Source organism: Methylobacterium sp. E-045, assembly GCF_022829685.1.
Taxonomy (GTDB): Bacteria; Pseudomonadota; Alphaproteobacteria; order Rhizobiales; family Beijerinckiaceae; genus Methylobacterium.
This window is the reverse complement of sequence record NZ_JAKSYE010000083.1, coordinates 1-107,878: the sequence shown is the minus strand read 5'-3', so window position 1 is coordinate 107,878 and position 107,878 is coordinate 1. Positions and strand designations below refer to the sequence as shown.

At 68.7% G+C, this 107,878-nt stretch carries 102 protein-coding genes, 1 tRNA gene and 1 pseudogene; 48 read left to right on the top strand and 56 right to left on the bottom strand.

Features of this window, described 5'->3' with window-relative positions:
* The first annotated feature begins 14 nt into the window (after positions 1-14).
* A complete protein-coding gene (locus tag MKK51_RS13560) occupies positions 15-3,962 on the top strand; it encodes a beta strand repeat-containing protein (RefSeq protein WP_243977791.1) in 3,948 nt (1,315 codons plus the stop codon).
* A 489-nt stretch (positions 3,963-4,451) separates the two neighbouring features.
* Entirely contained in the window at positions 4,452-5,453 is a 1,002-nt protein-coding gene (locus tag MKK51_RS13555) for a polysaccharide pyruvyl transferase family protein (protein WP_243977789.1), read from the top strand.
* Between the two features lie 235 nt (positions 5,454-5,688).
* On the opposite strand, the gene MKK51_RS13550 is transcribed toward MKK51_RS13555, so the two are convergent.
* Entirely contained in the window at positions 5,689-6,348 is a 660-nt protein-coding gene (locus tag MKK51_RS13550) for a 3-oxoacid CoA-transferase subunit B (RefSeq protein ID WP_056149002.1), read from the bottom strand.
* Positions 6,349-6,368: 20 nt separating this feature from the next.
* Positions 6,369-7,097: a CoA transferase subunit A gene (locus MKK51_RS13545; RefSeq protein ID WP_243977788.1), complete on the bottom strand. Its 729-nt coding sequence runs from the start codon at positions 7,095-7,097 to the stop codon at positions 6,369-6,371.
* A 429-nt stretch (positions 7,098-7,526) separates the two neighbouring features.
* Between MKK51_RS13545 and MKK51_RS13540 the strand changes: the two genes are divergently transcribed.
* Positions 7,527-9,458: an AsmA family protein gene (locus MKK51_RS13540; protein ID WP_243977786.1), complete on the top strand. Its 1,932-nt coding sequence runs from the start codon at positions 7,527-7,529 to the stop codon at positions 9,456-9,458.
* Here MKK51_RS13540 and MKK51_RS13535 read toward each other — a convergent pair.
* From MKK51_RS13535 to MKK51_RS13520, 4 genes are read right to left on the bottom strand one after another with little or no spacing between them, the layout of a single operon-like run.
* Complete coding sequence (locus MKK51_RS13535) at positions 9,446-10,231, bottom strand: ABC transporter permease (protein WP_243977784.1); 786 nt, start codon at positions 10,229-10,231, stop codon at positions 9,446-9,448. The two genes, MKK51_RS13540 and MKK51_RS13535, sit on opposite strands and share 13 nt — an antisense overlap.
* A complete protein-coding gene (locus MKK51_RS13530) occupies positions 10,228-11,115 on the bottom strand; it encodes an ABC transporter permease (protein ID WP_243977782.1) in 888 nt (295 codons plus the stop codon). The genes MKK51_RS13535 and MKK51_RS13530 overlap by 4 nt, the downstream gene beginning before the upstream one ends.
* Positions 11,115-12,200, bottom strand: coding sequence for an ABC transporter ATP-binding protein (locus MKK51_RS13525; protein ID WP_243977780.1), 1,086 nt, complete (start codon positions 12,198-12,200; stop codon positions 11,115-11,117). Before MKK51_RS13525 ends, MKK51_RS13530 begins: the two co-directional genes overlap by 1 nt.
* Positions 12,197-12,889, bottom strand: coding sequence for a Crp/Fnr family transcriptional regulator (locus MKK51_RS13520; RefSeq protein ID WP_036266543.1), 693 nt, complete (start codon positions 12,887-12,889; stop codon positions 12,197-12,199). Before MKK51_RS13520 ends, MKK51_RS13525 begins: the two co-directional genes overlap by 4 nt.
* 336 nt (positions 12,890-13,225) lie before the next feature.
* Between MKK51_RS13520 and MKK51_RS13515 the strand changes: the two genes are divergently transcribed.
* On the top strand, positions 13,226-14,116 hold the full coding sequence (locus MKK51_RS13515; protein WP_243977778.1) for a UDP-3-O-acyl-N-acetylglucosamine deacetylase: 891 nt from the start codon (positions 13,226-13,228) through the stop codon (positions 14,114-14,116).
* Between the two features lie 21 nt (positions 14,117-14,137).
* On the opposite strand, the gene MKK51_RS13510 is transcribed toward MKK51_RS13515, so the two are convergent.
* Entirely contained in the window at positions 14,138-15,073 is a 936-nt protein-coding gene (locus MKK51_RS13510) for an AEC family transporter (protein ID WP_243977777.1), read from the bottom strand.
* A 118-nt stretch (positions 15,074-15,191) separates the two neighbouring features.
* Here MKK51_RS13510 and MKK51_RS13505 point away from each other — a divergent pair, with 118 nt between their 5' ends.
* The 6 genes from MKK51_RS13505 to MKK51_RS13480 all read left to right on the top strand — a co-directional run bounded on the left by MKK51_RS13505 (position 15,192) and on the right by MKK51_RS13480 (position 22,300).
* Positions 15,192-17,066 carry an ABC-F family ATP-binding cassette domain-containing protein gene (locus MKK51_RS13505; protein WP_243977767.1) on the top strand — a complete coding sequence of 625 codons (1,875 nt, stop codon included), beginning with the start codon at positions 15,192-15,194 and terminating at the stop codon, positions 17,064-17,066.
* Between the two features lie 71 nt (positions 17,067-17,137).
* Complete coding sequence (locus MKK51_RS13500) at positions 17,138-18,154, top strand: alpha/beta fold hydrolase (RefSeq protein WP_243977765.1); 1,017 nt, start codon at positions 17,138-17,140, stop codon at positions 18,152-18,154.
* Between the two features lie 73 nt (positions 18,155-18,227).
* Positions 18,228-18,662, top strand: coding sequence for a GlcG/HbpS family heme-binding protein (locus tag MKK51_RS13495; protein ID WP_243977763.1), 435 nt, complete (start codon positions 18,228-18,230; stop codon positions 18,660-18,662).
* 8 nt (positions 18,663-18,670) lie between these two features.
* Positions 18,671-20,269 (top strand): peptide ABC transporter substrate-binding protein, encoded by a 1,599-nt coding sequence (locus MKK51_RS13490; protein WP_243977762.1) that lies wholly within the window; start codon positions 18,671-18,673, stop codon positions 20,267-20,269.
* Between the two features lie 13 nt (positions 20,270-20,282).
* Positions 20,283-21,206, top strand: a complete 924-nt coding sequence (locus MKK51_RS13485; protein WP_243977760.1) for an ABC transporter permease — start codon at positions 20,283-20,285, stop codon at positions 21,204-21,206.
* The gene (locus MKK51_RS13480) at positions 21,203-22,300 is read left to right on the top strand and encodes an ABC transporter permease (RefSeq protein ID WP_243977751.1); all 1,098 of its coding nucleotides are present in this window, start codon (positions 21,203-21,205) and stop codon (positions 22,298-22,300) included. The genes MKK51_RS13485 and MKK51_RS13480 overlap by 4 nt, the downstream gene beginning before the upstream one ends.
* 82 nt (positions 22,301-22,382) lie before the next feature.
* Here the strand turns inward: MKK51_RS13480 and MKK51_RS13475 are convergent, their stop codons facing one another.
* Together MKK51_RS13475 and MKK51_RS13470 are read right to left on the bottom strand one after the other, a co-directional pair.
* A complete protein-coding gene (locus tag MKK51_RS13475; RefSeq protein WP_243977749.1) occupies positions 22,383-24,107 on the bottom strand; it encodes a diguanylate cyclase in 1,725 nt (574 codons plus the stop codon).
* 560 nt (positions 24,108-24,667) lie between these two features.
* Positions 24,668-24,922: a hypothetical protein gene (locus tag MKK51_RS13470; protein WP_243977747.1), complete on the bottom strand. Its 255-nt coding sequence runs from the start codon at positions 24,920-24,922 to the stop codon at positions 24,668-24,670.
* A 124-nt stretch (positions 24,923-25,046) separates the two neighbouring features.
* Between MKK51_RS13470 and MKK51_RS13465 the strand changes: the two genes are divergently transcribed.
* Complete coding sequence (locus MKK51_RS13465; protein WP_409565680.1) at positions 25,047-26,525, top strand: MFS transporter; 1,479 nt, start codon at positions 25,047-25,049, stop codon at positions 26,523-26,525.
* 137 nt (positions 26,526-26,662) lie between these two features.
* Here MKK51_RS13465 and MKK51_RS13460 read toward each other — a convergent pair whose 3' ends face one another.
* Both MKK51_RS13460 and MKK51_RS13455 read right to left on the bottom strand, forming a co-directional pair.
* Complete coding sequence (locus MKK51_RS13460) at positions 26,663-27,364, bottom strand: SDR family NAD(P)-dependent oxidoreductase (RefSeq protein ID WP_243977745.1); 702 nt, start codon at positions 27,362-27,364, stop codon at positions 26,663-26,665.
* Between the two features lie 64 nt (positions 27,365-27,428).
* Positions 27,429-27,902: a nucleoside deaminase gene (locus MKK51_RS13455; protein WP_243977743.1), complete on the bottom strand. Its 474-nt coding sequence runs from the start codon at positions 27,900-27,902 to the stop codon at positions 27,429-27,431.
* Positions 27,903-28,044: 142 nt separating this feature from the next.
* Here MKK51_RS13455 and MKK51_RS13450 point away from each other — a divergent pair, with 142 nt between their 5' ends.
* From MKK51_RS13450 to MKK51_RS13435, 4 genes are all read left to right on the top strand, one after another.
* Complete coding sequence (locus tag MKK51_RS13450; protein WP_026175827.1) at positions 28,045-28,248, top strand: CsbD family protein; 204 nt, start codon at positions 28,045-28,047, stop codon at positions 28,246-28,248.
* Between the two features lie 152 nt (positions 28,249-28,400).
* Positions 28,401-30,599: a pseudouridine synthase gene (locus tag MKK51_RS13445; RefSeq protein ID WP_243977741.1), complete on the top strand. Its 2,199-nt coding sequence runs from the start codon at positions 28,401-28,403 to the stop codon at positions 30,597-30,599.
* Positions 30,596-31,153, top strand: coding sequence for a 16S rRNA (guanine(966)-N(2))-methyltransferase RsmD (rsmD, locus tag MKK51_RS13440; RefSeq protein ID WP_243977739.1), 558 nt, complete (start codon positions 30,596-30,598; stop codon positions 31,151-31,153). The genes MKK51_RS13445 and rsmD overlap by 4 nt, the downstream gene beginning before the upstream one ends.
* A gap of 66 nt (positions 31,154-31,219) precedes the next feature.
* On the top strand, positions 31,220-32,353 hold the full coding sequence (locus tag MKK51_RS13435; RefSeq protein ID WP_243977736.1) for a spore photoproduct lyase family protein: 1,134 nt from the start codon (positions 31,220-31,222) through the stop codon (positions 32,351-32,353).
* Positions 32,354-32,396: 43 nt separating this feature from the next.
* Here the strand turns inward: MKK51_RS13435 and MKK51_RS13430 are convergent, their stop codons facing one another.
* Entirely contained in the window at positions 32,397-32,801 is a 405-nt protein-coding gene (locus MKK51_RS13430) for a winged helix-turn-helix transcriptional regulator (RefSeq protein ID WP_243977734.1), read from the bottom strand.
* 76 nt (positions 32,802-32,877) lie between these two features.
* Here MKK51_RS13430 and MKK51_RS13425 point away from each other — a divergent pair, with 76 nt between their 5' ends.
* Positions 32,878-33,489 carry an FMN-dependent NADH-azoreductase gene (locus tag MKK51_RS13425; protein ID WP_243977732.1) on the top strand — a complete coding sequence of 204 codons (612 nt, stop codon included), beginning with the start codon at positions 32,878-32,880 and terminating at the stop codon, positions 33,487-33,489.
* 3 nt (positions 33,490-33,492) lie between these two features.
* Here MKK51_RS13425 and mutL read toward each other — a convergent pair whose 3' ends face one another.
* The 3 genes from mutL to MKK51_RS13410 form a co-directional block, all read right to left on the bottom strand.
* Positions 33,493-35,457, bottom strand: a complete 1,965-nt coding sequence (gene mutL, locus MKK51_RS13420) for a DNA mismatch repair endonuclease MutL (RefSeq protein ID WP_243977731.1) — start codon at positions 35,455-35,457, stop codon at positions 33,493-33,495.
* 71 nt (positions 35,458-35,528) lie between these two features.
* Positions 35,529-36,353 carry a hypothetical protein gene (locus MKK51_RS13415; RefSeq protein ID WP_243977729.1) on the bottom strand — a complete coding sequence of 275 codons (825 nt, stop codon included), beginning with the start codon at positions 36,351-36,353 and terminating at the stop codon, positions 35,529-35,531.
* Complete coding sequence (locus MKK51_RS13410) at positions 36,350-36,799, bottom strand: abscisic acid-deficient protein Aba4 family protein (protein WP_243977727.1); 450 nt, start codon at positions 36,797-36,799, stop codon at positions 36,350-36,352. Before MKK51_RS13410 ends, MKK51_RS13415 begins: the two co-directional genes overlap by 4 nt.
* A gap of 39 nt (positions 36,800-36,838) precedes the next feature.
* Here MKK51_RS13410 and MKK51_RS13405 point away from each other — a divergent pair, with 39 nt between their 5' ends.
* Positions 36,839-37,492, top strand: a complete 654-nt coding sequence (locus tag MKK51_RS13405) for a TetR/AcrR family transcriptional regulator (protein ID WP_243977725.1) — start codon at positions 36,839-36,841, stop codon at positions 37,490-37,492.
* Between the two features lie 85 nt (positions 37,493-37,577).
* Here MKK51_RS13405 and MKK51_RS13400 read toward each other — a convergent pair whose 3' ends face one another.
* Entirely contained in the window at positions 37,578-38,594 is a 1,017-nt protein-coding gene (locus tag MKK51_RS13400) for an SIS domain-containing protein (protein WP_243977724.1), read from the bottom strand.
* Positions 38,595-38,896: 302 nt separating this feature from the next.
* Here MKK51_RS13400 and MKK51_RS13395 point away from each other — a divergent pair, with 302 nt between their 5' ends.
* The 4 genes from MKK51_RS13395 (at position 38,897) to MKK51_RS13380 (ending at position 43,326) form a co-directional block, all read left to right on the top strand.
* Positions 38,897-40,585 (top strand): methyl-accepting chemotaxis protein, encoded by a 1,689-nt coding sequence (locus MKK51_RS13395; protein WP_243977722.1) that lies wholly within the window; start codon positions 38,897-38,899, stop codon positions 40,583-40,585.
* 81 nt (positions 40,586-40,666) lie between these two features.
* Positions 40,667-41,161, top strand: a complete 495-nt coding sequence (locus MKK51_RS13390) for a hypothetical protein (protein WP_243977720.1) — start codon at positions 40,667-40,669, stop codon at positions 41,159-41,161.
* 100 nt (positions 41,162-41,261) lie between these two features.
* Complete coding sequence (locus tag MKK51_RS13385) at positions 41,262-42,692, top strand: protein adenylyltransferase SelO (protein ID WP_243977719.1); 1,431 nt, start codon at positions 41,262-41,264, stop codon at positions 42,690-42,692.
* A gap of 43 nt (positions 42,693-42,735) precedes the next feature.
* Complete coding sequence (locus MKK51_RS13380; RefSeq protein ID WP_243977717.1) at positions 42,736-43,326, top strand: hypothetical protein; 591 nt, start codon at positions 42,736-42,738, stop codon at positions 43,324-43,326.
* Between the two features lie 81 nt (positions 43,327-43,407).
* Here MKK51_RS13380 and hpxZ read toward each other — a convergent pair whose 3' ends face one another.
* The 3 genes from hpxZ to MKK51_RS13365 are packed head-to-tail and all read right to left on the bottom strand — an operon-like array spanning position 43,408 to position 45,406.
* A complete protein-coding gene (hpxZ, locus tag MKK51_RS13375) occupies positions 43,408-43,788 on the bottom strand; it encodes an oxalurate catabolism protein HpxZ (RefSeq protein WP_243977715.1) in 381 nt (126 codons plus the stop codon).
* An 8-nt stretch (positions 43,789-43,796) separates the two neighbouring features.
* The gene (locus tag MKK51_RS13370; RefSeq protein ID WP_243977713.1) at positions 43,797-45,191 is read right to left on the bottom strand and encodes an AtzE family amidohydrolase; all 1,395 of its coding nucleotides are present in this window, start codon (positions 45,189-45,191) and stop codon (positions 43,797-43,799) included.
* A gap of 8 nt (positions 45,192-45,199) precedes the next feature.
* Complete coding sequence (locus tag MKK51_RS13365; protein WP_243977711.1) at positions 45,200-45,406, bottom strand: DUF4089 domain-containing protein; 207 nt, start codon at positions 45,404-45,406, stop codon at positions 45,200-45,202.
* 277 nt (positions 45,407-45,683) lie between these two features.
* Between MKK51_RS13365 and MKK51_RS13360 the strand changes: the two genes are divergently transcribed.
* The 3 genes from MKK51_RS13360 to MKK51_RS13350 are packed head-to-tail and all read left to right on the top strand — an operon-like array spanning position 45,684 to position 48,306.
* Positions 45,684-46,409: an NrtR DNA-binding winged helix domain-containing protein gene (locus MKK51_RS13360; protein ID WP_243977709.1), complete on the top strand. Its 726-nt coding sequence runs from the start codon at positions 45,684-45,686 to the stop codon at positions 46,407-46,409.
* Between the two features lie 17 nt (positions 46,410-46,426).
* Positions 46,427-47,410 carry an SPFH domain-containing protein gene (locus tag MKK51_RS13355; protein ID WP_243977707.1) on the top strand — a complete coding sequence of 328 codons (984 nt, stop codon included), beginning with the start codon at positions 46,427-46,429 and terminating at the stop codon, positions 47,408-47,410.
* A gap of 2 nt (positions 47,411-47,412) precedes the next feature.
* On the top strand, positions 47,413-48,306 hold the full coding sequence (locus MKK51_RS13350; protein ID WP_243977706.1) for a hypothetical protein: 894 nt from the start codon (positions 47,413-47,415) through the stop codon (positions 48,304-48,306).
* Positions 48,307-48,732: 426 nt separating this feature from the next.
* Here MKK51_RS13350 and MKK51_RS13345 read toward each other — a convergent pair whose 3' ends face one another.
* From MKK51_RS13345 to MKK51_RS13330, 4 genes are read right to left on the bottom strand one after another with little or no spacing between them, the layout of a single operon-like run.
* The gene (locus tag MKK51_RS13345; RefSeq protein ID WP_243977704.1) at positions 48,733-50,412 is read right to left on the bottom strand and encodes a dipeptide ABC transporter ATP-binding protein; all 1,680 of its coding nucleotides are present in this window, start codon (positions 50,410-50,412) and stop codon (positions 48,733-48,735) included.
* On the bottom strand, positions 50,409-51,320 hold the full coding sequence (locus MKK51_RS13340) for an ABC transporter permease (RefSeq protein WP_243977702.1): 912 nt from the start codon (positions 51,318-51,320) through the stop codon (positions 50,409-50,411). Before MKK51_RS13340 ends, MKK51_RS13345 begins: the two co-directional genes overlap by 4 nt.
* Entirely contained in the window at positions 51,317-52,249 is a 933-nt protein-coding gene (locus MKK51_RS13335) for an ABC transporter permease (protein ID WP_243977701.1), read from the bottom strand. Before MKK51_RS13335 ends, MKK51_RS13340 begins: the two co-directional genes overlap by 4 nt.
* 5 nt (positions 52,250-52,254) lie before the next feature.
* Positions 52,255-53,877: an ABC transporter substrate-binding protein gene (locus MKK51_RS13330; protein WP_243977699.1), complete on the bottom strand. Its 1,623-nt coding sequence runs from the start codon at positions 53,875-53,877 to the stop codon at positions 52,255-52,257.
* A gap of 343 nt (positions 53,878-54,220) precedes the next feature.
* Between MKK51_RS13330 and MKK51_RS13325 the strand changes: the two genes are divergently transcribed.
* Positions 54,221-55,561 (top strand): LLM class flavin-dependent oxidoreductase, encoded by a 1,341-nt coding sequence (locus MKK51_RS13325; RefSeq protein WP_243977697.1) that lies wholly within the window; start codon positions 54,221-54,223, stop codon positions 55,559-55,561.
* A gap of 257 nt (positions 55,562-55,818) precedes the next feature.
* On the top strand, positions 55,819-56,148 hold the full coding sequence (locus MKK51_RS13320; RefSeq protein ID WP_409565679.1) for a hypothetical protein: 330 nt from the start codon (positions 55,819-55,821) through the stop codon (positions 56,146-56,148).
* Positions 56,149-56,158: 10 nt separating this feature from the next.
* Here the strand turns inward: MKK51_RS13320 and MKK51_RS13315 are convergent, their stop codons facing one another.
* Complete coding sequence (locus MKK51_RS13315) at positions 56,159-56,317, bottom strand: hypothetical protein (protein ID WP_409565678.1); 159 nt, start codon at positions 56,315-56,317, stop codon at positions 56,159-56,161.
* Positions 56,318-56,454: 137 nt separating this feature from the next.
* On the opposite strand from MKK51_RS13315, the gene MKK51_RS13310 reads away from it, so the two are divergent.
* From MKK51_RS13310 to MKK51_RS13295, 4 genes are read left to right on the top strand one after another with little or no spacing between them, the layout of a single operon-like run.
* Complete coding sequence (locus MKK51_RS13310) at positions 56,455-56,775, top strand: gamma-butyrobetaine hydroxylase-like domain-containing protein (protein ID WP_243977696.1); 321 nt, start codon at positions 56,455-56,457, stop codon at positions 56,773-56,775.
* Positions 56,768-58,504: a fumarate reductase/succinate dehydrogenase flavoprotein subunit gene (locus tag MKK51_RS13305; protein ID WP_243977695.1), complete on the top strand. Its 1,737-nt coding sequence runs from the start codon at positions 56,768-56,770 to the stop codon at positions 58,502-58,504. The genes MKK51_RS13310 and MKK51_RS13305 overlap by 8 nt, the downstream gene beginning before the upstream one ends.
* 39 nt (positions 58,505-58,543) lie before the next feature.
* On the top strand, positions 58,544-58,777 hold the full coding sequence (locus tag MKK51_RS13300) for a ferredoxin family protein (protein ID WP_243977694.1): 234 nt from the start codon (positions 58,544-58,546) through the stop codon (positions 58,775-58,777).
* A gap of 5 nt (positions 58,778-58,782) precedes the next feature.
* Complete coding sequence (locus MKK51_RS13295) at positions 58,783-59,742, top strand: HEAT repeat domain-containing protein (RefSeq protein ID WP_243977693.1); 960 nt, start codon at positions 58,783-58,785, stop codon at positions 59,740-59,742.
* 87 nt (positions 59,743-59,829) lie between these two features.
* On the opposite strand, the gene MKK51_RS13290 is transcribed toward MKK51_RS13295, so the two are convergent.
* A complete protein-coding gene (locus MKK51_RS13290; protein WP_243977692.1) occupies positions 59,830-60,606 on the bottom strand; it encodes a Crp/Fnr family transcriptional regulator in 777 nt (258 codons plus the stop codon).
* Position 60,607: 1 nt separating this feature from the next.
* On the opposite strand from MKK51_RS13290, the gene MKK51_RS13285 reads away from it, so the two are divergent.
* From MKK51_RS13285 to MKK51_RS13270, 4 genes are all read left to right on the top strand, one after another.
* The gene (locus MKK51_RS13285) at positions 60,608-60,820 is read left to right on the top strand and encodes a hypothetical protein (protein ID WP_243977690.1); all 213 of its coding nucleotides are present in this window, start codon (positions 60,608-60,610) and stop codon (positions 60,818-60,820) included.
* Positions 60,821-61,009: 189 nt separating this feature from the next.
* Positions 61,010-62,392: an ABC transporter substrate-binding protein gene (locus MKK51_RS13280; protein WP_243977794.1), complete on the top strand. Its 1,383-nt coding sequence runs from the start codon at positions 61,010-61,012 to the stop codon at positions 62,390-62,392.
* A 7-nt stretch (positions 62,393-62,399) separates the two neighbouring features.
* Positions 62,400-63,257 carry an ABC transporter permease gene (locus tag MKK51_RS13275; RefSeq protein ID WP_243977688.1) on the top strand — a complete coding sequence of 286 codons (858 nt, stop codon included), beginning with the start codon at positions 62,400-62,402 and terminating at the stop codon, positions 63,255-63,257.
* Positions 63,254-64,096 (top strand): ABC transporter ATP-binding protein, encoded by an 843-nt coding sequence (locus tag MKK51_RS13270; protein WP_243977687.1) that lies wholly within the window; start codon positions 63,254-63,256, stop codon positions 64,094-64,096. The genes MKK51_RS13275 and MKK51_RS13270 overlap by 4 nt, the downstream gene beginning before the upstream one ends.
* Positions 64,097-64,259: 163 nt before the next feature.
* On the opposite strand, the gene MKK51_RS13265 is transcribed toward MKK51_RS13270, so the two are convergent.
* Positions 64,260-65,219, bottom strand: coding sequence for a helix-turn-helix transcriptional regulator (locus tag MKK51_RS13265; protein WP_243977685.1), 960 nt, complete (start codon positions 65,217-65,219; stop codon positions 64,260-64,262).
* A 227-nt stretch (positions 65,220-65,446) separates the two neighbouring features.
* Here MKK51_RS13265 and MKK51_RS13260 point away from each other — a divergent pair, with 227 nt between their 5' ends.
* From MKK51_RS13260 to MKK51_RS13240, 5 genes are read left to right on the top strand one after another with little or no spacing between them, the layout of a single operon-like run.
* Complete coding sequence (locus MKK51_RS13260; RefSeq protein WP_243977683.1) at positions 65,447-67,357, top strand: TonB-dependent receptor; 1,911 nt, start codon at positions 65,447-65,449, stop codon at positions 67,355-67,357.
* Complete coding sequence (locus tag MKK51_RS13255) at positions 67,357-68,640, top strand: MFS transporter (RefSeq protein WP_243977680.1); 1,284 nt, start codon at positions 67,357-67,359, stop codon at positions 68,638-68,640. The genes MKK51_RS13260 and MKK51_RS13255 overlap by 1 nt, the downstream gene beginning before the upstream one ends.
* A gap of 19 nt (positions 68,641-68,659) precedes the next feature.
* The gene (locus tag MKK51_RS13250) at positions 68,660-69,136 is read left to right on the top strand and encodes a hypothetical protein (protein ID WP_243977678.1); all 477 of its coding nucleotides are present in this window, start codon (positions 68,660-68,662) and stop codon (positions 69,134-69,136) included.
* Positions 69,133-70,938 (top strand): ABC transporter ATP-binding protein, encoded by a 1,806-nt coding sequence (locus MKK51_RS13245; protein ID WP_243977676.1) that lies wholly within the window; start codon positions 69,133-69,135, stop codon positions 70,936-70,938. The genes MKK51_RS13250 and MKK51_RS13245 overlap by 4 nt, the downstream gene beginning before the upstream one ends.
* A complete protein-coding gene (locus tag MKK51_RS13240) occupies positions 70,922-72,766 on the top strand; it encodes an ABC transporter ATP-binding protein (protein ID WP_243977674.1) in 1,845 nt (614 codons plus the stop codon). Before MKK51_RS13245 ends, MKK51_RS13240 begins: the two co-directional genes overlap by 17 nt.
* A gap of 507 nt (positions 72,767-73,273) precedes the next feature.
* On the opposite strand, the gene MKK51_RS13235 is transcribed toward MKK51_RS13240, so the two are convergent.
* The 13 genes from MKK51_RS13235 to MKK51_RS13175 form a co-directional block, all read right to left on the bottom strand.
* A tRNA-Met gene (locus tag MKK51_RS13235) sits at positions 73,274-73,350 on the bottom strand.
* Between the two features lie 116 nt (positions 73,351-73,466).
* Entirely contained in the window at positions 73,467-74,708 is a 1,242-nt protein-coding gene (gene trpB / locus MKK51_RS13230) for a tryptophan synthase subunit beta (RefSeq protein WP_243977672.1), read from the bottom strand.
* A 96-nt stretch (positions 74,709-74,804) separates the two neighbouring features.
* Positions 74,805-75,488: a phosphoribosylanthranilate isomerase gene (locus MKK51_RS13225; protein WP_243977670.1), complete on the bottom strand. Its 684-nt coding sequence runs from the start codon at positions 75,486-75,488 to the stop codon at positions 74,805-74,807.
* Between the two features lie 13 nt (positions 75,489-75,501).
* Complete coding sequence (locus MKK51_RS13220; RefSeq protein ID WP_243977668.1) at positions 75,502-75,873, bottom strand: lipopolysaccharide assembly protein LapA domain-containing protein; 372 nt, start codon at positions 75,871-75,873, stop codon at positions 75,502-75,504.
* A gap of 40 nt (positions 75,874-75,913) precedes the next feature.
* Positions 75,914-76,234, bottom strand: a complete 321-nt coding sequence (gene ihfB, locus MKK51_RS13215) for an integration host factor subunit beta (RefSeq protein WP_027173940.1) — start codon at positions 76,232-76,234, stop codon at positions 75,914-75,916.
* 78 nt (positions 76,235-76,312) lie between these two features.
* Positions 76,313-77,293 (bottom strand): signal peptide peptidase SppA, encoded by a 981-nt coding sequence (gene sppA, locus MKK51_RS13210; RefSeq protein WP_243977666.1) that lies wholly within the window; start codon positions 77,291-77,293, stop codon positions 76,313-76,315.
* Between the two features lie 644 nt (positions 77,294-77,937).
* On the bottom strand, positions 77,938-79,668 hold the full coding sequence (gene rpsA / locus MKK51_RS13205; RefSeq protein WP_227438246.1) for a 30S ribosomal protein S1: 1,731 nt from the start codon (positions 79,666-79,668) through the stop codon (positions 77,938-77,940).
* Between the two features lie 283 nt (positions 79,669-79,951).
* Entirely contained in the window at positions 79,952-80,530 is a 579-nt protein-coding gene (locus tag MKK51_RS13200) for a hypothetical protein (RefSeq protein ID WP_243977665.1), read from the bottom strand.
* Between the two features lie 155 nt (positions 80,531-80,685).
* Positions 80,686-81,396: a DUF1013 domain-containing protein gene (locus MKK51_RS13195; RefSeq protein WP_243977663.1), complete on the bottom strand. Its 711-nt coding sequence runs from the start codon at positions 81,394-81,396 to the stop codon at positions 80,686-80,688.
* Between the two features lie 234 nt (positions 81,397-81,630).
* Positions 81,631-82,575 (bottom strand): ribose-phosphate pyrophosphokinase, encoded by a 945-nt coding sequence (locus tag MKK51_RS13190; protein ID WP_019903469.1) that lies wholly within the window; start codon positions 82,573-82,575, stop codon positions 81,631-81,633.
* A gap of 126 nt (positions 82,576-82,701) precedes the next feature.
* Complete coding sequence (locus tag MKK51_RS13185) at positions 82,702-82,929, bottom strand: DUF4170 domain-containing protein (RefSeq protein WP_018043154.1); 228 nt, start codon at positions 82,927-82,929, stop codon at positions 82,702-82,704.
* Between the two features lie 172 nt (positions 82,930-83,101).
* Positions 83,102-84,742, bottom strand: coding sequence for an exodeoxyribonuclease VII large subunit (xseA, locus tag MKK51_RS13180; protein WP_243977662.1), 1,641 nt, complete (start codon positions 84,740-84,742; stop codon positions 83,102-83,104).
* Between the two features lie 156 nt (positions 84,743-84,898).
* Entirely contained in the window at positions 84,899-85,048 is a 150-nt protein-coding gene (locus MKK51_RS13175; RefSeq protein ID WP_243977659.1) for a hypothetical protein, read from the bottom strand.
* A gap of 364 nt (positions 85,049-85,412) precedes the next feature.
* On the opposite strand from MKK51_RS13175, the gene purD reads away from it, so the two are divergent.
* The gene (purD, locus tag MKK51_RS13170) at positions 85,413-86,696 is read left to right on the top strand and encodes a phosphoribosylamine--glycine ligase (RefSeq protein ID WP_243977658.1); all 1,284 of its coding nucleotides are present in this window, start codon (positions 85,413-85,415) and stop codon (positions 86,694-86,696) included.
* A gap of 84 nt (positions 86,697-86,780) precedes the next feature.
* Positions 86,781-86,951 (top strand): hypothetical protein, encoded by a 171-nt coding sequence (locus MKK51_RS13165; protein WP_243977656.1) that lies wholly within the window; start codon positions 86,781-86,783, stop codon positions 86,949-86,951.
* Between the two features lie 9 nt (positions 86,952-86,960).
* Here MKK51_RS13165 and MKK51_RS13160 read toward each other — a convergent pair whose 3' ends face one another.
* Both MKK51_RS13160 and otsB read right to left on the bottom strand, forming a co-directional pair.
* Positions 86,961-87,971 (bottom strand): glucokinase, encoded by a 1,011-nt coding sequence (locus MKK51_RS13160; protein ID WP_243977654.1) that lies wholly within the window; start codon positions 87,969-87,971, stop codon positions 86,961-86,963.
* Positions 87,972-88,097: 126 nt separating this feature from the next.
* Complete coding sequence (gene otsB, locus MKK51_RS13155) at positions 88,098-88,850, bottom strand: trehalose-phosphatase (RefSeq protein WP_243977652.1); 753 nt, start codon at positions 88,848-88,850, stop codon at positions 88,098-88,100.
* Between the two features lie 236 nt (positions 88,851-89,086).
* Between otsB and MKK51_RS13150 the strand changes: the two genes are divergently transcribed.
* Together MKK51_RS13150 and MKK51_RS13145 are read left to right on the top strand one after the other, a co-directional pair.
* Positions 89,087-89,581 (top strand): DUF427 domain-containing protein, encoded by a 495-nt coding sequence (locus MKK51_RS13150; RefSeq protein ID WP_243977651.1) that lies wholly within the window; start codon positions 89,087-89,089, stop codon positions 89,579-89,581.
* Positions 89,582-89,764: 183 nt separating this feature from the next.
* A complete protein-coding gene (locus tag MKK51_RS13145; RefSeq protein ID WP_409565676.1) occupies positions 89,765-91,006 on the top strand; it encodes a serine hydrolase domain-containing protein in 1,242 nt (413 codons plus the stop codon).
* Positions 91,007-91,085: 79 nt separating this feature from the next.
* Here MKK51_RS13145 and MKK51_RS13140 read toward each other — a convergent pair whose 3' ends face one another.
* Together MKK51_RS13140 and MKK51_RS13135 are read right to left on the bottom strand one after the other, a co-directional pair.
* Positions 91,086-91,727 carry a DUF2147 domain-containing protein gene (locus MKK51_RS13140; protein ID WP_243977649.1) on the bottom strand — a complete coding sequence of 214 codons (642 nt, stop codon included), beginning with the start codon at positions 91,725-91,727 and terminating at the stop codon, positions 91,086-91,088.
* A gap of 295 nt (positions 91,728-92,022) precedes the next feature.
* Positions 92,023-92,232: a hypothetical protein gene (locus MKK51_RS13135; protein ID WP_027173954.1), complete on the bottom strand. Its 210-nt coding sequence runs from the start codon at positions 92,230-92,232 to the stop codon at positions 92,023-92,025.
* Positions 92,233-92,684: 452 nt separating this feature from the next.
* Between MKK51_RS13135 and MKK51_RS13130 the strand changes: the two genes are divergently transcribed.
* The 3 genes from MKK51_RS13130 to MKK51_RS13120 all read left to right on the top strand — a co-directional run bounded on the left by MKK51_RS13130 (position 92,685) and on the right by MKK51_RS13120 (position 94,305).
* Complete coding sequence (locus MKK51_RS13130) at positions 92,685-93,023, top strand: transposase (RefSeq protein ID WP_243977648.1); 339 nt, start codon at positions 92,685-92,687, stop codon at positions 93,021-93,023.
* The gene (locus MKK51_RS13125) at positions 92,912-93,811 is read left to right on the top strand and encodes an IS110 family transposase (RefSeq protein ID WP_243977647.1); all 900 of its coding nucleotides are present in this window, start codon (positions 92,912-92,914) and stop codon (positions 93,809-93,811) included. Before MKK51_RS13130 ends, MKK51_RS13125 begins: the two co-directional genes overlap by 112 nt.
* Before the next feature lie 215 nt (positions 93,812-94,026).
* Positions 94,027-94,305, top strand: a complete 279-nt coding sequence (locus MKK51_RS13120; RefSeq protein ID WP_243977646.1) for a hypothetical protein — start codon at positions 94,027-94,029, stop codon at positions 94,303-94,305.
* 220 nt (positions 94,306-94,525) lie between these two features.
* Here the strand turns inward: MKK51_RS13120 and pcaD are convergent, their stop codons facing one another.
* The 8 genes and pseudogenes from pcaD to MKK51_RS13080 form a co-directional block, all read right to left on the bottom strand.
* Positions 94,526-95,311: a 3-oxoadipate enol-lactonase gene (gene pcaD, locus MKK51_RS13115; protein WP_243977645.1), complete on the bottom strand. Its 786-nt coding sequence runs from the start codon at positions 95,309-95,311 to the stop codon at positions 94,526-94,528.
* A gap of 131 nt (positions 95,312-95,442) precedes the next feature.
* Positions 95,443-96,276 carry a 3-keto-5-aminohexanoate cleavage protein gene (locus tag MKK51_RS13110; protein WP_243977644.1) on the bottom strand — a complete coding sequence of 278 codons (834 nt, stop codon included), beginning with the start codon at positions 96,274-96,276 and terminating at the stop codon, positions 95,443-95,445.
* A gap of 202 nt (positions 96,277-96,478) precedes the next feature.
* A complete protein-coding gene (locus MKK51_RS13105) occupies positions 96,479-96,796 on the bottom strand; it encodes a hypothetical protein (RefSeq protein WP_243977643.1) in 318 nt (105 codons plus the stop codon).
* A gap of 167 nt (positions 96,797-96,963) precedes the next feature.
* A complete protein-coding gene (locus tag MKK51_RS13100; RefSeq protein WP_243977642.1) occupies positions 96,964-97,116 on the bottom strand; it encodes a hypothetical protein in 153 nt (50 codons plus the stop codon).
* 881 nt (positions 97,117-97,997) lie between these two features.
* Entirely contained in the window at positions 97,998-99,410 is a 1,413-nt protein-coding gene (gene pyk, locus MKK51_RS13095; protein ID WP_243977641.1) for a pyruvate kinase, read from the bottom strand.
* 46 nt (positions 99,411-99,456) lie between these two features.
* Positions 99,457-99,987, bottom strand: a pseudogene (locus MKK51_RS13090) (MOFRL family protein); the annotation flags it as partial.
* 76 nt (positions 99,988-100,063) lie between these two features.
* Positions 100,064-101,143, bottom strand: a complete 1,080-nt coding sequence (locus tag MKK51_RS13085) for a tartrate dehydrogenase (RefSeq protein WP_243977639.1) — start codon at positions 101,141-101,143, stop codon at positions 100,064-100,066.
* Positions 101,144-101,186: 43 nt separating this feature from the next.
* A complete protein-coding gene (locus MKK51_RS13080; RefSeq protein ID WP_243977637.1) occupies positions 101,187-102,491 on the bottom strand; it encodes an MFS transporter in 1,305 nt (434 codons plus the stop codon).
* Between the two features lie 150 nt (positions 102,492-102,641).
* On the opposite strand from MKK51_RS13080, the gene MKK51_RS13075 reads away from it, so the two are divergent.
* Positions 102,642-103,358, top strand: a complete 717-nt coding sequence (locus MKK51_RS13075; protein ID WP_243977636.1) for a GntR family transcriptional regulator — start codon at positions 102,642-102,644, stop codon at positions 103,356-103,358.
* 240 nt (positions 103,359-103,598) lie between these two features.
* Here MKK51_RS13075 and MKK51_RS13070 read toward each other — a convergent pair whose 3' ends face one another.
* From MKK51_RS13070 to MKK51_RS13055, 4 genes are read right to left on the bottom strand one after another with little or no spacing between them, the layout of a single operon-like run.
* Positions 103,599-104,129 carry an ester cyclase gene (locus MKK51_RS13070; protein ID WP_243977635.1) on the bottom strand — a complete coding sequence of 177 codons (531 nt, stop codon included), beginning with the start codon at positions 104,127-104,129 and terminating at the stop codon, positions 103,599-103,601.
* Positions 104,126-104,527, bottom strand: a complete 402-nt coding sequence (locus MKK51_RS13065) for a VOC family protein (RefSeq protein ID WP_243977634.1) — start codon at positions 104,525-104,527, stop codon at positions 104,126-104,128. The genes MKK51_RS13070 and MKK51_RS13065 overlap by 4 nt, the downstream gene beginning before the upstream one ends.
* An 11-nt stretch (positions 104,528-104,538) precedes the next feature.
* Complete coding sequence (locus MKK51_RS13060) at positions 104,539-105,249, bottom strand: SDR family oxidoreductase (RefSeq protein ID WP_243977633.1); 711 nt, start codon at positions 105,247-105,249, stop codon at positions 104,539-104,541.
* Between the two features lie 40 nt (positions 105,250-105,289).
* Positions 105,290-106,279, bottom strand: a complete 990-nt coding sequence (locus MKK51_RS13055) for a polysaccharide deacetylase family protein (protein ID WP_243977632.1) — start codon at positions 106,277-106,279, stop codon at positions 105,290-105,292.
* Between the two features lie 79 nt (positions 106,280-106,358).
* Here MKK51_RS13055 and MKK51_RS13050 point away from each other — a divergent pair, with 79 nt between their 5' ends.
* Positions 106,359-107,252, top strand: a complete 894-nt coding sequence (locus MKK51_RS13050; protein ID WP_243977631.1) for a LysR family transcriptional regulator — start codon at positions 106,359-106,361, stop codon at positions 107,250-107,252.
* 354 nt (positions 107,253-107,606) lie between these two features.
* Here MKK51_RS13050 and MKK51_RS13045 read toward each other — a convergent pair.
* Positions 107,607-107,878: Rid family hydrolase (locus MKK51_RS13045; RefSeq protein WP_243977630.1), on the bottom strand; the 272-nt coding region annotated here is incomplete at its 5' end.

The window sequence follows — 107,878 nt, the reverse complement described above, 5'->3', positions numbered from 1 at the left end:
TGGTGAGCTACGAGGTGAGCGACGGCAAGGTCACGGTCGCCCAGACCGAGACCATCACCATCACCGGCACCAACGACAAGACGATCCTCAGCGCCATCACCTCCCCGGCCAGCGTGGCCGAATTGGGCGATGCGAGTGCCCAGGATCTGGCGGCCGTCACCGGCACGCTGAGCTTCAGCGACCTCGACGTCGGCGAAACGCTGAACGCCTCGATCGCGGGTTCGAGCCTCAAGCTCAACGGCGTTGTCCTGACGGGTGATCAAGCAGAACTCCTGCAGACGGCCCTCGTCGAAGGGAAGTTGACCTTCGACGCAGGCACCGGTTCGAACGGCGCGACGCAGACGCTCGGCTACACCTACAACGCGGCGGCGGCCGACCTCGACTTCCTCAAGGCGACTGACACCCTCACCGTGAGCTACCAGGTCAAGGTCGGGGACTCCGATCCGCAGGCCGTCAGCTTCACCGTGACCGGTACGCAGGACGCGACGACCACCGTCGCCGATATCCTCGAGACGTCCGAGGATTCGCCCCTCGTCACGGATGCCGGATCGGGCGTTCTCTTCAACGACGCCGATCGCGATGGCGGCAGTGAGCTTCACGTCATCGGCATCCGCGCCGGTACCGGATCGACCGGTTTCTCGTCCGTCTCGGACACGACCGGGGCGACCGTGACCACGTCTCTCGGGACCCTCGTCATCAAGTCGGACGGAAGCTACACCTTCACGCCCAACTCGAAGGCGCAGGAGCTGCAGGAGGGCGACGCCAACGTCGCGACCTTCACCTACCAGGTGAAAGACGTCAACGATTCCAACGCCCTGCCGGTGACCCAGACCCTCCGGGTCATCGTCAACGGGGAGAACGACGCGTCCGTCCTCGATCTGAACGGAGCCGGTTCCGGAACCGGCACCGCCCTCACCTTCACGGAGAATGGCGCCGCCATCGCCATCGCCCCCGCGCTGCAGCTTTCGGATATCGACGATGCCGTCCTGAGCGGCGCGGTGGTGACGCTGACGAATGCCCAGACGAGCGACACCCTTGCGGTTTCCGGCCTGCCCACGGGCATGACCGCGAGCACCACGACGGTGAACGGCGTGATCACGCTCACGTTGAGTGGTGATTTTTCGGCGGCCGATTATGCGGCGGCGCTTCGGCAGGTGACGTTCCAGAACACCTCGGACGATCCGGCCGTCACTCCCCGCAGCATCACCTTCGCCGTGGACGATGGGCATGGCCTGTCGCCCGTCGTGACCGCCAGCGTATCGATCACCGCCACCAACGATGCGGCAACGTTCGGAGGTGACCTGATCAAGACTCTGACGGAGACGAACTCGGCCACGGATGTCTCGACGACGGGAACGCTGACATCGGCCGATGTCGATGGGATCGCAAACGCGTTCACTCCGCTGGTGAAGAGCGGTCTCTACGGAACGCTGACGCTCGCCGAAGACGGCAGCTATCAGTATGTGGCGAGTTCCGCTCACGACAACTTCGCCGACGGTGTGGTCTACACCGACACCTTCACGGTGAAGGCTGCCGACGGCACCGAACAGTCGGTCTCGTTCAAGCTCACGGGCACCAACGACGCCCCGACGGTGACGGCGGCGCTGACGGCCTCGGCCAACGAGGGCGCTCCGTCCTTCACCAAGAACCTGCTGGAAGGTGCGACCGACGTCGACGACGGCGCCACGCTGTCGGTGAAATCGGTGACCTACGAGATCGACGGCGTCACGGTTTCGGCTCCGGCCGGGATCAGCGTGTCGGGTTCGACCCTGACGGTGGATGCGTCCAACGCGGCGTTCAACCACCTCGCGGCCGGCGTGACCGAGACGATCGTGGTGAAGTACGAGGTCAGTGACGGGACGGCCACGGCCGCCCAGAGCGAGACCATCATTATCACGGGCACCAACGACGTCCCGACGGTGGCGGCAGCGCTGACGGTCTCGGCCATCGAGGGCGCTCCGTCCTTCACCAAGAACCTGCTGGAAGGTGCGACCGACCTCGACGACGGCGCGGTGCTGTCGGTGAAATCGGTGACCTACGAGGTCGACGGTGTCACGGTTTCGGCTCCGGCCGGGATCAGCCTGACGGGCTCGACCCTCACGGTGGATGCGTCCAACGCGGCGTTCAACCACCTCGCGGCCGGCGCGACCGAGACGATCGTGGTGAAGTACGAGGTCAGCGACGGGACGGCCACGGCCGCCCAGAGCGAGACCATCACCATCACGGGCACCAACGACGCCCCGACCGCCGTGGCCGACAATGGATCGGTGGCTCAGAGATTGTCGATCGACGGCAATGTCCTGACCAACGATCTGGATGTCGATCTGGGTGATCGTCTCGAGATCACGTCCGTGACCTCGGGGGAAACCACGAAGGCACCGTCCAACGGAGTGGCGACCCTTGCCGGCGCGTACGGGACGCTGACCCTCAACCAGGATGGCTCGTACTCGTACCTGGCGGACAAGGAGGGGATCCTCGCCGTCGGCCAGACCGGCACCGACGATTTCGTCTACGTCGCGAAGGACACCGGCGGGCAATCCACGACGGAGCATCTCACGATCACGGTCACGGGGTCGGCTCTCGGAACCTCGGGCGACAACACCTTCCTCCTCACGGGGACCGGCACGTCCGCCACGGGTCTGGGGGGTGACGACCGCTACATCGTCGACAACGCCGCCGATCAAGCGACCGAGGCTGCCAACGGCGGCACCGATACGGTCGTCACCAGCGTCAACTACACGTTGAAGGCGGGTCAGGAGATCGAACGGCTCCAGAGTTCGGGGTCGGGCGCCTTCACGTTGACCGGCAACGAGTTCGACAACACCATCATCGGAGGCGACGGCAACGACGTCATCAACGGCAAGGCCGGTGCGGATACGATGGTGGGTGGTAGCGGCGCCGACAGCTATTTCGTCGACAACGCGGGCGATCAGGTGATCGAGGCCGGGCTTGGCGGAGACGACACGGTTTCCGTCGCGGTCAGCTACACGCTGGCCAGTGGTCAGGAGATCGAGACCCTGCGCGCGCTGGGCAGCACCGGCCTGACGCTCACCGGCAACGAAGTGAACAACAAGATCGTCGGTGGTGCCGGAAACGACATCCTGGACGGTAAGGCCGGGGCGGACGCTCTCTTCGGCGGTCTCGGGAACGACACCTATTACGTCGATCAGGCGGGTGATCAGGTGACCGAGGCAGTGGGTGGCGGCAACGACACCGTATATGCCAGTGTCAGCTACACGCTGAAGGCCGGCCAGGAAATCGAGACCCTGCAGTCCTCGAGCACGACCGGAGTGACGTTGACCGGCAACGAGAAGGCCAACGCGATCTTCGGCGGCCAAGGCAACGACATCATCGATGGCAAGGCGGGCGCGGATACCCTGTCGGGCGGTCAAGGCAACGACACCTACTACGTCGACAATGCCAGCGACCAGGTCCTCGAGACGTCGTCCAACGGTACCGCCGATGCCGTGTTCACCAGCGTGAGCTTCAAGCTGGGAGCCGGGCAGGAAATCGAGACCCTGACCGCCGTCGGCTCGAAGGGCCTGACGCTGACCGGGAACGAGTTCGCCAACACCATCGTGGGAGGAGGCGGGAACGACGTCCTGGTCGGCGGTCTTGCACGAGATGTACTCACGGGAGGGGCCGGGAAGGACACCTTCACCTTCGTGACGCTGAACGACAGTGTCTCCGGAACCGCGACGCGCGACGTCATCACGGACTTCAAGATCGGAACCGATGTCGTCGATCTGTCATCGATCGATGCGGTATCGAATGTCCTCGGCGATCAGTCGTTCACCTTCATCTCGGGGGCATTCACCAAACAGGCCGGACAGCTGCACACGATCCAATCCGGCGGCTCGACGATCGTCGAAGGCGATGTGGATGGAAATGGAAAGGCGGACTTCCAGATCGTACTGAAGAGCGTGGTCGACGTTCTGCACGCGAACGACTTCGTCCTCTAGTCGCACCGGTTGAACCGACCGGCTGCCTTCAGGCCGGAGTGATCGGGACGATCGCTCCGGACCGCGCGGGGCCGGAGACAAAGCCAAACGAAGCGGCGTCGGCGGTGGGTTGCTCCACCGTCGGCGCCGCTTCGTTTTCCATCCGCGCTGTCGCCGAGGCTCCGCTCGCCTCCGGGAGAGCCGGCGCACCGATATCTCCGCTCCGATGCGAGCCTCGATGCGTCAGGCTGCATCGCGCATCGTCCGGGCACGTGGAGGCTGGTACGGACGAGGGGATGGCGGCGTCGGCAATAGGGCTGCGCGCCATCGGCCGACTGACCCGCCCTGGAAGGATCAGTATACGCATTCGCCTCGACACAGGCTTTGCACCCTGAGATAAGCCTCCGGCGATCGCTGGATGACGAGGCTTATTAAGTCTTTGCCATCGCGTCCCATTTTTCCGGGGAACGGCTTCGAATCTGGAGCCGGCTCAGCAGGGAGAGACGAACATTGGCGAATGATGAAGAAGCTGTTGCCGAGAAGACGTTCCTGACCTTCCTCAGGAATGGAGAGCGGGACGCTTTCCTCCAATTGGAAGCCGAGCTGCTGGGCCAGTCGGTCGAGAAGTGGGGAGCGCTCGTAGCGGCCTATCGCTCTCTGCTCACCTTCGACGATATCGCGGCGGAGGCCGGACTCGACGAGCGGTTTCGTCCGAAGATCTGGTGGATGCGCAGTCCGTTCCCGGGGAATTTCGGCGATATCCTGACACCCTACGTGCTCTGGCATGCCTTCGGCGTCATGCCCCGCTGGTACAGTTCGAAACAGGCTGACGGACTCTGCATCGGCAGCATCGCCAAGTTCGCCCGCCCCGGCATGCATCTGTGGGGAACCGGCATGCCCCGCAGCACCGACGACATCTGCCCGACCGCGATCTATGCGGCGGTTCGCGGACCGCTGTCGCGCGAGGCCGTTCTGGCCGCGGGCGGGCAATGTCCCGAAATCTACGGCGACGCGGCCATCCTGCTGCCCGAGCTCTATGCGCCCGTTGTGGAGAAGACCCACACGGTCGGCATCATCGCCCACGTCCTGCAGGAAGCGCGGATCCGCCAGGCCGTCGAGGCGGTGGGCGCCGACCACGTGAAGGTCATCTCGCTCTTGGCCGTGTCGTTCGAGGATATCGAGCGGGTGATCCGCGAGATCCTCTCCTGCGAGGAGATCGTCACCACCTCGCTGCACGGCCTCATCGTGGCGCATGCCTATGGTGTCCCCGCACAATCGGCGCGGCTGGCGGAGGGCAAGAAGGAGGCGAAGGATTCCTTCAAGATGCGGGACTACAAGCAATCGGTGGGGCTCTCCGACGAAGCCCTCGAGCTTCCCCGCACGTTCGACGACCTCGCCTGGCTCGACCGCCGCGCCTGCGTGCTTCCGCCCTCCCCCCTCGACACGAAGCCCCTGCGGGCGGCCTTCCCGTTCCCGGTCCGGTTTCGGGAGCCGCCGGCCGCGAGGGCTTAGAGTTCACGCGAAAAGACCGCTCCCGCCAGGAAAAGGGTTCCCGCTGCGAATGCGGCGGGAGCCCTTCCAGGGTGGATCGTCGGGTTCGGACCGCAGTCCTGTCAGAGTGCCTTATCCCAAGTCCCGCCGACCCCGATCCATGGGTCGGGCTCATCGAGGCCCGGCATCACACAGGTCCCGGCCACCACCGGCTCTCGTTCGGGGCACGGCGGCGGGTCGGAAGTTGTGAAAGCACTCAGTTCAGCGCCACGGTGAAGGCGCCCTGGGTCTTGGAGCGGATCTCCTCCTCGGTGACGCCGTCGGCGAGTTCGACCAGGACCATGCCGCCGTCGCCCTTCTTGTCGATGGTGAAGACGCCGAGATCCGTGATCACCATGTCGACCACGGCGGTGCCGGTCAGCGGCAGGTCGCAGGCGGTGAGGAGCTTGGGCGCCTCCGACCCGTCCTTGCCCTTGGCGGTGTGCTCCATCACCACCACCACCTTCTTCACGCCGGCGACGAGATCCATGGCGCCGCCCATGCCCTTCACCATCTTGCCGGGGATCATCCAGTTGGCGAGGTCGCCGTTCTCCGCCACCTGCATGGCGCCGAGGATCGACAGGTTGATGTGCCCGCCCCGGACCATGCCGAAGGAATCGGAGGACGAGAAATAGCTCGTGGTCGGCAATTCGGTGATCGTCTGCTTGCCGGCATTGATGAGGTCGGGGTCTTCCTCGCCCTCGTAGGGGAAGGGGCCCATGCCGAGCATGCCGTTCTCGGATTGCAGCTGAACCGACATGCCGTCGGGGATGTAGTTCGAGACCAGGGTCGGAATGCCGATGCCGAGGTTCACGTAGTAGCCGTCGCGCAGCTCCTTGGCGGCGCGCGCCGCCATCTGTTCGCGGGTCCAGGCCATGGTGGTGTCTCCCTAGGATGTCAGACGGCGGCGGAGGAGGCGGCGGTCTCGCCACGCTTGCGCGTGGTGCGCTGCTCGATCCTCTTCTCGCGGATGGCCACGTGGATGATGCGCTTGACGAAGATGCCCGGCGTATGGATCGCGTCCCCGTCGATCTCGCCGGGCTGGACCAGATGCTCCACCTGGGCGACCGTCACCTTGGCGGCGGTGGCCATCATCGGATTGAAGTTGCGGGCGGTCTTTCGATAGACGAGGTTGCCCTCGGTATCGCCCTTCCAGGCGTGGACGATGGCGAGATCCGCGAACAGCCCGCGCTCCATCACGTAATCCTCGCCGTCGAACTCGCGCACCTCCTTGCCCTCGGCGATGAGCGTGCCGACGCCGGTCTTGGTGAAGAAGGCGGGAATGCCCGCCCCGCCGGCGCGGATGCGCTCGGCCAGCGTCCCTTGCGGGTTGAACTCGATGGCGAGTTCGCCGCCGAGATACTGGCGGGCGAATTCCTTGTTCTCACCCACATAGGAGGAGATCATCTTCGCGATCTGGCGGGTCTGCAGCAGCTTGCCGAGGCCGACATTGTCGATGCCGGCATTGTTGGAGATGACGGTGAGATCCTTGACCCCTGACGCCTGGATCGCGTCGATCAGCTCGTCAGGGATGCCGCAAAGGCCGAAGCCGCCGGCCATGATCGTCATGCCGTCCTCGAGCAAGCCGGCGACCGCCTGCGTGGCGTCGGAATATACCTTCTTCATCTCAAGCCTTCCTCCCGGAATCCGGTCCCTGGCGCCGTTTCGGGCCGCCCTGCGAAACGCGAGCCAATCCCGCCGTCCCGGCCCGGCTCGCGCGGGGCTCAGGTCTACCAAGGGGGCTGGCCAAGTCCGTCTGTCCTGTCTCTGCGCCAGGATCGGGCGTTTCGGCAAGATCCTGCGGGAGAACATCGGGGTGGAAAGGATAAGGGTGGCGAGACCTGTAGCAGGATGCGCCGTCGGGGGAGGATGATCGCAAGGAGGGGAGGCTGCTTCCGAATGCTCCACCGCGGAGAAATGATGCATGGCAGACAAACCCCGTCCGGCTCGCTATGGAAGGAGACGGGGGGCAGGTTTTTGGAAGATCGACCGCAGCGGCGAGGCGAGGCCGTGCGCGGGACCGCGCGTCGCGGTTTTGCTCCGATAGGGAGAGATATGCCGCTCCGCCGCCTCCTGCCGGCCCTCTGTTTCGGCAGCCTCGTCCTCGCCCTGATCGCGGCCTGCCTGCCCTGGTCCGTGGCCTCCGCGCGCCTGACGCGGGGCGTCGGCAAGTCGCTGGCGACCGGTTACGGAATCGCGATGACGGCCGAGGGGCCGGCGGGGATCGCCCTGCTTCCCGTTCCCCGGCTGGATTTCGAGGGCGTCCGGCTCAGTGCCGGGACGGTGGACGGGCCGCTACTCGCCGAGGGCGGATCGCTCACCCTCAAGCTCGGGATCCGTGCGCTCCTCGCCGGCCGCATCGAGATCGACACCCTCTCCCTCGAACGCACCACGATCACCCTCCCCGTCGATGACGGGGATCGGCGCTGGGTCGAGCCGTTCCGTCGCCTGAAGACGCGCCTGACCGAGGGCGGCGCTGTCCGTCCCCGTCGCATCAGCCTCACGGATGCGACGCTGGTGGGCCGCGATCCCCGCGACGGCAGTGCCCAGACCGCCAGCGACGTCGATCTGGTCCTCGCCTGGCCGTTCTGGAGTTCGCAGACCAACGTCGCGGGAAGCTTCATCTGGAACGAGACGCCCACCCGGTTCTCGCTGTCCGGGGTTCGTCTGGACGAGCTGTTCTCGGGCCGCGAATCCCCGTTCTCGGCCAGCGCGACCTGGCCCGCGGGCCAGATGACGGCGGAGGGACGCGGCAGCCTCGCCGACGGGGTGTCGCTTCGCGGCCAGGGCAGCCTGCAGACCCGTTCCCTGCGTGAGACCTTGGCCTGGGCGGGGACGGACATCGCCCTGTCGCCCTTCCTCGAGACCCTGGCCATCGACGGCACGTTCGAGAGTTCGGGCCGCACCCTGCTCCTGCCGTCCATGCGTCTGCGGCTCGGAGACAACAGCCTCGAAGGGGCCGGCTCGATCAGCTTCGGCCAGGGTCGCCCGGCCCTGCAGGCGACCCTGGCGGCGGAGAGCCTGAACCTCGCCCCCGTCCTGGTCACCCTGGTCCGGGTCTTCGGCTCGGACGACACGTTGAACGCCAACGGCTGGAGCCGGCAGAGCCTGGCCCTGCGGCCCTTCACCGGAGGCGACCTCGACCTGCGTCTCTCGGCGGGCAGTGCCCGCCTCGGCCCGGTGGTCATGGAGGATCTCGCATCCAGCGTCCTGGTGCGCGAAGGCAACGTGGAAGGCTCTCTCGTCCGCGCGATGGTGAGGGGCGGCCTCGTCAAGGGACGGTTCGGCCTCACCACCTCGGCCACCGATCGCGGCGAGACGGAACTGCGTGCGCAGGGCGCTTTCGACCAGCTCGATTTCGGGGCCTTTCTGGGCGATGTCGGGCAGGAGGCGTGGATCCTGGGCAACGCCCAGGGACAGTTCACCCTCGAGGGTTCGGGCCGTACCGCCGCCGGGCTGATCGCCCACCTCAGCGGCCGCTCGTCCTTCGCCATGGAGAACGGCACCCTCGCCGGGCTCGACCTCGCCGACGTGGTCCACCGCAACGGCGTCGCCGTCGATGGCGCCCTGGTCCGCCGGAATGGCCGCACGCCCTTCGAGCGCGCGGGGGTGATCCTTCGCTTCGCCGACGGGATCGGCGACATCACCGATGGCATTCTGAAGACGACGTCGTTGTCCGCGTCCCTGCGCGGAACCCTGTCGCTGCCGGAGCGGACCCTCGCCGCCAGGGCGGAGCTGATCCCGCGCGCTTCCAGCGACACCGTCCTGCGTCCGGTCCCGCCCCAGAGCCTGTCTCCGGCCCTGTCGAAGGGGCCGCTGTTCGACATCGATGGTCCCTGGGACGCCGTCGCCGTTCGCGTCATCCCGCGCGAGGGCGGTTCCGATCTCGACTCCCGGGGCGGCTCGATCCTCGCTCCCGGTGCCATGCAGGCGCCGCGGACGGGGGCGCTCGACCTGCCCATGCGGGTGCGGGCCTACGTGCCCTGAGCTCCGGCGGAGGACCGGCCGGTGAGGAACGACGCCGCCAGCACGACGAGGGTGACCCCGCCGACGAGAAGCGTCGAAGCGGCGTTGATCTCCGGGTTCACCCCGAGACGGACCTGGCTGTAGAGCCGCATCGGCAGGGTCGTCGCCCCCGGTCCCGAGACGAAGCTCGCGATGACGAGGTCGTCGAGGGAGAGGGTGAAGGCGAGGAGGAACGCCGCCGCCAGGGACGGCGCGATCAGCGGCAGGGTGACCGTGACGAAGACCCGGACGGGTCCCGCTCCGAGATCCGCCGCCGCCTCCTCCAGGGAACGGTCGAGCCCCTTCAACCGGGCGCCCACCACCACGGCGACGAAACCGAGGCCGAGGGTGGCATGGGCGATGACCAGGGTCACGAGACCGCGGTCGAGGCCGAGCCCGACGAAGAGCAGCAGCAGCGACAGGCCGGTGATCACCTCCGGCATCACCATCGGCGCGTAGACGAGGCCGGTGAAGGTGCCCCGTCCGCCGAAGCGGCCGCTGCGGTCCAGGGCCAGGGCCGCCAGCGTGCCGAGGATCGTCGCCACCAGGGCGGCGAGCGACGCCACTTTCAGGGAGACCAGGGCGGCGGCGATGAGCGGGCCGTCGTCGAGGAGTACCCCGTACCAGCGTGTGGAGAACCCGCCCCAGACCGTGACGAGGGACGAGGCGTTGAACGAGAAGACGACGAGGACGGCGATCGGCGCGTAGAGGAAGGCGAGTCCGAGCCCGAGGCTGAGGCGGTTGAGCGGACTCATCGGCCGACCCCGCCGCGCTCGCGCTCGGCATCCCGGAACAGCACGATCGGTCCGACGATGAGGACGAGGAGCAGCACCGCCACCGCCGAGGCGAGCGGCCAGTCGCGGTTGGAGAAGAACTCGCTCCACAGAACGCGGCCGAGCATGAGCGTACCGGAGCCGCCGAGGAGATCGGGGATGATGAACTCGCCCACCATCGGGATGAAGCACAGGAGCGCGCCCGCGGCGATGCCGGGCCGCGCCAGCGGCAGCGTCACGGTCCAGAACGCCCGCGCCGGCGAGGCGCCGAGATCGGCGGCGGCCTCCGTCAGGGCCGGGTCGAGGCGGGAGAGCACGGCATAGAGCGGCAGCACCATGAAGGGCAGGTAGGCGTAGGTCAGGCCGATCATCACTGCGGCCGGCGTGTTCAGGATGTCGAGGGGGCGGGCGACGAGGCCGGTCCAGAGGAGGCCGGCATTGAGCAGGCCCTCGGGCTTCAGGATCGCGATCCAGGCATAGATGCGGATGAGGAAACTCGTCCAGAACGGCACGATCACCAGGGCCACGAGGAGCGGCTGGAGCCGGGCCGGCGAGCGGGCCAGCGCATGGGCGACGGGCGTGCCGAGGATCACCAGGATCGCCGTCGCCGTGGCGGCATAGAGCAGGGAGGACAGGGCCGCGTCGCGATACAGGCTGTCGCCGGCCAGGGTCTCGAAATTGGCGAAGTCCAGGGCTTCGAGGAAGGCGCCCCATCCGTCGATCCCGGCGCTCCAGTCGAGCACCGGCAGGTAGGGCGGCTGCGCCGTCGCCGGCGAGGACAGGCTGATCTTGAGGGTGATGAGGCAGGGCAGCAGCACGAAGGCGGCGAGCCACAGATACGGCGCAACCGGGAGGAGCCGCTTCATCACGCCGCCATGACCGTCGCGGCCTCGGGGGCGAAGGACAGGCGCACCGGGACGCCACTGGCGATCCCGGCTCCGGCGGGCAGGCTCGCGCGGATCGTGCTGCCGTCAGCCATGCGGATCTGGAGGCGGATGCGGTCGCCGAGATAGGTGGAGGTCTCGACGTGCCCGTGGAGGGCGTTGCGATCTCCGGCGGCCTTCGGATCGACGGCTGAAGCCCCGACGCGCTCCGGGCGCAGGGCGATCACGGCGGGTGCGCCGGCGGCCGGGGCGCCCTCCCCGAGGGCGAGGACCGGCCCGAGGGCGGTCTCGACCCGCACCAGCGCTCCATTGGCGTCCCGGACCGTCCCCGGAATGAGGTTCACGTCGCCCAGCAGGCCGGCGACGAAGCGGTTGGCGGGCCGTTCGTAGAGCGTCTCGGGCCGGCCGATCTGGACGAGGCGGCCCCTGTCCATCACGCCGATCCGGTCTGCCAGCGCCATGGCCTCCGAGGGATCGTGAGTGACGATGACGAAGGCGGTGCCGAGGCGGCGCTGGATCGTGCGCAATTCGCCCTGGGTCTGCTCGCGCAGGCCCCGGTCGAGGGCGCCGAGGGGCTCGTCGAGGAGGAGCACCTTCGGTTCGCGCGCCAGGGCGCGGGCCAGGGCGACGCGCTGGCGCTGGCCGCCGGACAGGGTCTCAGGCGCCCGGTTCCCGAACTCCTCCAGCCGCACCAGGCGCAGCAAGTCCTCCACGCGGGCGGAGGCGGCCGCACGGCCGAGGCCCTTCAGCCCGTAGGCGATGTTGCCCGCGACGCTGAGATGGGGAAACAGCGCGTAGGACTGGAACATCATGTTCACCGGCCGCCTGTGCGGGGCGAGGCCGGTGAGATCCGTCCCGTCGAGGCGGATCGATCCGTCCGTCGGCGCCTCGAACCCGGCGATCAGGCGAAGCAGGGTGCTCTTGCCGCAGCCGGAGGGACCGAGCAGGCAGAGAATTTCGCCCGACGGCATGTCGAGCGAGACATCCGCCACCGCGTCATGGGTGCCGAACGTCTTCGTCAGCCGGTGGAGGGAGAGGAACGGGACCACGGCGTTCGGCGCCGTCAATTGTCCTCGCGCAAGGCTTCGGCCACCCGCGCCTCCAGCAGGTCCGGCCGGCGGATGACGAGGGCGCCCCGGGTCCGGTCGATCAGGCCGTCGGCCGCCATCACGGTGAACTCGCGGGTCACCTGCTCGCGCCGGCAGCCGATGCGGGCGGCCAGCACGTGATGATAGGGCGGCGGCGTCACCACCCGTTCGCCGTCGCCGCCGGCACGCGGGACCGACAGGCGCAGCAACTCGGCATAGAGGCGGTGGCGCAGGTCGAGGAGCGCGTGTTCCATGAGCCGCGTGTTGAGTTCGCGCACACGCTTGGCCAGCAGCCGGAACAGACGGTCGGCGATGGCCTCGGAGGCGAAGATCATCTGCCGGAAGGTCGGGGCCGGGACGACACAGACCTCGCCGCGGGTCAGGGCGGTGACGTTGGCCGAGCGGCCGATCCCGTCGAGGGCCGCGAGCTCGCCGAAGAACGCGCCGCCCCGCATCTCGCCGAGGATGACTTCCTTGCCCGATTGCGAGCGGTTGAGGATGCGGACCTCGCCCGAGGCGAGGAAATATACGTCGGTGGAGATGTCGTCGTAATCGACCAGGACTTCGTTTTCGTCGAACCGGCGCCAATGGCAGCGGGTCTCATAGGCCGACAGCTCGATTCCCGGCTCCTTGAAGAAGGGGATTGTCGCCAGCCGTCCTGCAGTCACGGGTATCGTCTCCTAAAGCGGGTGATCGTTAAGCTGCCGGTCCCGTGGGTCAACCCATTCCGGCGGACCATCCCTACCAAAAGTCGCGCCGCCCGTTTTTCGGCGCCGGTGCGGCCCTGCGATCGTGTCGGGGGAAAGACGCCACGCATCGCGCGGAGTTTACCCGCCTTTGCAATCGATCCGGGTTACGCTACCCGCACGCCGACATGAACCGCCTGTCGCGTGCCAATCCCGGTTGATCGCGCCGGGAGCCGAGCCATGCCGGCAGGGTCGGCGCCATCGAGAGACGTCGCAGGCGCGACCCGTCCGGCAGAACCATCCAGGATCGAACCAGCAGTGCCCTCGCCGTCGTCGACCCAGGCTGCGCGCCGCCGGCAGGCGACGCTGTCCGCGAGCTTCCGTCTGACGGGCCGCGGCCTGCATACCGGGCGCCGCGTCACGGTCACGGTCGCGCCCGCTCACGACGACCACGGTATCGTCTTCCGGCGAAGCTTATGCCGGGGGCGGACGGTGGACGTCCCGGCCCTGTGGACCTTTCGCGAGACCCAGCCGCTCTGTACCGCCCTGCGCTCGACCGAGGGGCCGCTGGTCCGCACCGTGGAGCATCTCCTGGCCGCGCTCCACGCGTATCGCATCGACAACGCCCTCGTCTGCCTCGACGCGGAGGAACTGCCGATCTTCGACGGGGGCGCCCTGCCCTGGTGCGAGGCGTTGCGCGCGAGCGGCCGGACCGAGACCGATGCCCCCTTGCGCAGCATCCGCGTGCTGCGGCCCGTCGAGGTCCGCCGGGACCGCCGGTCGTTGAGGATCGAGCCGGCGGATGCGCTTCACCTCTCCGGCCGTCTCGAACTCGCCCATTTCGCCCCCATGCACTGGTCCGGCCCGATCACGCCGGAGGTGTTCGCCGAGCAGCTGGCCCCGTCGCGCAGCTTCGGACGGGCCAAATGGGCGATTCCCGCCAAGATCTACGGCACGCTCCTGCGCAAGCCGCTGCTGCGGGGAGCGAATCTCTCCTCGACCGCCTGTATCGTGGGCGGGCGCATCCTCGGCGGGATGACGGTGCCCGACGAACCGGTGCGCCACCGCATGCTCGACCTCGTCGGCGATCTTGCGCTGGCGGGACGTCCGATCCTCGGCCGGATCGAGGCCGCGCATACGGGGCACGAGCTGAACCACGCCCTGGTCGCGGCGCTGATGAACGATCCCGCCGCCTGGGAACTGACCTGACCGGGGACCCCCCTGGGCGTCTCAGCCGAGACCGGCCAAAGCCAGCACGACGGCCAGGACGAGGGGGAGCGCCGCCCCGGCGATCACGGTCTGGGTCGCCGTGATTCCCGCCATCAGCGGCGCGTCGCCGCCGAGCTGGCGCGACATGATGTAGGACGACGACGCGGTCGGCAGGGTCTGGAACAGCAGCGCTGTCACCGCGGCCGGACCCTTGAGCCCCAAGGCGAGGCAGGCCAGCACGGTGGCGGTCGGCATCAGCCCGAACTTGATCAGGGACGCCACGGCGACCGGCCGGATCCAGCTTCGCGCCGATCCGAAATCGAGGGCGGCGCCGACGCAGAGGAGGCCCAGCGGCAGCGAAGCCTGCCCGAGGGCCCGTAGCATCGGCTCGAGTCCCGGCGGCAGGCCGAGCCCCGACGCCTGGAGCGCGATGCCGCCGAGGCTGCCGACGACCAGGGGATTGAGGGCGATCTGACGCGCGAGGCCGAGGGCCGAGGGCCTCTCGGCCGTGCCGAAACGAGCGAAGACCAGCACGCAGAGCACGTTGACCGTCGGCACGATCGCGGCGTTCGCCACCGCCGCCAGTGCGACGCCCTGAGCGCCGTAGAGGCCGGCCGCAGCCGAGACGCCCACATAGTTGTTGAACCGGATCCCTCCCTGGAACACCGAGGTGAAGGCCGGTCCGCCGAAGCCGAGGCGCGGGCGTGCCGCCAGCACCAGGCCCGCCACCGCCAGGGTCGAGAGAACCAGGACTAGGGCGAGCGCAGCCACGGGCACGTCGGCGAGGCGTGCGGTGGCGAGGCTGTCGAGGAGAAGGCTCGGAAGCAGCACGTAATAGGCGAGGCGTTCGGCCTGCGGCCAGAAGCTCTCGGCGAGGAAGCCGAGGCGGCGCAGGGCCGCGCCGAGCCCTATCAGAAGCGCGATCGGCACGAGGGCGGCGAGAAGCGTCAGGGTCATGGCGGTCCGATTACAGCGCTCCGTCCCCGCCGGATACGCTCCACCGCCGCCCTCCCCTAGCGACGCTCACGCGGATGCTCCCCTTGCAACCCTTGCCGCGCGCCGCCAGAAGCCTTCCATGCTCCGCGTCAACGACCTCACCTACCGCATCGGCGAACGCCTGATCCTCGACGGCGCCACCTTCGTCATTCCGGACAGGGCCCGCGTCGGGCTCGTGGGCCGCAACGGCGCGGGCAAGACGACGCTGTTCAGGGCGATCCTCGGCGAATTGCCCACCGAGGGCGGCACCGTGTCGATGCCCAAGGGCATGCGGATCGGCGCCGTGGCGCAGGAAGCGCCGGCCGGTCCGGAAACGCTGCATGCCGTGGTCCTCGCCGCCGATACCGAGCGGTCTCGCCTGATGGCGGAAGCGGAGCACGCCGACGGCCTGCGCCGGGCGGAGATCGAGACCCGGCTCGTGGACATCGAGGCGCATTCGGCCCCGGCCCGCGCGGCGGCGATCCTGCACGGCCTCGGCTTCGATGCGGAGGCGCAGGGGCGGCCCTGCTCCGATTTCTCCGGCGGCTGGCGCATGCGCGTGGCGCTCGCCGCCGTGCTGTTCTCCGAACCCGACCTGCTGCTTCTGGACGAGCCCACCAACTATCTCGATATCGAAGGCACGATCTGGCTCTACGACTACCTCGAGCGCTATCCGCGCACCGCCGTGATCATCTCCCACGACCGTGATCTCCTCGACGAATGTGTCGACCACATCCTCCATCTCGACCGCGGCAAGCTCTCCATCTACCGGGGCGGCTACACGTCCTTTGCCCGGCAGGTGGCCGAGAAGCGCGTGCTCCAGTCCAAGGCGAAGGCCAAGCAGGATGCGGAGCGGGCGCATCTCCAGAGCTTCGTCGACCGGTTCAAGGCCAAGGCGACGAAGGCACGCCAGGCCCAGTCCCGCGTCAAGCGCCTCGCCAAGATGGAGATCATCGCCTCGGTGATCGAGGACGACGTGCCGGCCTTCCGGCTGCCGAGCCCGGAGCGGCCGCTATCCCCGCCCATCGTCGCCATGGAGCGGGTCCAGGCGGGCTATCCCGACCGGATCGTACTGTCGGGGCTCAACCTCAGCCTCGCTCCCGACGACCGGGTCGCCCTGCTCGGCGCCAACGGCAACGGCAAGTCGACCTTCTGCAAGCTCATCGGCGGTCGCCTGCCCCCGTTGAGCGGCGAGATGCGGCGCTCGGGCAAGATGGAGGTCGCCTATTTCGCCCAGCACCAACTCGACGAGTTGCGCCCGGCCGAGAGCGCCTACGCCCATGTCCGCGACCTGATGCCGGACGTGCCGGAATCGAAAGCCCGCGCCGCCGCCGCCCGCCTCGGCTTCTCGGGGACCAAATCCGAGACGCCGGTCTCGCAGCTCTCGGGCGGCGAGAAGGCGCGCCTGCTGATGGGGCTTGCGGCCTTCAAGGGCCCGCATCTCCTCATCCTCGACGAGCCCACCAACCACCTCGATATCGAGAGCCGGCAGGCCCTGGTGGAGGCGATCAACGAGTACGAGGGGGCGGTCATCCTGGTCTCGCACGACCGCTTCCTGGTGGAGGCCTGCGCCGACCGGCTCTGGCTCGTGGCGAACGGCAGCGTGAAGGCCTTCGACGGTGACATGGACGATTACCGCCGCTTCGTCCTCGCCGGCCCCGAACGCGAGGCTCAGACGAACGCGTCCGAGGCGACCGGCGGGGTGAAGGCGCTGGAGCGCCGCTCCAACGCCGACCGCCGCGTGGCTCTGGCCCCCCTGCGCAAGAAATTGGAGGGGATCGAGGCGCGGATGAAGAAGCTCACCGACGCCATGGCGAAGATCGATGCCGCGCTCGCCGACGGCACCGCTTTCCAGACCAACGCCGCCAAGGCCGGCGAACTCGCCAAGATGCGTTCGGACGCCGCCGCCGCCCTGGAAGCGGCGGAGGAGGAATGGCTCGAGCTGAGCGGGGAGATCGAGGGGGCGACGGCGTGACGAGGGGAGGGCCTGGATCAACCGGGGAGGCTTCGCGTTTCCCGGAGCCTACTCCGTACCCGGACGAGACGATGCCCGCACCGATCCGCCGCGACAGGCCCGCTTCCCGCGCGGGCCTCGCCGCCAAGCTCGCTCTCCTGCCCCTCGGCGCCGCGGGCGCCTGGATCGCATGGAGCCGGTTGGCGATCGACCACGATCAGACGCTGCATCCCGCCCTGCCGGGACGGCACGAGCGCCTGGACACGCCGGCCGGGGATATCGGCCTCTACGGGGAGGCCACCGCGCCGGGCGTTCCGCTGCTGCTGATCCATTCGGTCAACGCGGCGGCGAATGCCTACGAGATCCGTCCGCTCTACCGGCATTACGCGGGGAGCCGCCCGGTCTATGCCCTCGACCTGCCGGGTTTCGGCTTCTCGGAACGCAGCGACCGGGTCTACACGCCCCGCCTGATGACCGACGCGCTCCACGCCGTCACCGCCGAGATCCGTGCTCGACACGGCGGCGGAGAGATCGATGCCGTCGCCCTGTCCCTGTCCTGCGAATACCTCGCCGCCACCGCGCTCGAATCGCCGGGCGATTATCGCAGCCTCGGCCTCATCAGCCCCACCGGCTTCGATTCCCGCTTCGTCGGCCGGCACCGCGACCGGACCCGGCACGGCGGCGCCGTCGCCCGTGCCATGCTGAACGCGCCGCTCTGGGGAGAGCCGCTGTTCGATCTTCTCGTGAGCCGGCCGAGCATGCGCTTCTTCCTGGAGAAGACCTGGGGCTCGAAGGACATCGACGAGGGCCTGCTCGCCTACGATCACGCCTCGGCGCATCGTCCGGGCGCGCGGCATGCGCCGTTCTCGTTCCTGTCCGGCGCCCTGTTCCCGGACGCGCCGGGGCGGTTCTACGAGGCGCTCGCCCTCCCGGTCTGGATGATCCACGGGGTGCGCGGGGATTTCGTCGACTACCGCCATGCCGACCGTGTCGCCGGCCGCCCGAACTGGACCGTCGACGTCCTGCCCACCGGGGCCTTCCCGCATTTCGAGGACCTGGCGGCGGTGACGCGGCACTACGATGGGTTCCTGGCCGACCGCGATGGGTGACGCCGGGGCTGGTCCGGCATCGACGGGCGGGGTACGTCCGTCGTGACCCGTGCACTCATCCCCCGGTAAGCCGATGCCCGACCTGACCCTCGCCGCCGCCCAGACCATCGTCGCCACCGCCCTCGAGACGGCACGCGGACATAGCCTGAAGCCCCTCGCGGTGGTGGTCTACGATGCGCGCGGCGCGCTCAAGGCCATAGCCGCGGAGGACGGCACGTCCCTGCGCCGGGCGGAGGTCGCCATGGGCAAGGCCAATGGCTGCCTCGCGCTCGGCCTCGGCGGCCGCGCGATCCACAAGCGTGCCGAGGAGCAGGCCTATTTCGTCGCGGCGGTGAGCCATCTCGTCGGTCCCGCCGCGCTGGTGCCGGTGCCGGGCGGTGTCCTGATCCGCGACGGCGACGCGGTCATCGGCGCCGTCGGCATCTCGGGCGATACCTCCGACAACGACGAACTCTGCGCGCTCGCCGGGATCGAGGCGGCGGGGTTCACCGCGCAGACCGGCGCCTGAGCGCCGCCATGCGCCCGGACCGGCGCGCCTGCCTTCTCGGCGGCGGTGCCCTGCTCGTGGCAGGAACCGGTCCGGCGCGCGCGGCTGCCTCCTCCGTCTACCGGCGCGGCAACGATGCCGATCCCGAGACCCTCGACCCGCACAAATCCTCCACCGTGGCGGAGGCGCATATCCTGCGCGACCTCTACGAGGGCCTTATCACCTACGACAACCACGGCGCCCTCATTCCCGGCGCCGCGACGCACTGGACCGTGTTCGACGACGCCCTGACCTACACGTTCCACCTGCGCGAGAACGGGCGCTGGTCGAACGGCGATCCCGTGGCGGCGGCCGACTTCGTCTTCGGACTGCGCCGGATCATGGCCCCGGAGACGGCGGCGAAATACGCCGAGGTGCTGTATCCCCTCAAGAACGCCCGCGCGGTGAACCAGGGCGAGGCGGCGCCCGAGATGCTGGGCGTGGCGGCCCCGGATGCACGGACCCTCGTCGTCACCCTCGACCGGCCGACGCCCTACCTCCTCGAACTCCTCACCCACCAGACCTCCCTGCCGGTGCATCCGCCCTCGATCGCGCGCTTCGGCGATGCGTTCACCCGGCCGGGCAACCTCGTGAGCAACGGCGCCTACGCCCTCGCGGACATGGTGCCGAACGACCGCATCACCTTGCGGCGCAACCCGCATTTCCATGCGGCGGACGGGATCTCCATCGAGACCGTCGCCTTCCTGCCGACACCCGACCTGTCCAGCGCGGTCCGCCGCTATGCCGGCGGCGAGATCGATTCCCTGGCCGACCTGCCCGGCGACCAGATGGCCTCCCTCAAGGCGCGGTTCGGCGATCAGGTCGTCCTCGGCCCGTCGCTCGGGCTCTATGCCCTGGCCGTCAATACCCGGAAGCCCCCCTTCGACGACGCCCGCCTGCGCCGGGCCCTGTCCCTGGTGATCGACCGGGAATTCCTGGCCGAGAGGCTGTGGGGCGAGACCATGGCGCCGGCCTATTCCCTGTGCCCGCCGGGCCTCGACAATTACCGCGCGCCTCTGGAACTCGAAGGCCGCAGCGCCCTGCCGATCGACCGCGAGGAGGAGGCCCGCGCCCTCCTCGCCGAGGCCGGGTTCGGCCCGGGCGGCAAGCCCCTCCGGATCGAGTATCGCTTCAACACCACCGACAACAACCGCAACACGGCGGTGGCCATCGCCGACATGTGGCGCGGCATCGGCATCGAGACCCGCCTCGTCTATACCGACGCCAAGACCCACTTCGCCCATCTGCGCGACGGCGGCGATTTCGACGTCGCCCGCATGTCCTGGTTCGCCGATTACTCCGATCCGCAGAACTTCCTGTTCCTGCTGGAGACCGGCAATGACGGGCTCAACCCCGGCCGTTACAGCAATCCGGTCTATGACGGGCTGATGCGCGAGGCGGCCTCCGAGCGGGATCTTGCCAGGCGGGCCGACCATCTGTTCCGGGCCGAGACGATCATCCTCCATGATCTGCCCTGGATCCCGGTGCTCCACACCCGTTCGAAGGCGCTGATCTCACCGCGTCTCACCGGCTATCATCCGAACCCGCGCAACGCGTCGCCGACGCGCTTCCTGAGGCTCGCGACGTGAGGCCGGCGGCGGCATGATCGGCCTCATCCTGCGCCGCATCGCCCAGGCGGTCCCGACCCTGTTCCTGGTGGTCACCGGCAGCTTCTTCCTCATCCGCCTCGCGCCGGGAGGCCCGTTCGACCTGGAGCGTCCGCTGCCGCCGGCGGCGATGCGCAACCTCGCCGCCGTCTACGGCCTCGATCAGCCGCTCATCGTTCAGTACGGGCGCTATCTCGGTGCGCTGATGCGGGGCGATCTCGGCCCTTCGTTCTCGTTTCGCGATCTCACCGTCGCGGATCTCTTCGCGCGGGGCCTGCCCGTCTCCATGACCCTGGGCGGCCTCGCCCTCGTCCTGGCGCTGGCCTGCGGGATCGGCCTGGGAAGCTGGGCCGCTCTCCGTCGCGGCGGATGGATCGACCGTGCCATCGGCCTCCTCGCGGGGCTGACCCTGGCGGTGCCCAACTTCGTCGTGGCGCCGCTGCTCCAGATCGTGTTCGGGCTGACCCTGCGCTGGCTTCCGGTGGGAGGCTGGGAGGGCGGATCGCCGTCGCATCTCGTGCTTCCCGTCCTCACCCTCGCCCTGCCGCAGGTCGGCGCCATCGCCCGCCTGACGCGGGCCTCGCTCAACGAGACCCTGAACGCCCAGCCGGTCCGCACCATGCGCGCCATGGGCCTGCCGCCCCACCGCATCGTCCGCCACGCCCTGCGGGGATCGCTGCTGCCGGTGGTGTCCGTCCTCGGGCCGACCGCCGCCGCGCTGCTCACCGGCTCCGTCGTGGTGGAGACGATCTTCGGCCTGCCCGGCATCGGCCGCGCCTTCGTCGACGGGGCGCTCAACCGCGACTACACCCTGGTGATGGGGACCGTGGTGCTGGTGGCCGCGTTCGTCACCCTCCTCAACATCGCCGCCGACATCGTCTGCGCCCTCCTCGATCCGCGCCTGAGGACAGCCCGATGACGCGCGCATGGGCGAGGTTCGCGCGCAACCGCGGTGCTCTGGCCGCCGTCCTGGTTCTCGTGGCGATGACCCTCGCCTGTCTCGTCGGTCCAAGTCTCACCGGCCACGAGCCGGGGCGGATCTACCCCGACCTGGTGCGGACCGCGCCGGGCCTCGCCGCCCATCCCGAACCCGACGAGATCGCCCCCGCCCTCACCCGCCTCGCCTTCCGCATGCGGCTCGCGGTCTCGGACATCGCGGTCACCGGCGACACGGTCCGCATGGTGTTGTCGGGTGCCTCCGAACCCAGCGATGCCAGGGCGATCGACGAACGGGTGCTGGTCTACCTGCCCCGTTCGGACCTGTTCGGCCCCGCCTCCATCGTCGAGCGCCGGGACGGGGGACGTCGCCTCGTGGTCGAGGCTCCCCTGCGGCGCCTGCGGTTCCTCATGGGCACCGACATGCTGGGGCGGGACATTCTCACCCGGAGTCTCGTCGCCGGGCGTGTCTCCCTCCTCATCGGGGCCGTCGCCACCGCCGTGGCGCTCCTCGTCGGGATCGCCTACGGAGCGCTCGCCGGCTATCTCGGCGGCGCCGCGGACGCGGTGATGATGCGCGTCGTCGACATGCTCTACGCGCTGCCCTTCGTCTTCTTCGTGATCATGCTGCTGGTGTTCTTCCGCTCCGGGCTGGGGCTGATCCTGGTGGCCATCGGCGCGGTGGAATGGCTCGACATGGCCCGCCTCGTGCGCGCCCAGACCCTCTCCCTGCGGCATCGCGATTTCGTCCGCGCCGCCGAGGCCCTCGGCTTGTCGACGGCGGCGATCCTGCGCCGGCACATCGTCCCGAACACCCTCGGTCCCGTCACGGTGGCGGCGACCCTCCTCGTGCCCAAGGTGATCCTGCTGGAGAGCTTCCTGTCGTTCCTCGGCCTCGGGGTGCAGGAGCCGGCCACGAGCTGGGGCGCCCTCATCGCGGAGGGGGCGCGCGCCCTCGAATCCGCCCCGTGGATGCTCGCCGGCCCCGCCGCTTTCCTCGTCTCGACCCTGGTGGCCCTCAACGTCCTCGGTGACGGCCTCGGCGACGCCCTCGATCCGCGGATCGCCGAGGAGTGACGGCCCCGGGGCCGCGGCCCGGTCGAACCCGCATGGACCTTGCCGGCCTCGAGCCGAGGTCGGGCGGGATCCTGCGGGTTGGCTATGCCACCGATCTGAGGTCGGCGATGTCCGCCGTGAAGGTGTGGATGCAATTGCGTCCCCGCGATTTCGCCTCGTAGAGGGCACGGTCCGCGCGCTCGATGGTGCGGTCGATGTCCCTGTCGGATCGCTCCGCCGCGGCGATGCCGATGCTGATCGTCGCCAGGAGGCGATTGTTGTCCGGCTCGAACACGGTGCTGGCCACGGTCTGGCGAATGCGCTCCGCGATCAGCGCCGCGCCGACGGCGCTGCTGTCGACGAGCAAGACGACGAACTCTTCGCCGCCGAAACGCGCGACCTTGTCCGTCGTCCTGATGGTGTCGTTGACGATGGAGCCGACCTTGCGGATGACCACATCGCCCGCCGGGTGGCCGTAGCGGTCGTTGACCCGCTTGAAATGGTCGATGTCGATCATCAGCACCGCGATGGAGCGGCGTTGGAGCTTGAAGTCGTTCAACGCCTCCTTCGCGAGGGGCAGGAATGCGCGCCGGTTGAGAAGGCCCGTGAGAGCGTCCCTGTTGGCGATGAGCTGCATGGCCTGGAGGTCGGCTCCGATGCGCTTGACCCGGTCCTGCGCGGCCTGCACGGCCCGTGATGCTTCGTTCTCGATGTCGCGCGCATCGGCCTCTGCGGTGCCGATCCGTCTCAGCAGGGATCGGACGGCGGCGGACAGGCGCAGCACCTCGGGCGAGCCATGGACCCGCTCCGTCATCGTCGCGTTCGGCTCACGGCCGATCCGGTCCACCGCATCCGTGAGGTCGGTGAGCGGGCGGGTCAGGCGCGTCACCACCAGGAAGATGCCGACAGCGCCGATCGCAGCGGCGGCGAGGCCGATCAGGGTGATGAGAACAGTGAGGCGATGGGCGCCCGCGAGCGCCGTATCCACCGGCTGGAGGGCGACCACGATCCATCCGAGACCGGTATAGTCGCCCCGGCCGCGGGTGGCGGAAATGGCGGCAAGCTGCTTGCCGTCCGGGCCGCTCGCGATGAAATGTCCCGCCGCGAGATCGGCGGGTGAATAGGGTGTGGTCCCGAGCGCCGGTCCCAGGAGCACGCGGCCGGTCCGGTCGAGGACGACGATCTCCTCCTTCAGCTCCGGCCTGCGCGAGGACAGGACTTCGCGACGCACCACGTCCGCCCAGCTCCAGCTGAGATGGCTTCCCAGGACGCCGATGATCCGGCCCGCCGCATCGGTGACGGGAGATGCGAAATCGACGAACCGGAACGGAGTCTTGTCCGCATTGGGTTTGAGCAGGCTCTGCAGCAGGGCCGCGACGTGTACGTCCTCGGCGACCGCGCCCTTCATCCCGTCGATGAACCAGGGGCGCTGCCCGACATTCGCGCCTTCCAGGATGCCGCCGGTCGCCGCGCGGACCTTTCCGGTCTCGTCGGCAAAGCCGATCCAGGCATAGTCCGGAAGGGTCTTCTGCATCGTCTGCAGGACTTTGCGCAGACTTCCGGTCTCTTCCATCCAGTGGGATTGCAGCGGATCGAGCGCAGCCACGTTGCGGATCTCGCGCAGGCGCTCGGCCATGTCCTGGTCCAGGCGATCGGCGACGGAGCGCGCCACCTGCAGCAGGGCGTTCTGGGCCATCTCGGTGGCCTGCCCGCGCGCCAGCAGAGCGGAGCCCAGCGTGCTCGCGGCCACGATGGACAGGCCGACCGCCCCGGCGAACAGGCTGATCTGGTGCCACAGGGAGATCTTGTCCGCGAGCCGTCCCAGCATCGTTTCCGGTCCTCGGTGAGCCGCGACCCTGCAACTCAGGGGCTTGCGAGAACGTCAACTGGAAAAGTCAATTTTTCGTATAAATAAAGGTCTCGCATAGCAAAAACAGGGAATCGATATGTAATCGGACGACATGCTATCGTTGCATGAGCCTATTCAGTTGCGCAGCCTAATTCCTTCCATCGAGAATATTGTTCCAGGACATTTATTAATATAGTAAAACAATGGATTGGCGTATATTTATAGATAACGCTATAGCATTCGTCAAATTGATCGATATTTGTATATGTTCATGTATTCGATGTTTTTATTGCCGATATGTCACGGATGATCCAAGAACGATTACATTTCATCGTTCGACAGGATGGGCGACGACTGTCATTTCGAGGGCGTCGCACGGGGGAGCGTCATGTGCGCTGCGCGAGACTGTGCTCGGACGCCGCCCACTTCCCACTTTCCACTGCCCTCGTCCGTCGCCGAGCGACCGTCGAATGGTCGACGTGGCGGCGCGGCTCGTATCCGCGCCGTCCAAAACGCCCCTGCACCGCTGCGCCGGCGGCTCACCGGTCGGCGAGGAGGCCGGGATAGACCACCCGCACTGTGCGCCGCTCCGCCGGGATGTCGGCGGTCGGGCGGTCCTTGACCGCGGCGACGGTGCTTCCCGTCGTCGTCACGTCGGCGGGGCGCAGGCGCCAGCCTTCGGCCCCGCGCGGCGGTTTGTGCGAGGCCTCGTCGGCGCGAAGGGGCGATGGTGCGATCGCGGCGCCCGCGAGCACGGTCGTGACGAGGATGACGGAGAGAAGACGGGTATTCATCGGTCGAGGCACCCGGAGACGAGCGCCATGAGTGGAGCGTGAATAGGTAAAGAGGCCGACGGAACCCCGAGGCTTGGCTGTTCATTGCCAACAGCAATCGTGTCCGAGAGTTAACGAGGCGTCGATGACGAGTATGGTCGAGGCAAAGCCGGGCACCGCCCCGCCTGAGCGGGTTCCGATGGGCACGGTGATCGACACCGACATTTCGGCTCGTCTCGACCGGCTACCCTGGGGACGCTTCCATATCCTCGTCATCGTGGCGCTGGGCATCACCTGGGTGCTCGACGGGCTGGAAGTCACCCTCGCCGGTTCCCTGGTCGGCGCCCTGCGCGCCGAGCCGATGAGCTTCACCGAGTTCGATATCGGATTGGCGGCGAGCTCCTATCTCGTCGGCGCGGTGGTCGGGGCGCTCGGCTTCGGCTGGCTCACCGACAGGATCGGCCGCAAGAAGCTGTTCTTCATCACGCTGGCCCTCTACCTCGCCGCCACCGCGGCCACCGGCCTGTCGTGGAACATCTACAGCTTCTGCATCTTCCGCTTCCTCACCGGCGCGGGCATCGGCGGCGAATACACCGCGATCAACTCCACCATCCAGGAACTCGTCCCGGCCCGCGTGCGCGGCTGGACCGACCTCGTCATCAACGGGTCGTTCTGGATCGGCGCGGCTCTCGGCTCCTTCCTCTCCATCGCCGTGCTGCGTCCCGGCATGATCGACCCGGCCTGGGGCTGGCGCATCGCCTTCTTCGTCGGCGGCGGCATCGGCCTCGTGATCCTGCTGCTGCGGACCTGGATTCCCGAGAGCCCGCGCTGGCTCGCCACGCACGGCTACGTCGCCGAGGCGGACCGCGTCGTCACCGGTATCGAGAAGCGCTTCACCGACGAGGGCATCACCCTGCCGCCCGTCGACGAATCCAAGCGCATGAAGCTGAAGACGCGCAGCCACACGCCGCTCAAGGAAGTCTTCGGCACGATGCTGCTCGGCTACCGCAAGCAGACATTGGTGGGCCTCGCCCTGATGATCGCGCAGGCCTTCTTCTACAACGCCCTGTTCTTCACCTACGCCCTCGTCCTCCAGCGCTTCTACGGGGTGCCGGGCGACCATGTCGGCTGGTACCTGCTGCCCTTCGCCCTGGGATCGTTCCTCGGCCCGCTGCTGCTCGGCCGGCTGTTCGACACGATCGGCCGCCGCCAGATGATCGCCTTCACCTACGGCATCTCGGCGGTGCTGCTCACCATCACCGGCTACCTGTTCAAGATCGAGGTGTTCGGTCCCGTCGGCCAGACGGCGGCCTGGATGGTGGTGTTCTTCTTCGCCTCCGCCGCCGCGAGCGCCGCCTATCTCACCGTGGCCGAGACCTTCCCCCTCGAGATCCGGGCGCTCGCCATCGCGGTGTTCTACGCGCTGGGCACCGGCATCGGCGGCGTCTCCGGCCCGCTCCTGTTCGGTGCCCTGGTGGAGACGGGATCCCGCGACAACGTGCTGATCGGCTACGGCATCGGTGCCGCGCTGATGCTGATCGCCGCCGTCGTCGGCGGGATCTGGGGCACGGCCGCCGAGGGCAAGTCCCTGGAGGATGTCTCGAAGCCGCTGGCGGCGGCCTGAACGCCGGCCGGTTCTGAGGCTCCCTCTAAGCAGGTTTCGCGGAAGTGGCCCCCGGTTCTGCGATCAAAACCTGCGACAGAGCAAAGAGCTGAGCAGGGTGAAGCGTTGGCTTGCCGACGCGAACCTGCTTAGGCGCCTCAGAACCGCTCCACCCATGGACGCAGGGCGATCTCGGAGGTCCAGGCGCTGCGGTCCTGGCGCAGGATGTCCCAATAGGCCGAGGCGATGGCGTCGGGATCGAGCAGGCTGTCGGGGGCATCCGCGGTCTCGGGGCGGGCGGCGCTCCGGATCCCGCCGTCGATGACGACATGGGCCACGTGGATGCCCTTCGGCTGGAGCTCCCGCGACAGGCTCTGCGACAGGCCGCGCAGGGCGAACTTGCCCATGGCGAAGGCTGCGGACTCGGCATAGCCCTTCACGCTCGCCGACGCCCCCGTGAACAGGATCGCGCCGTGGCGCCCCGGCAGCATGCGTCGTGCGGCGGCCTGCGCCACGAGGAAGCCGCCATAGGCCGAGACCATCAGGGCGTGACGCACCGCGTCTGGGTCGAGATCGGCGACGGGTCCGCGCAACCGGCCGCTGGCATTGTAGATCACCACGTCGGGCGGGCCCCCGAGGGCCGGTTCCATCCGGGCGAACAGCGCCTCCACCTCCGAAGGGTCGAGGGCATCGCAGGAATGCAGGACGGCCCCGGTCTCCGCCGCCAGCCCTTCGAGCTTGCCGATGGAGCGCGAGGCCAGACCGAGGCGAAGGCCCTCGCGGGACAGGCGCCGCGCCAGGGAGGCGCTCAAGCCCTCCCCGGCGCCGACGACGAGGGCACGCTGGTAGGTCGGGACCATGGGGTATCTCCGGACACGTGAGACGCTTGTGCCGAACGTTCCCGCACCCGGAAGGCTCCGTGCGTCAGCCCTCCCGCCGATCGCGAAAAAAATCGCGCAGGAGCGTGGCGGCCTCCGCCTCGCGCAGACCGCCATAGACGTCCGGCGCATGGTGGCAGGTGGGCTGGTTGAAGACCCGGGGGCCGTGCTCGACCCCGCCGCCCTTCGGGTCGAGGGCCGCGAAATAGACCCGGCGGATGCGCGCGAACGAGATGGCGCCCGCGCACATCGGACAGGGCTCCAAGGTGACGTAGAGGTCGCAGCCGATCAGGCGCTCGTCGTCGATGGCGGCGCAGGCGGCGCGGATCGCCAGGATCTCCGCATGGGCGGTGGGATCGCGGAGCGCCCGGGGGCGATTGTGGGCGACGCTGAGGATCGCGCCGTTCCGCACGATCACGGCTCCCACCGGCACCTCTCCCTCGTCGGCCGCGCGGCGGGCGGCATCGAAGGCGAGGCTCAGAGGGTCCGTCGCGGCCTTCGGGGAGACGGGCGCAGTCATGATCGTCGGGCCCAAGCTTCTGTCTTCGTTGAGAAAATGGCCGGGTCGAGACCCCGTGATCCGGCCCGGCAGGAACCTCGCGGCGACCGAGCCGTTTCCTTCCCGACGCGGCAAGGCCGCAGGATCTTTTCAGGAGCAGACGATGAGCAGCACCACCGACAAGATCAAGGGTCTCGCCAACGAAGCGGTCGGCAACGTGAAGCAGGGCATCGGCAATGCCACGGACAACGACAAGCTCAAGGCCGAGGGCAAGGCCCAGGAACTGAAGGGCGAGGCCCAGAAGACCGTCGGCGACGCCAAGGACGGCGTCAAGAATGCCGCCGATACGGTGAAGAGCAAGCTCTGAGCTTCGACACCGAACTTTAGGGAATACGCACGAGAAGGCGGCCGGGAGGCCGCCTTTTTTCATGTGTGGCCGCAACGCCCCCTTGCGCGGAGGGCGGGCCGCTCCACGCGCAATCGCTCGCAACCGCGCCTCCGCTCTGTTATGGGGCTGGGATGAGCGACAAGACAGACGAACAGACGGGCGGGTCCGAGGACGCGCCCGAGACCAACACCGTTTCCGGCGAAGCGTGGTCCCCGGCGACCGATGCGGGCGTGCCCGGCCCGTCCGCCGAAGAGCAGCCGGCCCCGCGCCGGGCCGCACCGGCCAGGGGCGGAGACGCCCCCTTGCGCCGGAAGGCGGCGCTGCCGAGGCCGGCGGCCAAGGCCGTGGAGGCGGCCGCCTCCGGTGAGTCCGATGCGGCGACTCCCGAGGGCGACCGAATCGCCAAGGCCATCGCGCGTGCCGGCATCGCGTCCCGCCGCGACGTCGAGGCGATGATCGGCGAGGGCCGCGTCACCCTCAACGGCAAGGTGCTGACCTCGCCGGCGATCAACGTGACGGATGCGGACGAGATCACCGTTGACGGCGAGCCCCTGCCCGCCCGCGAGCGGACCCGGCTGTGGATCTATCACAAGCCGCGGGGCCTCGTGACCACGGCACGCGACCCGGAAGGGCGCCAGACCGTCTTCGAGGCCCTGCCAGAGGATCTGCCGCGTGTCGTGGCCATCGGCCGTCTCGACATCAACACCGAGGGCCTGCTGCTGCTCACCAACGACGGCGGCCTCGCCAAGGTCATCGCGCATCCCGATACCGGCTGGCTCCGGCGCTACCGTGTCCGAGCGCATGGCGACACGAACCAGGCCGAGCTCGACAAGCTGCGCAAGGGCGTCACCATCGACGGCATGGATTACGGCCCGGTGGACGCGGTCCTCGACCGGGCCTCCGGCGACAACCTCTGGCTGACGCTGGGCCTGCGCGAGGGCAAGAACCGCGAGGTCAAGCGCATCCTCGAACATCTGGGTCTGGCGGTGAACCGGCTGATCCGCCTGTCCTTCGGTCCGTTCCAGCTCGGCGACCTCGAAGTGGGCCTCGTCGAGGAGATTCGCACCAAGGTGCTCAAGGAGCAGCTGGGTCCGACCCTCGCCGACCAGGCCGGCGTCGATTTCACCAGCCCCAACCGCGAGCCGATCGCGCCGTTCGGTTCGCCGAAGGCGGCTCAGCAACAGACCAAGCAGCCCGCCCGCAGCGCCTCGGCGGCCGCGGCGCGGAGCGCCGGCCGCAGCTATGACGACGCCCCGCGCGGCGGCGAGCGCGGCGGTGAGCGCGATCGTGGCGGCGACCGTCCCCTGCGCAAGCCCGCCGAGCCGGCGCGGGTGCCCACCGGCGGCAACAGCGCCGGTCCCCGCCGCTCGGTCTGGCGCGCCGAAGAGGCTGCGCCGCAGGAGGAGGGTACGCGCCGGGTCAAGATCCCCCGTCGTGGCGCCGATCCCAAGGCCGAGCGCGAGGCCGCCGCAGCCCGAGGCCGCGAGCGCGTCGGCGCCATCAACACCGGCGAGCGTCGGGTCCTGGTGGAACGCCTGAAGGCGAGCCCGCAGGAGCCGGCGCCCGAGCCGCATCGCCGCGACCGAAGTGCGCGCCGTGACGAGACCGGCGCTGCCGAGCGCCCGGTCCGGACGCTGCGCCAATCCGATGCCAAGGCGGCCCGTCGCGAGGAGACCGATGCCCGGACGCCGCAGCGCCGTTTCGACGGAGATGCCAGGCCCCCGCGCAGCGACACCAGGCCCCCGCGCCGGGACGATGCTCCGCGCGGCGGTTTCGGGCGGCCCGACGGCGCCGAGCGGCGCGGTCCGCCCCGTGGCGGCGACGAGCGCCCGCGCAGCTTCAAGCCCCGCGACGGCGGCGGGGTCAACGACCGGGCGGAGCGGCCGGCTTTCAATCGCGGCGAGCCGCGCGGCGACAGGCCGTCGGGATTCCGCAGCGAGAAGCCGGCCTTCCATCGCGGCGGCGACGATCGTCCCGGTGGCGGCCGCCCCGGCGGGTTCAAGTCGGGCGGGTTCAAGCCCGGTGGTTTCAAGGGCCGCTCCGACGACCGGCAGGGCGGCGACCGTGACATCGGCGCCGAACGCTCGGGCGCCGATCGCGGCGGCTTCCGTCCGGGCGGCAAGCCCGGCGGGTTCGGCAAGCCCGGCGGCTCCAGCAAGCCCGGCGGATCGGGCAGACCCGCCGGGACGGGCAGGCCCGGCGGTTTCAAGGCCGGTGGTTCGTCCCGGCCCGGCGGTTCGGCCAAGCCCGGTGGGTTCGGCAATCGCGGCGGTGGCGCGGGCGGCAAGCCCGGCGGCGGCGGCCGCCCGCCCCGCGGCGGCTCGCGGTGAGGATCGTCGGCGGCGACCTGCGTGGCCGCCGCCTCGCCACCCCGAAATCGGACGCGATCCGGCCCACCTCGGACCGCCTGCGCGAGGCGCTCTTCAACGTCCTCGCCCATGCCTATGACGATACCGTGGCCGGCGCGCGGGTTCTCGATCTCTTCGCCGGAACGGGGGCGCTGAGCTTCGAGGCCCTGTCCCGCGAGGCGAGCTACGCCCTCCTCGTGGACGAGGGCGCGGAAGCGCGCGGTCTGATCCGCGAGAACATCGATGCCCTGGGCTGCGCCGGCAAGACCCGGCTGTTTCGCCGCGATGCGACCAAGCTCGGCCCCGCCGGCACCAGCGGAACCTTCACCCTCGTCTTCTGCGATCCCCCCTACAACCGGGATCTCGCGCCGACCGCGCTGGCCAGCGCATCCCATGGGGGGTGGCTCGCCCCCGGTGCTCTTGTCGTGGTCGAGGAGGCCGCCGGCGCCAGCGTCGTGCTGCCGCCCGGTTTCACGGAATTGGAGCGACGGGTCTACGGCGACACCGCCCTGGCCTTCGCGCGCTTCCAGGCCTGAGACCTCGACCCTGCGGCCCCGGCGCGCGCCGGGAACCCCGGGGCGTCGCCGCCGCGTTGCCCCGGCATGGTCCTCGAAGACGCCACGCGCGAACCCGTCACCGCTGAACCGCCGACGCCCGAGGCGACGGACGCGCCGCGCGACTCCCGCCTGTGGCGGCCGCGTCGTGTCCTGGTGACGCCGGCGGCCCTGGACCACGCCCAGGGCCGCGCGATGCTGGCGCGGGCTGAGGCGCTCGGTCTCCCGGTGGAGCGCCTGTCGAGCAACCGTCTCACGGGCCTGCGCGACGAGGATCCGCGCCGGGCCTATCGCGAGGCGAAGGCGACCCTCGCCATCGTGGTGGCGCCCCCGAGCAAGCTGCGCCTGCAACCGATCCCGCCCAGTGCCGACTGGCGCTTCGATCTCGCCGAGGGCTGCCCGGCCCATTGCCAGTACTGCTACCTCGCCGGCTCCCTGTCCGGCCCGCCGGTGACGCGGGCCTACGCCAATCTCGACGCGATCCTCGCGAACCTGCCGGCCTATCTCGGCGCGGGCGGCGTCACCTCGGCCCAGGCCGGCCGGGTCGAGGAGGGCACCACCTTCGAGGCCTCGTGCTACACCGATCCCCTCGGCATCGAGCACCTGACCGGCTCGCTCTCGGCGGCGATCACGCATTTCGGCGCCTGGGACGCGGCGGTGCAATTGCGGTTCACGACGAAATTCGCCGCCGTCGAGCCGCTTCTGGCCCTGCCCCATCGGGGCCGGACCCGCGTGCGATTCTCCCTCAACGCCCGTGCCGCCGCGCGCTACGAGGGCGGCACCGCCAGTCTCGACGCCCGCCTGCAGGCCCTCGGCGCCATGGCCCGCGCCGGCTATCCGGTGGGTCTCACCATCGCGCCGATCATCGCCGTTCCCGATTGGCCGGACGCCTATGGCGGCCTCCTGCGGGAGGTGGCGCAGGCGCTGTCCGGTCTGTCCGACCTCGACCTCACCGTGGAACTCATCACGCACCGGTTCACCCCGGGGTCGAAGGACGTGCTCCAGGGCTGGTATCCCGGCTCCGACCTGCCGATGCGGGAGGAGGAGCGCAGTCGCAAGCTCACCAAGTTCGGCTCGGTGAAGTACGTCTATCCCCGCGATCTCATGCGGACGATGCGGGAAACGATCACCGCCGCCGTCACGCGCGAGCTCCCCTTCGCCCGGATCCTCTACTGGACCTGAGGGGCCGATCCGACCGACGTCATGCCCGGCGAATGTCCCGGGTTCAGGCCGGGTCCCTTTCGCCGGCCGTGTCGAAACGGGTCCGCGCGGCATGGATCGCCGGCAGGTTCGCGAAGGCCCAGCTGCCGAGCGCCTGGACCGGCACCTGCAGGGAGCGGCCGAGGGCGGTGAGTTCGTAATCCACGCGGGGCGGGATCGTCGGAGTGACCGTGCGGGAGACGAGGCCGTCGCGCTCCAGGCCGCGCAGGGTGAAGGTGAGCATCCGCTGCGAGATGCCGCCGATGATCCGCTTCAACTCGTTGAAGCGCCGGGGGCCATCCGTCAGCGTCATCACCACGAGGATGCTCCACTTGTCGCCCACCCGCGCCAGAACCGTACCGACCACCCGGCAATCGCCGGGGCGGTGAGGAGGCTGTGCCTCGGTTACCTCGCTGTGTCCGGGTTCCACGAATGTGCCTCCTTGCGCATGTGCCGCTCCGGTTATCTATAGCGTCTCGGTATCATTCTGATACCGAGGATCGAACATGAACCTTCTGCACATCGACAGCAGCATCCTGGGCGAGCATTCCGTCAGCCGCGCCGTCTCGGCCGCCATCGTCGCCCGCCTCCGCGAGGGCGCACCCGATCTCAAGACGACCTATCGCGATCTGGCCGCCACGCCGATCCCCCATCTCTCCGGCGCCTATCTCGCGGGCCATCAGCCCAACGCCACCAACACGCCGGACATCCAGAACGACGTCGCCCTCGGCCGCGCGGTGCTGGCGGAGTTCCTGGCCGCCGACATCGTGGTGATCGGCGCACCGCTCTACAATTTCACGATCTCGACCCAGCTCAAGGCCTGGATCGACCGCATCCTCGTGGCCGGCCAGACCTTCAAATACACCGAGAGCGGCGCCGTCGGCCTCGTGCCCGAGAAGCGCGTCATCGTCGCCGTGTCGCGCGGCGGTCTCTACGGTGCGGGGTCACCCGCCGCCTCGGCGGAACACGCCGAGACCTATCTGCGGGTCGTCCTCGGATTCATCGGCATCACCAACCCGGACTTCATCATCGCGGAGGGGATCGCCCTCGGTCCTGACGCCCGCGAAAAGGCCCTTGCCGGTGCCCTCGACGCCGCCTCCGCCCTGGCTGCCGCCTGAGGCCTAGCGCCGGCCGAACAGCCGCTCGATATCGTGGAGCTTCAGTTCCACGAAGGTCGGGCGGCCGTGGTTGCAGGTGCCGGCGAAGGGGGTCGCCTCCATCTCGCGCAGGAGGGCGTTCATCTCCTCTGGCCGCAGGCGCCGTCCGGCGCGGATCGATCCGTGGCAGCTCATGCGCGAGAGGATCGCGTCGAGGCGCCGCCCGAGCGGGCCGCCCTCGGTGCCGTCCGCACTCCCCTCCTCCAGCCCGCTCGCGTCGAGGGCGTCGAGGATGTCCTCCAGGAGACGGCGGGTGGAAGAATCCGCCAGCGCTACGGGAACCTCGCGCACGAGGACGGCGCCGGTTCCGAAGGCCTCGAGGGTGAGGCCGAGACGGTCGAGGTCGGGGGCGGCCGCAATCAGGCGCTCGGCATCCTGGGGCGCCATCTCCACCACGTCGGGGATCAGGAGGCCCTGGCGCGCGATGCCGCCGGCGGCGCGCTCGCGCTTCAGGCGCTCGTAGACGAGGCGCTCATGGGCCGCGTGCTGGTCGACCAGCACGATCCCATCGCGGGTCTGGGCGACGATGTAGGTCTCGTGAAGCTGCGCGCGGGCGGCCCCCAGGGGATGCTCGCTCTCGGGCGGTTCGATCTCCGGCTGGCGCAGGTCGGCCCCGGGCGGCGCGAGATCGGCGGAGAACAGCGCCTGCCCGGTATCCCCGAACCCGTCCCCGAACCCGTCCCCAAACCGGTCGAGCCCCGCTTGAGGCGCCTCGAACAGACTCCCTCCGGCTCCGAAGGACGGGGCCGCCGCATGGCCGGCGGGCGCGCCGAACGAGGGCAGCCCGGGCGGGAGCGCGGCCCTGCCCGACCAGGCGCCGCGTCCCGGGTGCGCCTGCATCGCCGGCCGCAGCGACGGTGAAGCATGACCCGGACGCAGGGCCTCCAGGGTCCGGGCGCCGCCCGTGCTGGCGTTGCGCGCTCCGACCTGCCGCAGGGTCTCGTGGATGGCACTGACGATGAGCGCGCGCACGAGGCCCGGCTCACGGAAGCGCACCTCGGTCTTGGCGGGATGGACGTTCACGTCGACGAGGGCGGGGTCGCAGGTGATGGCGAGGCCGAGCACCGGATGGCGGTCGGAGCTCATCGTGTCGGCATAGGCGCCGCGCACGGCACCGAGCAGCAGGCGGTCCCGCACCGGGCGGCCGTTGACGGTGAAATGGATCTGGTTGCCCGCGCCGCGATGGTAGCTCGGCAGGCCGATATGGCCGGACAGGGCAAAACCTTCCCGCGCCATGTGGAGGGGGGCCGAACTCGCGCCGAAATCCGGCCCCAGCACCGCCGTGAGCCGCCGCAGGGCCGCGTCGTCGCCGGTCTCGGCGGCAAAGACGAGGGGGCTGCCGCTCTCGGAGCGGAGGGCGAAGCGGATCCGCGGCTGCGCCACGGCGATGCGCCGCAACCCATCGGCGATGGCCAGCGCCTCGGCGCGGTCGGACTTGAGGAATTTCAGCCGCGCCGGCGTCGCCGAGAACAGGTCGGTGACCTCGATCCGCGTGCCGCGCGGGCTCGGGGCGGGGCGGACCTCGCCCTTGATGCCGGCATCGACCACCAGGGTCGACCCGGTCTCGGCCTCGGCCGTCCGGCTGGTGAGGGAGAGGCGCGCCACCGCCCCGATGGACGGCAGCGCCTCGCCGCGAAAGCCGAGGGAATCGATCCGGGTCAGGTCACCGCCGGGCAGTTTCGAGGTGGCGTGGCGCTCCACCGCGAGGGCGAGATCCTCGGCGCTCATGCCGGCGCCGTCATCCACCACGCGGATCAGCCGGCGCCCCCCCGCCTCGATGGTCACCTCGATGCTGGCGGCGCCCGCGTCGATGGCGTTCTCCACCAGTTCCTTCACGGCGGAGGCCGGACGCTCCACCACCTCGCCGGCAGCGATGCGGTCCACGAGGATCGGGTCGAGGCGGCGGACGGGGCGGAGCACGGGCGGCATTCCTCCCATCATAGGCGAGCGCGACGCCGCCTCAAAGCGCCGCCCGCCTCGTCGGGGAGGGAGGGACGCGGTCAACCGAAGGGAAAGGCGAGGCCCCGACCGGCCTGGATCCAGGCGCCCGCGATGACACTGCAGAGGAGGCAGGCCGCCAGCGTCACGAGCACCCGTCGCCGGGACAGGCCCAGGGCGATGAAGGCGGCGGCGGCGAGCGGGACGACCTGTTCCCCGTGCATGCCGAGGAAATGCGCGATCCTGAGATCGCCGCCCGCCCGGTTCCAGCCGAGCAGGGGCCAGGCCGCACCGATCGGGCCGACCGCATGGCCGCGGTTGGCGCTGAGGGCGATGCCGGTGGCGGCTCCGAGGACCACCGTCATCGCGAGGCCGAGAACCACCGCAAGGCGCAGGCTCGGCTCGAGACCGAAACGCGGCCGGACCGCCACCGCGATCGCCAGGGGAATCTTGGCAGCGAGCAGGGTCAGGGCCATGACCCCCATCAGGGCGTAGAGGACGGCGTGCAGGGAATCGCCGTCGTTGAAATGCGAGGTCCGGGCCTGGGCGGCCTGCAGGGTGATGTAGCCGAGTTCGAACCCGCCGGCCGCGACGAGGAGGAACCGGCCGGTGCGCAAGGAGCGGGAACGGCGATGGTCCGGGCGGACGTAGCCGGCAAACCAGGCGAAGGTCAGCGCGTATAGGCCGACCGAGACGAAGAACTTCGCGGGTTTCGTCCAGACGAAGGCGGCATCGATGAGCCGCCCGTCGACGAGGGACAATGCCAGGGTGACGGCGCCGGTCAGCAGACAGGCGAGGCCGCAGGCGGTGAGGACGGGATCGTCCGCGCGCAGCCGGGCGAGCGCCGTGCGGCGACGGTCCTGTCCGGCGAGGGCGAGCGCATTCATGGCCGGGCTTCCAGGCCGAGCCTGCCGGTGCTGAGACCGATGACGAGGGCGAGGAGCAGCCCGGCCGGGCCGACGATGAAGGTGAGGACGAGGCAGGGCAGGATCAGCAGCGGCGAAAGCCCCGCCCCGGTGCCGGCCCGTGCGATCCAGGTGCCCACGACAAGATCGAAGGCGAAATAGTGGATCCAGCCGGCGGTGAGGGCATGGTCGTCGGCGAACAGGGAACGCACCGCCGCGATGGAGTCGAAGCCGCCCTTCGCGCCGCCGGCCAGCCCCGCCGCCAGGGCGCCGATATAGGCCACCGCCAGAAGCGCCGGCAGGACGAGCCCCGTGCCGATCCAGGTCGCGCGTCGGAGTCGAGGAGCGAACAGCGCGACGGCGAGGGCGATCCAGCCGAGAAGGGCGATCGTACTGCAGAGGGAGAACAGGCTGGCTGCGGGGAGCATGTCTTGCCCGGCTCCATCTTGACATTGTATAGATCGAGCATGTGCGGGCATCTCGACACTGTCAAGTCACCAAAGAAGGCCGGGTCCGCCGGGTCCGCCGCCTACCATCACGGCGACCTGCGGGCCGCCCTGATCCGGGCGGCGACGGCGATCGTGCGGGAGCGCGGGATCGACGGCTTCTCGCTGAGAGAGGCGGCAAGGCGGGCGGGCGTGTCGCCGGCGGCCCCGCAGCATCATTTCGGCGATGCGCGCGGGTTGCTCACCGCACTGGCAACGGAGGGGTTCCGGATGCTCGGCGACGCGCTGGCGGCGGCCGATTCCACGGCGATGGACCGCGATGGGCGGATCCGCGCGCAGGGCCGGGCCTATGTCGCCTTCGCCCTCGACCATCCGGCCGAGTTCGACACGATGTGGCGCTGTGCGCGGATCGATACGGGCGACGCGTCCTACGCGGCGGCCGCCGGTCGCGCGTTCGGGCTCCTGAAAGCGGCGGTTGCCGGGACCCCGTTAGAGGACGGCGAGCGACCGGCTGCGTCCCCTCACGCCGCACCGGACCCGAAGGCCATCGCCTGCTGGTCCCTCGTCCATGGTCTCGCGCGGCTCGCCCTCGACGGGGCGCTGGGGCCGGCCGAGGCGGCGCGCGGGGCCATCGACGGGATGCTGGAGCCGGTCCTCGACTGCCTGGCGGTGTGATGCCCGGACGACGCGGCCCGATGCCCGCTCTCCTCGCGAGGCCGGGGGGCGGGTCCGCTCCGGTCTTCGCGGAACAGGCTCGTCGTCAGGCGACCCCTGCCCGCAGCAGGTCGTGATAATGCACGAGGCCCACGGGCCGGTCGTTGTCCACGACGATCAGCGAGGTGATCTTCATCGATTCCTGGATTTCCAGGGCCTTGGCGAGGAGGGTCTCGGGGCTCACCGTGCGTGGCCTGACGCTCATCAGGGCTTCGACCAGGAGGCCGTCGAGATCGGCCCTGAACACGTTGCGGCGCAGGTCGCCGTCGGTGAGGATGCCGGCGAGGCGGCCGTCCTCGTCCACCACCACCACCGATCCGAACCCTTTGGCGTCGATCTCGGCGATGGCGGCCCGCATGCCCGTGCCGCGCCGGACCACCGGCAGCTGGTCGCCCGCATGCATCACTTCGCGCACCTGCCGGAGCGAGGCGCCCAGGCGTCCGCCGGGATGGTAGATGCCGAACTCGCGGGCGGAGAAACCGCGGGCCTCGAGCAGGGCGATGGCGAGCGCGTCGCCCAGAGCGAGCTGCATCGCCGTGGAGGTGGTGGGCGCGAGCCCGTTGGGACAGGCTTCGCGGGCCTTGGGCAGGGTCAGGCAGATATCGGCCTCCCGCCCGAGGGTCGAGGCGGCATTCGCCGTGATGGCGATGAGGCCGACCCGGTAGCGCCGCGCATAGCCGATGATGTTGGCGAGTTCCGTGGTCTCGCCCGACCAGGACAGGGCGACGACGACGTCCTCCGGCTGGATCATGCCGAGATCGCCATGGCTCGCCTCGGCCGGATGGACATAGAGCGCCGGGGTGCCGGTGGAGGCCATGGTCGCCGCGATCTTGCGGCCGACATGGCCGGACTTGCCCATGCCAGTGAGGATGGCGCGGCCCTTGGCGGCGGAGATGCGCGCGACGGCCTCGGAGAACGCCGTGCCGAGACCGTTGCCGATGGCCTCCATCAGGCAGCGCAGGCCCTCGCATTCGGTCTCGATGGTACGCAGGGCCGAGGCTATGGCGGGCGCATGGCCGGCATCGGGGGGCGACATCCGCTTCTCCGCTGCAGCACCGCCCATGACCATCCTCTCCTTCGCCGGCGCGCGCGGCGCCATGACGTGCCGCCTATGCAAGGCGAATGTGGTCGGACGGGGGCTTGCGCCCGTGGGACGCCGCGGACCGGTATCGGCAGCGGCGAGGCGGAGACGAGGGGTATCGGGGGGGAGGCGCGCGCATTCTCCGTCCGTCCCGTCGATAAACCTATGCTGCGCCGATGTTGAAGAATGTCCGATTACACCAAGCGATTGTTAACCGTTCGGCTGGAATGTCATATCCCAAGTAAAGGCTGATCGTCGTGGCCCGCGATCAGGAAGAGGTTATCATGTCGATCCAGACGCTTTCGATTCGTGCCAAGCTCGTCGCCGTCTTCTCCCTCCTCACGTTGTTCGTCATCGGCCTGGGAGTACTCGGGATCGTCAGTACGCAACGCATGCGCGAGCAAGCGCTCGAGATCGAAAACAACTGGCTTCCGAGCATTCGTGTCCTCGGCGAGATCGATACGATGACGGCTCGCAACAACGGCGTCATGCTGCGCCACACGCAGGAAACCGACCCCCAGAGGCTGGCGACCATCGAGGGCGACCTCGTGCGGTTCGGAAAGAAGCTCGACGACAAGAAGGTCGCCTACGAGCGGTTGATCTCCTCTCCCGAAGAGCGCGAACTCTACGAGACCTTCGTGCGCGAGGCCGCCAAATTCGCCGCCATCCGTCAGACCATCCTGGACATGTCCCGCAACGGCGAGAAGGCGCAGGCCTACTCCTTCTATGAGAACAAGGGGATCACCATCCGCCGGGGCATGTCGGACGCCCTCGAAAAGCTGGTGAACCTGAACAATGCCGGAGCGGATCAGGCGCAGGCACGCAGCAAGACGGTCTTCGAAGAGGCCCGGACCCTGGGCATCGTCGGCATCGTCGTCGCCGTCCTCCTGTCCGTCCTGTCCGCCTTCATGATCATCCGCGGCGTGAGCCGTGGCATCGATTCCGTGGTGCAGCCGATGCAGGCGCTTGCCGCCGGCGACCTGTCGGTGACCATCCCGCACCAGAACGTCAGAACGGAGATCGGGCGCATCGCCGACGCCGTGCAGGTGTTCAAGGACGGACTGAACCGGATGAAGGCCCTGGAAGACGAGAACGCCCTGGCCCGCGCCGGCGCGGACGCACAGCGCAAGGCCGCCATGCGGTCCATGGCTGACGGATTCGAGAGTGCCATCGGCGGGATCATCCAGAGCGTGTCCAGTTCGGCGACGGAGCTGCAGGCCACCGCGCAGAGCATGGCCGGCACCGCGACGGAGACCGCCGCGCAATCCACCGGCGTCGCCGCCGCGGCGGAACAGGCCGCCGCGAACGTCACCACCGTGGCGGCCGCCGCCGAGGAACTCGGCTCGTCGGTGCAGGAAATCGGCCGTCAGGTCAGCGCCTCGGCCAGCCTTGCCCACGTCGCCGTCGAGGAAACCGCCCGGACCGCTCTGCTCGTGAAGGACCTGAACAGTGCCGTTGCGAAGATCGGCGACGTGGTGACGATGATCAGCGCCATCGCGGGCCAGACCAACCTCCTGGCCCTGAACGCGACCATCGAGGCGGCCCGCGCCGGTGAGTCGGGGCGCGGCTTCGCCGTTGTCGCCGCCGAGGTGAAGGAACTCGCCAACCAGACGGCCAGGGCGACCGAGGAGATCGGCGGCCACATCGCCTCGGTCCAGGGCTCCACCGATCAGGCGGTCTCGGCGATCGGCAGCATCACCACCCGCATCCAGGAGATCAGCGCCGTCGCCACCACGATCGCCGCCGCGGTGGAGGAGCAGGGCGCCGCCACGCAGGAGATCGTGCGCAACGTGTCCCAGGCCGCCACCGGCACGGGCGAGGTCACGGTGAACATCGCGGGCGTGGCCGGCGCCGCCGAGGAGACCGGCGCCGCCGCCGGCCAGGTGCTCGGCGCGGCATCGGAGCTGTCGCGGCAGTCCGAGCATCTCAACGCCGAACTGGGTCGCTTCCTCGCGACGATCCGCGCGGCCTGACCGGGGCTGGCCTCCTTTGCGGGAGCGCCGACCCCCCTCCCCGACTGGTGAGATCCGCCCCCGGCGCGGTAGGCCTCACGGATGCAGCGCGTCATCGTCATGGGGCCACCCGGAAGCGGGAAATCGACACTGGCGCGGCGCCTCGGCGCCGCCCGTCACCTGCCCGTCTTCCATCTCGACCAGGCCTATTTCCGTCCGGGCTGGGAGCCCGTGCCGGTGGAAGAGTTCCGTGCCGAGGTCGAGCGTCTCGCGGCCCTCCCCCGCTGGATCATCGACGGGAACTACACGGACGTGATCGGGCCGCGCTTCGAGGCGGCGGACACCCTGGTCTATCTCGATCTGCCGGCCTGGCTGACGATGGCGCGCGTGATCCGCCGCCTGGCGGCGAGCTACGGCCGGGTGCGGCCGGATGCGGCGCGCGGATGCCCGGAACGGCTCGATACCGAGTTCCTGCGCTACGTCTGGACTTGGAACCGCAAGAGGCGGGCCCGGAACCTCGCCATGATCGGGCGGTTTCCCGGCCAGGTCGTGATCCTGTCGGGCCGGGCGGAGCAGCGCCGGTTCGGAGGGGCGTGACCCTCCTTCGATGGGCGTTCGCATCCGTCGGGGATGGCTGTCATCGCCGGCCCGCCCTCGCTAGGGTCCCGGCCGCCCTCGTAGGAACCCGCGCTCGCCCATGTCATCACCCCGCACCGCCGCGAAGCATGCCGAACTCGGCCCCGATTTCTACGACGTCGTCGCGGCCGCCGATTTCCCGAAGACGATCCTGCGCTACCGGAACCGGCCCTGGTCGGCACGGGTGGGACTCGACGGCCTGTCCGACGAGGCGTGGGTCGCACATTTCGGCCGGTTCCAGCCCCTCGCCGGCAGCCTGCCCCAGCCTTTGGCGTTGCGCTATCACGGCCATCAGTTCCGCTCCTACAACCCGGATCTCGGCGATGGGCGCGGCTTCCTGTTCGCGCAGCTTTACGACCTCGCGGATGGGCGCCTCCTCGATCTCGCCACCAAGGGCAGCGGCACGACGCCGTGGTCGCGCACCGCCGATGGCCGCCTGACCCTGAAGGGGGGCATGCGCGAGATCCTCGCCACCGCCATGCTCGAGGCCCTGGGCGTCGACACCTCGAAGAGCTTCAGCCTGATCGAGACCGGCGAGGACCTGGAGCGGGGCGACGAGCCCTCGCCCACCCGGTCCAGCGTTCTGGTGCGCCTCAGTCATTCCCATATCCGCATCGGCAGCTTCCAGCGCCTGCTGGCGCTGGACGAGCCGCACAACATCGAGAAGCTCCTCGATCATGCGGTGCGGACCTACCTGCCGGAGGCCTGGCGCGAGGAGACCGCGCCCCGTGCCGTCGCCTTCCTGGAACAGGTCTGCCGGCGGGTCGCCCGCACGGGCGCCCAGTGGATGGCGGCGGGCTTCGTCCACGGGGTGCTGAACACCGACAACATCAACATCACGGGCGAGAGCTTCGATTACGGCCCCTGGCGCTTCGCGCCGACCAGCGACCCGGGCTTCACCGCCGCCTATTTCGACGTCCATGGACTCTACAGTTTCGGCCGCCAGCCCGAGGCCCTGTTCTGGAACCTCAGTCGGCTGGCGGAATGCCTGATGCCGCTCGCCGACCGCGACGCCCTCGAAGGCGCCCTGAAGGTTTTCGGATCGAGCCTGCAGGATGCCTTCGCCGACGCGCTGCTCGCCCGGCTCGGCCTCGCCAAGCCCGCCGACGAGGGCGACCTGCACCGCTTCGTCGCCGCGTTCTGGGGCTTTCTCGCGAAGAGCCGGGCGCCGTTCGAGCAGACGTTCTTCGACTGGTACGGCGGTCTCGCCAGTTCCGGTCGCGCGGCGGCGAGCCCCTCCGCCGCCTTCTACGAGCGCGAGGATTTCGCCGCCGTCCGGGCCAGCCTCGCATCCTTGTCCCCGGTCGAGACCATCCGCCTCGACCATCCGTATTTCGCCGGGACCACGCCCTGCACGATGCTGATCGACGAGGTCGAGAGCCTGTGGTATCCCATCGCCGAGCGGGACGACTGGTCGGCGCTCCATGCCAAGCTCGATGCGATCGCCCGGATGGCGGAGGCCTACGGCACGGCGCCCGCACCCATCGCCTGAGACGGCGCCCTGTTTCGGACACATGGCTGCGTAGGTTCAGGCGATGGCGGCGGTCGACGTCCGCCTGGACGGCACGATGACGGATATTCGGATCACGGCGGGCTCCTTCGGCGAGGGAGTGGCCACCTACGACAACGGCGTGTTCCGCTTTCCCAACGGCGATATCCGTGGCGTGGAGGATCTCTCCGACCTCGGCCTGCCGACCGAAGCGGCGCCGGAGCCCCATTGGAGCGGCGACATCGTGCGCGGTCTGCAGGGCGCTCTTGCCACCTCGACTAAGGGATTGCCGTCGCCCTTCGGTTTTGCCGCCTCCTTCGTGGGGCTCGGGCTCGACGTCCTCGAATCCACGGCCACTCCCACCGCGACCCTGCCGCTCACCTTCACCGACGGCGCCAGCGCGACCATGGCGGCCGACAACGCCATCGCGGCCCTCATCCTGCGCGACCGCGACGTGGTGCGTCTCGCGCTCGAACGGAGGGCGCCCGCCCCGGCGGTCCGGTCGGTCCCCGAGCCGGAGCCGATGGTCCCGGCACCGGACCCGAGCGATCCGACCCTGACGTCGATGTTCCAGTACGAGAAGCGCAAGGGACGCCTGCGCCGCGTCGTCACCGAGAAGACGCCTCAGGAGACGTGAGCGGACGCCGCGGATCTCCCGCTCGCTAAAAAAACCTCGCCGCTTCCGTCCGGCCAGGGATCGGCGGCCTAGGGGGGCAGCCTACCCGTCGATGACGCTCACATGCGCGGCCACGACCTTCCAGCCGTCGGAGAAGCGGATCCAGGTCTGGCTTTGCCGGCCGACCTTGCCGGGCGAGCCGTCACGGCGGAACAGGGTCATCGCCACCGCCGTATCGCGCCCGTAGGCCGAGATCACCGTATCGGACAGGATCCGTTCCAGCCCGGCCGGCGAGCGGGCGCGGCGGAAGGCACGGATCGCGTCCATGCCGTAGAGGTTCTCACCCCCGCCATAGCGGATGGTGCGGGGATCGTCGTGGAACAGGGCTTCCAGCGTCGCCACGTCGTTGCCGGTGAGCGCCGTCTCATAAGCCGCGAAGGCGGCCTCGACCTCGGCGATCACGTCGGGTGCATCGATCTCCATCGGCTCGCTCACAGGATCGCGTGCGGCGCGCAGACCACGCCGTCCCGTTCCAGATGCCGCGCGACCCGAAGCGCCAGATCCTCGCGCCACGGGGCGGCGATGACCTGGACGCCGAGGGGCAGGCCGTCGTCGAGCCGCACCGGCACCGCCACCACGGGCAGGCCGATGAACGAGATCGGCTGGGTGAAGACACCGATATTCGCCCGCACCGGCAGCGTCACCCCGTCGAGCTCGAAGGTGACCTGGCCCGATCTCGGCGCCCGGCACGGGGTCGAGGGGGCCAGGATGATGTCGACCTCGCGGAACAGGTCGAGCATCGCCCCCCGGTACCAGCGGCGGAAGCGCTGCGCGCGCTCGACGAAGGGGGCCGGGATCATCGCCCCCGCGATCAGCCGGTCGCGCACGGCCGGGTCGAAATCGGCGGCGCGCGTGCGCAGCCGGTCGAGATGGAGGGCGGCGCCCTCGGCGGCGGTGATGAGATAGGCGGCGGCCCGTGCCCGCGCGGCTTGCGGGATCTCCACCCGGCGCCCGGAGCCCAGGGCCGTCGCAAGAGTTTCCACCGCCGCGAAGGCCTCGCTGTCCCCGCCACGCGCGAAGTATCCGCCCGCCATGGCGATCCGCAGATCGCCGATGCCGGCTTCGAGGCTCGGCATGGCGGGATCGGGCGCGCGGGTCGTCGCCACCGGGTCGTCCGGATCCGGCCCCTGCATGGCATCGTAGGACAGGGCGAGGTCGGTGGCGCTGCGCGCCATCGGCCCAAGATGATCCAGGCTTCCGACGAAGGGGAAGCTCCCCGCCCGGGTCAGCCGGCCGTAGGTCGGCTTGAGGCCGAAACAGCCGCAGAAGGCGGAGGGGACGCGGATCGAGCCGTTGGTATCCGAGCCGAGGGCCAGGGGGACGAGGCCCGCGCCGATGGCGCCGCCCGAGCCGCCGGACGAGCCGCCGGACATGTGTCCGAGATCGTGCGGGTTGCGGGTCGCCCCGTCATGGACGTTCTCGCCCGTGAAATCATAGGCATATTCGCCCATGTTGAGGCCGCCGACGAGGATCGCCCCGGCGGCTTCGAGCCGTCGCACCAGGGCGCCGTCCCGTTCGGCGGGAGCGAGATCGCGGTTGATCGTCGAGCCCGCCCGCGTGGGCAGGCCCGCGATGTCGATGAGATTCTTGACCGCGAAGGGCACGCCCGCCAGCGGCCCCAGCGCTTCTCCACGGGCTCGTGCCGCGTCGAGGGCATCGGCCCTGCCCAGGGCGCGCTCGGCCAGCACGTCGGTGAAGGCGTTGACCGCAGTATCCACCCGCGCAATGCGCGCCAGCACGGCTTCGACCACGAGGCGGGCACTGAGCGCCCCATCCCGGACGGACCCGGCGATGTCGGCCGCGTACATCGTGCTCGGATCGCTCATGTCGCCGCTCACGCCGTGAAGACCGGAGCCGGCTCCGCCTCGTCGGGCAGGGGAAATCCCGCGACGAGGCCGGCGGCGCTCTGGAGCACGGTGAGGTTCGCCCCCACCGCCGCGACCCAGGCGGGGTCGAGGGGAATGCCCAGAAGGGCCGAGGCGGCATCGATATAGGCATCGAACCCACCCGCTGCGGGCTCCGTCTTCGGCATCTCGGCCATGGCTTCCTCCTCTAACCCCGATCCGGCGGAACCGCCGCCTGTCGGGGAGCAAGGGTCGGGCCGGACCCGGCGACGATCTCACGGAAGCACCCCGACGTCATTGGCCTCTGCGGAAGGGCGAGCGTCTTCGTCCGCCGTCTCGGGGGCCGTGAGAGCGGGCGAAGCGGGTCTATCGGATCCGATCGTCCCCATCGTTCCGGACGACGTCGAACTCGGCCCTTGTCTTATAAGCAAAACGCATCTAACTAAGATACACAACGCACATAAGGTTGGTCCCGTGACCGAATCCGAATTCCTCACCGAATACGATCCCGCCGTCTACGAGCGCCCTGCCCTCGCCGTCGATCTCGTCCTGCTGGGTTTGCGCGCGGGCCGCCCGGCGGCGCTGCTGCTGAAGCGCGAGCAGCATCCGCATGCCGGACGCTGGGCACTGCCCGGCGGCTTCGTCGGGATCGACCAGACCCTCGACGCGGCCGCCCTGCATGTCCTGCGGGAGAAGGCGGGCATCGCCGAGGTGCATCTGGAGCAGCTCTACACGTTCGGCGCGCTTGCCCGCGATCCGCGCATGCGGATCGTCAGCGTGGCCTATCTCGCCCTCCTGCCGGAGGCGGCCCTCGCCGAGGCCCTGGAGCGCGCACCCTCCCTCGTCGCGGCCAGGATCGAGGTGCCCTGGTCGGGCGAGGCCGGGGGGGACGTGGCGGCGGTGTCGGCGAAGGGGGAGGTTCTGCCCCTCGCCTTCGACCATGCCGACATCCTGGCGATGGCGATCCTGCGGCTGCGCGGCAAGCTCGACTATTCGGATGTGGGCTTCGCCCTCCTGCCCGAGCATTTCACCCTGCGGCAGCTGCAGGACGTGCACGAGGCGGTGCTCGGCACCACGCTCAACAAGCCGGCCTTCCGACGCCGGATGCTCGACCGGGGCTGGCTGGCGCCGACCGGATCGCGCGAGGCCGGAACGTCGTTTCGCCCCGCCGAACTCTACCGATTTCAACCGTCCCGCTGACCGAACAGGAGGTTTCCATGGCGTCGATCCGCAACATCGGCCTGATCGCGCAATTGCGGAGCGAGGCGAGCAGCCACGTCATCCGCTATCGCCGGGGCCGTATCCGCCAGAGCGGCCGGGGCCTCGTGTTCTGGTTTCGCCCCGAGACGTCGAGCATCGCCGAGGTGCCGATGGACGACCGCGAGATGACGCTGTTCGTCCGTGGCCGCAGTCAGGACTTCCAGGCCGTCGCCGTGCAGGGGACGATCGGCTGGCACGTGGTCGATCCGGAGCGCCTGGCCAGCCGCATCGATTTTTCCATCGGCCTTCGCACCGGCAAGCTCCAGGGCGAGCCGATCGAGAAGATCGAGGTGCGCCTAGCCGGCATCGCCAGCCAGACGGTGCTGCAATATCTCGGCGGCAGGCCGGTGCGCGCCATCCTCGATGCCGGCCCCGAACCCCTGCGCGGGGGGCTGGAGGCCGTACTGGCGGCGGACCAGTCCCTGGCCGAGATCGGCGTCGCCGCCGTGTCGGTGCGGCTCACCAACCTCGCGCCGACCAGTGAACTCGAACGCGCCCTGCAGACTCCGACCTTCGAGGCGCTGCAGCAGAAGGCCGACGAGGCCACCTTCTCCCGTCGCGCCCTCGCCGTGGAGAAGGAGCGTGCCATCGCCGAGAACGAACTCGCCACGCGGACGGAACTGGCGCGCCGGGAGAAGCTCCTCATCGCCGAGGAGGCGGAGAACGCGCGAAGCCGAGCGGCGGGCCTCGCCGAGGCCCAGGGCGTCGAGGCGGTGGCGGAGGCCGAGCGCATCCGCCTCGTCGAGGGCGCCAAGGTTCTGGCGGAGGCGCAGCGCGTCGCCATCTACCGCGACCTGTCGCCCGCGATCCTGCTCGGCCTCGCCGCGCAGGAACTGGCGGGCAAGCTCGATACGATCGAGCATGTCAGCGTGACGCCCGATCTCCTCGCCGCCGTGATGGGCGAGTTCCACAAGGCCCGTCCCATGGTGGGAGCGCGTTAGCCATGCCCGCCCTCACCCACCGGGCCGTCTTCGTCATCCGCGAGACCGATTACGAGGCCCTGATCGCCCGGCACGCTACGAACGGGCAGGCGCGCTTCTTCCTCGAGAGCCGTGGGCAGAAGCTCGAGGACGTCCTGGAGCGGCACGAACGGTTCCATGCCGTTCTCAGCCGGGCACGGGCCTCGGTGCCGGGCGAGTGGCGCCAGGCCCTGGTGCGGCGCGCCGACCTCGACCGATTCCTGTTCGCCTCGGACGACGTCGTCGTCGCCGTGGGCCAGGACGGGCTTGTCGCCAATGTCGCGAAGTATCTCGGCGCGCAGCCGGTGATCGGCGTCAACCCGGCCCCCGACCTCTATGACGGGATCCTCGTCCGGGTCGCCGTGGAGCGGCTCGGGCAGGTGCTCACCGCCAGCGTCAACGGCGCGGCGCAGATGGAGCGGCGCACCATGGTCCGGGCCGTCCTCGACCAGGGCGAGACCCTGTTCGCGCTGAACGAGATCTTCGTCGGGCACCGCAGCCACCAATCCGCGCGCTACCGCGTCGAGGCGGCCGGCGAGGCCGAGGATCAATCCTCCAGCGGTCTCATCGTCGCGTCGGGTACGGGGGTGACCGGCTGGGCGCGCTCCATCGCCGAGGCGACGCATCTCGCCGTGCCCCTCGGTACGGAGGAGGCGGCGGTGGGCTACTGGGTGCGCGAGCCGTTCCCGAGCATCGCCAGCGGCACGCGGCTGCGCGCGGGAAAGCTGACCGATGCAGGCCTCCTCGTCACCTCGCGGATGAACGACGGCGGCGTCGTCTTCGCCGACGGGATCGAGCAGGATTTCCTGGCCTTCGAATGGGGCCGCCAGGTCAGGCTCTCACCGGCGGATCGCACGCTCAATCTCGCCATCGGCTAGACGCTGCCGGGATGCTTCAACCGATCGGGAGTACGCAAAGAAAAACCCGTTAAGCCTGTGACTTAGCGGGCGAAAACTTTGGTGGCGAGGGAGAGATTTGAATTCCCGACACAAGGATCATGATTCCTCGTAGCGGGCGGTGTGCGCCATGCCGAAGGACGCCAACCCCACATCCACAGCGTGCCCGCAGCACGACGCCCCGGCCCAGCATCCGCGCTACGCCTGACGCGTCAGCACCGAGACGACACGAGCCCGCCGGTCCCCCCGGCGGGCTTTCTCATGCGCGCGGGCGGGCGCGCCCTTCGCGGACAGCGGCGGCCAGCGTGCGCAGGCCTTCCTCGGCCCGGGCCAGCTCGGCCGCGACTTCGGAGACTACGAGCCTGCGCAGAGCCCCGACTGTCAGGAACCTGCTTGCGAAAGCCCGGCTCATGCGAAAGCTTGGCCCAGTTCGAGGCGTGGCTGAGAGGCCAGAAGCGCTCGCGTGTAGGCATCTGTCGGATGTGTCAGGATCTCGCCCAGTGGACCCTGTTCCACCAGCTTCCCGTGGTGGAAGACGAGGACGCGGTCCGCGAGATGCTGAATGACCCCAAGGTCGTGTGAGATGAACAGGAGCGCCGTTCCGAGGCGCGCCCGCAGATCCGCGAGCAGATCGAGTACCTGGGCCTGGATGCCGATGTCGAGGGCCGAGACCGGCTCGTCGCAGACGATGAGGGCCGGCTCGGCTGCCAGCGCACGGGCTATCGAGACGCGCTGGCGTTGACCGCCCGATAAGGAGGACGGGTTGCGCGCGGCAATGTCGGCGGCCAGGCCGACCTGCTCGAGAAGTTCGACCACGCGCGCGGCCCTGTCCGCGCGTGCATGACCTGCGAGGTTCTCCCCGATGATGTCGGAAACGCGGTATCGCGGGTCGAAGCTGCTCAGAGCGTCCTGCGGCACGTATTGCAGGCGCGGGCGAAGGCCGCGCCGCTGCGTTTCCGGGATGCCGCTCCAGGGCTGGCCGAGCAGACGGACATCGCCGTGATCTGGCGCCAGCAGACCGAGGATGATTTTGGCGCAGGTCGACTTTCCCGAGCCGGATTCACCCACGAGGCCCACGACCTCGCCGGCTTTCACCACGAAGCTCACATCATCGAGGGCCTTCGTGGCGAAGGCCGGGCGGCCATAGCCCGCGGCCCCCGCGTAATGCTTTGCGATCCCGCGCACCTCTAGCACGATGTCCTGGCTGGGTGCGGAGGCCGGATTGCCGCCATCCCCGCGGATGGCTTGAGCCGCCCCGGTGAGCCGGCGACCCCGCGAGGCGGAGGAAGGAATCGCCGCGATGAGACCCTTGGTATAGGGGTGGCGCGGCCGCGTCAGGACCTCCGCCGTCGGCCCGCTATCCACCACCCGGCCGTGCCGCATGACCAGTACCCAGTCCGCGATCCCGGCAACCACCGCGAGATCGTGGCTGATGAGCAGGAGCCCCGCACCCGCCCGCACCCGCCCCGCGAGCACCTGCAGAACCTGCGCCTGTACCGTCACGTCGAGAGAGGTGGTCGGCTCGTCGGCGATGATCAGGTCGGGTTCGCCCGCGATGGCCGAGGCGATGAGGGCGCGCTGGCGCAGGCCCCCGGAGAGCTGGTGAGCATATTGGCGGGCGCGGTGCTCCGGGTCCGGAATTCCCACCCGGGCCAGGACGTCGAGGACGCGCGCGCCGATGGCTTTCCGTCCCGCCAGGAGGCGATGCTCGGACAGGACCTCCGCCACCTCCTGCCCAATGGTGCGCAGCGGATCGAGCGAGACCAGGGCGTCCTGCATCACGAGGCCCGTCACTGTGCCGCGCAGGCGGCGCCAGTCGGCGGCCCCGAAGGCTTTCGCATCGCGACCCTGGAGGTGGAAGCGGTGGGCCTCCACCGTCGCGCCCGCGCCAGCGAGGTTAAGGAGGCTGCGCGCCGTCAAGCTCTTGCCCGACCCGGACTCGCCGACGAGCGCGACGCACTCTCCGGCCCGGACCACGAGATCGACCCCCTGGACGATGGGCGGCCCGCCGAAGCCAATGGACAGGTTGCGGATGTCGACCAGCGGCGGAAGCGCGCCGGTGGCTGAGGCCTCGGCCGCGTCCCTCATGCGATGCGTCCCTCAAAGCGCTTTTGTAGGAAGACCCCGACGGTGCTGAAGGCGATGACCGTCAGGGTGATGGCGGCGCCCGGAAACACCGCCGGCCACCAGGCGACGCGCAGAACATCGCGGCTCTCGGCCAGCATGACGCCCCATTCGGGGATCGGAGGCTGTGGGCCGAGGCCGAGGAAGCTGAGGCCCGACACGGTCAGGATGGTGCTGCCGATATACACGGTGGCGATCACCGGGACCGCCACCAGGACGTTCGGCAGCACGTGTCGGAGGAAGATCTGGCGCCGGCCGAGCCCGTAGATGGCCGCCTGCGTCACGTAATCGGCATCGCGGACCAGTTGGGTCTGGGCGCGCACGATGCGGCCGAACTTCGGAATGCCCGCGATGCCCACCGCGAGGGCGATGTTGAGCATGCCCTGGCCGAGGAAGGTGACGACCAACATGGCGAGGAGAACGCCGGGAAACGACGAGAGCACGTCGAAGAGGCGCGAGGTCACCTCATCCAGAAAGCGGTTGCGCTGGCCGGCCAGGATCCCGAGGAAGACGCCCGCCAGCACCGAGACCGTCATGCCGCCGAGGCCGATCAGCAGGGAGTAGCGGGCCCCGTACAAGGTGCGGGCGAGGACATCCCGGCCGAGCCGGTCGGTGCCGAAGGGATGGGCCCAGTCCGGTGCCTTCAGGCCCTCCAGGACATCGCCAACCAGCGGGTCGTGGGCCGTGAAGAGGCCGGGCGCCGCCGCCACGGCGAAAAGGGCGGCGAGGAACAGGGCGGAGCCCAGGGCGGGAAGCGGATAGGCGCGGTGCCGGTTCAACGCGACGCCGGCGGGATCATGTCCGGCCCGCGCGGGCGCGCCGGGCTCGTGGAGCAAGCCGGAGGGAGGAGCGATGCGAGCGGAAGCGGTCATGCGGCCCTCAGTCTCGGGTCGATCAGCAGGTAGAGGATGTCGAGGAGCGTCGAGGCCGCCACGTGGATGAAGGCGGCGAGGAGCACGACCGCGAGCACCACCGGAACGTCATGGGTCAGCACCGCCCCGAGGGTGACGCTGCCGAGCCCCGGCCGGCCGAACACCTTTTCGGTGATGACCGCGCCGCCCAGAAGCCCGCCGATCAGCCAGCCGCCGAGGGTGACGGCCGGCAGTGAGGCATGACGCAGGAGGTGGCGGGTCCGGATCGTGAGTTCGCCGACCCCGCGGGCGCGGATCGTGGTGACGAAGGGCTGGTCGAGGGCCTTCTCGATGGCCTCCCGGAGCACCTGCGCCAGAAGGCCGGCGGTGGGCAGCGCCAGGGCGATCGCGGGCAGGACCAGGGATTGCCAGCCATTCGCGCCCGAGACCGGAAACCACCGCAAGGTGAACGAGAACAGCATCAGCAGCAGGATGCCGATCCAGAAGACCGGGGTGGAGGCCAGGACGAGTTCAATGGCGGAGGCGACCTTCCGGGACAGCCGCCCCCGCCCGGCGGTGAGAAGCGCCACCGCCACGGCGAGCGCCACCGCCAGGACGCCTGCCGTCAGTGCGAGCTGAACCGTGGGCCAGAGTTGCGAGCCGACGATCTCGCGTACGGGCTGGCGCAGGACGTAGGAAGTGCCGAGGTCGCCGCCGGCGATGCGGGATAGGAAGGCCCAATATTGCGCGAGCAGGCTCTGATCGAGCCCCCATTCGGCGGCGATGGCCTCGCGCAGCCCCGGGGTATCGATGTCTCCCGCCAGGATGTCCTCGATCCGGCCCGGGAGCGCATGGAGGGCGAGGAAGGCCGCCGTGACGCTGGCCCAGGCGACGATGACGCTCGTGCCCAGGCGAGCGGCGACGCGGGACCAGAGGGCGCGCGAACCCATGGGGGCTACTCCTTTGCGAGCCAGACGTCGTAGGCGTTCGATGGCGAGTCGAGCCCCGCCTCGAAGCCCAGACCGCGCACGGCCGTCTTCGCGGCCAGGAACCAGCTCGGCGCGAACAGGGGGACGATGAACGCCTTCTCGACGCCCAGGACCTGGATGCGGTCCGTGAGCGCGCGCTTGGCGACCGGGTCCGTCGCCTGGAGGGCCTGATCGATCAGGCCGGTGATCTCCGGGTCGGGATTGGGCACCTTCGTGTAGAGGAAGCCCCTCGAGCCGAGCATATCCCACAATTCGCGGGCCGGGTCGGCGGGGTTGTCGGTGTTGGGATAGATCGACCAGGTGCCGGTGGCGTTGCCCTTGGCGTACTCGCCCGCCGTGACGATGCGCAGGTTGAGGTCCAACCCGATGTTCTTGCGCAAGGCCGCCTGGATGCCCTGGATGAGGATCTCCCGGTTGTCGCGCACGTAGGGTTGCGGATACCCGACATCGAGGGTGAGGCGCCGGCCCTCCCGGGTGCGGAACCCCTGCGCATCGCGCTGCGTCCACCCGGCCTCGTCGAGGAGCCGATTCGCGCCCGCGATGTCGTTGCCCCAGGCCCCCACCAGAGCCTTGTTGTAGGCCGGATTTGCCGGCCCGATGATCGACCAGGCCCGCTTCACGTGGCTGAGATAGACCTGACGCACGATCGGCTCGGGATCGAACCCGTCGCGCAGGGCGCGTCGAACCCGGATGTCGTCGGCCGGCGCCCGGGTGTAGTTGATGTTGAGGGTGAAGGACGTGCTGGCACCCGACGGGCCGATGAGCAGCCGGTACTGCGGATCGTCCGCGAACAGGGACACGTCGGTGGCCTGAACGCCCTCGATGACGTCGACCTGCCCCGACGTGAGGGCGCCGGTGCGCACGGCGTATTCGGGCAGGAACCGGAAGCTGAACCCGTCGAGATGGGCCGGTCCCTGATGGGCCGCGTAGCCGGGGGGCCAGGCGTAGCGCTCATTACGCACGAAGCTCGCCGACTGGCCGCGCACGTAGCGCTCGAAGACGAACGGGCCGGTGCCGGCGAGGGACGGACCGCCGCCGCAGAGATCGCCCTTGGCCAGGGACTTGGGCGAGATCAGGCCGAGTTTGACGTTGGAAACCGATTCAAGAAACGTCGAATCCGGCTTCGAGAGCGTGAGCCTGACCACGTGCGGTGAGATCACCTCGGCCGCGCTGAAATATTCGAGCAGCGCGACGGCGTTCGCTGCGTTGGCGGGGTTCTTCACGAAGTCGAAATTCGCTTTCACCACCGCCGCATCGAACACCTCACCGTCGTGGAAGACGACGTCCTCGCGCAAGGTGAAGGTATAGACCTTGCCGTCCGGCGATATCGTCCATTCCTTGGCGAGCCAGGGCGCGAAGGTCCCGTCCGCCCTCTTGCCGACCAGCGAGTCGATATAGTTGCGCGCCACGAAGAAGGCGGCCTGCTGCGACGACCGATGCGGATCGAAGCAGGACGGCTCCGTCGTCACGCCCCAGGTGAGGGTGCCGCCGGACCGAGGCTGCGGTTCCGCAGCATCGACGGGTGACAGAGGAGCGAGCCCGGTCGCGGAGATCGTGGCCAGCGCAAGCAAGGGAACGAATTTTTTCATCAATCTCAGCTCGGGATATGCTTTGTCTGCGACCAAGCTCAACGCGAGCAAAACATTCCCTAATTGATGCTGGGGGAATTTTTTGACTTCATCTCTGATGTTGATCGGTCTAGTTGTTGCTGGCGTGATCTAGTGCGATGCAGAAGCCAAAATCAACTGGGAAATACCAGGCAACTGTCAGCATCGCGTGATTTGGAAACTTACCGGCGCCGAGCCCGTGTTGCGGAGACGAAAACTTCGACTCGCATCGGCGCGAAGAGCCGGATCGTCTCCCGGACATGACCGCACCGCGCCACGCTCGCCCCGACACGTCCCACCCCGCGATCGACGGATCACCTTCCCGATGTCTCCACGCCAGCTGCATCTCAACGTGAACCTGCTGCATTCGGGCGTGTACCCGTCGGCCTGGCGCTTGCCCGGCAGTCAGCCCGACGCCTTCGTCGACATCGCCCATTACGTACGGGTCGCCCAGGTCGCCGAGCGGGGTCTGTTCGACGCGATCTTCCTCGCCGACACCCCCTCGATCTCGGACCGCCTCGATTACCGCCCGTTCAATGCCCTGGAGCCCACCATCGTGCTGGCCAGCATCGCCGCGGCCACGGCGCGGATCGGGCTGATCGCGACGGCCTCGACCAGCTATAACGAGCCCTACAACCTCGCCCGCCGCTTCGCATCACTGGACCACGCGAGCGGCGGCCGGGTCGGTTGGAACGTGGTCACCACGGCCGATGCCGCCGCGAGCCGGAACTTCGGATTGTCCGCCGCCGTCGAGCACGGGACACGCTACGAACGCGCCCGGGAATTCGTCGAGGTCGCTCATGCCCTGTGGGACAGCTGGGAGGACGATGCCCTCATCGGCGACAAAGCCAGCGGCCGCTTCGTCGACCCGGGGAAGGTGCATGCCATCCGCCACCGGGGCACTCACTTCTCCGTCGACGGGCCCCTCAACGTGCCGCGCTCACCCCAGGGCCGCCCGGTGACGGTTCAGGCCGGCGGCTCGCAGGATGGACGTGATCTGGCGGCGGCCACCGCCGAGGCGGTTTTCACCCTGTCGCAGACCATCCCGGATGGAGTGTCCTATGCGCAAGATCTGCGCGCCCGGGCCGCCGGCTTCGGGCGCCCGGCGGATTCCCTCGTCATCCTGCCGGGGCTCACCACCATCCTGGGCAGCACCGAGGCGGAGGCGCGCCGCCGCCAGGACGAGTTATGGGATCTGGTTCCCCTGGAATACAGCTTGGCGCGTCTCGCCGGCACGCTTCAGATCGCACCGGATCGCCTCGCCCTCGACAAGCCGCTGCCGGACGCGCTGCCACTGCCCGCCAATGGCAACCACACCATGTTCCTCGGAACCGTGGCGCTCGCCCGTCGCGACAACCTCACGGTGCGTGAATTGCTGCGGGCCCTCGGAGGCGGTGTCGGCCACCGCATCATCGTCGGCACGCCGGAGGCCGTGGCCGACGACATCGAAGCGTGGTTCCGGGCCGGAGCGGCGGACGGCTTCAACCTGATGCCGGACGTGCTGCCCGACGGTCTTGAGACCTTCGTGGACACCGTTGTGCCGATCCTCCAGAAGCGCGGCCTGTTCCGCACCGCCTATTCGGGAACCACTCTACGGGACCATCTTGGTTTCCCTCGGCCGCCGAGCCGTTTCGCGGATAGCCCGGAGGTTCGAGTTACGGCCTGAACCCAGCGATCTATCCCCCAACTCGCTACCTGCGCGGGCTTACAGCACGATCGAGGTCAGAACCTCGGCAACAGGAAGCTTTCGTTAGTCTGCTGACGCGGCAAGCTGAACGGAACAGACCCTGACCTCGAAGTCCGGTCCTCCTCGGGCTACCGAGATCGTCTGGCCGCCGGGATATGGGAAGGCGCCGAGGCGCATGCGGCCGAGGCGGGTCGGTATCGCATGCCTGCCTCAGGTCGTGCCGACGCGGTACTCGCGTGGCGGGCCGTGCTGTTGACCGCGAAGGCGCCGACGATGGCCGGGGCAGCCGGGACGGCGCGGCGCTTCCCCTTGGGGCCGAGGGGATCGACGCGCGGGCGGCCGAACGCCATGCCGACCCGGCGGCGGGCGCGTTCCGCGAAACCCTGCGCCTGCGCCTCGACATTTCCTGGCTCGCCCTGGAGGCGGCGCAGGCCGCCATGCTTCAGTTCGGCGCGCGCGGGTATCTCGAAGGTTCTGAACCCTTCCGGCGACTGCGTGAGGCGCAGTTCGTGGCCATCGTCACGCCCTCGGTGAAGCACATCACGCGGGAACTCGCGGGCGGATGACGGCCGCTTGTCAGCGCGCGGTTCTCGACAGGTGCGGCCGGATGATCGTGAGCATACGCTCGGTCGAAGTACCCGGCGAGAAGAAGCCGAGATATGCTCCCAACCGGTCCACGATGTAGATGAAGGCCGAGTGGTCGATCCGCCTGACGCCCTCCGCCTCGACGACCATGTAGGCATCCGCTGTCCGTTGGATCGAGCCCGGCTCGCCGCCGAGGCAATTAGTTTCTTAACAACCGGGCACGCCCTCCGCTCTAACCGTTGCGAGCCGCCGGTCTCCCTGGCCTTCGGCTCGACGAGAAGGAGGCGATGGTGGACATCCCACGCGAGATCAGACTGACGAAAGGGGCCACACGCCTCGACGTCCGGTGGGAGGACGGCACCCTCTCGTCCCTGTCGGCCGCGACCCTCAGGGCGGGAAGTCGGAGCGCAGGCTCGGTGCGGGCATCCGTGGATGCGGTCCCCTCGGTCCCAACGGCAGATCTGGTGATCCGCGATGTCCTGCCGGTGGGCGCCTATGCGGTGAACCTCGTCTTCTCCGACGGTCACGACCGGGGGATTTTCCCGTGGTCCTACCTGCGCACGCTGGCCGAGGGCGCCAGCACCACATCCGAGGCCGGCCATGGATGAGATTCACGATGCCACGTCGGAGATCGCGTGCGACGTGCTGGTCATCGGCGGCGGCACGGCGGGCCCAATGGCAGCCCTGAAGGCCAAGCTGCGCAACCCGAAAGCCAGGGTCGTGCTGCTGGAGAAAGCGAATGTGAAGCGTTCGGGCGCGATCGCCATGGGAATGGACGGGCTGAACAACGCCGTCATCCCAGGCTACGCCACTCCCGAACAGTACACCAAGGAGATCACCATCGCGAATGACGGCATCTGCGATCAGGCGCCGGTCTACAAATACGCGGAGCGTTGCTACGAGATCATTCAGGAACTCGACCGTTTCGGCATCCGCTTCCAGCGTGACGGCAACGGCGATTACGACGTCAAGAAGGTGCATCATCTCGGCACCTACGTCCTGCCGATGCCCAATGGCGAGACGGTAAAGAAGGCGCTCTACCGGCAGTTGCGCAAGGCGCAGGTGCTGATCTCGAACCGCTTCATGGCGACCCGGCTCCTCAATTCGCCCGATGGGAGCATCGCGGGGGCCGTGGCGGTGAATACGCGCAGCGCCGAATTTCTGGTGATCCGCGCCAAGGCAGTGATCCTGTGCCTGGGAGCCGCCGGACGCCTCGGTCTGCCGCAATCGGGCTATCTCTGGGGAACCTACGAAAACGCCACCAATTCGGGCGACGGCTACAGCATGGCCTACCATGCCGGCGCCGGTCTCGCGAACCTCGAATGCTACCAGATCAACCCTTTGATCAAGGACTACAACGGCCCGGCCTGCGCCTACGTGGCGGGTCCGTTCGGCGCCTACACGGCCAACAGCGAGGGCAAGCGCTTCATCGAGTGCGATTACTGGTCCGGCCAGATGATGCAGGAATTCTACAACGAATTGCAGAGCGGGAAGGGCCCGGTCTTCCTCAAGCTCGACCATCTCCATGCCGACACGGTAGGCGAGATCGAGACGATCCTGCACAAGGTCGAGCGGCCCTCGCGCGGACGCTTCCACGAGAACCGGGGCACGAATTATCGCCAGCGGATGATCGAGATGCATATCTCGGAGGTCGGATTCTGCTCCGGGCACAGCGCGTCCGGCGTCTTCGTGGACGAATTTGCCCGCACCACTGTGCCGGGGCTCTACGCGGCCGGCGACATGGCCAACGTGCCCCACAGCTACATGCTCGGCGCCTTCACCAACGGGGCCATCGCGGGTGAGCACGCCATCGACCGTGCGGCGGAGATCGACTGGCCGGAGGTCTCGGCCGAGGACATCGCCCGCGAACGCGACCGGGTGCTGGCCCCGACACGGCGGGAGGACGGCATTCCGCCGAACCAGATCGAATACAAGACCCGGCGCTTCGTGAACGACTACCTGCAGCCTCCCAAGGTGACGGCCAAGATGGAGATCGGCCAGCGCCGCTTCGCCGAGATCCGTGAAGACCTGGAGACCCGCATGGTCGCCCGCGACAGCCATGAATTGATGCGAGCCCTCGAGGCCTCCTCGATCCTCGATTGCGCCGACATGGCTGCGGCGGCCTCACTCTACCGGACCGAGAGCCGCTGGGGCCTCTATCACAACCGCACGGACCATCCGGACAAGAACGATTCCGACTGGTTCTGCCACACCATCCTGCGCAAGGAGGCCGGGCGCATGATCAGCGAGAAACGGCCCATCACCCCTTACATCGTGGCCATCGCGGACGAAGAGCGGGGTGCCTACGACCACCAGCGCGTCCGTAAGCAGGCCTGAGCAAACACCTCGACGCGACGTCAGTCCAGAAGGATACCGATGCCCCTCGCCCACGCCCCGACTACGGTGCCCGTCACTGTGGATGCCGCCAAGTGCATCGCCGACAAGGGCTGCACAGTCTGCGTCGATGTCTGCCCCCTCGATGTGCTGCGGATCAGCGATCTCACCGGCAAGGCCTACATGAAATACGACGAGTGCTGGTATTGCATGCCCTGCGAGACCGACTGCCCGACCGGCGCCGTGAGCGTCCAGATCCCCTACCTGCTCCGGTGACCCTGATGGCGGTGACCGATCCCTTCGAAGAATTCGGCGACGTCGCCGAACTCGCCCTCGGGCTTACCGATCCCGATCCTGCCGTGCGTCGCGTCGCGGTCCTGAGCCTCGCCGAGACGGCGGACCCGGACGCGGTCCCGCATCTCGCCGGCATCGCCGCCGATCCGGATGCGGGCGTGCGCCGGCAGGTCGCCGAAGCCCTCGGCGGCTTCGACGGTCCGGCGGTGGCGTCCGCCCTCGCCGGAGCCCTAGCCGATCCCGATCGCGACGTGGCCAGGGCGGCGGCGGAAAGCCTGACCGAGCTGAAGGATCCAGCCGCCGGTGCGCCGCTGCTGCCTTTCGTCCGCCATGCGGATGCCTTCGTACGCGCCGCCTCCCTGAGAGGTCTGCGCAACCTTCGTCTCGACACGTCCCTCGGCCCTGCCGTCGCAGCCCTCGGTGACCCGGAGCCGGCGGTGCGGGCGGAAGCCGTCGGCGTCATCGCCTATCTGAAGAGGGAAGAGGCGCTGCCTTCCCTCATCGGTTCCACCCGCGATCCGGATGCCGACGTGCGGCGGGCCGGAGTCGGTGCGCTCGCCTTTTCCCGGCACGGCCACGCCGTGGATGCGATCGCGGATGCGCTCGGCGACGCCGATTGGAGTGTGAGGGAAATCGCCGCGGAGGCGTTGGGGCGGACCGGACCGGGCGTGCGCTCCGCCGCCCTGCTGGATGCGCTGGGAGATTCCTACTGGCAGGTGCGCCAGAAGGCCCTGCGCAGTCTCGGCAAGCTGAAGGAGCGGAGCGCCGTATCGGCGATCCTGGCCGCCCTCGACGACGAACGGCCGGCTTTGCGCAAGGAGGCCGCCGCGGCTCTGGGCGAAATCGCCGATCCTGCGGCACGGTCGGGGCTCACGGCGGTCGCGAACGATTCCGATCCGGACGTCCGCAAGACCGCGCGCTGGGCCCTGGAGCAATTGTCTGCCTGAATGCCTTGGCAGAGTGCCGGGGGAGCCTTCGAAGAGGCCTCCCACGGCCTCGCTCGATCCCCGGGCGGAACCGGCCAGCTCCGTAGATCAGCCCTCGGTCTGCACGATTTCCTGCAGCCGTCCCGGACGGAGCAGGCGGATATGGGCCTTGTCGATCGCGACGATCCCATCGTGCTGGAAGCGCTTGAGCATCATCGTTACCCATTGGCGGGTCGAGCCGACCAGGGCGGCGATCTCATCATGGGTGATGCGCCGGTGGATCACCACGACGCCCCCCTCTCGGCCGCCCTCCGGCGTTCCGTAGAGGTCGCCGAGATTGAGCAGAAGCTGAGCCAGGCGCTCGATCACCGAGCGCGTTCCGAGCATCTGCGCCATCGCGGTGTAGCACCGGCCCTTCGCCTCGAGCGCCGCGATCAGGCAGAGGGCGAAGCCCGGCATCTGGCGGATCAGGCCGCGCAGCGTCGCGCTCGACAGGACGGTGACGCGTACCGGCTCGATCGCCACCCCCGACCATTGATGCGAACCACCGCCATAGATGCTCGGGCCACCGATGAAATGGCCAGGCGTCCAATAGGCGAGCGTCACCTCCCTGCCGGACGGCCCGGAGTAGAACACCCTGACGCGTCCTTCCTCGATCAGGAAGATGCCCGCATGCGGCTCGCCCTGAGTGAACACACTCTCGCCGGGGGCAAGCGTCAGGACACGTCCGGCGGCGTGGACACGAGCGATCTCCGACGGCGTCAGGCCGTCGAGGAAGCTTGCACCGTCATCAAGGCCTTCTGTCGTCTCGCTGAGGAACAGGGCACTCGCGATGAGGGGCGCAGGCCTGCGGAATTCCGTGTGTGCGAGCGTTGCCGGAGACATGATGGGACTCGTTCTCGAGCAGCCCACGCGCTGGGGAACCGACACCGGCGCCAAGGATGGGCTGCACGGCAATTATCGGGCGAAGTCCGCCTGGAGCAATTCTAAATTCAGACGCTGGAAGGATACGATCTTCCAATATGCCGCCATTCAGGAGACATTGCTTCCAAATCGACAGATCATCTGCAAGTCATGTCAAGTGTTCGCTTATCGATGAAATTAATTGCTCGCCCAGCGGGATCGCTTTTCGCCTAATGGTCCCGGTGCAATGGCTTCGAGTTCCCGACGGCTGAACCGTCGCTGCACCGAATTTTCCGCGATCCGCCAGTTCGATGGAGACCAACGCGTGATCAATCCTCGTCCGCTTGCCCGGGGCCTCGGCCGCACGGTCGCAGCGCTTCTTCTCATGGGCACGGCCCTCGGCGCCGCTCGTGCCGAGACGATCCGCATCGCGGTCGGCACGCAGGACACCACGATCAATTGCGCCACGGGCGGCCTGCTGATCCGTGAGCTCAAGCTCCTCGAAAAGTATCTGCCTCGCGACGGCAAGTACAAGGACGCGACCTACGCCATCGAGTGGCGGAACTTCACCAGCGGGGCGCCCCTCACCAACGAGATGGTGGCGGGCAAGCTCGATCTCGGTGCCATGGCGGATTTCCCGGGCTCGCTCAACGGCTACGCCTTCGCCAAGGCCGGACGCCGCAGCCTGTTCATCAGCGTGCTTTCCGGCAGCGTGAAGGGAAGCGGCAACGGCATCGTGGTGCCGAAAGATTCGCCGGTCCAGTCTCTCTCAGATCTGAAGGGCAAGACCATCTCCGTTCCCTTCGCCTCCACCGCGCACGGATTACTGCTGCGGGCGGTGACGGCCCAGGGCTGGGACCCGGCGCACGATGTCACCATCATCACTCAGGCTCCCGAAGTGGCGGGCTCGGCGTTGCTCGCCAACAAAATCGACGCCCATGCCGACTTCGTACCCTTCGCGGAGTTGTTTCCGTGGCGTGGCTTCGCCCGTAAGATCTATGACGGCTCGCAGGCGGGCGCCCCGACCTTCCACGGCGCCCTCGCCGACGCGGATTACGCGGAGAAATATCCCGAGATCGTCACGGCCTATCTGCGGGCCGGGATCGAAGCGGATCGGCTTGTCGCCGCCGAGCCCGAACGTTACGCCGAACTGATCGAGAAGGTCACCGGGATCGAGGCGGAGGTCGCCTATCTGTTCCATGGCCCTCTCGGGCTCCAGACCCGCGACATCACGTGGAAACCGGAATACCGCCAGGCGGTGAAGACCTCCTTCGAGACCCTGAAGCTCCTGAAGAAGGCGGATTCCGACATCGATCTCGACCGCTTCGTCGATGACCGCTTCATCCGCGCCGCGTCGGCGCAGGCCGGTCTCGACTACGAGGCGCGCTTGAAGGATTACGCGCAATCGCCGCTGGTGGCGAACGATGCCGGGACCGGCCAGCCCATCACCGATGTTACGCGGGTTGCCCAGATCTGGGTGCGCGGCGAGCCAAAGGTCTGGCATTACGCCACTCCCGAAGCGGCTTTCCTGGGCCTTGCCGCCCTGGGCCGCGAGGGACGCGAGGCCCGCGCCTTCTACGCCCAGGACCGGCAATCGGGGATCAAGCTCCTGGCGACGCAGGCTTGGTTCGTCCGGGACGCGAGCAAGCGCCTCGACGCTTTTCTGCTCAAGGGTGACGCCGAAGCCCATGCCGCGCGGAATGGCGGCGAGGTCATCGATTTCGCGACCGCCCGCAGCGGTGGCGGTGCGCAGGTGAGCGCCCGGTGAGCGCCCAATGACCGCCTCTGTCACGGCCGCCTTTGCCCCGGCGGGAACGCGGAGCCGGGGGCCGGCACGGCTCGGCGTCCTGCGTCGCCTGCCCGCGCAGCGCCTCGTCCTGCGCGGGACCTCGCTCCTCGCCAGTCTCGCCGCCTGGCATCTCCTCGCGAACGGCAAGGTCGATCTCGGCATCGTCAGCTTCCGCAACGTACCGACCCCGATCGAGGCCGCGCAGGCGGCCCTCGCTCTCTTCCGATCCCCGATTCTCTGGCCTCATCTCGGCGCCAGCCTCGTGCGGGTCATGATGGGCTTTCTGGCAGCGCTCGCCGTCGGAATCGGTCTCGGTGTCGCCATCGGCCGTTTCCGCCTGGCCCGGGACCTCCTGCTGCCGCCCCTGGAGGTGGTTCGGCCCATCCCCGCCGTCGCCTGGATTCCCTTGGCGATCCTGATGTTTCCGTCCTCCGAACTGTCGATGGCGTTCATCACCTTCACGGGCGCGGTGTTTCCGATCCTCCTCAACACCGTGCATGGGGTCGAGACGGTGAGTCCGCGCCTCGTCGCCTCCGCCCGCAGCCTTGGCGCGGGACGGGCCGCGATCCTTCGTGAGGTGATCCTGCCCGGCGCGACCCCGAGCATCGTCACGGGGGCCGCCATCGGGATGGGCACGGCGTGGTTCTGTCTTGTGACTGCCGAAATGATCTCCGGCCAGTACGGGATCGGTTACTTCACTTGGGAATCCTACACGCTGCAGAACTACGACAACATCGTCGTCGGCATGCTGTTGATCGGGCTGCTCGGGATGGGATCGAGCCTGCTGGTGCGCGGGATCGGATCCCTGCTGACCCCCTGGGCCGCCCTGGGAGGCGCACGATGACCAAGCCCGCGCGCTCCATCGGCGGCCACGTCGCCCTGTTGGGTGGCGTGATCCGGCTCGGCCGGGGAGCCGCCGCCTTCGACGTCGTCGAGGACATCGACCTCGATATCGCGCCAGAGCAGTTCGTCTGCCTCCTCGGCCCCTCGGGATGCGGCAAGTCGACGTTGCTCGGGGCCGTCGCGGGACATCTGTCCCTCCGCTCCGGCCGCGTCAGCCTCGACGGCCGTGACATCGCCGGCCCGCATCCCGATCGTGGCATCGTGTTTCAGCACCACACGCTGTTTCCCTGGCGCAGCGTCATCGACAATGTCGCCTTCGGCCTCAAGATGAAGGGCGTGGCCAAGCGCGAGCGCCTGGCCGAGGCGCGCGATTTCCTGGCCCAGGTCGGCCTCTCGGGCTTCGAGGATCGCTACCCGGCGGAACTGTCGGGGGGCATGCAGCAACGCGTCGAGATCGCTCGCGCGCTGATCAACCGGCCTCGCGTTCTGCTGATGGACGAGCCCTTCGGGGCCCTCGACGCACAAACGCGCCTGACGATGCAGGAACTCCTCCTCAGGGTCTGGGGGCAGAACAGGACGACGATCCTCTTCGTCACCCACGACATCGACGAGGCGCTCTTCCTGGCCGACCGCATCGTCGTGATGACCCCACGCCCCGGGCGTATTCTCGACGATCTCACGATCGACTTTGCGCGCCCGCGCCAGCGCGACCTGATCTCCTCCCCCCGCTTCACAACGCTGAAGCGACATTGCCTGACCCTGCTTCACACGGACCCTGCCGGCCTGCCCCTTCCACGCCTCACCCCTATCGGAGCTCCCGGCGCGCTCGGGCGTGCTTGAGTTCACGCCGCTGACGGCGTGCCATGCGAATGGACAGGTGATCCTTCCGCGGTTTCTCGGGCGGGGGTAACGCGTGTTTCAGCGTAGCGAGGACATGCTTCAGGGAACGGCATGACGATGGCCATGGAGAGCGCATCGCGCACACGCCGAATGGCCTAGGTGTTCAGTCCAGCCGGGCGAAGCGGGATGGGCTCACGCCCTTGTTCTCGCGAAACACTTTGCTGAAATGGCTGAGGTTTCCGAAGCCCACCGAGATCGCCGCGTCGGCGACGCTGACGCCCCGCCTCAGCATCTGTGCCGCCGCATCGAGGCGCAGGCCCGTCAGGTAGGCGTGGACCGGCTGACCGACGAGATCGCGGAAGCCGTATTTGAGCTGCTTCTCGTTGATGCCGACCTCCCGCGCCAGACGCTCGATCGTCCAGTTGCTGCGGAAGTCGCGTTCGAGGATCGCCTGCGCCCGGAGCAGACGCTCCCGCTCCTGCGGCCGGGGCGCGCGCCGCCCCTTGGCGACGCCATCCAGGGCGTCGACGGCCGCGCCCAGGGCCTCGATCGCCTTGCCGTGCAGGTAGAGGCGGCGGCCGAGCGCGTCGGACGGCGGCGTCCGGGCGATGTCGTTGGCGATCTGCAGCAGGATAGCGGGGGCCGGGAAGCCCGCCAGGAACACGCCGCCGCCATCCCCCTCCGCCGCATCGGCGCAGCGCTCGGCCAGGCGCGACAGGCGCGTATCGCCTGCCCGCTCCAAGAAGCTCTCCTCGAAGCGCAGATCGACCACCCGGAAGCGCCGGCCGCCGCGGAACAGGTCCTCGCCCGAAGCGGTGCCGCGGCAGGCGAACAGCACGGCGGTCCCCGCCTCCGCCTCGACTGGCGGCAGCCCTCGGGCGGAGAGCCGGCCGCTGCCCTCCAGCACGACGCTCAAGGAAAAGGTCGTCGATCCGGACAGATCGATCAGGAGATCGCGGTCGAGGAACGCGTCCACCACCACCACGGCGATGTCGCTGGCGATCGCCTCGATCCGGGCGCTGTCCGACCATCCGAGCCGGGCCAGCCCCTCGGCGACGGCCTCCTGCCAGGGCGCGGCCGGCGCCGTCTCCGCCCGCCTGCCGATGTGTGGATTCGACAACACGCCCGGCTCATCCAATCCAGAGGGTCGACTTAGTACCGATCGCGTCAATGCCAGCCCCGAAAGCGTTAGACAAGATCGTTCGAAGATATAATTACGACTTATCTACCTCAGAGGGCCGATCCGGCAGTCTAGAAATGCTCTTAATTAGAAATCTAAGCTCTGGATCCGCTACCATTGCAGCTCTTCTCCTTGGGTTTCCTGCCCTGGCTCAACCGGCCAGCGAAGCGGTGCAACTGGAAGAGCTTGTGGTCACCGCCAACAAGCGCGAACAACGTCTCGACAAGGTCGATGGCGCCGTCTCCGCCGTGACGGCGGCGCGGCTCGCCGACAACGACGTCCGCAACGTCAGCGACCTGCAGAAGGTCCTGCCCGGTGTCGTGATCGAGAGCCGGGGCAACCGGGCCTACGCCAACTTCACGATCCGCGGCATCTCCTCGGCGGACTTCTACAATCCGGCCGTGCAAGTCTATGTCGACGGCGTGCCGCAGGCCTCGGCCAACCTCGCGCAGGACCTGTTCGACGTGAGCCGGGTCGAACTGCTGCGGGGGCCGCAGGGCACCCTCTACGGGATGAACGCCTTCGCCGGCGTTCTCAACATCACCACCGAGAAGCCGCGCTTCAACCGCGTCGATGTCTTCGCCACGGCCGCCGACCGGCTGTTCGAGATCGGCACCGCGACCACGAGCGTGCTCGTGCCCGACACCCTGTTCCTCGATCTCGGCTTCAAGGAGCGCTACTTCACCGGCCAGATCCGCGACATCAACCGCAACCGGGACGACATCGACTGGTCGAACGGACTGAGCGGCCGGGCCGCCCTGCGCTACGCCCCGGCGGGCGGCGACTTCGACGCCAACCTCTTCGCGTCCCACGACTCGCTGCGCTCGCGCGAGGAAACCTACATCCTCGATTCCGACGTGAAGGCGCGAGCCTTCCGCTCTTCCGTCATCCCCTTCCCCTACAGTTTTCTCGGGCGCGAGGCGACGACGGCCGGGCTGACCATGAACTACCGGCTCAGCGACGTCACCTTCTCCAGCGTGACCTCGTTCCAGGGCGTCGAGCTCGACCGGCGCATCTTCGGGCAGTCCTTCCCGGAGACCTATCAGAGCCTCTATCAGGAGTTCCGCGCGGCCTACGACGCGGGCGGCCCGTTCAAGGGTGTCGCCGGAATCGCGTTCTTCGACAACGAGTTCACCCGCCGCGCCTCGGGCACTCGCAACGCCGTGGACGCGAGCAGCGTCGCCATGTTCGGCGAGGGCACCTATGCCCTGACCGACCTGCTCGACCTCACGGTCGGCGCGCGTGTCGCCTACGACTGGTCCTCGATCCGCTTCAACGGCGGCGGCTTCGGCTTCAACTTCAACAACGACGCCGACTTCACCAACTTCCAGCCGAAGATCTCGCTGGGGTATCAGGTCGATCCGACGACCCGGATCTACGCCCTCGTCTCCGAGGGCTACAAGCCGGGCGGCTTCAACCGCACGGTCGCGAGCCCGCTCGACGCCGTCGCCTACAAGCCCGAGCGGGCCTGGAACTACGAGGTCGGCGCGCGCACCGACATGCTGAACGGCATGGCGACCGTCTCGGGCGCCTTCTACCGGATCGAGTCCAGCAACCAGCAGATCTTCGCCGGGCCGGTCGGCTTCCAGGTCCTGCGCAACGCCGCGGAAGGCACGAGCACCGGCGTCGAGGTCGAGTTGACCCTGCGTCCCACCGACCGCCTGACCCTGACCGCGCAAGGATCGCTCGGCCGCTCCGAATTCTCCGACTACACCGATCCGGTCACCGGCCAGCGCATCGCCGGGGGGCGCACGCCCTACGCGCCCGACCTCGTGACCAATGTCGGCTTCCGCTACCGCATCGACCAGACGTGGATCCCGGCCCAGATGGCCCTGACCGGCGCCGCCCGGACGGTGAGCCGGACTTATTTCGATCCGAACAACGTCTTCTCGCAAGGCTCCTTCACCACCTTCGATACCGGGCTCGACTTCGCCTTCGGCGATGCATCGACCCTGCGCGTCTTCGCCAACAACCTGACCGACCGGACCTATAGAACCTACAGCTTCGCCTTCGGCCCGGCCACGCTCAGCACCATCGGGCAGCCGCGGATCGTCGGCGTCTCCTGGCGGACGCGGTTCTGATGTCGCGGGAGCGCGGGCCCGTCGCAGAGGCTCCCCTCGCCGCCGTCCTGGCGGCGGTCGGCGGCCTCTACGTCGCCCAGAGCGTCGTGACGGGGGTGACCCTGGTGGCGCTGCCCGCGATCCTGCGCGAATCCGGGCTGCCCCTCGAACGGATCGGGCTCGTCTACCTCGCGCTGCTGCCCTGGGTGCTGAAAGGCCTGTGGGCGGGCGCGGTCGAGCGCTACCGCCTGCCCCCGGCCGGGCCGCCGCGCACGCCGCGGATCGTCGCCCTCGGCACCCTGATCTCCGCTCTCGCGCTCGCCGCCTCCGCCGCGATCGGGCCGGCCTCCTTCGGGCCGCTCCTCGCCTGCCTGCTCGTCGCTGCCCTGGCCACGGCCACCGTCGACATCGCCTGCGACGGTTTCGCCGTCGAGACGCTGTCGGCGCGCCACCGCGGCTGGGGCAATGCCGCCCAGGTCGGCGGCGCCTATCTCGGCCTGTCGATCGGCGGCGCCCTGTTCCTGCTCATTACGGCGAACGCGGGCTGGACGGTCGCGGCCCTGGTCACCGCCGCGCTGATCCTCGGCCTCGGGCTGCCCTTCCTGCTGCTGGCGCCGCGCCTCGGCGCCGATGCCCGCCGCGGGCATCGCCCCGGCCTCGCTGCCGCCCTGCGCAATCCGCACATCCGCACCGGCCTCCTGCTGGTTCTGGTCTTCGACCTCGGCCTGCGTCTAGGCCAGAGCATGCTTGGCCCCTTCCTGATCGATGCGGGCCTGTCGCTGAAGGCGGTCGGCCTCATCAGCGGCCTGGGCGGCGCCGGGGTCGGGCTCCTCGGCACCCTCGTCGGCGGCGCGGCCGTGCGCCGGCTCGGATCGGCCGCGAGCGTCCGGATCGCGATCGCGGCTCAGGGCCTCGCGCTCGCCGCGCTCGCCCTGGCCGCCGCGTGGGGCCTGCGGGTCCCGGAACTGCTGGGTGCCCTGGCTCTGCTCGCCGCCGCGACCGCTGCCTTCGGCTTCGTGACCCTCTACGCGGAGTTGATGGGCTATGCCTCTCCGACACAGGCCGGCATCGACTTCACCCTGTTCCAGTGCGCCGACGCCCTGATCGCCCTGATCGCCCTGCTCGGCGGGGCGGTGAGCGGGGTACTGGCCGGCCGGCTCGGCTATCCCGCCTGCTTCGCGCTCGCCGCCTGCGCCTCCCTCGCCGCCGCCCTTGCCGCGGCGCGCCTCATCCGCCGCGCCGCCGCCGCGGGCGCCGAAGAGTGCACCACTGGGCGCGCCCCGATCGTCGGCGCCCTCCCCTGAGATCACCCCGGAGACCTGCATGACGGAAACTCCCGATCGATCCATATCGCGCGATTTCGATCTCTCCCACTGGCCCGTGGCCCGCTACCGGATGCCCGAGCACGTGCCGGATTCCGAGGCCGAGGCTCGCATCGCGGAATTCGAGGCTCTGCTCGCTCGGAACGAGCGCTTCGTCCTCGTCTTCCACGGACCGGAGATGCCGAAGGATTCCTCGCGCTTCATGAAGGCCTACCGGGCCTGGTTCAACGCCAACAAGGAGGCCCAGAAACGCCTCTGCGCCGGCGCCGTCCGGGTCGAGCCCGATCCGGGGCGCCGCAAGTCCTTCGCCGTGAAGGCGCTGTCGATGATGAACAAGCTGTTCCCGCCCTACCCTTACACCGTGGTCGGGAGCGACGCGGAAGCGCAGGCGCAGGCCATGAGCTGGCTCGCCAAGACCCAGCCCACCATGGCTCAGCCCACCAAGGCTCAACCCACCAAGACCCGGGTCGGCGGGTGAGCGGCGGCACGACGGCCGCGCAGCCTGCGGGAAGCTTGGGCAGCACCTTCCTGCGCCTCGCCGGCTTCCTGCGCACGCGGCCGAAGGCGATGGCGGCCTCGATCGCCCTCGGCCTGCTGGCCGCGCTTCTCGGCCTCGCTTGGCAGCTCGGCGTGGTCTGGCTGATCCTGGAGGCGATGGGGCCCGCGCCCGACCGCGCGCGGATGGGCTGGGCCGTCGCCTGGATCGCCGGCCTCGTGGTGGCGGGGCGGCTCGCCTTCCTCGGCTCGACCGCGCTCTCCCATGCCATCGCCATCGACGTGCAGCGCGATCTGCGCCTCGCGCTGGCCGAGCATCTCGTCCGGGTGCCGATGGCGGTCTGCGAGCGCTACGGCCCCAAGGCCCTGCGCCGGCTCGTCCTCGACGATGTCGAGAGCGTCGAGGACGGCGTCGCGCATCTCGTGCCGGAGGCCAGCGCCAACTTCACCGCGCCGCTGGTCGTGCTCGGCGTCCTGTTCGCCCTCGATTGGCGGATGGCGCTGGCCGCCGCGCTGCCGATCGTGCTCGGATTCGTCGCCATGCGATCGATGACGCGGGACTCGGCCGACATCACCCGCGCCTATTACGAGCGTAGCGCCGAGATGGCGGCGCGCGCGGCCGAGTACGCAGCCGGCCTCCCCACTCTGCGCCTGTTCGACGGGGACGGCCGCTCACTCCTCCGCTTCCGCGCCGTCAGCGACCGCTACCTCGCGGTGATCGGTGACTGGGTCCGACGGGTCCTGCTGGCAAGCGCGGTGCTGCAGGTCTGCGTCGGCTCCGGCCTGCTGCTCGTGCTCCCCCTCGGCCTGTGGCTGACGGCGCGGGGCGACCTGCCGGTGTCCCATCTCATCGTCTTCCTCGTCTTCGCACCGAGCCTCGGCGGCCTGATCACACGCCTGCCGAACTTCGCCCTCCGCTTCGCGCAGCAGGGCGAGGTGCTGAGCCGGATCGACGCCCTGCTCGCCGAGCCCCCGCTGCCGGTGGCAGACGTTCTCGCGCGTCCGGCCGAGCGGACCGTTCGCTTCGAGGACGTCGGCTTCCGCCGCGGCGACCGGAGGGTGCTCGACGGGATCGACCTCGTGCTGGAGCCCGGCACCGTCACCGCCCTCGTCGGTGCGAGCGGAGCCGGGAAGACGACGCTGGCCAACCTGCTGATGCGCTTCCACGATCCGCAGGAGGGCCGGATCACCATCGGCGGGGTCGACCTGCGCGCCATGGCGCCGGAGACGCTCTACGCCCTCGTCGGCACCGTGCCGCAACACCCCTGGCTGTTCACCGGCACGGTGGCCGAGAACCTGCGCCTCGCCGCGCCGGAGGCAACCCCGGCCGCCCTGTCCGAGGCCCTGGCGCAGGCCCGTGCCGACCGCTTCGTCGCCGGTTTGCCGGGCGGCCTCGACGCGCCGCTCGACCGGGGGGGCGCCACGCTCTCCGGCGGTGAGCGCCAGCGCCTCTGTGTCGCCCGCGCGCTCCTGCACGACGCGCCGATCCTGGTCCTCGACGAGGCGACGGCCGCGGCCGACCCGATCAACGAACGCGAGATCCAGCGCGCGCTCGGGGCGCTGGCCCGCGGCCGGACGGTGCTCGTCATCGCCCACCGCCTCGCCTCGATCGTCGATGCCGACCGGATCGTCGTGCTCGACCGGGGCCGCATCATCGAGAGCGGCGATCACCGGGCGCTGTTGGCGAAGGGCGGCCGCTACGCCCGCTACTGGGCCTTGCAGAACCCCGGCACGCCGGCGGGGAGCGCTTTGGGAGAGGAGAACGCCCATGCCGCACGCGCCTGAGCTGCCCGCCGACGAAAGCACCACTCTGGCGAGAGGGAGCGCCGAGGGGCGGGAGGCCGGAGCCCCGTCCTGGTGGCGCGACCTGACCGGCCGGATCGAGCCGCGGCTGCGCGGGCGCTACCGCGTCGGGCTGGCCCTTCTGGCAGCGGATGCGGGGCTCGCCGCCCTGCCGCTCCTGACGGCGGCCTGGGTGATCGGTGACCGTGCCGTCGGCACCTGGGAGAGCGGAAAGGCCTGGATCGCCGGGGCGAACGTGGTGGGCGCCTTCCTCGCCCGTCTCGCCGTGATGCCGGTCGGCTTCGCCCGCGGCTTCGAGTCCGGCTACCGCGCGGTTGCCGAATTGCGCCTGGCCGTGTTCGCACATCTGCGCCGCCTCGGGCTCGGCGCCCTGTCGCGGATCGGCGCGGCGAGCCTGTCCGATCTCGTCACCCACCGCTTCCGCTGGATCGAGGAGGAGGCCGGCTACGGCCTCGGCCGTCAGATCGGCCACGCGGCGCTTGCCCTGGTGCTGATCCTGGCACTCGCGAGCATCCACCTCGCCTTTCTCGCCGCCGTCGCCGCTCTCGCCGGGCTGAGCGCCCTCGCCTACCGTCGGCTCGACGGCACCTTCGCCCGGCTCGCACACGATCAGGCCAACCTCGTCGCCGAGAGCGCCGAGCGCATGGTCGAGTATCTCGCAGGCCTGCCGGTGCTGCGGGCGCTGGGGCAGGTCGGCGCGCGCGCGAGCGCCTACCGCCGGCAGGTCGAGGCGCTGCACGCCTTCTACCGCGGAACGATCGGCACGGTCGCGCCGCTGGTCAGCGCCACGCGCATCCTGCTCGATCTGGCGCTGCTCGTCCTGATCGGCGTCGCGGTCGCCCTGTTCGCGCTCGGCGCGATCGGGGCGCCGGGCCTTGCCGTCGCCCTCGTTCTGGTGCTCCTCCTGCTCACGCCTCTCGAGGCTTCCATCGGCGAGGGATTCATGCTGCGCCTCGTCGGCGACGCCCATGCGCGCGCCGCCGTGATCCTGGCACGGCCGGCCCTCGGCGAGGGCACCGAGACGCCGCGTTCGGGCGAGATCCGCTTCGAGAGCGTCCGTTTCGGCTACGATGGGGGCAACCCCGTTCTCGACGGGTTCGATCTCGTTCTTCCCCATGGCCGGGTCACCGCGGTGATCGGTCCGAGCGGGGCCGGCAAATCGACGCTTCTGTCGCTTCTCGCCCGGGCCTTCGATGTCGAGGCGGGTCGCATCACCATCGGCGGCCAGGATATCCGCGCCGTCCCCCTCGACCGGCATCTCGCCCGGCTCGGGGTCGTGCCGCAGGACGTGTTCCTGTTCGCCGACACATTCTCAGGCAACCTGCGCCTCGCCAAGCCCGAGGCGACAGAAGCGGAGTGCCGGGCGGCGGCCGACCGCGCCCGTTGCGCCGGTTTCATCGCGCAATTGCCCGAGGGCGTGGAGACCCGGCTCGGCGAGGGAGGCCGCGACCTGTCGGGCGGCGAGCGCCAGCGGGTCGCCATCGCCCGCGCCATGCTGAAGGACGCCGAGATCGTGCTCCTCGACGAGGCGACCTCCGCCCTCGACGCGGAGAGCGAGCACGGCGTCGGCGAGGGCCTGCGAACGCTCTTTCAGGGCCGGACCGTGGTCATGATCGCCCACCGGCTCCAGACCGTGGCCCAGGCCGACCATATCGTGGTCATGGAAGCGGGCCGGGTCGTCGACAACGGTGAGCCGGCCGAACTGGAGGCGCGCTGCCCTCTCTACCGCGACCTGTGGAGCGCCTATCGCGATACCGAGCGCTGGCGCCTGTCGGACACGTCGTCCGCTCCAGCGTTGGCCGAACGATAAATGGATTTTAAACGATCATGGTCGATGGCATCCACCGTCCGCTTCCGGGCAGCGGACATTGGGATCCTGAGAGCCGCCGGCGTCATTTGGAAGGAAGCCAAGAAAAAAGCTGTTCACGGGCGGTGACGACCTCATTCGTGCGATCGCCACGCTGGGTCCGAGGTGCGCTCGCGGGCTGACGAGGCGACGCTAAGTGCACCTCACAAAACTCCCGAGCACGGGCAGTCTCCCTTCTGGACCGACCGCGCGGCGGGAGTTGTGTGAGACGCTAAGCCGGGCTCAGACCGTCGAGAGTGCCATGCTGCTGGTGCACCTCGCTTTTCAACGATGTCGGTACCGGTCATTCCGGTGCCTCTCGTGTTCCATCCGTGTTGCGTGGAACAGCCTACGGCAGGTCGTAAGCCGTTGCAGAATATGAGGCTGTGTTGCACGCCGTTGCAACACGCCAGCGCACCGATCCGCGCACGAAAAAGCCCGCCAAGTCATTGACCTAGCGGGCTGAATTCATGGTAGCGAGGGAGAGATTTGAACTCCCGACACAAGGATTATGATTCCTCTGCTCTAACCAACTGAGCTACCCCGCCACAACAAAGGAACCCGCGCGGTGCGGGCGCCCCTGAAGAGATCGGCGGTATAAAGAAATCCGCCTTCGGGTGTCAACGGGGAGTTTGCGACAAGGCCGCTCCCCGTCGCGGTTTTCTCAGAGCCGGGTGCCCAGGATCTCGGCCACCTGCGGGATGTCCTTGTCGCCACGGCCCGAGAGATTGAGCACCATCAGATGCTCGGCGGGTTTCGTCGGCGCGATCTCGAACACCTTGGCGAGGGCATGGGCCGGCTCGAGGGCCGGGATGATGCCTTCCAGCATCGAGCACAGCTTGAACGCCTCCAGCGTCTCGGAATCCGTCGCCGAGAGGTAGGTGACGCGCTTGGCCTCGTGCAGCCAGGCATGTTCGGGGCCGATGCCCGGATAGTCGAGGCCCGCCGAGATCGAGTGGGCGTCGGCGATCTGGCCGTCCTCGTTCTGCAGCAGGTAGGTCCGGTTGCCGTGGAGGACGCCGGGCTTTCCGCCCGACAGGGACGCGGCGTGAAGGCCCGAGGAGATGCCGTGGCCGGCGGCCTCGACACCGTAGATCTCCACCTCGCGGTCGTCGAGGAACGGATGGAACAGGCCCATCGCGTTGGATCCGCCGCCGATGCAGGCGATGAGGGAGTCGGGCAGGCGCCCTTCCATTGCCAGCATCTGGTCCCTGGTCTCCCGGCCGATGATCGACTGGAAATCACGCACCATCGCCGGATACGGGTGCGGTCCGGCCACCGTGCCGATGCAGTAGAACGTGTCGGCGACGTTGGTGACCCAATCGCGCAGCGCCTCGTTCATGGCGTCCTTGAGGGTCTTGGTGCCGGATTCCACCGGGATCACCTCGGCCCCGAGCATCTTCATGCGGAAGACGTTGGGCGCCTGGCGCGCCACGTCGACGGCGCCCATGTAGACGACGCATTTCAGGCCGAACCGGGCGCAGAGGGTGGCGGTGGCGACCCCGTGCTGACCGGCGCCGGTCTCGGCGATGATCCGGGGCTTGCCCATGCGGCGGGCCAGCATGATCTGGCCGAGCACGTTGTTCACCTTGTGCGAGCCGGTGTGGTTCAGCTCCTCGCGCTTGAAGAAGACCTTGGCGCCGTGACCGGGGGCGGCTTTGGCGCGTAGGTGCTCGGTGATGCGCTCGGCATAGTAGAGCGGGCTCGGGCGGCCGACGTAATGGGTCAGGTGGCCGTTCATCTCCTCCTGGAAGGACGGATCGGCCTTGGCCTCCGTATAGGCCTTCTCGAGGTCGAGGATCAGCGGCATCAGCGTCTCGGCGACGAAGCGACCGCCGAAGATGCCGAAGCGGCCGCGCTCGTCCGGTCCGTTGCGGAACGAGTTCGGAGAGGGGGCGATGGTCACGGTTGTCGTCCTTCGCGTCTTAGGCCGGCGGATCGCCGCCGGGCCTGTGCGTTCGCTATGCGGTTGCGCCAATGCCTAGACCCGCGCGGGGGGCGTCTACAATGCGGCGAACGCGTCGATTTGTGAAATCGGACCCTGTTCGTAGGCCCGAACCGCCGCGATGAAGGCGGCGATGCGTTCCGGGCTCTTCTCTCCGGCCCGTGTCTCCACGCCCGAGGAGACGTCGACGGCGCGCAGGCCCGTCCGGGCGAGGGCCTTGGCGACATTTCCGGGCGCGAGACCGCCGGACAGCATGGTCCCCGCCGGCAGGTCCAATCCTGCGAGCAGATCCCAATCGAAGGCGAGGCCGTTGCCGCCGGGAAGGGCCGCGTCCGGCGGCGGCTTCGCGTCAAGAAGGATGCGGTCGGCCGCTCCATGGGCGGCGATGGCGGTCAGATCCGCGCGTGTCGAGACGCCGAGCGCCTTCATCACCGGGCGACCGCTGCGGTCGCGGATGGCCGCAACCCGCTCGGGCGTCTCGTGTCCGTGGAGCTGGATCCAATCCGGATCGACGGCACCGAGGGCCGCATCGATCAGGGCATCGTCGGGGTCCACGAGGAGGACGACCCGCTCCGCCCTGCCCTCTGCCTGTTCCGACAGGATGCGCGCCGTCTCCAGGGCGACGTGGCGCGGGCTCTTGGGGAAATGCACGAAGCCGACGAGGTCGGCCCCGGCCGAGAGCGCCGCGTCGAGCGTGCCGGGCGTGCTCAGCCCGCAGATCTTGACGCGGATGGACGGCATGACGGCGCCCGGCCTAACGCGGCGCCGGCAGCGCGACGCGGCTGTCGAGACCGGGATACCGCTCGGCCGGGGCAGGCTCGCTCGCCGCCACGCGCGACTTCAGACGCTCGGTCTCGCCTTCCAGGCGACGGATCTCGCGGCGGCGCTCGGCGCTCGTCCGCCGCGTTCCCGACTGGCCCAGCCACGTGCCGATGCCGCCGCAGAGGATGCCGATGGCGACGGAGGCGAAGATCAGGACGTAGAGCGGCAGCGGCAGGCTGAAGGCCGGCGTATCCGTCGTGAACGGATCGAAGGACAGGCGGACGACCTCCCGGTTGGCGACGGCCAGGGCGACGACCACGATCGCCACGGGAAGCAGGACCAAACCCTTGAGGAAGCGGATCATCGAGACACTCCGGTCGATGGGACGAGGCTGTGCATGGCGTTCAGGATTCCTCGTTCTCGGAGGGTTCCTCCGCGCCGATCCCGGCCTCGTTAAGTCGCTGGCGCATCTCCTTGCCCGTCTTGAACACGGGGATGGCCTTCTCGGAGACGGCAACGGGTTCACCGGTGCGCGGGTTGCGTCCCCGGCGCGCATCGCGGCGCTTCACCGAGAACGCGCCGAAGCCGCGCAGTTCCACACGGTCGCCGCGTGCCAAGGCCTCGGCGATCGTGTCGAGGATCGCCTTCACCAGGGTTTCCACGTCGCGCTGGTAGAGATGCGGGTTCTGCTCTGCGATCCTGAGCACGAGCTCCGACTTGATCATGCGGCGGTCTTCCCTGACTTCATGCGGTTCCGGCACTCCTGCGGACGTGATCCAGGCAGGCGTGGTTCGGCGTCGCCCTCAAGGCGCATCGGCGGAGCCCGGACGCCAGAGGGCGAGGAGGCCCCCCTGCGCGAGACCGGCCGTCTCGTCGCCGGCCTGACGCAGGCGCGTGGCTAGACCGCCCAGACCCAGCAGGTCGGCACCCGTGCCGAGGGCCGACCAGAGCTTGAAATCGCTCTCGGATTTCGGCTTCCAGTCGCGCACGGGCAGGCCCTTGGCGACGTTGCGCTCGGTCTCGAGCCAGGCCACCGCCTGACGCTCGCCGCCGACACCGTCCACCAGCTTCAGCGGAACGCTCTGGCGGCCGCTGAACACGCGGCCGTCGGACACGGTCGCGAGTTCCTTCTCGGAGAGCTTGCGCCGCTCGGAGACGAGGCCCTTGAACCAGGCGTAGGTGTCGCCGACGACGGCGGCCAGGGCGGCGCGGGCCTCGGGCGAGGTCGGGGTGAAGCCCGACGGCTCGGCCTTCAGCGGCGACGACTTCACCGACTCGACCTTGACGCCGACCTTGTCGAGCAGGCCGGACAGATCGGGATACTGGAACAGCACGCCGATGGACCCGACGAGGGCGGTCTCCCGCGCGACGATATGATCGGCCGCGATGGCGGCGATATAGGCGCCGGAGGCCGCCGTGCCGTCGACGAAGGCCACCATCGGCTTCTTCTCGGACAGTGCCCGCAGGTTGCGGTAGAGCTCTTCCGAGCCGGTGGTGGTGCCGCCCGGCGACGAGATCGAGACGATGACGCCCTGCACGGCGCTGGCGTCGCGCACCCGCTCGATGAGCTTGGTCGTCGATTCGCTGCCGGCGATGAAGCCACCGATGGAGATGCGGGCGATCTGCGGTTTCACGGCCGGGAAACCGAAGCCGTCATGGCCCCGGACCCGGTAGCCCACCGCACCGACGGCGACGATGAGCCCGCCGATCCCGACGACGCGCCACAGGGAGAGTTTGCGGCGCAAGCGCCGGCGATCGATCAGAAGTTCGGCGTCTGCAGCCATGCGATCGTCCCGCTCCCTTGCCTCGTCCGACCGTTGCGGCCGGCTGTTCGTTCACGGGACGCAAGGATGTACCGGTGAAGGTGCCTCCAAACGTCCCTTCGAGATGTGTTCCACACCCGCCGCCGGATTGCACCAAGCCGTTGGCAGCTCTCGTGTCCTTCCGCCGGAATGCCGATGGAGTCCGGGGTACGCGAAAGCAGGGCCGTGTTCTAGCGCCCCCTCCGGTGGACCGGCAAGAGGACTCGTCAACGGGAGGCGCGGCTTCGGCGCAAAGCCATGCGCGATGCGGGGTTTTGGGTGGGGCGCCCGGTCATCCCGGTGACGGGGCGCCGGGCAAGGCCGCGATGCTGCCGTCCTTTTCGCCGCCGCCGCTCCGGAATCCCGTCCGGCGCCGGCGATCTCCCGAACAGTGTCGTTTGCAACTCGCGCTGATTCCTTCGTCACCCGTCGGGTAAACGAAGGACCGGGAGGCAACACTCTGCGGATGGCCGCAATCCGTTCACATGCCGGGTTTTGAAACCGCCTGCTCGAGAGATGCGGTGTCGAGACAGAAAAACGCCCGCGCGGGAGGCGATCCCGCACGGGCGTTCAAGATACGGTCACCGGCTCGGAAAAGCCGGTGACCGGTCGGATCGACGCCGGACTTAGTCCTGCGCGTCGTCCTTGTCGTCGCTGGTGCGGGCCTTCTTGAAGGCGGCACCGAGGATCTCGCCGAGGGAGGCGCCGGAATCGGCGGAGCCGAACTGAGCCATCGCCTCCTTCTCCTCGGCCATTTCCAGGGCCTTGATCGAGAGCTGGACCCGACGCGCCTTGCGATCGAACTGGATCACGCGGGCATCGAACTTCTCGCCGGCGGCGAAACGCTCGGGGCGCTGATCGCCACGGTCGCGGGCGAGCTCGGCCCGGCGGATGAAGGTGGACAGGTCGGTGTCGACGATCTTCACCTCGACGCCCGAATCCTTCACTTCCAGCACTTCGCAGGTCACGATCTGACCCTTCTTGAACTCGCCGGCCTCCGTGAAGGGGTCGCCGCCGAGCTGCTTCACGCCGAGCGAGATACGCTCCTTCTCGACGTCGACGTCGAGAACCTGGGCGCGCAGCATGTCGCCCTTCTTGAACTCCTCGATGACCTGCTCGCCGGGACGGTTCCAGTCGAGATCCGACAGGTGGACCATGCCGTCGACGTCGCCGTCGAGACCGATGAACAGACCGAACTCGGTCTTGTTCTTGACCTCACCCTCGACCTCGGAGCCGACCGGATGCTGCTCGGCGAAGGCCTCCCAGGGATTCTGGAGGGTCTGCTTGAGGCCGAGCGAGATGCGGCGCTTGACGGGATCGACTTCGAGGATCTGCACTTCCACTTCCTGCGAGGTGGAGACGATCTTGCCCGGATGGACGTTCTTCTTCGTCCAAGACATCTCGGAGACGTGGATCAGGCCTTCGATGCCCGGCTCCAGCTCCACGAAGGCGCCGTAATCGGTGATGTTGGTGACACGGCCCTTGAGCTTGGCGTCGACCGGGTAGCGCTGGGCGATGCCCTCCCACGGATCGGCGAGCAGCTGCTTGATGCCGAGGGAGATGCGGTGGGTCTCGTGGTTGATCTTGATGATCTTGACCTTGACCGTCTGGCCGATGGTCACGACCTCGGACGGATGGTTCACGCGGCGCCACGCCATGTCGGTGACGTGGAGCAGGCCGTCGATGCCGCCGAGATCGACGAAGGCGCCGTACTCGGTGATGTTCTTGACGACGCCGTCGATGACCTGACCCTCTTCGAGGTTGGCCACGAGCTCGGAGCGCTGCTCGGCGCGGCTCTCCTCGAGGACGGTACGGCGCGACACGACGATGTTGCCGCGGCGGCGATCCATCTTGAGGATCTGGAACGGCTGCGGGGTGCCGAGAAGCGGGGTGACGTCGCGGACGGGACGGATGTCCACCTGCGAGCGCGGCAGGAACGCCACGGCGCCGTCGAGGTCGACGGTGTAGCCGCCCTTGACCTGGTTGAAGATCGCGCCGGTGACGCGCTCGTTGGCCTCGAAGGCCTTCTCGAGCTTGACCCAGCTCTCCTCGCGGCGTGCCTTGTCGCGCGAGATGACGGCCTCGCCCAGGGCATTCTCGATGCGGTCGACATAGACCTCGACCTCGTCGCCGACGGCGAGTTCGCCTTCGCGGCCGGGGCCGTTGAATTCCTTGAGAGCGACACGGCCTTCCGTCTTGGCGCCGATGTCGATGACGGCCACGTCCTTCTCGATCGCGACGACGCGACCCTTGACGACGGAACCTTCGGTGATCTCGTGCTCGAGGAAGCTCTCCTCGAGGAGAGCCGCGAAGTCGTCGCGGCTCGGGTTACGCTGCAGGGCGTTACCAGCGGTCATTCTATCTCCTGACAGGCCTCATGGTCGAGGCCGGCGTCGGCGGTTCGTGTGACGGGGCACCCTCGGCGATCGCCGCCCGCGGACCCCTGGAGGACCCGACGGGCTCACCCCCCGCAGGAGGGCCGACGCAATCTGGAACGATGGTCGAGGGCCATTCCCCAACGGGTCGATGGCGGGACGAAAAGCCCGCGCACAGTCGAATCCGAATGGAGGACGGCGCTGCCATAACCGATCGCGTCCGTTTCGGCAACAGAACCCTTGCGATCACCGGCGTTCGATGGGCTCAAGCGAGCATCCAGCGCGGCGTATCGGCGTGGCGCAGCCAGATCGCGGAGGCGACCGAGAGCGCCTCGATCGGCATCTCCACATCGCCGCGGCCCTTGTCCCAGAGCTCAATTCCGGAAAAGCCGACCTTGCGGATCGTCAGCCACGCGCCGAAAGGGAAGGTCGCATCGGTGCCCTGGCCGGGACCGAAACACTCCTCGAAGGCCAGGGGATCGATCATCATCTGATCGTATTTCCGAAGGTGCTCCGCCATGGAGACCTTGGACCGGAACAGGATGCGGTCGCGGATGTGGGACGAGAAACACGGCTCGTATTCCGTGAGCGTCATCCGGAGCTTGCCCCCGATGCGCAGATAGGGCGGGTTCGGGCCGGCCTCGCTGAAGTTGAGCGGGCTCCAGCCCTCCTCGTTCATCAGGGACTCGGCCAGGGTCACGGGTTCTGATGCCGCCAGTCGCGGATCGGCGTGGTGAGCCGCCGTGTCGGGGGCAGCTCCCGCGGTCAGGATGTCGGGCCCGATCGCGCGGCCGCCCGGTTCGCACTCCGCCACGTCGTGTGCCGTTTCGTGAGAGGCCATCATTCGCCCCGTAAAAGTCTCCTCGGCAATCGAGGGCGATCAATATTGCGCATTTTCTTATGCTTGGCGATCATGCGGCGCACCAAGACGACAAAGGCGCCGCAACAACGGCGCCTCTGGTCTGATGTCTGTCGGCTGGCGGACGTTCGACGCGACGACTACTCCTCGTCTTCGTCCTCGGTGCTGCGCATGCCCTTGAGCTTGGCGAAGACCGAATCCGCGTTGAGCTTCTCGTCGCGCTCGTTGCGGTGATGCGCGTCGGCTTCCTCGAAATTGCCGGCCGTGGAGACCTCGGTGGGCAGCAGGGTCGCGCCGGCATCGGTCGGCAGGACCGCCGGCCGGTCCTTGGCGGCGCGCTGGACCTCGAAGTCGAGGTCGATCTGCGTGCAGAGGCCGAGGGTCACCGGGTCCATCGGCTGCAGCGAGCCTGAATTCCAATGGGTCCGCTCGCGGATCTGCTGGATCGTCGATTTGGTGGTGCCGACGAGGCGGATGACCTGCGCGTCCTTGAGTTCGGGATGGTTGCGCAGCAGCCAGAGGATGGCGTTCGGCCGATCCTGGCGGCGCGACAGCGGGGTGTAGCGCGGCCCCTTGGTGGTGCGCTTGACCTCGGGCAGCTTCACCTTCGAGACGGCGACCTTGAGCTTGTAGTTGGGGGCCTTCTGCGCCTTCTCGATCTCGTCGCGGGTAAGCTGCCCGGTGGTGATCGGGTCGAGCCCCTTGATCCCGGCGGCGACTTCGCCATCGGCGATGCCCTTCACTTCGAGGGGATGCAGCTTGCAGAAATCGGCGATCTGTTCGAAGGCGAGGGACGTGTTCTCGACCAGCCAGACGGCGGTCGCCTTCGGCATCAGCGGACCTTGGGACATGCTCTGTGGCTCCGACGTTGGCGGGGGAACGGGCGGCGCCGGGCATCGGTCCGCAGGCTCCGGATCAATCGATCCGGAAGTCCCGTCTCACGCTCTCAAAAGGGGATGAGCGTATATAGGCGGCGGCCGAAGGGCGCGCAATTGCCTTCACGTCCGGTCATCGATGATGGACAGTCGGATATGCCGGATCTCCCCCGGCGATTCGCAGCTGTGCGGCGGGGTCGCCGTCGATCGTCAGACGAACAGGCTCGAGACGCTCGATTCCGTCGCGGTCCGGCCGATGGCCTCGCCCAGCAGCGGGGCGATGGTGGCGACGCGGATGTTGCGGGCGAGCTTGACCGCCTGCGTCGGCTGGATCGAATCGGTGATCACCAATTCCTTCATCCGCGAGGCGGCGATGCGGGAGACCGCGCCGCCCGAGAGCACCCCGTGGGTGATGTAGGCCGACACGTCCTTGGCGCCGGCGTTCAGGAGGGCCTCGGCGGCGTTCACCAGGGTGCCGCCGGAATCGACGATGTCGTCGACGAGGATGCAGGACCGGCCCTCGACCTCGCCGATGATGTTCATGACCTCCGATTCGCCGGGCCGCTCGCGGCGCTTGTCGACGATGGCGAGAGTCGCGTCGATGCGCTTGGCGATGGCGCGGGCGCGGACCACGCCGCCGACGTCGGGGGAGACCACCATCCACTCCTTCGGGTCGAGGCGCTCCTTGATGTCGCGCACGATCACCGGGGCGGCGAAGAGGTTGTCGGTGGGAATGTCGAAGAAGCCCTGGATCTGTCCCGCGTGGAGATCGAGGGTCATCACCCGGTCGGCGCCGGCCTCGGTAATGAGGTTGGCCACGAGCTTGGCCGAAATTGGGGTGCGGCCGGAGGTGCGCCGGTCCTGCCGGGCATAGCCGAAATAGGGGATCACCGCCGTGATGCGCCGCGCCGAGGAGCGCCGCGCCGCATCGATCATGATGAGGAGCTCCATCAGGTGATCGTTGGCGGGGAAGGACGTCGACTGCACGATGAAGACGTCCTCGCCGCGGACATTCTCCTGCAGCTCGACGAAGATCTCCATGTCCGCGAAGCGGCGGACCATGCACTTGGCCAGGGGAAGCTCGAGATAGGCGGAGATCGCCTCCGCCAGCGGACGGCTGGCATTTCCAGCGATGATCTTGATCGAGGACTTCATGCCGCCGTCTTCATCTCACGATTCCTGTGCCGCGCCGGATTCCGGCCCCTCGGCGCGGCACCCCTTACAGGCCCCGCCCCGGTGTCACAATGCCTTCACCGATCATGCCGGGCTGCCCTGCACAGATCATGGCTCCAGCAGGCGATGGAGATGGACGATGAAATAGCGCGTCTGGGCGCTGTCGACGGTGGCCTGCGCCTTGGATTTCCAGGCGCTTTGAGCGGAGGCATAGTCTGGAAAGATTCCGACGATGTCGAGCCCCTTCACATCGCGGAAGTTGATGCCTTCGAGGTTCTCGAGCTCGCCGCCGAAGACGAGGTGCAGCTTCTGTCCGCTGTCGATCGTGGTGGTCATCGTCTCTCCTTGGCAGGCTGTGGGGCCGCTGGCACGGCGCAGGATCGAGGGTGCGGGGCCAACATGCGGCGCCGCGCTGTAGCGGTGTTCGAGACGCGAAGCGAGATGCCGCGCGTCGTCAAGCATCCGCCGCGCCAGTTGTCCCGGGCTCGCCATGCGCCGGCCGCGGGACTCACAGTTCGAACAGGGATTGCTGCGACGGGGCCTTCGCCGGCTTTCGCGGGGTCCGCTTGAGCTTCGGCGGCCCCTCTCCGCCGGGATCCGCATCGTCCTGAGGTTCGGAGCGGACGAACCGGGTCCCATCGGCGAATTCGAGGCCGAGGCGCTGCCCCGGTGTCACCGAGGCGGCGGCACGGACCGGGGCTCCGTCCTCGTCGCGGACCAGGACGAAGCCGCGGGCGAGGACGGCGCGGTAGCTCAGCGTACCGAGGAGCGCCGCGAAATTGCCGAGCCTGTCGCTCCGCCGCTCGATCAGGCGACGAACCGCCTGTCCGAGCCGCGTATCGAGGGCGCCGAGGCGTTCGGAGCGGCGGGCGTTCTCCGTGCGGGCACGAACGAGGGTCTGTTCGCGGGCGATGACGAGGCGCCGGCCGAGATAGGCCAGCGCCTCGCCCTTGCGCGTCGCGTAGTTCTGCAGGGCGGAACGAGGACGGTCGGCGACGAGGGCGAGGCGGCCGCGCGCCTGAGCCAGCCGCAATTCCGGCGGGTGCCGCCCGAGCCGGTCGAGCAGGCGGCCGAACCGCGCCCGGTGGTCGCGCGCATTGCCGGCCAGCGCCGGCATGAGCCGGGCCTCCGCAAGGTCGAGCCGTTGGCGTTTTCCCGCAAGGAAGGCATCCGCTCCCGGCATGGCGCGCAGGAGCGCACGCAGGTCCGAGCCTTCGCGGTCGAGCTTGCGCCAGACCGCTTCGCCCTGGCGGTGGCCGAGGTCGCGGATCTCCGCGACGAGATCGGCGCGGACCGGCACGGCCATCTCGGCGGCACCCGTCGGCGTCGGCGCGCGGCGATCCGAAACGAAATCGATGAGGGTCGTGTCAGTCTCGTGGCCCACCGCCGAGATCAGGGGGATGGTGCTCTCCGCGGCGGCGCGGACCACGATCTCCTCGTTGAACGCCCACAGATCCTCGATCGAGCCGCCGCCCCGCGCGACGATGAGCACGTCCGGCCGTGGGATCGCGCCGCCCGGCAGGAGCGCATTGAAGCCGCGGATGGCGGCGGCGATCTCCTCGGCCGCCCCCTCCCCCTGGACACGCACCGGCCAGACCAGGACCGGCCGCGGGAAACGGTCTTCCAGCCGGTGGAGGATGTCGCGGATGACGGCGCCGGTGGGGGAGGTCACCACGCCGACGACCCGGGGAAGATAGGGGATTGCGCGCTTGCGCTCGGGCGCGAACAGGCCCTCCGCCGAGAGGACACGCTTGCGCTCCTCGAGCAAGGCCATCCAGGCGCCGATCCCGGCGGGTTCGAGGGTCTCGACGACGATCTGATAGGACGACTTGCCGGCGAAGGTGGTGATGCGCCCGGTGGCGACGACCTCCAGCCCCTCCTGGGGCCGCTGGCGCAGGCGGTTGAACGTCCCCTTCCACACAACCGCGTCGATGCGGGCGGTGCCGTCCTTCAGCGAGAAATAGGCGTGCCCGGAGCCATGCTGGCCGCGATAGCCCGAAATCTCGCCGCGCAACCGGACATGACCGAACGCGTCTTCCAGCGTGCGTTTCAGGGCCGAGGCGAGGTCTCCCACCGACCATTCGGGCGCGTTGGAGACGGCCGGCGTCGACGCGGCGGGCGATGAGGCAGGGGGAGGAACGAGGGCCATGGCGCGGCGGACGCTAGGCCTGGCCGGCGCGCGGGTAAACCCCGGCGCCGTCCGCTAGAGCGCTCTCCGCCGAAGTGGATGCCGGTTCGGCGAAAAAGAGTGCGACACAACAAAGAGCTAGAGGTGTGCGCCGACCCAACGTGGTCGGGCGCAGCTCTAGAACATGAGGGCCAGCAGCAGGATGCCCGACAGGACGGGGGCGACGCCGATGGCGAGCGCCCAGGGCCAGAAGCCCGGGACGTGTGGCGGACGGTTGTCGTTGACGGGGCGGACCGAGGGACGCCCGCTCACGAGGAACTGCGACAAACGCAGTCCGGACCCGGCTTGCGGGACCATCGGCGGGGCAGCGGAGTGGCGACATCCTGGCATGACGTCACTCAACCCGCGGAGAGCCCGTATCGTTCCTGCGATGATCATCGATTGCGTGAGGCCGGAGGAGGAATGTCGGGCATCGGTGCGATCTGCGCGTCGGGGCCTTGCGCGGGCGCCTGCCCCGCGGGAAGACTTTGCATCTTTCGCTTTTCGGGGGAAACCCTGTGCGGGAATGCCCGCCGCCCGGCGCTGTAGGCCTTCGACGATGCTATGTTTCGGATTGACCGTTCGCTCCGGCTCCCGTCCATGCCGGCTCCGGCATCCCGGCATGCCTTCCGCGTCCTTCGAAGCGTGACTTATGAACATCCTCCTCATCGGCTCCGGCGGACGCGAACATGCTCTGGCTTACGCCATCGCCAAGAGCCCGCTCTGCTCCCGCCTGTTCACGGCACCGGGCAATCCGGGCACGGCCGAGTACGGGGAGAACCGTCCCGATCTCGCGGTCACCGACCATGAGGCAGTGAGGCGGTTCTGCGAGACCGCCGGGATCGGCCTCGTGGTGGTCGGGCCGGAGGCGCCCCTCGTGGCGGGCCTCGTGGACGATCTCCAGGCGGCGGGGATCCGCGCCTTCGGGCCCACCAGGGCGGCGGCGCAGCTCGAAGGCTCGAAGGGCTTCACCAAGGACCTGTGCGCGGAGCGCGGCATTCCCACCGCCGCCTTCGCCCGCTTCACCGAGCGGGACGCCGCCCTCGCCTATCTGGCGCAATCCGGTGCGCCCATCGTGGTGAAGGCCGATGGACTTGCCGCCGGCAAGGGCGTGGTGGTCGCCGAGACCCTGGAGCAGGCCGAGAGCGCGGTCCGGTCCATGCTCGGGGAGCCGGGCGCCGAGATCGTCATCGAGGAGTGCCTGTTCGGCGAGGAGGCGAGTTTCTTCGCCCTCTGCGACGGCACGAACGCCGTGCCGATCGGGACGGCGCAGGACCACAAGCGCGTGTTCGACGGGGATCGCGGCCCGAATACCGGCGGCATGGGCGCCTATTCCCCGGCCACCATCCTGACGCCCGCCCTCGAACGGGAGGTGATGGACACGATCATCGCCCCGACGCTCGCCGGGATGCGCGAGCGCGGGACGCCCTTCACCGGCATCCTCTATGCCGGCCTGATGCTGACCGCCGAAGGGCCCAAGCTGATCGAATACAACACCCGCTTCGGCGACCCCGAGGCGCAGGTGCTGATGCCCCGTCTCGCCTCGGATCTCGTGCCCGCCCTCCTTGCCGCCTGCGAGGGCGACGTCACCGGCATCGCCCTGCAATTCGACGCCCATCGCGCGGCCCTGACGGTGGTGATGGCGGCGGCCGGCTATCCCGGCGCGGTGATGCGCGGTTCGACCATCCGGGGGATCGCCGAGGCGGGCGCCAGCAACGCGGTCATCGTGTTCCAGGCCGGCACGCGGGCGGAGAATGGCCGTATCGTCGCCGATGGCGGCCGCGTGCTGGCGGTGACGGCCATCGGCGACAGCATGATGGAAGCCCAGGCCCGCGCCTATGCGGCGGTGTCGCGGATCGACTGGCCCGAGGGCTTCTGCCGCCGCGACATCGGCCGGCGGGCCGTGGCCCGCGAAGTGGCCGGGGACGGCATCTGACGAAGCCGCGCCCTTGAAATCCCGGGCGCCCGCTCATCTTCCACGGTGACGGCGGGTATCGCGCCGGTGCGGAGGAATCGACCGATGGGCTACGTCTCGAAGACCGTGATGGAAGAGGGCAAGGCCGCCAAGATCGCCGGCCAGCCGGATGGGTCCAATCCCTACCCCGCCGGATCGCAGAACAGCGCCGACTGGCTCGAAGGCTACACCTACGACGAGGCGGAGCAGAACGTCGACGAAGACACGGACGAGTAGCCGCCCGCCTCAGTCCTTCGCCCAGACCTGCCCGTGATAGACGAACACCTCGGGCCGGTTGGCGAGAGCGGCGAGGCCGGAGAAGGCCGGGTCCTGGACGGAGATCACACTGGTGGGGATGGCCTCCATCTGCGTGACGAAGGGCGGCTTGTGCTCGAAGGACCGTCGGAAATCGCCCTTCTCCAGGACGGGCAGAATCCGCGGTGCGATGCCGCCGCCGATATAGACGCCGCCCGTGGCGAGGAAGGTCAGGGCGAGGTCGCCGCAGACCCGGCCGAGCAGCTTGGCGAACAGGGCGACGGCCTCGGCCGCAACCGGATCGCTCCCGTCGATACCCGTATTGGTCACCCGGGCGGGCTCGGCTTCCGCCGCGTCCTGCCCGGTTCGCGCGCGGTGGATCGCCTTGTAGAGCCGCGCGAGGCCGGGCCCCGAGAGCAGCGCTTCCACCGTCACCCGCCCGTCGATCCGCTCCACATGCCGCCAGATCTCCTCGTCGGCCGCATCGGCGGGGCCGAAATCCACGTGTCCCGCCTCGGTCGAGACGATGGCGAGACGGTCCGCGTAGGGGATGACCGCCGCCGCGCCGAAGCCGGTGCCGGGACCGAGGACGAGCCTCGTCCCCTGGTCGCCCTTCAGCCCGCCGTCGCGATAGGGGCCGATCGGCGTCAGGTCGGTGGGCGCGATATCCACGGCGCCGGCCGCGACGGGCACGTAATCGTTGACGACCACCGCCCGCGACAGGCCGAAATCCGTCCCGATCCGCGCACCTTCGATGATCCAGTCCGCATTGGTGAGACGAACGGCGGGCCCATCGATCCGGGCGGCGACGGCCAGGATCGTCGAGCGCGGCGCCGGTCCGGCATGCGTATCGAGGACGGACCTGATCGCGGCACTGGGGTCGGGGAAGGCGTTCGTCGGGACATGTCCGACGATCTCCGCCCCGGCGCCCGGCTCCGGCACGAGTGCGAAACGGGCATTGGTGCCGCCGATATCGCCGACGAGGACCGGGAACTCGAACATGCGTGCGGTTGTCCTTCGCGTTGGAATCCGGAGTTTGCCATCTCGCCCGCCCCCGAGGCGAGTGCGGAGCGTCACGGTCGGGTCTGCGGCACCGGCCCGGATACGGGATCGCGGCGGCTCGCGCCCTTAGGCGGGCGGCAGGGCGTCGGGGTCGATCGGCGCGCCGTCGGCCCAGGCATAGATGAGAGCGCGTACGGCATTGGGATCGGTGAGACGCCGCGTGGCGATGGTGTCGCTGCCGCCGATGCGGACGCTGACCCCGCCCTCCTCGTTTACCACGGCGAAGGCCTTCTCGTCGGTGAGGTCGTCGCCGAGGAAGACCGCGCGCCGGCCGGCATAGGGCGGCGCTTCGGACAGGGCGCGGATGGCATGGCCCTTGGTGGCCGAGGCCGGGACGATCTCACCGACCGCCTTGCCCAGCTGCAGCCGGTAATCGGCGCCGAGATCGGCCGCCGCTGCCTTCACCGCCTCCTCCGCCTGCGCGGCATCGGTGGGCGTGGCGAGGCGCCAATGCACGGCGACGGAAGCCCCCTTGTCCTCGATCAGCACGGATTCGAGGTCGCGCACGGCGTCCTTCAACCCTGCGATGCGGGCACGCAGGGCGGGATGATCCTCGGCGCTGCCGCCGGATACGATCCCGTCGACCCGCCGCTCGACCCCGTGAAGGCCGGCGACGTCGAACCGGGCGGGGGAGAGGAAGTCGTCGATCACCCCGATGGGGCGGCCGGTGACGATGGCGAGCGCTCCGCCGAGGCGGTCCCGCAAGCGCAGGAGCGCGGGCGCGAGTTCCGGGGCGACCACCACTTGGTCCGGCCGCGGAGCGATCTCCACGAGGGTGCCGTCGAAATCGAGAAAGAGGGCGAAATCCGTCACAGGCATTGTCCCAGGGTGTCTCACTCGGAATGGCCGGCTCACCGAGACGGCCGATCCATCGGAGCGGCCGAATTCCTATCATCCGCGTCGCGAGCGGGGCTAGCATGGCCCGCGCCACGCGCAAACGCCGTGCCTCGCATATCGCCTCCGCGACGCCTCGCGCCGCGACGGCGGTCTCCCGTGTCCGGGAGGCCCCTTGAGCGACAAACCCCTGATAGTCCTTCGAATCCAGGATGACGCCGATGCACCCGACCCCCCTGCCCTGCGGTCCCGGCCAGGAAAGCGTGTGGGATTATCCCCGCCCGCCGCGGCTGGAGCGCGTGGCCCGGCGCCTGCGCGTGGTCTTTGCCGGAGCGATCGTCGCCGAGACGGTGGCGGGGTACCGCGTGCTGGAGACGAGCCATCCGCCGACCTACTACCTGCCCCCCGGCGACGTGGCCGACGGCGTGCTCGGACCGGCCAGGACGGCGGGGATCTGCGAATGGAAGGGCCGTGCGGTCCTGTTCGATGTCGTGGCCGGCGGCCACCGGGCGCCGGGCGCGGCCTGGGCCTACCCGGCGCCCACACCGGATTTCTCGGCCATCGCCGGCTTCGTCGCCTTCTATGCCGGCGCGATGGAGGCCTGTTTCGTCGGCGAGGTGAAGGTCGAGCCGCAGCCCGGCGGTTTCTATGGCGGCTGGATCACGCCGGAGGTCGTCGGCCCGTTCAAGGGCGGGCCGGGGAGCATGGGGTGGTGAGCGCCACGGCCCGCGCTTTCGATGCGCCACGCGGCGCGCCTTCGATGCGCCATGCGGCGGGCCTTCGGCGTGTGACTGAAAGCCGGCAAATACCGGTACCCATGGCGCCGGACGATGCTCTAAAGGCCGGGGTCAGGTTCGACGAGACGGTCGCCCGAGGGCGGTGAGGACGGAGTGGCGCGCATGCAGGACATCCCGGTACCGGAGATGCCGATAACCGACCCGAGGGCCGTCGGCCTCTGCCCCGAGCGGCTCGAGCGGGTCGACGGCTGGATGCGACGGCTGGTGGCCGAGGGCAAGCTCGCCGGCCTCTCGGTGATGCTGTCGCGGCGCGGGCAGACCGCGTTCTTCCGCGCCCATGGTCTGGCCGACATCGCCCGCGCGACGCCGTTTGCCGCCGATACGATCACGCGCATCTACTCGATGACGAAGCCGCTGACCTCGGTGGCCGTGATGATGCTCTACGAGGAAGGGCGCTTCCAGCTCGACGACCCGATCACCCGCTTCCTGCCCGAATTCGCCGAGACGCGGGTCTTCACCGGCGGCAACCGAGTCAAGGCCGAGACCGTGCCGGCCGGGCGCCCGATCACCATCCGCGACTGCCTCACCCATACGGCGGGCTTCACCTACGGCTTCATGGAGGCGACCCTCGTCGATGCGCTCTATCGGCAGAACGGCGTCGATTTCGGCGAGAACCAGGACGCGAGCCTCGCCGATGTGGTCACCCGCCTGGCGCGTCAGCCCCTCCTCGCCCAGCCCGGCGCGGAATGGAACTACAGCGTCGCCACCGATCTCCTCGGCCACCTCGTCGCGGTGGTCTCGGGCCGGGATTTCGGCGATTTCCTGAAAGCCAGGGTGATCGACCCCCTGGGCATGAGCGATACGGATTTCTTCGTGCCCGCCGACAAGGTCTCGCGGCTGGCGGCCAATTACAGCCTGTTCCGCGACCGCAGCCTCAAGCTCTACGACGACGCGGTGGGAAGCCGCTTCGCCGCCAGGCCCGCGATCGCCTCCGGCGGCGGAGGGCTCGTCTCGACGGCGTCGGACTACATGCGCTTCTGCCGCTTCATCCTCGGGCGCGGCGCCCTCGACGGCGTGCGGCTCCTCGGGCGCAAGACGGTGGACCTGATGCTGATGAACCATCTCGGCGGCGACCTCGCCTCCATGGGCCAGCCGCGCTTCTCGGAATCGTCCTATACGGGAATCGGCTTCGGGCTCGGATTCTCGGTCATGCTCGACCCGGCACGGGCGCAGATCGTCGGCACGCCCGGTGAGGTCGCCTGGGGCGGATTGGCGAGCACTTCGTTCTGGATCGACCCGGAGGAGGATCTCGCCGTGGTGATGCTGGCCCAGCTCATTCCGTCCTCGGCCCTGCCGATCAGACGGGAATTGCGGGTGCTGACCTACGCCGCCCTGACGGAGTGACGGAGCGTGTCGGCATCGTCCCGGATCCGGGACGATGCCGCTTTCACGGATCGTCGATCCGCCGCGTCCGGCCGGCGCCCTACTCGGCGGGCTTGGCCGCCGGCTTCGGTGCCGTCGCGGTCGGTTTCGTGGCGGGCGCGGCGGGTGCGCCGGCGCCCGTCGCGGCCGGCGCGGGCTTGGGCGCCCATTCCGGATCGGAGCGGGGGCCGCCCGGCCCGTTGGTCGGGCCGGTGATCTGGCCCGGGGCCGTATCGGTGACCTTGGTCCAGGCCTGCGACATGCACATGAAGCGCAGCATGCAGCCGCGCACGGTGAGTTCGCCGGGCTTCTCGCTCCAGATCGTCACGTCGTAGAACGACCCGTCCTCGGCGTTGTAGATCTTGCCCTCGTAATGGTTGTCGGCGTTGGGCTTGATGCCCATGACGAGCTGGTGGCCGAGGGACGGGCGGGCCTGCTTCTTCGGGTCGGGATTCTTGAAGTCGATCCGGGGCTGGCCCTTGTCGTTCAGCGGCACCTTCAGCCAGACGACGTAGCCGCAGACGTGATCGTTCTTCGGGCCGCATTTCTCGAGGCGCACGCGCGCCCGGCCATCCTCGGTGAGCCAGGTTCCGCTCGGATCATTGGGAGCAGCCATGGCGAGGCCGGACATCGCGCTGAGCGCGAGACCGGCCATCGGCGCCAGGAGGCGCCCGGCCACGGCGGTAATGGGTCGATACGTCATCCAGAAAAATCCTTAACCCGCCCCGAAACGCGACCGTCCGTGCCCATGCCGTCCGCCCGTCCGGGGCGCGTGGTCAAGCACGCGGTGGCGGGAGCCGCCCCTCGTCTGAAGGCCCCGGCTTCGGATGTGAACGTGACCGGATCATGACCGGCTCACGGCGTCCTAGCGGATTTCGCGGGGGCGGCGAGAGAATTCTTCGTGAGGTCCGAGGCGCCGCGCCGCGGACGATGCCGCATGAAAAAGGGCCGGCGCTGATGCGCCGACCCTGATCTCGCCACCCGCGATGGACGCTGCCTTACTCGGCCGCCGTCATCTCGGAGGTGAAGTGGCCGCACCAATCCTTGGACGCCACCACCGGCCACAGGCCCGGCGACTTCGGCTCGGGCTGGCTCACCGGCGGGTTGTAGCGGCAGAGACCTTCGTCGCCGGCCGAGAGGCCGCCATTGATCTTGTGATCGTCGAAGAAGCGGCAGCTCTCGCAGGCCGCGCTGGTGCTGTGTGCCATGTGTATCTCCCGATGTTCCGGTCCAGGCAGAGGAGGCATACCGCCCCCCGCCGCCGCATAGTTATTAATTAGAATAACTCCAGACTGTCGTCAAGGGCCGATCCGTCCTCCTCGCCGTGGTCGGCCCATTCGGATGGCTTCCAAGCCGTGAAGACGGGCACGGTGGCAAAGCAACCAATGCCTGTGGGGAACTCGCTGCCACGCTCCGGCGGGGGATGGGCCGATCTCACGGGGCCAGAGCGCGCTCCGCCGACATGGATGCCGGCTCGGCCAAAGACGGCGCGGCAAGACAAGGATCGGGAGATGTGTCCCGGCCCGACGTGGTGGGGCACAGATCGGGTTAATCGGGCTTTCGCCAGACCTCCCCGCGTCGCGGATCGTGGCAAGCGGCTCGGTGGTTCAATCCGGTCCGCCGGGATGACGCCTGCAACCGATCATCCGGGGGCAGAGTCATGCGCTACTACGCCGGTCTGGATGTCTCGTTGGCGGAGACATCGGTGTGCGTCGTCGATGAGGAGGGCAAAATCCTCCGCGAGGCCAAGGTCGCCAGCGAACCGGAAGCGCTGTCGACATGGTTTGGCGCTCTCGGCCTGCCGCTGATCCGTGTCGACTTGGAGACCGGTGCGCTGGCAGGTTGGCTCCGCGAGGAGATGACTGAATTCGGCGTGCCCAACGTCGTGTGCATGGACGCGCGGCACGCCCGCGCCGCGATGGTCGCGATGACCCACAAGACCGACCGCAACGACGCGCGCGGGCTTGCTCAGGTGCTGCGCACCGGCAGGTTCCTGTGAAGGCACGCCGGACAATGGAGCTGCGTACGCTGCTCACCAGCCGCAAGACGCTGGTGCTGAAGATCGGCGACGTGGAGAATCAGATCCGTGGCTCGCTCTGCCTGTTCGGGATCGAGCTCGGCACAGCTAAGCGCCGGACTTTCTCGGAGCGGGTGCGCGAGTTGACGGCCGACCTGCCACGTGTCGCCGCCATCCTCGACGTGCTGCTTCAGGCGCATGCGGCGATGCTGCTCTCGCTCGACCGACTCAATCGCATGGTGCCGGAGATCGCCCGCGAGCATGCGGTCTGCCGGAAACTGATGACGGTGCCGGGCGCCGGAGCCGTGGTCGGCCTGACCTTCATCTCTGCCATCGAGGACTTGGCTCGGTTCGCCAAGTCGCGCTCGGTCGGGGCGATCCTCGGCCTCGTACCGCGCAAGCACCAATCCGGCGAGATTGACCGGAACGGGAGGATCACCAAGACGGGCGACACCGAGGCGCGCGCCGCACTGTTCGAGGCGGCGCACGTGATGCTGCACCGGGTCAAGAAATGGTCCGGGCTGAAAGCGTGGGCCACGAAGACGGCGCAGCGCCAGGGCAACAAGCGCGCGGCGGTGGAGCTGGCGCGCAAGATGGCGGTGGTGATGCACCGGATGTGGGTGGACGGCACGACCTTCCGCTTCAGCGCAGTCGAGCTCCGGCCGCCGCCACCGCGTAGGCATCTTACGGTTTGCAGGGATCGAGGCTGGGTAAGCTCGGCCTCGAAGGGTCGTCCTCACTGGGACGGGCGGGAGGTGAAGCCGGAATGACGGCTGTACTGGCCCCTGGCCAAGTCCGCTGTTGCATATAGGTTCGCTTCTCATCGGAACGCGATCATGTGGCGGTCTCAGTGCCGACCACGGACAGAAGCCAAGAGCCCCGTGAATACGAGATCAAGGTTGCGATGACCTCACTGCCGAGCGCGCCCAGCGCGAATGGGAACGCGAACTATCGACCAATGGCGACCTCGCACTATGAGTAAGAGATGACGACCGATGCGAAGGCCCTCTGGGACGGCCTCAAGGCCGAACTATCGAACGGCCCCGGCGAGCCCCGTCCAGATTTTGGCGAGCGTGTCGAGAAGGCGATGGCACCGGCTTACGACTTGATCAGGGCTTTCGAGCGGGAGCGAGATCATCAGCCGTTCGCCTCCCAGGCACCATGTCCCATCTGCGAGATCGGAACGGTGAAATACTGGCGGAATGCGCCGCTAATCGGCGGCATGAAGTGCAGCACGTTTGAGTGCATCGCTTTGAGCCTCTGACGCAGGCATGTCTTCTATCTACCCCGTGTGGACCTGCCAGCAACCGCGGTAGCAAGACACGCTTTGACAGCGAAGGCCCGATTACAGAATCCTCCGATGTCGGGGGGCGGGCGAATGCGGAGCTTGAACCCCCTCCTCCCGCCCCGGCGCCAGCATCAGTGTCAGGGTGACGAGGGAGGGCGTTCTTCCAGGGCAGGCGGGGGGCGCCCCGGACCTCCCCTCAGTGCCGGCCGAGGAAGGCGCCGAGATGGGAGGCCACCACGCCCGGATGCTCGACGGCGAGAAGATGAGCCGCCCGCGGCAGGAGGACGAGTTCTGCCTGGGGGATGCCGGCGCAGATCTCCTCGGCCATGGGCGGAGGTGTGGACGGGTCGTCGCGCCCGGCGATGACGAGGGTCGGCGCCCGGATGCGCCCGAGCACGGGCCTGAGATCCATCTGGCCGATGGCCTCGCAGGCGCGGGCGTAGCCGGTTCGGTCGCAGGCGACGAAGTCTTCTCTGATCGTCGTGAGGACAGCGGGTGATGCCTCGCGGAAGCCGGCGGTGAACCACCGCGCGAGCGTGGCCTCCACAATGGCCGCCGTCCCCCGCATCCGCACCGACGCGGCCCGCTCGCCCCAGCTCTCGCGGCTGGGGAGATGGGCGGCGGTCGCCATCAGGCCGAGGCTGAGGACCCGCTCGGGGGCCGTCGCCGCCACGGCCTGGACGGTCATGCCGCCGAGGGAGAGCCCTGCGAGATGCGCCCTCTCGATGCTGAGGGCGTCGAGAAGGCCGATGAGGTCGGCCGCCAGATCCTCGATGCGGGTCCCGGTATCACGGGCCGGAGAAGCGCCGTGGCCGCGCGTGTCGTAGCGCAGGATCCGATAGGGACCGCGCAGGCGCGCCGCCATGCCGTCCCACATCGCGAGCGTGGTGCCGAGGGCGTTCGACAGGGCGAGGACCGGCGCGCCCGTCGGTCCGGACAGGTCGACATGGAGGTCGCCGCCGTTGGCTCGGATCAGGGGCATGCGCGGTCAGGCTCCATTCCGGGACATCGTATCGCCTCCCCTGCCGCCGCGGGCCGCGATCCTGGCCGGCACGCCGTGAAGGCCAAGAGCGGCCCGAGCAGGTCCGCATCGCGGGCCGGGACGCTCATCCGTCAGGTCGCGAGCCCGAGGGCGGTTCGGGCCTCCGCCGGGGTGGCGACCCGCCTGCCATGGCGGGTCACCGCGTCCACGGCGCGGCCGACGAGTTCGGCGTTGCTGGCCGCCAGGCGGGTCTTCGTGATGCGGATATTGTCCTCCAGGCCGGTGCGCACCGCGTCGGCCCCGCGCGCCAGGGCCCATTCCATGACGACCGCCTGATGGCGGCCGATGCCGGCCGCCGTCCAGGTCGCCTCGGGCAGGATGCGCCGCATCTCGCCGAGCAGGATGTCGAGCAGGCGCTCGTCCGCCGGCATGGCGTTCTGGACGCCCAGGACGAACTGCACGTGCGGGCGCGCGTCCATGAGGCCCGAGTCCACGAGGCGCCTGGCGCCGTGCAGGTGCGAGAGGTCGAAGATCTCGATCTCCGGCCGGACGCCGTACGTCTTCATCTGGCTGGCGAGGGCGGTCACGAGGCTGGCGGAGTTCTCGTAGACGATGGTGGGGAAGTTCACCGAGCCCGTGGACAGGGACGCCATGTCGGGCCGATGCATCAGCGACAGGCCGCGCGCGGCCGGGTCGCGCCCGCGTCCCCCGGTGGAGAACTGCACGATCATCCCGGGGCAGTACCTGCGCAGGCCCTCCTGCACGGCGGCGAACTTGTCCGGGTCGGACGACGGGCTCTCGTCGTCGTTGCGGACGTGGATATGGGCGAGCGTCGCGCCGGCCTCGAAGGCCTGATGCGTGGAGTCGATCTGCTCCGCGATCGTCACCGGCACGGCCGGATTGTCGCTCTTGCGCGGCACCGAGCCGGTGATCGCCACGGCGACGACGACGGGGTTGCTACTCATGGCTCTGTCCTCCCGCGGCCGGTCGACGAACGCCGTCCCGGTCCTGCCGCACGGCACGATGTCGACCCTGTATACAAGGGCGCGGAGAGGTCGTCTCGACGTCGCGGCGCGCGACCGGCCGGTTCCGGCAGGGGCACCCGCGACACGCGGACGACCCGAGCGAGGCGGATCGCCGACGTTCCGATGCGAACCCGCACCGGCGTCAGGCGCTGTCGGGATCCTCGTCGTCCTCGTCGATCAGGCTCAGCGTGCGCAGGATCGCGAGGGCGACCACCTCGGCATCGATCTCCCCCTCGGGGGTCGCCGGGAGGATCGCCACGGTGCTGACCTCCTGCCCCGCCAGGCGCCCGACCACGACCTTGTAGACGTCCCCTTCCGGGGCGTCGTCGTCGCGCACGAGGCAGACGCGGTGGTCGCCGGCCTCGCCGTAGACGCGCTCGGTCGTCACCTCGACCCGGTCGTCGTCGGCGCGCGCCGGCTTGCGCGGCTGGCCGAAGGTCGGACGGATGATGTTGCTCATGTCGACCCTCCCGGCCGCATTCGTTCTGAGGGAAACCGATTAAACTCTACAGGCCCATTGATTTATAAGGGTTTTTGGCGTTGAGAGAAAGCGATTGCGCGATCTTTAAAACCGATTGACCGAAAACCGCAACGCATCTGTCAGCGATTAGACAAAAACACCTAGCGTCACTTTGCCGAGGCTGAGGCCTCGTCGCCGGGTATCTGAAAGATGAAGGCTTTTGTCGACGACCAGCCTTCGCGCTGGACCAGCACTCCGTCCCGTCCGGTTCGATCCTTGAGCCTGGCCACGATATGAAGCGTGCCGCCTTGCACGGCCATGATCAATCGTACGGTACCGATGAGGCCCCGCCCCCGCCGCTCCCCGTCCTTGCGGCTTCGGTTAGGCTCATCAGGCTGTCGTCGGAACGAGATATCCTACGCGCATTCGCCGCGAGGTCTGAAACGACGTAATCGATGGCCACTCTGCTCAACCGCGGCCCGTCATCGTACTCGTTTCGAATGAGCGAGAGAAAGCCGCTGTGAATGATCTTATTCAGAACCACATCAGCGACACCCAACCTCCCCGCAGCCGTTGCAAGGTTCAACCGGTCATCCATATCCCTGCCCGGAGAGCAACCAACGCACTCCTTAGAACGGCTATCTTGCGCGAGTACGGTGTGCCCGATGCGCTCGGCCCCTGATCAAGCAAAATGGGCAGGCGCCGCTTAGCTCCTCGCTTCAGACCCAAAAGCTCGTTCACTCCAGCCAGTGTAAGAAGGATGCTCTCAGTCACGGGCTTACGATCGACTTGGGTTTGAGCCCCACAGGGAATGGTCCGTAGGAAGTGCCGCTCGTACTCGTCGAGAATTGCCTTCTGAGGGTCTCTCACAAGAACGGCCGCGAGTCTGTGCTGATAGTACCTGCAGGGGGTCATAGGCGGACTGCGTGAAGCTCGCACTCTTGACTGAGGCAGGGGGCTTAAGGTCAGCATGTCGTCAAGCATTTTGTGGAACGCGTCCGGCCATTCGGCGAAGACGTCGTAGGCTCTTGCCTTGACTGCCAGACGCACAGAAATGTCTTTCCTTGCTAGTTTCCTTGCGGAGGAGTCGTGGGACGCGACAACCGCAAGCATTGTCGCCTGGAGGTAACGAAGCGGTATGTTGTCGAGCAACGGCACCAACGAATGAGGTTCTTCTACCGGTCGCGCTCCAGAGTTTTGATCAAATTTGGATGACCCTGATGTTGTTGGTGTTGCCGGTGGTGTGGAACGGTATGCCCGCCGCCACGACAATGTAATCGTTGGGCCGACCGAACTCCTCGGCTTGGGCGTAGTGCCCTGCCTTCGCGGTCATCTCCTCATAGCTGTTCACGTCCTCGGTCTGGACCGGGTGCGCCCCCCAGAGGAGGCAAAGACGCCGTGCGGTCGCGAGGTTCGGCGTGAGTGCCAGGATCGGCGGCTCCGGACGCTTGCGAGCGACCCGCGCGGCCGTGGTGCCGCTCGACGTGTAGGTGACGATCGCCTTGGCATGCAGCGCCTCGGCCAAGACGGCGGTGGCGGTGGCCACAGCATGCGGCGGGGTCTCCTCCTCGCCGGGATCGGAGGCTGCCACGATGGAGTGGTAGAGCTTGTGCCCTTCGACCGAGCGAATGATCCGGTCCATCATCGACACCGCCTCGACCGGGTACTGGCCGGTGGCGGACTCGGCCGAGAGCATCACCGCATCGGCGCCGTCGTAGATCGCCGTCGCCACGTCCGAAGCTTCCGCTCGCGTCGGGGCGGGGGCGCTGACCATCGAGTCGAGCATCTGGGTGGCAACGATCACCGGCTTCACCGCGAGGCGGCAGGCGCGGATCAACTCCTTCTGACGGCCGGGCACGTCCTCATGGGGGATCTCGACGCCGAGGTCGCCGCGGGCGACCATCACCGCGTCGGAGAGGCGGATGATGTCTTCGATGCGGTCCAGCGCTTGAGGCTTCTCGATCTTGGCCATCACCCCGGCGCGGTCGCCGATCAGGCTCCGCCCCTCGATCATGTCGGAAGGCTTCTGGACAAAGGACAGGGCGACCCAATCGACACCGAGATCCAGCCCGAAGGCGAGATCGGCGCGGTCCTTCTGCGTGAGTGGCGACAGGTCGAGGAGGGTGCCGGGCAGGTTGACGCCTTTGCGGTTGGAGATGACGCCTCCGGTGATCACCTCGGCGGTGATGCTGTCGGCCTCAAGGCCCGTGACGCGCACCCGCACCCGGCCATCGTCAATCAACAGGTCTTGGCCGGGTACGACCGCGGCGAAGATCTCGGGGTGGCGCAGCGGGATCGCCTGCGTGTCGCCGTCCGCGCCGTCCAGCACGAAGCGGATGCTCTCACCCGCTACGACGTCGAGACGGCCGTCCTTGACGGTCCCGACGCGGATCTTGGGTCCTTGCAGGTCCAGGAGGATGCCGATCGGTCGGCCGACCTCCTTCTCCAGGGCGCGGATGGAGGCGTGGACCTTGGCGTGGTCGTCGTGGGTGCCGTGGCTGAAATTGAGGCGGAAGGTATCGACGCCTGCCAGGAACAGTGCCTTCAGCCGGTCGGGGGCGGAACTCGCCGGACCCACGGTGGCGACGATCTTGGCGTGACGGTGACGGCGCATGGCGCATCCGGCCGAGGAGAACGGCCGCCTCTGGTTTGGTTGCGGATCAGGCGATCAGAAGCGCCCGGAAGTCGTTGACGTTGGTGAGGGTCGGTCCGGCGATGACGCCGTCGTCCAGGGCCTCGAAGAAGCCGTGGCCATCGTTGCGGGCGAGGCTTTCGGCCAGCGAGAGGCCGAAAGCCGCGGCACAAGCGGGGGTCTCGGGGCTCGGAACGGCCTCGGCGATCTCCTCCAGGCCGTCGACACCGTCCGTGTCCCCAGCCACCGCGTGAATGCCGGGATGCCCATCCAAGGCAGCCCCAAGCGCCGGTAGGAACCCGACGTTGCGCCCGCCGCGGCCCTCCTCGCGCCCCTTACCCTCGATCGCATCGCCGAGGATGCAGGGGATGACGCCCTCGCGTCGGGCGAGTTCCGCGGCAGCCTCCAGGGCCATGAGTGGCGTCGCGACCATCCGCACGTCCGGCGTGCCGATCCGGGGATCGCCCGGCTTGATCGACTCGCCACCGCCGCTGGCGGGGTGGCAGGCGGCGGCGAGGCGCCCGCCCTTGATGCCCGAGAGGTGGCGGCGAACGCAGTCGGCAGGATCGGCCGCCGCCACGGCGGTCGCGAACAACCGCCGCAGGAAATCTCCGGGCTGGGTCACGGCATCCCCCTTACTCGTTGTCGCCCTGGATGGCGGCGATAACGGCGTCGGTGACCTGCCGGGTGTTGGCCTTGCCGCCGAGGTCGGGGGTGTGCAGGTTCGGGTCAGCGGTCACCCGCTCCACCGCCCTCATGAGCCGGTCGGCTGCCGGCTTCTCGCCGAGGTGCTCCAGCATCTGGCACGCGGTCCAGAAGGTGGCGACCGGATTGGCGATACCCTTGCCGGTGATGTCGAAGGCTGAGCCATGGATCGGCTCGAACATCGACGGGTAGGTGCGCTCCGGGTTGATGTTGGCAGTCGGCGCGATGCCGAGCGACCCGGCGAGCGCGGCGGCGAGGTCCGACAGGATGTCGGCGTGGAGGTTCGTCGCGACGATGGTGTCCAGGGTCTCGGGCTTCATCGTCATACGCATGGTCATGGCATCGACCAGCATCTTGTCCCAGGTCACGTCCGGGAAGTCCTCTGCGACCTCGGCGGCGATCTCGTCCCACATCACCATAGCGTGGCGCTGAGCGTTCGACTTGGTGACGACGGTCAGCAGCTTGCGCGGGCGGGACTGGGCGAGCTTGAACGCGTAGCGGATGATGCGATCGACGCCCGAGCGGGTCATCATCGACACATCGGTGGCGACCTCGTTGGGATGGCCCTGGTGGACCCGGCCGCCGACGCCCGCGTACTCGCCCTCCGAGTTCTCGCGCACGATCACCCAGTTCAGCTCCGGACCGGAGACGTGCCGCAGTGGGCTGGTGATGCCCGGCAGGATGCGGGTCGGGCGGACGTTGGCATATTGGTCGAAGGGCTGGCAGATCGCGAGCCGCAGGCCCCACAGGGTGATGTGATCCGGGACATCGGGGGCCCCCACCGCGCCGAAGAAGATCGCGTCGTGGTTCCTGATCTGCTCGCGGCCGTCCGCGGGCATCATCACGCCGTGTTTCTTGTAGTAGTCCGAGCCCCAGTCGAAGTGGTCGAACTGGAATTTGAAGGTGCCGGTCTTCTCGGCCAGCGCATTGAGCGCCTCGATGCCGGCGGCAATCACCTCGATGCCGATCCCGTCGGCGGGAATGGCGGCGATCTTGTAGGTCTTCGACATGACAGGTCTCCGTGTTGAAGAGGACGTTGCGGGTTGGGAAACTTCAGTGCGCGACCGCGTCGGCCTCGCTGGCCTCGGATCGGCGCCCTGAGCGGGCGACGACGAGGGTGAGGACAGCCGAGAGGACGAGCAGACCAGCTACGAAGGCGAGCCCGGCCGCGTAGCCGCCGGTCTGATCCTTGAGCCAGCCGATAGCCCAGGGCCCAGCGAAGCCGCCGAGATTACCGATCGAGTTGATCGTTGCGATGCCCACCGCCGCTGCCTGGCCCGAGAGGAACATGGTCGGCATGGCCCACAGGGGCGGCTTGGCCGAACTGATCCCGACGTTGACCAGGGTGAGCGCGGCGATGACCGCCACCGCCGAGGCCGCGCCGCCAGCCAGCATCAGGCCGACCGCCGCCACGAGGCAGGCGATGACGACGTGCCACTTGCGCTCGCCGGCCTTGTCCGAATGCCGCGCCCACAGGATCATCGCGATGATCGCGATCGTCGGCGGCACGCCGTTGAGGAAGCCGACCGCCAGGGTGGAGAGCCCGAAGCTCTTGATGATCTGCGGAGCCCAGATGCCGAGGGTGTACAGGCCCGCCGAGGTACCGAAGTAGATCAGCGCGAGGGCCAGCACCCGGATATCGGCCATACCCGCCAGGATGCCGTGCTTGGCGACCACCTTCTTGCGGGCGTGCTCGCCGTTCATCTCGGCGACCAGCCACGCGCGCTGATCGTCGGGGAGCCATTTCGCCTTCTCGGGCCGGTCAGTCATGTAGAACAGGACGACGACGCCAAGGATCATGGCGGGGATCGCCTCGATGATGAACATCCACTGCCAGCCGTGCAGGCCGAGGATGCCCTCCATCTCCAGGAGCGCGCTGGAGAGCGGCGAGCCGATGACCACCGAGATCGGTGCCGCGGCCATGAACAGCGAGACGACGCCGGCACGATAGCGGGCTGGGAACCAGTAGGTCAGGTAGAGGATGATGCCGGGGAAGAAACCGGCCTCCGCCGCGCCGAGCAGGAAGCGCAGGGCGTAAAAGCTGTATTCGCCCTGGACGAAAGCGAAGGCCCCGGAAATCATTCCCCACGTAATCATCACGCGGGCGATCCATATCCGAGCGCCGACCTTGTCGAGGACTATGTTCGAAGGCACCTCAAACAGGAAGTAACCGAAGAAGAAAACGCCAGCTCCGAAACCGAATACGGCGGAGCTGAACCCGAGATCCTTATTCATCGTGAGCGCTGCGAACCCGATGTTCACGCGGTCGATGAAGGCGATGAAGTAGAGAAGACAGATAAAGGGGACCAGTCGCCACATCACGCGGCGCATGGTCGCTTTCTCAAGCGACGTATCCATCGTTTCCTCCGGCAGGCAGGCATGCGTTGATCTGTGTATGTCAACTTGCATGCAAGATGGCATTAGATAGAATTGATTCGCTCTGTCTGTCAATCTCGTATTGCAGCTTGCATGGAAGATGGTACGAATGTCGTCGTTTAGGAGGAAGCGATGGCCCGCGGACGGTCAGCCAGCAAACACGAGCAATCCGAGGAGCCTGGGCGTCAGCCGTCGATGGTCGACAATGCCTATGCGGCCCTCAAGCAGGCCATCCTGGATTCGAGCTTCGCTCCCGGCTACCAGGCTTCGGAGCAGGAGATCGCCCTTCGCCTCGGCATGAGCCGCACACCAGTCCATGAGGCTGTGATCCGTCTCCAGGAAGACGGGCTGGTCCGTGTTCTGTCGCGCAAAGGGGTCCTCATTTGTGCCCTCGCGCCCGAGGACATGCGCGAGATCTACGACGTCATCATCGCCGTCGAAGGGCGTGCAGCCGAGCTACTTGCGTCGCTTCCCGATGCCGAGCGCGAGCTAGCGGCCGCCGAACTCGCCCGTGGCACGGGGGAAATGGCGCGGGCTTGGAAGGACGGTGATCTGCCCGCGTGGGGCAAGGCCGACGCCAACTTCCATCGGACACTCGTGGAGCGCGCAGGTAACGGGCGGATGACCCGGATCATCCAGACCATCAATGACCAATCACATCGCGCACGCATGCTCACACTCAAGCTCCGCCGTGAACTTGGGTCGTCGGTAGCCGAACATCGAGCCATCATCGAAGCCATACAGCGCGGAGAGCCGGTGGAGGCTCAAGCCCGTGTTCATGACCACCGGCTTCGCGCACGGGACGAGCTTCTGCCGATTCTGGAAAGCTTTGGACTAAGGCATTTGTAGAAAATCGCCCTCGATCGTCGCGGCTGGTCACTTCACAATCGAGGCAGCCATTCGAGGGGGTATCGAAGGGCATGGCCACCGCGAGGCGGGGATCCTCCGCGGCCCAGACGTGGCCGGCACTGGTGCTCGGGGGACAGTCCATCGCCGTGAACAGGACGAGCCCCATGACCAGGGAGCCGCGCGGAAGAGGCATGGTCTGTCTCCGGTGAGGTGTTGGGGCTTTCGTTGCCGCCTGCGGAGCTATTGGGTTGGCAGGGCGCCGAGCTGACGCAGGAGGGTGAGGTTGTCCTCGATGTGCCAGTTTGCGGCGATGCGCCCTTTGACGACGCGGTAGATGTCGGTGGCGACGAACGCGACCGGCTCGCCATGGCCCTGACGGCCTTCGAACGTGCCGGTGAAGTGGCCGCGCAGGTGCAGGTGCAGCACCGCCCGGTCTCCGGCGACAATCATTTGTTCGACCTCGCAGGTCAGGTCCGGAACGGCCTTGCGAAACACCTCGGAGGCCAGGAGCGGCCCGCTCGGACCTTGGACGCGGCCGGGCGGCGGCGTCTCGTCCACGAAGCCGTCGGCCAGGGCCGCCCGCGCATAGGTCGGATCGCCGGTGTGCCAGAAGGTGGCGTAGCGTCGTGCCGCCAGGACGACGGCGTCGCGCTGACGCGCGGCCGGGCCGGGTTCGAGGATCAGCACCTTCGGTGCCACGAGCGTTTCCGCCACGGCGGGCGAGGATGCGAGGACGAGGACGAGGGCGATGGAACGGATGGGCGGGATCATGGGTGAACTTCCTGTGCTTGGGCCGTCGGCACGCGTTCCCGGAACGCCACCTCGATGAGTGCGCCGCCCGGCGCGTGAAGGAACACGCGTCGCTCGCCGATCTCGGGAAGCTCCATCCGGTCGTAGGGGATGCCGCGGCGGTCGAGCCGCGCGCGGAATGCAGCGTCATCGTCGCGAAGGAAGGCGACGTGATCGATGCCCTCGCCGCTATGCGAGGGCACGGTCGAGCCGGGTCGCGCCGGGATGAGATACACGACGGGTTCGGTGCCGCTGTAGAGCCAGTGCCCGGGGAAGCCGAAGGCCGGTCGGAACCCGTCCCGCAGGTCGAAGACCTCCTCGAAGAACCGGCGATGGGCGTCCAGGTGGCGGGTGCGCAGGGTGGCGTGATCGAGGCGCATCGTCCGCGCCCTCAGGCGATGGTGCCGCCGCCGTCGACGGTGACCGTCGACCCGGTGGCGAAGGGGTTGGTCGCTACGAACAGGATGGCCTGCGCGAGGTCGTCCGGCTGCCCGATCCGGCGTGCCGGCAACTGCGCGGCGCGCTTCTCGAACATCGCCACACGGTCTGCCGTGTCCATCCCGGCGTAGAGCGGCGTGTCGACGAGCCCCGGCGAGACGGTGTTCACCCGCGCCGGCGCCCGCTCCAGCGCCAGGCCTCGGGCAAGCGCATCGAGGGCGGCATTGATCGCCCCCTGCAGCACCGCGGCGGCACCGGGACGCTGGCTGAGGTAGCCCGAGACGAAGGTGAGCGATCCGCCATCGACGACCTTCGCGGCCCGTGCGACGCGATAGGCGCCCCAGAACTTCGACTCCATCGCCGCCTTGGCCTCCGCCAGGGGAAGCGAGGCCACCGAGCCGGTCTTCGTGGACGCCACCGCGACGACCACGTGGTCGAAGGCGGTTCGGTCGGCGAAGAACGCCTCGACGGCCGCCTCTTCGGTGAAGTCGAGGGCGACCGGCTCCGCACCGGCGCTTCGTGCGGCCTCGTCGAGCTTTGGACCGGGGCGACCCGCCGCGACGACGCGGGCGCCGTTCCGGGCGAAGGCTTGCACCGTCGCCGAGCCGATCCCGCCGGCCGCGCCGACGACGAGGACGCTCCGTCCGTTCAGGTCCATGGGCATCGTTCAGATCTCCGTGTGGTGCGACAGCAAGGGCTGGAGGTCAGTCGGCCGAGCCGGGCAGGCCGGTCTCGGTTGGCGTGGCTCGGGTGACGACCGGCGTGCTTGCCCGTCGTTCGAGGGCCCAGGCCGCGATGGCGTCCTTGCGGGCGAACCAGACGCCGGGCTTGGAGCGGGCGTAGGTAAAAAAGCGGTCGAGGACGCGGACCCGATTGGCATGGCCCGAGATGCGGTCGTGCAGGCTCACCACCATCATGCGGCGGCGGTGCGCGCCTTCCTCGTAGAGTTGGTCGAACTCGTCCCTGAGCGCCTGCTCGTAGGCCGCCGGATCCCAACCGACGAAGGGGAACGCGACGATGTCGTTCATGTGGAAGGTGTAGGGGACGGTGACGAGGTCGCCGCCCTTGAGCGGGACGATGAACGGCTCGTCCCGGCTCGGCTCGTCGATGTGGTAGCGGAAGCCGAGGTCCTGGAGGATATCGAGGGTACGCGGGGAGTTGCGCATCCAGTAGGCGTTCCAGCCCACCGGCCGCTGGCCCGTCGCCCTGACGATGCTCTCGACCCCGTCGGCGATGAACCGGCGCTCGGCGTCGGAATCGAGGGCGTAGCTGTTTTCCCAGGTCCGCCCATGGGCCGCAGCCTCGTGCCCCCGCCGGACGATCTCGCGCGCCAGGTCCGGCGCCTTGTCCACCGCCTTCCCGATCATGAAGGATGACATCTTCACGTCATGCCGGTCGAACAGATCGAGCAGGCGCGGGATGCCCTCGTAGACGCCGTATTGGAAGAAGGCGTTCGTCGGCAGGTCGGGAAGCCCTTTCTCGATGGGGTCCGGGATCACCCCGCCCGCGCCCGAGATCGGTTGACCGCCGGCCTCGAACATCAGCGAGACGCTTACCGCGAGGCGCGCGCCGTTCGGCCAGAATGTCTCGTCGTTCGCCATCGTGGGCTCCGGTTCGAGGATGCGCATCGCGGCGGCTGCGACGCCCGTGGCGAGCAGGGCGCGGCGGTCGAGGCTTGAGGGGTCCCGGTTCATGACCAGGATCTAGCTCTTGCAAATCCGGCGCATAAGGACGCCAATCGTGTAGACACACTTGAACGGCGGTTGAGAGCGGATGCTGGACGACCTGAACGAGTTGCGCACCTTCCGACGCATCGCGGCGCTCGGCAGCCTGACCGCGGCGGCGCGCGAACTCGGCGTCGGCTTGGCGGTGGTCAGCAAGCGCCTGACGACCCTTGAACGCCGCGCCGGGACTCGGCTGATCCAGCGGACGACGCGCAGCCTCTCGCTCACCGACGAGGGCCAGGCCCTGCTTGTGCAGGTGGATCCGGCGCTCGATGCCATCGAGGCCGCCGAGGAATGGCTCATGAACGAACGCGACGAGCCGACGGGATTGCTGCGGGTCGGTGCGCCGGTCTCGTTCGGGCGTCGCCACGTGGCCCCGGTCCTGGGCCGTCTCGTCGCGCTGCATCCCCGCCTCGACGCCGACCTGAAGCTCGACGACAGGGTCGTCGACCTCGTCGGCGAGCGCATTGAGGTGGCCATCCGCATCGGGCCACCGCAGGACAGCACGATGGTCATGCGCCGATTGGCCGAGAACCGGCGCATCCTCGTCGCGTCGCCAGGATACCTCGACAGGCGTGGGCGTCCGTCGTGCCCCGCGGACCTCGCGGCCCATGACGGTTTAAGCTACGGCGATGCCCCCACGACGTGGCGGCTGATCGGCCCGAGCGGCATCGAGACGGATGTCCGGTTACGGACCCGCCTACGCTCGGACAGCGGCGATGCGGTGCACGACTGGGCGCTCGCTGGCGGAGGCATCATGCTGAAGTCCGCCCTCGACCTCACGGCGGATCTCGCCGCCAACCGCCTCGAACGGGTCCTCCCGAGCCATGCCACTGCCCCGACCCCGGTCTACGCGCTCATCGCATCCGGCCGTGGGATGCGCACGCGAGCGCGGGTGTTCGTCGATGCCATGGCGGCGGAACTCGCCGGCCTCGGCTCCTGACGCTCCACCCGTCCTCCTCACACCGCTCGGGTGGCCGAGATGAGTCGTGAATGGGCGCTCTGACGACGTCCGCTATCTTCCGTAGTCACCCGAAAGCCGCCAGGCCCAAACCAACCCCGGGCCGCCCTTCCGATAGCGACCCGACGCTGTCGTTCCAGCGCGGCCGTGCGGCTCCCAGAAGCGGCCGTATGTTTCGCTGCTACTCTGGCCCTGAGGCGCCCGACCCCTTCATTTGAAGATCGGGAGCAGCCGTTGAAATCCGTCTCATCGACGGTGCTCCCGACTGGTGTCGGGCCCGGAGAGGAACAGGCGGCTCGGCACTCCTTCCCGGCATCGTCAAAGCCGAACACTGATTCAGACCGGGGTGGGAAGACGGGCGATGACCTTGATCTCGAAGTCGAAGCCCGCAAGCCAAGTCACGCCGACGGCGGTCCAGTTCGGATAGGGCGGCTCGCCGATCATCACGTCGCGTACCGCCATCACCGTGTCGAATTGCGTTTCAGGGTCGGTGTGGAAGGTCGTCACGTCCACCACGTCGTCGAAACTGCAGCCGGCCGCCGCGAGCACGGCGTTCAGCCTGTCGAAGGCGCGGCGAACCTGTGCGCTGAAATCCGGTTCGGGCGAGC

Coding starts and splice junctions, on each gene's coding strand:
- MKK51_RS13310 (WP_243977696.1), top strand. CDS start 56,455: ATGGTGGACATCCCACGCGAGATCAGACTGACGAAAGGGGCCACACGC.
- MKK51_RS13200 (WP_243977665.1), bottom strand. CDS start 80,530: ATGATGGCCTCTCACGAAACGGCACACGACGTGGCGGAGTGCGAACCG.
- MKK51_RS13290 (WP_243977692.1), bottom strand. CDS start 60,606: ATGTCTCCGGCAACGCTCGCACACACGGAATTCCGCAGGCCTGCGCCC.
- MKK51_RS13130 (WP_243977648.1), top strand. CDS start 92,685: ATGCGCTACTACGCCGGTCTGGATGTCTCGTTGGCGGAGACATCGGTG.
- MKK51_RS13540 (WP_243977786.1), top strand. CDS start 7,527: ATGCCGCTCCGCCGCCTCCTGCCGGCCCTCTGTTTCGGCAGCCTCGTC.
- pyk (WP_243977641.1), bottom strand. CDS start 99,410: ATGCGCCGTCACCGTCACGCCAAGATCGTCGCCACCGTGGGTCCGGCG.
- MKK51_RS13385 (WP_243977719.1), top strand. CDS start 41,262: ATGTCATCACCCCGCACCGCCGCGAAGCATGCCGAACTCGGCCCCGAT.
- MKK51_RS13055 (WP_243977632.1), bottom strand. CDS start 106,279: ATGAACCGGGACCCCTCAAGCCTCGACCGCCGCGCCCTGCTCGCCACG.
- MKK51_RS13100 (WP_243977642.1), bottom strand. CDS start 97,116: ATGGCCGTGCAAGGCGGCACGCTTCATATCGTGGCCAGGCTCAAGGAT.
- pcaD (WP_243977645.1), bottom strand. CDS start 95,311: ATGCCCCTGATCCGAGCCAACGGCGGCGACCTCCATGTCGACCTGTCC.
- MKK51_RS13410 (WP_243977727.1), bottom strand. CDS start 36,799: ATGCTCCCCGCAGCCAGCCTGTTCTCCCTCTGCAGTACGATCGCCCTT.
- MKK51_RS13370 (WP_243977713.1), bottom strand. CDS start 45,191: ATGAGCGATCCGAGCACGATGTACGCGGCCGACATCGCCGGGTCCGTC.
- MKK51_RS13300 (WP_243977694.1), top strand. CDS start 58,544: ATGCCCCTCGCCCACGCCCCGACTACGGTGCCCGTCACTGTGGATGCC.
- MKK51_RS13485 (WP_243977760.1), top strand. CDS start 20,283: ATGATCGGCCTCATCCTGCGCCGCATCGCCCAGGCGGTCCCGACCCTG.
- MKK51_RS13085 (WP_243977639.1), bottom strand. CDS start 101,143: ATGTCGAAGACCTACAAGATCGCCGCCATTCCCGCCGACGGGATCGGC.
- MKK51_RS13165 (WP_243977656.1), top strand. CDS start 86,781: ATGGGCTACGTCTCGAAGACCGTGATGGAAGAGGGCAAGGCCGCCAAG.
- MKK51_RS13380 (WP_243977717.1), top strand. CDS start 42,736: ATGGCGGCGGTCGACGTCCGCCTGGACGGCACGATGACGGATATTCGG.
- MKK51_RS13550 (WP_056149002.1), bottom strand. CDS start 6,348: ATGGCCTGGACCCGCGAACAGATGGCGGCGCGCGCCGCCAAGGAGCTG.
- MKK51_RS13160 (WP_243977654.1), bottom strand. CDS start 87,971: ATGTTCGAGTTCCCGGTCCTCGTCGGCGATATCGGCGGCACCAATGCC.
- MKK51_RS13240 (WP_243977674.1), top strand. CDS start 70,922: ATGCCGCACGCGCCTGAGCTGCCCGCCGACGAAAGCACCACTCTGGCG.
- MKK51_RS13065 (WP_243977634.1), bottom strand. CDS start 104,527: ATGCGCCTCGATCACGCCACCCTGCGCACCCGCCACCTGGACGCCCAT.
- MKK51_RS13445 (WP_243977741.1), top strand. CDS start 28,401: ATGAGCGACAAGACAGACGAACAGACGGGCGGGTCCGAGGACGCGCCC.
- MKK51_RS13280 (WP_243977794.1), top strand. CDS start 61,010: ATGGGCACGGCCCTCGGCGCCGCTCGTGCCGAGACGATCCGCATCGCG.
- MKK51_RS13330 (WP_243977699.1), bottom strand. CDS start 53,877: ATGAAAAAATTCGTTCCCTTGCTTGCGCTGGCCACGATCTCCGCGACC.
- MKK51_RS13505 (WP_243977767.1), top strand. CDS start 15,192: ATGCTCCGCGTCAACGACCTCACCTACCGCATCGGCGAACGCCTGATC.
- MKK51_RS13335 (WP_243977701.1), bottom strand. CDS start 52,249: ATGGGTTCGCGCGCCCTCTGGTCCCGCGTCGCCGCTCGCCTGGGCACG.
- MKK51_RS13150 (WP_243977651.1), top strand. CDS start 89,087: ATGCACCCGACCCCCCTGCCCTGCGGTCCCGGCCAGGAAAGCGTGTGG.
- MKK51_RS13470 (WP_243977747.1), bottom strand. CDS start 24,922: ATGAATACCCGTCTTCTCTCCGTCATCCTCGTCACGACCGTGCTCGCG.
- MKK51_RS13070 (WP_243977635.1), bottom strand. CDS start 104,129: ATGATCCCGCCCATCCGTTCCATCGCCCTCGTCCTCGTCCTCGCATCC.
- MKK51_RS13220 (WP_243977668.1), bottom strand. CDS start 75,873: ATGATCCGCTTCCTCAAGGGTTTGGTCCTGCTTCCCGTGGCGATCGTG.
- MKK51_RS13475 (WP_243977749.1), bottom strand. CDS start 24,107: ATGCTGGGACGGCTCGCGGACAAGATCTCCCTGTGGCACCAGATCAGC.
- rpsA (WP_227438246.1), bottom strand. CDS start 79,668: ATGACCGCTGGTAACGCCCTGCAGCGTAACCCGAGCCGCGACGACTTC.
- MKK51_RS13285 (WP_243977690.1), top strand. CDS start 60,608: ATGGGACTCGTTCTCGAGCAGCCCACGCGCTGGGGAACCGACACCGGC.
- MKK51_RS13105 (WP_243977643.1), bottom strand. CDS start 96,796: ATGAGCAACATCATCCGTCCGACCTTCGGCCAGCCGCGCAAGCCGGCG.
- hpxZ (WP_243977715.1), bottom strand. CDS start 43,788: ATGGAGATCGATGCACCCGACGTGATCGCCGAGGTCGAGGCCGCCTTC.
- MKK51_RS13225 (WP_243977670.1), bottom strand. CDS start 75,488: ATGCCGTCCATCCGCGTCAAGATCTGCGGGCTGAGCACGCCCGGCACG.
- MKK51_RS13145 (WP_409565676.1), top strand. CDS start 89,765: ATGCAGGACATCCCGGTACCGGAGATGCCGATAACCGACCCGAGGGCC.
- MKK51_RS13250 (WP_243977678.1), top strand. CDS start 68,660: ATGACGGAAACTCCCGATCGATCCATATCGCGCGATTTCGATCTCTCC.
- MKK51_RS13405 (WP_243977725.1), top strand. CDS start 36,839: ATGTGCGGGCATCTCGACACTGTCAAGTCACCAAAGAAGGCCGGGTCC.
- MKK51_RS13195 (WP_243977663.1), bottom strand. CDS start 81,396: ATGTCCCAAGGTCCGCTGATGCCGAAGGCGACCGCCGTCTGGCTGGTC.
- MKK51_RS13545 (WP_243977788.1), bottom strand. CDS start 7,097: ATGAAGAAGGTATATTCCGACGCCACGCAGGCGGTCGCCGGCTTGCTC.
- MKK51_RS13050 (WP_243977631.1), top strand. CDS start 106,359: ATGCTGGACGACCTGAACGAGTTGCGCACCTTCCGACGCATCGCGGCG.
- MKK51_RS13415 (WP_243977729.1), bottom strand. CDS start 36,353: ATGAATGCGCTCGCCCTCGCCGGACAGGACCGTCGCCGCACGGCGCTC.
- MKK51_RS13350 (WP_243977706.1), top strand. CDS start 47,413: ATGCCCGCCCTCACCCACCGGGCCGTCTTCGTCATCCGCGAGACCGAT.
- MKK51_RS13365 (WP_243977711.1), bottom strand. CDS start 45,406: ATGGCCGAGATGCCGAAGACGGAGCCCGCAGCGGGTGGGTTCGATGCC.
- otsB (WP_243977652.1), bottom strand. CDS start 88,850: ATGCCTGTGACGGATTTCGCCCTCTTTCTCGATTTCGACGGCACCCTC.
- MKK51_RS13295 (WP_243977693.1), top strand. CDS start 58,783: ATGGCGGTGACCGATCCCTTCGAAGAATTCGGCGACGTCGCCGAACTC.
- MKK51_RS13510 (WP_243977777.1), bottom strand. CDS start 15,073: ATGACCCTGACGCTTCTCGCCGCCCTCGTGCCGATCGCGCTTCTGATA.
- purD (WP_243977658.1), top strand. CDS start 85,413: ATGAACATCCTCCTCATCGGCTCCGGCGGACGCGAACATGCTCTGGCT.
- MKK51_RS13450 (WP_026175827.1), top strand. CDS start 28,045: ATGAGCAGCACCACCGACAAGATCAAGGGTCTCGCCAACGAAGCGGTC.
- MKK51_RS13455 (WP_243977743.1), bottom strand. CDS start 27,902: ATGACTGCGCCCGTCTCCCCGAAGGCCGCGACGGACCCTCTGAGCCTC.
- MKK51_RS13305 (WP_243977695.1), top strand. CDS start 56,768: ATGGATGAGATTCACGATGCCACGTCGGAGATCGCGTGCGACGTGCTG.
- ihfB (WP_027173940.1), bottom strand. CDS start 76,234: ATGATCAAGTCGGAGCTCGTGCTCAGGATCGCAGAGCAGAACCCGCAT.
- sppA (WP_243977666.1), bottom strand. CDS start 77,293: ATGGCTGCAGACGCCGAACTTCTGATCGATCGCCGGCGCTTGCGCCGC.
- MKK51_RS13185 (WP_018043154.1), bottom strand. CDS start 82,929: ATGACCACCACGATCGACAGCGGACAGAAGCTGCACCTCGTCTTCGGC.
- MKK51_RS13395 (WP_243977722.1), top strand. CDS start 38,897: ATGTCGATCCAGACGCTTTCGATTCGTGCCAAGCTCGTCGCCGTCTTC.
- MKK51_RS13465 (WP_409565680.1), top strand. CDS start 25,047: ATGACGAGTATGGTCGAGGCAAAGCCGGGCACCGCCCCGCCTGAGCGG.
- MKK51_RS13325 (WP_243977697.1), top strand. CDS start 54,221: ATGTCTCCACGCCAGCTGCATCTCAACGTGAACCTGCTGCATTCGGGC.
- MKK51_RS13355 (WP_243977707.1), top strand. CDS start 46,427: ATGGCGTCGATCCGCAACATCGGCCTGATCGCGCAATTGCGGAGCGAG.
- MKK51_RS13530 (WP_243977782.1), bottom strand. CDS start 11,115: ATGAAGCGGCTCCTCCCGGTTGCGCCGTATCTGTGGCTCGCCGCCTTC.
- MKK51_RS13075 (WP_243977636.1), top strand. CDS start 102,642: ATGGCCCGCGGACGGTCAGCCAGCAAACACGAGCAATCCGAGGAGCCT.
- MKK51_RS13435 (WP_243977736.1), top strand. CDS start 31,220: ATGGTCCTCGAAGACGCCACGCGCGAACCCGTCACCGCTGAACCGCCG.
- xseA (WP_243977662.1), bottom strand. CDS start 84,742: ATGGCCCTCGTTCCTCCCCCTGCCTCATCGCCCGCCGCGTCGACGCCG.
- MKK51_RS13110 (WP_243977644.1), bottom strand. CDS start 96,276: ATGAGTAGCAACCCCGTCGTCGTCGCCGTGGCGATCACCGGCTCGGTG.
- MKK51_RS13460 (WP_243977745.1), bottom strand. CDS start 27,364: ATGGTCCCGACCTACCAGCGTGCCCTCGTCGTCGGCGCCGGGGAGGGC.
- MKK51_RS13190 (WP_019903469.1), bottom strand. CDS start 82,575: ATGAAGTCCTCGATCAAGATCATCGCTGGAAATGCCAGCCGTCCGCTG.
- MKK51_RS13425 (WP_243977732.1), top strand. CDS start 32,878: ATGAACCTTCTGCACATCGACAGCAGCATCCTGGGCGAGCATTCCGTC.
- MKK51_RS13270 (WP_243977687.1), top strand. CDS start 63,254: ATGACCAAGCCCGCGCGCTCCATCGGCGGCCACGTCGCCCTGTTGGGT.
- MKK51_RS13135 (WP_027173954.1), bottom strand. CDS start 92,232: ATGGCACACAGCACCAGCGCGGCCTGCGAGAGCTGCCGCTTCTTCGAC.
- mutL (WP_243977731.1), bottom strand. CDS start 35,457: ATGCCGCCCGTGCTCCGCCCCGTCCGCCGCCTCGACCCGATCCTCGTG.
- MKK51_RS13340 (WP_243977702.1), bottom strand. CDS start 51,320: ATGACCGCTTCCGCTCGCATCGCTCCTCCCTCCGGCTTGCTCCACGAG.
- MKK51_RS13275 (WP_243977688.1), top strand. CDS start 62,400: ATGACCGCCTCTGTCACGGCCGCCTTTGCCCCGGCGGGAACGCGGAGC.
- MKK51_RS13480 (WP_243977751.1), top strand. CDS start 21,203: ATGACGCGCGCATGGGCGAGGTTCGCGCGCAACCGCGGTGCTCTGGCC.
- MKK51_RS13345 (WP_243977704.1), bottom strand. CDS start 50,412: ATGAGGGACGCGGCCGAGGCCTCAGCCACCGGCGCGCTTCCGCCGCTG.
- MKK51_RS13120 (WP_243977646.1), top strand. CDS start 94,027: ATGACGACCGATGCGAAGGCCCTCTGGGACGGCCTCAAGGCCGAACTA.
- MKK51_RS13500 (WP_243977765.1), top strand. CDS start 17,138: ATGCCCGCACCGATCCGCCGCGACAGGCCCGCTTCCCGCGCGGGCCTC.
- MKK51_RS13495 (WP_243977763.1), top strand. CDS start 18,228: ATGCCCGACCTGACCCTCGCCGCCGCCCAGACCATCGTCGCCACCGCC.
- MKK51_RS13255 (WP_243977680.1), top strand. CDS start 67,357: ATGTCGCGGGAGCGCGGGCCCGTCGCAGAGGCTCCCCTCGCCGCCGTC.
- MKK51_RS13140 (WP_243977649.1), bottom strand. CDS start 91,727: ATGACGTATCGACCCATTACCGCCGTGGCCGGGCGCCTCCTGGCGCCG.
- MKK51_RS13400 (WP_243977724.1), bottom strand. CDS start 38,594: ATGGGCGGTGCTGCAGCGGAGAAGCGGATGTCGCCCCCCGATGCCGGC.
- MKK51_RS13490 (WP_243977762.1), top strand. CDS start 18,671: ATGCGCCCGGACCGGCGCGCCTGCCTTCTCGGCGGCGGTGCCCTGCTC.
- MKK51_RS13390 (WP_243977720.1), top strand. CDS start 40,667: ATGCAGCGCGTCATCGTCATGGGGCCACCCGGAAGCGGGAAATCGACA.
- MKK51_RS13535 (WP_243977784.1), bottom strand. CDS start 10,231: ATGAGTCCGCTCAACCGCCTCAGCCTCGGGCTCGGACTCGCCTTCCTC.
- MKK51_RS13315 (WP_409565678.1), bottom strand. CDS start 56,317: ATGGTCGTCGAGGCGGAGGGCGTCAGGCGGATCGACCACTCGGCCTTC.
- MKK51_RS13080 (WP_243977637.1), bottom strand. CDS start 102,491: ATGGATACGTCGCTTGAGAAAGCGACCATGCGCCGCGTGATGTGGCGA.
- MKK51_RS13060 (WP_243977633.1), bottom strand. CDS start 105,249: ATGCCCATGGACCTGAACGGACGGAGCGTCCTCGTCGTCGGCGCGGCC.